This is a genomic window from Pareuzebyella sediminis (assembly GCF_008367235.1).
GTDB classification, from domain to species: Bacteria; Bacteroidota; Bacteroidia; order Flavobacteriales; family Flavobacteriaceae; genus Pareuzebyella; species Pareuzebyella sediminis.
Map to the genome: position 1 here is coordinate 1,037,780 of NZ_VTZS01000001.1, position 115,343 is coordinate 1,153,122.

The window sequence follows — 115,343 nt, forward strand, 5'->3', positions numbered from 1 at the left end:
ATACGATTTTAAAAGAAATATCTGTCGAAGATTGATTTTAAATCGTTATGAAGTTTACGTTCTTTATATTGTTGTTTAGTTCTTAATAAGTCGGTATGTGATGTAAATCTCATAGCGGTCCTGAAAAGAACGAGCTTAGAACCGAAAGCTGTCGCTTTTGGAAAAATTCTTGGTGGATGTACTTAATGTTAGGCATAAAATGAAAGTTTTATATCGAACAATTGAGAGCATTAGATCAACAAAAGAAAAACATTGTTGTTTCAAATGGTTTTGTGCCAATAAAACTAAGATGTTTTTTAAAACGTGGAAATAGGTAGTAAAACGCAATCAATGGTTGCCGATCTGTTGAAATACAGGGAAGAAAGTTTGAAGACTATTTCTAAAAAGCCATGTCAATGTATCCGTACAATGACATGGCTTTTATTATTTTAAATAGTTTACCCGTCCTTTCTTATATTTTGCTGTGGGTCTCCCGAACAATATACTCCCCGCCTAATAGCCGCCCACGTTCCTAATAATAGCATGAAGATTCATCAAATGAAGTAAGGGCCACATCTTTTCACTAGCAACATCACATAAAATCGTATATTTGCACCGCTTTTAAATAAAAATTAAACCATCCATGTCGAAGATTTTTTACACCAAAACCGACGAAGCTCCGGCTTTGGCGACCCGGTCCTTCTTACCTATCGTACAGGCCTATTCCCGAACCGCAAATATTGAGATTGAAACAAAAGACATCTCCTTGGCCGGTCGAATAATTGCTGCTTTTCCAGATTTTTTAAATGAGAATCAAAAAATGGACAATGATCTGGAAGAACTGGGAAACTTGGCAAAAAGTCCTGAGGCCAATATTATTAAATTGCCAAATATAAGTGCTTCGGTACCTCAGTTGGTCGAGGCAATCAAAGAATTACAAGGAAAAGGCTTTGCTATACCGGATTACGCGGAAAACCCTACGACCGACAGGGAAAAGGAAATAAAGTCAAGATACGACAAAGTAAAGGGTAGCGCTGTTAATCCGGTGCTTCGTGAAGGGAACTCGGATCGTAGGGCACCAAAGGCTGTAAAAAACTACGCCAAACAAAACCCTCATAGTATGGGGGCTTGGAGCCCCGATTCAAAGACCCATGTCGCTACGATGAGACACGGAGATTTCAAGGACAATGAAAAGTCAATGACCATTGCGAAACCGACAAAGGTCCGTATTGAGTTGGTGAAAAGTAATGGTGAGGTTCAAATCTTGAAAGATAATCTAGAACTTTTGGAAGGCGAAATCATAGATGCTACCGTAATGAGTAAAGCCGCCTTAACGGTCTTTCTTAGGGAGCAAATAGAAGATGCCAAGGAGAAAGGGGTTCTTTTTTCCTTGCATATGAAGGCCACCATGATGAAGGTTTCAGACCCTGTGATTTTTGGACATGCGGTCGAGGCCTTTTTCCCAAAAGTCTTTACTAAATATAAAGCAACTTTTACGACCTTGGGTATAAGTGCCAATGACGGTCTAGAAAACCTATTCGACAAAATTAAAAATCTTCCAGCCGATCAAGTCAGGGCCATCGAAACCGATATAGAGCGAGAGCTTGCCGAAGGGCCCGATTTAGCCATGGTTAATTCTGACAAGGGAATTACCAACTTACACGTACCGAGCGATATCATAATAGACGCCTCAATGCCCGCTATGATTCGTAATTCGGGACAAATGTGGAACGCTCAAGGTAATCCCCAAGATACGAAGGCCGTTATTCCCGACAGTAGTTATGCCGACATTTATACCGCAACGATCGAATTTTGTAAAAAGCATGGAGCCTTTGATCCAGCGACTATGGGAACCGTACCCAATGTAGGTCTGATGGCTCAAAAAGCCGAAGAATATGGCTCTCATGACAAGACTTTCATTATTTCTGCTGCCGGAAAGGTAAATGTGGTCGATATAGTTTCAGGGGAAACCTTGATTTCGCATAAGGTGGAAGAAGGTGATATTTGGCGGATGTGCCAAGTAAAGGATGCCCCTATCCAAGATTGGGTAAAACTTGCCGTTTCCAGGGCACGGGCAACAAACGATCCTGCTGTATTCTGGTTAGACGCGAACCGCGCCCACGATGCAGAACTTATTAAAAAAGTTAAGGCATACCTGCCCGAACACGATACTACGGGCCTCGACATCAAAATTCTTGCGCCCAAAGAGGCTACTGAATATACTCTTAAAAGGCTTAAGGAAGGTAAGGATACTATTTCGGTATCGGGAAATGTTCTTCGTGATTATCTAACCGATCTCTTTCCTATTCTTGAGGTGGGTACAAGTGCTAAAATGCTCTCTATCGTACCTCTAATGAACGGCGGGGGACTCTTTGAAACAGGAGCCGGGGGATCAGCACCTAAACATGTAGAACAGTTTTTGGAAGAAGGCCATTTAAGATGGGATTCCTTAGGAGAGTTTTTGGCCTTGGGAGTTTCCTTGGAATTTTATGGTGAAAAAAATAATAATGATAAGGCCAAGGTACTTGGTGATGCCCTTGACAGTGCTACCGAAAAATTCCTGATAAACGATAAATCACCATCACGAAAGGTCAAGGAATTGGATACGAGAGGAAGCCACTTTTATTTAGCCCTGTATTGGGCGGAAGCTTTGGCGATACAAAATAAAGATACCGAGTTAAAAGCGACTTTTACAACTATTTATAATGCGTTATTGGAGAATGAATCGAAAATTTCAAGTGAATTGATCAACGCACAGGGCGAACCCCAACATATAGGTGGTTATTATCTCCCCGATCCGATACTGACCTCAGAGGCCATGCGTCCAAGCAAAACCTTTAACGCCATACTTGAGACCATATGACCGTTTATATAATTGACAAACAGGCCCCTTTACTATAAATAAAGGGGCTTTTTTCTTTTTATGACTCTCAAAAGATTTTATATACGCCCATTTTCTAGTTACTTTTATAAAAAAATTGTTTGATGACCCGACTCACCAAGATTTTGGTCTTTGCCGGCCTATTCTTTTTTGTTCACGGCTTTGCACAGCAAAGATTTACCTTAAGTGGTACGGTTTACGAAGCATCCAGTAATGAAACCCTGATCGGGGTTACTATTGCTTTTCCCGAATTAAAAACAGGGGTAACCACCAATGAGTATGGTTTTTACTCTGTTACCCTGCCCGAAGGTGATTATCGCACTGTGGTGAGCTATCTCGGTTTCAAGGAAATTGAGCGGACCATTTCCCTAACTCAAAATCAAAAACTAAATTTTAGTCTAGAGGAGGCCGCTCAAGAACTTCAAGAAGTCGTAGTTACTGAGGATATCGAAAAACTGGACATCCGAAAACCCCAAATGAGCGTTAATGCCCTTGCAGTCGAGACCATAAAGAAAATTCCGGTTATACTTGGAGAAGCAGATGTGATCAAATCCATCTTATTGCTGCCTGGTGTCACCAATGCAGGAGAGGGAGCTTCGGGCTTCAATGTTCGAGGAGGCGCCGTAGATCAAAACTTAATCCTGCTTGATGAAGCTATAATATTCAATTCATCCCATTTGTTCGGCTTTTTCTCTGTCTTTAACCCCGATGCCATCAAAGACATTAAATTGTACAAAGGTGGCATTCCATCAAGATATGGCGGTCGGCTATCATCGGTTCTCGATATTTTTCAGAAAGAGGGAAATAGCAAAACATTACGAATGAATGGTGGTATCGGAGCTGTAGCCAGCCGTTTACTCATCGAGGGGCCTATCAAAAAAGATAAAGCTGCATTTTTGATTGGAGGACGGGCCTCTTACGCCCATCTCTTCTTACCGCTATTCGATATTGACAATACAGCTTATTTTTATGATTTGAACACCAAAATCAGTTACAATATCAATGAGCGTAACAGCATTTTCTTATCGGGTTATTTCGGACGTGACGTTTTTGGTATCAGCGAAAGTTTCGTAAACACCTATGGTAATGCCGTAGGGAATTTTCGTTGGAACCATCTGTTCTCAGATAAACTTTTCTCTAACCTCTCGCTTATCTATTCGGACTATTACTATGGACTCAAGTTAGATTTTGTCGGCTTTAATTGGAACTCGGGTATTCAGAATTTCAATGTGAAGTATGATCTTAAGCACTATTTAAGTGATAAGTTGCAAGTAAACTATGGCCTCAATAATATCTATTATCGATTCAACCCTGGTAAAATAGAACCCAGCAATTCCAATTCCGGTATTGTTGAGGAACAATTGGTTCAAAAGTATGCTAATGAATTTGCAGCATATATTGACATCGAGCACGATATAACACCCCATTTAAGCTTGAACTATGGCCTCCGGTTCAGTAATTTCATGCGATTGGGCCAAGATCAGCTCAACATATACGAAAATGACAACCCGATTAACTTTGACCCCCAGTTATCAATTTATCAAGAGGCAGAGCCCATTGAAACCATCGACCCTGGTCGTGGCGGTACGCTCGCGACTTTTAACAACCTCGAACCTAGAGTGGCCCTAGCCTATACCCTTGATGATAATAACTCGATAAAGGCCAGCTACACCCGTTTGGCGCAATATCTTCATCTATTGTCAAATACCAACTCTCCTACTCCTTTGGATGTATGGACCCCGAGCGGCCCCTTCATAAAGCCCCAACTATTAGATCAATATGCGCTAGGCTATTTTAGAAATATCGGTAATGGTGACTACTCCTTCGAAACGGAAGCCTTTTATAAAGACATAGCAAATCGAATCGATTACATAGACGGAGCCAATCTCATTGCCAACGATGCCATCGAGCAGGTTATACTCAACGGGGAGGCCCGTGCATATGGGCTTGAATTTTTACTTCGTAAAAATGAAGGTAAGTTCCAAGGGTGGCTCGCATATACCTTATCGAAATCAGAACAAAAAACCCCTGGAAGAACATCTGAGGAAACGGGTATAAATAAGGGGGAATGGTACAACACACCCTATGATAAAACTCATGACCTTTCTGTATATGGAAACTATGAACTCAACGAAAAATGGAATTTCAATACCAATTTTGTTTTTCAAACAGGCCAACCGACCAATTACCCTATCGGTCAATTCGAGTTTCAAGGTCTTACCGTTCCTTATTACGGTTTTCGTAATGCGCAAAGGCTACCAAGCTACCATAGAATCGATGTCTCCGCAACACTGACCCCCAAAAAAAATAAAGAGAGAAAATGGCAGGCCGAATGGGTTTTTAGTGTCTATAACCTTTACAACAGAAAGAATGCCGCTTCCATAAATTTTAGGCGCAACCTCGATACCGGAGCGAACGAAGCGGTGCGAACCTCTATTTTTGGAATCGTGCCCGCGGTCACTTACAACTTTAAATTTTAAGATTATGAAAAAGATGATCCTAATCCTTTTCGTTGTGCTCTATTGCTTCTCTTGCGAAGATGTCATCGAGGTCGATGTACCGACCGACCGACCACGCCTGATGGTCGATGCACTGATGAAAATAGATACTACGGTAAATTCTTCCTTATATACCGCTAGGGTAAAGGTCGGAGCTACCAACGATTTTTTCAGCGAAATAGAGCCCGTTCAATTAGAGGAAATTACCTTAACAAACCTAGCACTAGGTGAAACTATAGTTCTCAATGAAGTACAAACGGGAAGTGGCGTTTACAGTCAAGATACGAGCATCGATTTTATGACCTCCGGAACCCTGGAGCTGCAAATTGAACATAGTGGTCAGATGTATAGGGCTTCAACAACCTTCGTACCCACCGTACCTATAGAAAGTCTAGAACAAGGAGAAGGCACCTTATTTTCAGGTGACGAAACGGAAATTCTCGTTTCATTTACCGATCGGGCAAATCGTGAAGACTTTTATCTTTTCGATTTCGATTTTAATGAATATCTGGTAACCGAAGATGAATTCTATCCGGGGCAGACCTTTTCGTTCTCTTATTTCTATGAGGAAGGATTGGAATCTGGCAGCACACTAGAAATCAGCATTTTAGGAGTTGACGAACCTTTCTACAACTATATGAACCAGCTCATAGTACAATCGGGAGGAGACCAAGGACCTTTTCAGACCCCGGCAGCAACGGTTATTGGTAATGTTGTCAATACAAGTGCGAATTTGAGCGAATCTGAGAGACGCGATAATTTTGCCCTAGGTTATTTTGCCGTATGCCAAACTTATTCTGAAAGTATTACCATCGAATAGCCCTATAAATCGAAGGATTTCTATTTAAATAAAAGTATGAGAACAGATAAAGATTTGCTCGTAAAGGGCATTAAATTCCTATTCTTCACAATTCTCCTGATGTTTTCAGCTCCTTTTGCCATTTATGAAGCGTTCAAAAATCAAGAGCACCCTTTGTATTGGCCCGTCTTGATTTTGGGTCTTATATTGGCCATTGCGGCCGTGTCGTGCGGTTTTTACAGTATTAAATTGATAGTAGATGCCGTTTTTGGGAAGAAGAAATAACAAGCTATATCCATATAGTTCAAAAAGTGTAAGCCACTACTTTACTTGTTCGGCTTGTTACCGTTATTTTTCCACTTATTACTGAGCTGGGCGTAATCATAATCCAAGACCGATTCTTGGCGTTCCAATCTTTCTGCGGTAAACGCCCGTTGCAGTATATCTTCTATTAAATAATCTTCGTGTGTGCGATCAGGATGAAATTCCTCCTTCAAGCTGATCTTGAATATCTTGGCAGTGGTATTGTACCAAAAGGCCCGCCACCCACTTCGCAAGTCCTTGACCAAATCAAAAGCGGTCGTACCTGTCTGCCGGTAAATTAATTTAACCAAGATCTGCCCCTCCGTTCGGGTCAATTTTTTCAATTCTTCCGAAAATTCATCCTCTATGAATCTCTGAACTTCTTTAGTGTACCTCTTCTGATGTCGACGTTTCTTTATTTTAGCTATACTGTCGTTCAATTCAACAAGACGTTCGGCGGCCAATTTGGCGTATGGATACACCTTTAAGGTCTTTCTACGTAAAATATAATAACGAAGTTTGTCTTTATAAGAATCGAACTTTAATCTCCCGAAAAGATAAACTTCGTCGAGAGCGATTGAACTGTGAAAAATCGAATCACCTTCAACCATTACTAAATTCTCGGAAATAGAGTCTAAGGGTTCTTCTTCAATTTGGGCAAAACCCCCAAAACCGAGCGTAATAAAAAAAAGAAAAAACAGGTTTTTTTTCATGCCAGCCATAAATACAAAAGCCTTGCCAAAATTAACGATAAATGTTCGCCCTTATTATTAATTAAAAGTGAATATTCCTAAGTTTGTAGCTAAAATTAATTTTAATGGCCAATACGAAAATTATCACCAAAAAGTCCCTTCAATTTTTTGAAAAGTATCTGAACAACGCCTCCCCGACCGGATACGAATGGGAAGGGCAAAAGATATGGATGGAATATCTCAAACCCTATGTCGACACTTTTATTACCGACACTTATGGTTCTGCAGTCGGCGTCATTAATCCCGAGGCGCAGTACAAGGTAGTTATCGAAGGACACTCTGACGAGATTTCATGGTATGTAAACTATATTACGGACAACGGCCTGCTCTACGTCATTCGAAATGGGGGTAGCGATCATCAAATAGCCCCTTCAAAATGGGTCAATATACATACCAAAGCCGGGGTAGTCACAGGTGTTTTTGGTTGGCCCGCAATACATACACGCGATAAGAGCAAGGAGACACCGCCGAAATTGGACAATATTTTCATCGATATCGGCGCCAAGGATAAAGAAGAAGTAGAAAAAATGGGAGTTCACGTAGGTTGTGTTATTACCTACCCGGACGAATTCCATATTTTGAATAAGGATAAATTCGTATGTCGGGCCATAGATAACCGTGCCGGTGGTTTTATGGTTGCCGAGGTGGCCAGACTATTACATGAAAACAAGAAAAAACTTCCTTTCGGGCTCTATATTACCAACGCCGTACAAGAAGAAATCGGCCTGAGGGGCGCTGAAATGATCACGCAGACCATCAAACCGAACGTGGCTATAATTACTGATGTCTGCCACGATACAACAACCCCAATGATCGACCAAAAAACCCAGGGACATACTGAAATAGGGCAAGGCCCGGTCATTTCATACGCCCCTGCCGTACAGAATAAATTGCGCGAACGTATTATCGAGACTGCCGAAGCAAAAAAAATCCCTTTTCAACGCATGGCCGCGTCTCGATCTACAGGTACTGACACCGATGCTTTTGCCTATAGTAACGGGGGGGTAGCTTCAGCCCTGATCTCTCTACCCTTGCGCTATATGCATACCACCGTCGAAACGGTTCATCGCGATGACGTAGAAAACGTCATTCGACTGATCTATGAAACGTTATTGAACATTAAAGAAGGGGAAAGTTTTAGCTACTTTGACTAAATAGCATTGCGAAAGAAAACGGTTCAAAACCTAAAATATCGAACTGCCTAAAACCTTTTTTGCTTGCGTTGATAAACAGAGCTTACGAACTTTATGGATGAACTTGTAGATATTCTAGATGCCAACGGAAATTTCACTGGTAAGACCGCGATGAAATCGGAGGCCCACCGTAAGGGTTGGTTCCATCCGACCATTCATGTTTGGTTCTACACGAAAAATGGAAAAATACTGATTCAGCAACGGGCGAAAAATAAAGACACTCACCCCCTGCTCTGGGACGTCTCCGTTGCCGGTCACATCGGTGCAGGAGAATCCATAGAAAATTCGGCATTAAGGGAAATTCAGGAAGAGATCGGATTAACGGTCTCTCCGCAGATGCTTGAAAAAATTGGCAAGTTCAAATCGGAACATACGCACCATGCGGATTTAATCGACCGTGAGTATCACCACACATTTTTATGTGAACTTGAAGTGCCTATATCTCAACTTCAAAAACAAGAAAGTGAGGTTGAAAAATTGGCTTTGATTTCCCTTCTAAAGTTTTCGGAGGAAACATGGGGCATGGCCAACTTAAAAAAATATGTGCCCCATGAACCGAGCTATTATAAAACCATCGTCAAGGAAATTAAAAAAAGGCTATAGCCTCGAAATAAAATCTTCTATACTACTTAGGGAATAAGTCGTTTGGTTGCCACTTTTCATATGTTTTACCACGAATGAATTTTCGCTAATTTCGGCTTCTCCAATCAAGATTACATAGGGTACATTTCGTTTATCAGCGTATTTAAACTGTTTTTGAATTTTCGAACTCGAGGGATACAAATCGGCTTTTATGCCTGACTTTCTTAGCTTCCCCACAAGCTTAAGTGCTGCCATCGCTTCCTTCTCACCAAAATTCAAGCACAGTACTTCCAAGGATTGATCAATGGCCTTAGGAAAAAGTTCCAATTCTTCCATGACCAGATATATCCGATCGAGGCCAAAAGAAATCCCCACGCCACTCACATCCTTTAGCCCAAAAATACCGGTAAGATCGTCGTAGCGACCTCCCCCTCCTATGGAACCCATTTTCACGCCTTCAGGGGCACCAACCTCCAAAATGGCACCCGTATAATAGTTAAGCCCCCTTGCCAAGGTCACATCAATGGATAGCTGCGCAGATTGTAAACCTAATTCCTCGATGGTTTGTACGATAAACATCAACTCTTCCACTCCTTTACTACCTACTTCCGATTCGGCGAGTAAATTTTGAATACCCTGTAGCTGTTCTATATTGCCCCCCTGTAGCGAAAATAAGGGCTCTAGTTTATTGATGGCCGCTTGCGAAATTCCTCGTTCGAGCATTTCCTTTGTCACACCGCCTACCCCGATTTTATCCAACTTGTCCAAGGCTACCGTAAAATCGATCAATACATCTTGTGCCCCAATGACTTCTGCGATACCTGCCAAAATTTTCCGGTTATTCAATTTAATACGCACCCCCTTTAGACCCAGTTCGGAAAAAATCGCATCGTACAGCTGAATCAGTTCGACTTCCTGGAGTAGGGAATCGGAACCCACAACGTCGGCATCGCACTGATAAAACTCCCTAAAACGTCCTTTTTGAGGTCGATCGGCACGCCATACAGGCTGTATTTGGTAACGCTTAAAGGGAAAATCGATCTCATTCTGGTGCATCACCACATAACGGGCGAACGGTACGGTAAGATCGTACCGAAGTGCCTTCTCCGATATTTTTGAAGCTATGGAGAGAGAGTTTTTTGAACGGTATGTCTGATCATCAACTTTACCCAAAAAATCTCCTGAATTTAAAATATTGAAAATCAACCGATCCCCTTCTTCGCCATACTTTCCCATAAGGGTCTCGGAATTCTCGAAAGAGGGCGTCTCTATAGGCTGGAATCCGTACAATTCGAAGTACTTTTTGATACGATCGAAGATGAAATTTCGTTTGGCCACCTCGGAAGGGGTAAAATCACGAGTGCCTTTGGGAATGCTAGGTTTCTGTGCCATTAAAAAATAAAATTGTGAAATACCTTTTTTGTTGGTTCGATGACCAAAACCGGTATGTGAGGGATATTATCGCGCAAATATCGATTTAATTAATGATTTTGTCAAACCATTGGTACAATTCGCCTTTAGTGATTACGGCCCCCTGCCGAATGAGGTCAAATTTATCCATGTTCTGATCTTCGGAATATGCTTTTGAGGCGGTAAGGTACTCTACGAAATCGGATTGCCAATTTTTTTTGAACCAATCAAAACCCGTTTGGGTGGTCAAGTCGATTTCTGGATTCATAACCTTCACCGCAAAAAGTTTCATCTCCTTGTCTGTAAGTTTAAACAGATGCATTTGTCGGGCGGAGATGTTTTCAAGATAGTTCACCTTGCCCAACACCCCTTCCCATATCAAGTCACTAAAAACATCCAACTCTTCCTCTGCAACCTCAGGTTTCTCATTTTTTATGGTTTGCCACTCGTCTGCAGTGATGGATTGGGTGGCCAAAAAATTAATAAACTCTTGGTGGAGCTCTTCAAATTGCTGCTTTGTCAATCTTTGGTACTTCATTTCGCTAAATTTCATAAAAAAGCCCTCCAAAAAATGGAAGGCCTGTTATTCTATTTCATTCAAAGGTTATTTCTGTTCGGCAATAACCTCGAATTCGAATTCTACGTTCACATCCCTATGCAAACGGATATCGGCAGTATAAGGTCCCGCTCTTTTAATGGCGCCTCCTCGAATGCTAATGAATTTCTTCTCTATTTCATGCCCTTGCTTTGCTAATGCATCAGAAAGGTCTGAAGAGGTCACAGAGCCAAACAGTTTATCGGCAGCCCCTACTTTCGCAGGTATCTTCAACTCAAGTCCGTTCAGTGCAGTGGCAGTCTTACTTGCCGCATCGACTACTTTCTTTTCTTTATGGGCCCGTTGCCTTAAGTTCTCTTCAAGAACCTTCTTTGCAGAAGGTGTCGCCATAGTCGCCAAGCCTTGTGGAATAAGAAAGTTTCGGCCATAACCGTTCTTTACCTCAACCACATCGTCTTTAAAGCCTAAATGCTCTACATCTTGTTTTAATATAAGTTCCATCTTACGTTATATTTATTTTAGTAGATCGCCTACGTAAGGCATCAAAGCCAGGTGACGTGCCCGCTTTACCGCTTGGGCCACTTTGCGTTGGTATTTTAAGGAAGTACCGGTCAATCTTCTGGGCAACAATTTACCCTGCTCGTTTACCAATTTCATCAAGAAATCAGGATCTTTGTAATCTATATACTTAATGCCTGATTTTTTGAAACGGCAATACTTCTTTTTTGTATTTGTTTCGATGTTCAGAGGGGTCAAATACCGTATCTCCCCATCTTTTTTACCTTTTGCCTGTTGTTGTAATGTTGCCATGGTCTTACGCTTTAGTTTTTAACCTTGATCTTCTTTTTTCGGCCCACTCGATGGCGTGCTTATCTAATTTTACCGTTAAAAAACGCATCACGCGCTCTTCCCTTTTGAATTCTTGCTCATAAGGAGCGATTACTTCACCGGGTGCGGCAAACTCGAACAAATGGTAAAAACCACTTTTCTTGTGCTGTATGGCATAGGCCAATTTCTTAAGCCCCCAATTTTCCTTGGAGACCATTTTGGCGCCATTGTTAATTAAGAAATCTTCAAATTTCTTAACTGTTTCCGCTATCTGTTCATCAGAAAGCACGGGATTCAATATGAAAACAGTTTCGTAATGGTTCATAAATGTATATTTTTTAGGAGCGCAAAAATAAGAATATTTACGACACTTCACAAGAAAAAGGAATTTTCTTCGTTATAGATTGACAATCCTAAAAATCGAACTTAACCAAATCTTAATCTATGGTCATTGCCAAATACACAAAAAACATTGCCAAACCTACAAGTTTTATTGCAACTGAGCGTGTTTTTTTAGTATTTTGTCGATGATTTAACCCCACAAATCGACCCATTTATGAAGTTAAGAAGTATCATCGTAGACGATTCGTCTATGCAGCGAATGGCAGTCGCGAAGCTCGTAAACAGTCATCCGAATTTAGCGATGGTGGCCGAGTACAGCAACGCGATAGAAGCTAAGAATGGCATCAAAAACCATGAAATCGATCTTATTTTTCTAGATGTTGAAATGCCAATCATCAACGGATTCGACCTACTTGAATCTTTAGAAAACAGTCCACAAGTCATCTTAATTACGGGAAAGCCCGATTATGCCTTAAAAGCATTTGACTATGATGTCACAGATTACCTGCACAAACCGATTACTATGGCCCGTTTTGATGCATCGGTAAAAAGAGCCGTCGCCAAATACGAGCAAATGCACAAGGTTCAAGAAGACGAAGAACATATTTTCGTAAAAAGTAACTTAAAAAAGCGAAAAGTAATCTTAAATGATATCAAATGGATAGAAGCGCTTGGCGACTATATCAAATTGGTTACCGATGAAGCCAATATCGTTATTCTTTCTACCATGAAGTCTTTTGAGAAGCAACTACCGGAAGAAAAATTTTTGCGGATTCATAAGTCCTACATTGTCAACTTAGAAAAAATCGAAAAGTTCAACAGTAAAAATGTTGAAGTAAGCGGCAGATCTATTCCTCTGAGCCGTAATAAGAAAACGGAGTTGGCAGAGGCATTGAACAACTTCTAAAATTAGTACTACGTCATTAAAAACCGTTGTGCCTTATAAAGGGCATAACGGTTTTTTCATTTCAAAACAGGCCACAAGGGACTATCTATACATGATCTACATTATAGATTACCCGAACGCTTCGATATTGCGATACTGCATCAAATGATTTTTCGATCCTCTTTATAGCCGATTTTGTTTTCGAAAGGGACTGCCCCATCGGAATCTTTACCATTACATTTTTTAAATATTGATTTCGTATGCGCGCTACGGGTGGATATTCAGGCCCTAATACACTACCTCCAAAAGCCTTACGAAGTCCACGTGCAAACCATTCGGCAGCTTCGTTCAACCGATTATATTCCTTATGTTTAAAAGTAATTCTTATGATTCTATTTTTAGGAGGGTATTTATACTGCTCCCGTTCATACATCTGTTCTTTAAACATACCTTCATAGTCATGCGTGGTGACCTGTTTTAAGATTTGATGGTAGGGATTATAACTTTGAATGATAACCTTTCCCCTTTTTTTGGTTCGACCCGCTCTTCCGGCCACTTGCGTCAATAATTGAAAGCATCGCTCGTGGGCCCGATAATCAGGGAAATTTAATAAGGAGTCCGCACTCATAATGCCGACGAGGCTTACATTTCTAAAATCAAGGCCCTTTGTGAGCATTTGAGTACCCACTAGAATGTCTATTTCTTGTTGTTCGAAAGCCGTAATAATTTTTTCATACCCATGCTTGCCTCGGGTAGTATCAAGATCCATACGTGAAGTTTTTGCCTCGGGAAACAAAGTTTCGAGCTCTTTTTCTACCTGTTCCGTACCAAACCCTTTAGTATCTAAAGCTGAGCTGCCACAAGCCTGACAACTTTCCTGTAAGGCCATATGGTAGCCGCAATAGTGGCATCGCAATTGTTTCTTATATTGATGATAGGTCAAGCTAACGTCGCAATTAGGGCATTGGGGAGAATGGCCACATACGCTACATTCGACAATCGGGGCATATCCTCTTCTATTTTGAAAAAGTATGACTTGCTCACCTTCATCAAGGGCCGTCTGAATTTCTTCTAAAAGACGCTCTGAAAAATGACCTTTCATTCTTTTCTTTCGGGTCTGCTCTTTTAAATCTACCAATTCCATTTCTGGCATCAACACATTGCCATAACGTCTTTTGATCTCAGCCAGGCCGTATTTACCCGACCTGGTATTATAAAAACTTTCAATACTTGGTGTGGCCGATCCTAATAAGATATTGCAATCATGCAAATTTGCCAACACTATCGCTGCATCCCGGGCGTGATACCTCGGGGCAGGGTCGAATTGTTTAAATGATCCCTCATGTTCTTCATCGACAATGATCAGACCTACATTCGAAAAAGGCAAAAAGAGTGCCGACCTGGCCCCTATCACGATTTGTGCTTTTGATTTTTGGGCCAAAACATTATTCCATACCTCGATTCTTTCCTGAACGTTATACTTGGAGTGATATACCGATACCTTTTCCCCAAAATAGGCTTGCAGACGTGTGATGAGTTGTGTGGTCAAGGCAATCTCTGGCAACAAATACAAGGCCTGCTTTCCTAATTGAATACAATTTTCGATCAATTGAACGTAGACTTCCGTTTTTCCCGAAGAAGTTACCCCATATAAAAGGGTCACTCTTTTGTCGTTAAAATTCCGATGAATATCATCTAAAGCAATTTGTTGATATTCGTTCAAAGACTTAACATCGTATTCTTCATGCTCACCTTCGTAATTTACCCTATCGACCTTTATGGTATATTCCTCAAGAATATCCTTTTCAATGAGTGCCTTGATCACAGCTTTCGATGCTCCACTTACTTTTTCGAGTTCCTTGGTTTTGATCGGTTTTTTCGACACCCCTTGAATTTGAAAAATAGAAAGGATAACTTGGCTTTGCTGGGGAGCCCGAGTAAGGGATTCCAACAAGGTTTCAAGGCTTTCTTCCGATCGATAAGCATGTGAAAGCTTTACAAATCTTTCCAACTTGGGCTTGTACTGCTCGTACATTTCTTCCTTAAGTACAATTACCTTTTTTTGAAGTAACCTATGCAACACCGGAAGTACATTCTTCTTGTCCACTATGGAACTCACCTCATGAACCTTCAATATCGATTGGTGTTGCAGGGCCTCGAACACAAGAAACTCATCATCTTTTAAGGCGAGTTCATCCACCTCATGACTTGTATTTCTCAATATCAAGGTCTCGCTTTCCAACAAAAATGCGCTGGGAACGGCACTTCGAAACACCTCTCCCAAGCTACACATATAGTATTGGGCCATCCATTTCCAGTGCTTTAGTTGAAAGGCATTTACAATTGGGCTTTCATCCAAAATCCTATGAATTTCCTTAGCTTCATAAATCTCCGGCGGCGTACGATGTACCTTGAACACCAAAGCGGTGTAGACCTTCGATTTTCCAAAAGGGACCCCGACCCGCATACCGGGCTCAAGAAATTCAGCTTCAGTTTCTGAAACGCGATACGTGAAGAATTTTTCTAAAGGTATCGGTAAGATTACATCGATAAAATACATAAATTAAGTACCTTTCTATCCTTCAACCCTTACCCAAGTCTGGGTGCGGTAAAGGAAAGCCAAATAGCCCCTTACCTTTAATTCATTAGGATTTTCAGGATTTAGCCAAATTTTACATCGAAAAGTCATGGCTTGTTGAGGATCAAAAAGTGTATCTCCTTTGTATATTCCTTTGGAATGTTCTTCGGCAGCATCGATTATGGTCATACCCAAAACTGGTTTGTCCTTTCGCTCCCCTTCACATTTCGAGCATATGAAATTTTCTTTTCCCTCTTCCACAATTTCGACCACTTTGCCATACATTAATCCCTCTTCTTCATATAAATGGACTACAGCCTTGGGTTTTCCGGTTCGATCATCTATCGTTTTCCATTTACCGAAAACGCTCTGCGCCTGACCCAAATGCATAACTAAAGTCAAAATTACTATCAGTACGATTCTTTCTTTGCCCTTCATCCTTCTTTTTTATAAGTTTTGCGTAAAGAGTTCAAAGAAGCGTTCAACTCGAACCCGAGCAACAAGATATTAGAATTTAACCAGATATAGACCATCAAGATCAACAAACCGCCCAATGCACCGTACAATTCGTTATATCGTGCAAATTTTTCAACATATACCCCGAAAAGATATGAGGTTACCATAAATAGAAGAGTGGTCATCAAAGCACCTATGGAAAAGAACTTGGCCTGTTTTCCTTCAGTGGTCCCAAAATAATATAAAATAGCCGTAGTCAGGTAAGACAATAGAAGAAAGAAAACCACCTTACCTATTTGAGCACCTACAATATCATTTTCGGTAAGGTCGTACCCTCTTGTTCTAGCCGCCCAAACACTTAAATAATCAAGTATATAAAATTCCACATACACATAGGCAACGGCACCCACAATTAGCAAAATCGACAGAATCAAACCTACCATGAGGGCATAAAGGTATTGTCGAAAAAAATTACGGGTCAGTTCGACATGGTAAGAATTTTCGAAACCTCCGAATATGGCGTTGACCCCATTGGCCATCAAGAAAATGGAAATAAAAAAAGCCGAAGACAGAAGTCCTCCACTTTTCTGATCTTTAATCTGTTGATAAATATCGCCGAAATAATCACTTGTCGCGGTCGGCAAGAAAGATTCGAGAAAGACCAAGAACTGGGAATCAAAATTCTCATTACCCACACTAACATAAGGTATAATGAAAGGTATTAGGGTAATTAGAAAAATCAATAGCGGAAAAAGAGCTAGAAAGAGACTAAAGGCAATAGAGCTGGCTCTTGTCGATATCGCTCCTTTAAAAATACCGAAAATGTACATTTCAATTAGGTCGTACAAAGACAAACCCTCAAAAGCTGGCAGTTTTATGCCTTTCAAGAATCTTGCCAGTGCATTGAGAATCGGGATTTTTTCTAAATTTTCCTCGATTTCTTTCGACATCTACACCGCTTTTAGACTAAGGTCCATATTGTGAACCGAATGTGTTAAAGCACCGGAAGAAATATAATCTACACCACATTCGGCATATTTACGGATGGTCTGTTCATTAATTCCTCCAGAAGATTCTGTTAAACAGGTTTCACCAATCATTTCGACGGCCTTGCGGGTGTCCTCGTAATTAAAATTATCAATTAGAATACGATCAACACCACTAGTTTCAAGGATTTCTTCGATCTCAAGCAAATTTCTTGCTTCCACAATAATTTTCAAATCCTTTTCGGTTTCCTGCAGATAATTTTTTGTTTTCTGAATGGCTTTTGTGATTCCCCCTGCAAAATCGATATGGTTGTCTTTAAGCATTATCATGTCATAAAGAGCGAACCTATGGTTTTCACCTCCACCTATTTTTACGGCCCACTTTTCCAACGCTCGAATGCCAGGCGTTGTTTTACGGGTATCAAGAACCTTCGTTCCCGTACCTTCCAATAAGGTAACAAATTCATTCGTTTTAGTGGCAATGGCACTCATCCGCTGCATTGCGTTCAACACAAGCCTTTCAGCCTTAAGTATACTTTGCGAACTACCGGATACGTAAAAGACGATATCTCCATACTTTACTCGTGTACCATCTTCGATCAACACTTCTACATCGAGATGTTCATCGACATACTTGAAAACCTGTTGGGCAAACTCAACGCCCGCGATAATACCGGTGTCCTTCACCAATAGTTTAGCTTTCCCTGTAGCCGTTTCTGGTATACAGGCCAAAGAGCTGTGATCGCCATCTCCCACATCTTCTCGAATAGCGTTTCTGATTATAGCATCTACTTCATTTTGAAACTGTGTTTGGGATATCATAAAAGGATATTTACATTAGGCTAAATTACTAAAATGTTAGGGGTTTCCCGCCCATCCTTTCCGAGTAATTTCCAAGGCATGTTTTAAATAGTGATAAGCCCAACAAGGCGAATACCACCTCTAGATATATGTGAAATTGCCCTTATATTTGCACATGACCATCACTCTAATTACCATTGGAAAAACCGATAGTGCAGCGCTGCAACAGTTAATAGCTACCTATGAGCAAAGGCTTCAGCACTATGTTAAATTCGAATTTTTAGAGCTTCCTGATATTAAAAAGACCAAGAACCTTTCGGAAGAACAACAAAAACAGAAAGAGGGTGAACGTCTGCTCAAGGAAATAAACAAAGGAGATATACTAGTTCTTCTCGACGAGCGTGGAAAGCAACTAACCTCTAAAGAATTCGCCGACTACCTCCAAAAGAAGATGAATTCTGGTATTAAGAAGCTCACATTTGTTATCGGAGGGCCCTATGGATTCAGTGAATCGGTTTTTCAAAGGGCACAAGGCAAGATCAGTTTGTCAAAAATGACCTTTTCACATCAAATGGTTCGGTTGTTTGCAATAGAACAACTATATAGAGGGTTCACAATTTTAAGGAACGAGCCCTACCATCACGAATGACAACCGGACCGCAGAAAGGATTTAAATCTGGTTCCAACTATATATGTACCTATACATTTTAATAAAGCACCCTGAATTTAATGGTGTGCTCGACCTTTTTAAGGGCCTTGATGACATCTTTATTGTACTCCTTGTCCAAATCGGTAATCACATAACCTACTTCACTATCGGTCGATAAATACTGACCCGAAATATTCATTTCATACTTTGCCAACACTTCATTGATCTTGGCCATTATACCCGGTACATTCTTATGAATATGTAAAAATCTGTGCGCTTTATTTTGTTTTGGCAGACGGATATTCGGAAAGTTGACGGCATCTACCGAATTACCCGTATTGATATAATCCATTATCTTGTTTGGAACAAAGTCAGCTATATCTCTTTGGGCCTCTTCGGTACTTCCACCCACATGAGGCGTCAAAATTACGTTCGGCAGGCCTTGTAAAGGAGTGTAAAATTCGCCATTTGCGCTCGGTTCTTCCGGATACACATCTATGGCCGCTCCCGCTAATTTTCCACTCTTGAGGGCATCGGCAAGTGCCCCAATATCGACCACGAAACCCCGTGAAAGATTAATTAACATTGCACCGTCACGCATTTGTTTTATTTCACGCTCACCAATAAAACTTTTATTGGCCTTATTATCGTCGATATGCAAGGTTACTACATCTGATACGTTTAGCAAATCTTCTAGGGAACCACATTTTTTGGCGTTGCCCAATGATAACTTATCCTCGACATCGTAATAATAGACCCTCATACCAATGGCTTCCGCCAATATCGATAATTGCTTGCCTATATTGCCATAACCTACGATACCTAGGTTTTTGCCTCGGACTTCACGTGATCCCTCGGCCGTCTTTTGCCATTGGCCACTATGTAGCTCTGAACTTCTGGCAAATACACTCCGCATAAGCATAATTATCTCTCCGATTGCCAATTCGACAACAGATCGGGTGTTGCTATATGGGGCATTGAAGACCACTACACCCTTTCTTTTTGCATGCAATAGATCGATTTGGGTGGTTCCTATACAGAATGCACCGACAACCAACAACTTGTTGGCGGCGTCGAGCACCTTTTGGGTCAGCTGGGTCTTTGATCGTATTCCCAACACATGTACCCCTTGAATCTTTTCGATCAATTCATCTTCAGAAAGACTATGTTTAATAAGCTCTACGGAAAAACCATCTTCGGAAAGGTTTTCAAAAGCCGCAGGGTGAATATTTTCAAGCAATAGTATCTTAATTCTGTTTTTCGGATAGGAAAGGTTTCTAGGCAAATCGTTAACAAATAAAAACTCGTCCATATTGGGTGCAATATGGTCGGCCGCCTTGGTGGCCTTTTCACGGTGTACATTCTCGGTGTAAGCAAAAAATTTGTGTGCGATACCTGCTTCTCGCATCACATAATCACTATAGCCATCCCCTATCACCTGAACTTCTCCTTCAAGGTTCATTTGTTTAAGGCACTCTATCTTTCCATTATGTTGCGACAGCACATTGTTTTCATCAAAACCGATTATGTTTCCTTCATTATCGAATTTGAAAGTATTGGCATATACCCGTTCGGAAGGTATATTGTACTCTTTAACTATAGGGTCTATAAATTCCTTAAAACCGCAAGAAATTACATAAATATCATCTGAAAATTTTTCAAAGAATTCTTTATTGGAAGCAATGGATTTGGAAATTTTTTGTTGCAGTTCCTTCACCAAAGGCTTTAAATCATCTTTGTGTGCATCCAATAGTTTAATGCGCCTCTCAAGGGATTCGGTAAACGAAATGTCGCCATCAATACCCAAATTGGTTATTTCTTGAATCTTGTTTACGATTTCTTCCCTGTTCGGCTTTCCCTCAAGGGTCATTTCCGCCAAGACATCAAGGGCCTCTACCCGTGTTAAGGTACTATCAAAATCGAATACATATTTTCTGCCTGTGCCTACCATAGTTTCAGTAAAAAATTAGGGCACAAAAATAAAGATTAATTTGCTCTATTTGTGCGATTGTTATCAAAAGTTATCCCTATACCTAATCGCTTGTTGTTTGACTTATTTTAACTGTATTGACCGAAACCAAAAAGCCGTTTCAAGAATTTGCGTAGATGATTCCTGTGATTACGGCAAGGCCAAAACTCAGCAAAGTTCCGATCAAAATATACTCGGTAAGTTTTCTATTGTTACTTTCCTTTAGGTCATTGAAGCGAAAAACCGATTTTGCCCCAATCAAAAGACCAATAGCTTCCCATCGTCCCAAAATTATGAACAGTAATACGAACAAACGTTCAATAATACCTATATACTTTCCGGCATTGGGCAATGATTTATGATCCAGTTCGATCTTATCCGACATGGCTTCCAGTAACTTACCCATGATAATGGCTGAAGGAAAACTGACAAAAACAATGGCCGTTACCAAAGCCCAATCTATATTTTGAATAAGGGAAAGCGTGTGTTCCGTAAAATTAGTAGCGTATGCACAGGCATACAATATGATAAGGTGCAAAAATTGATCGAGAAAAAAAGGAATGCTTTTTAAGCGAAACAAGGGGGTGACGTACAACTTTGTCAAATCAATAACATAGTGTGAAACAGCGATGAACAGAACCATTTTCCAATAGCTTAAATCCCATAGTAGGAGCATTGTAACCAAAAAATGGAATACCACATGAAAGTAGAGATATCGTGATTTAACTTTATTGGTTTCTTTATGTAAGACCCAGCGGTTGGTCTGCAATATAAAATCTGCAATCAAATGGGCCAAAAGAAGCTTAGTGAACAACATTTAACGTATTTCTTTTAAGGTATGGGAATAATAATCCAGTAAATCGAACACCAAATCGAGACGTGCTCTTTTTTGGCGCTGACTAACTGCCGACTGCTGAATATCAAGAATTTGTGCAATATCGGTTTGGGAAGCATCACGGTTTTCCAAGGTCATGGACACAATTTCGGCGGAAACTTGACTCCAGTCGTCCATAAAGTTCAGGGCCAATTTCAACATAAGGTTAAGGGTCTGGTCTATAAAATCATGGCCAGTAGTAATCTTAAGAGTTATTTTTTCTTCCTTTAGTGATTCAAGAGTTCTCCCCGACCTATGGTAGGCGGGTCCGTTAGATTCACTGATACTAGACCCTTTATACGTTTCTGTACCTATACCAATGCCCATACGGACATCCAAACCTTTAATGGTTTTTAGTATGGCCTTGAGATGGATTGCCGTTTCCAGAGCCTTATCTTTTTGTATTTTCAACTGAAACTCATCACCTCGATAGATTTCCCAATCCAAAGGTGATTGGCCAATTTTTGATAGATATTCCTTCAAAATACCCAACCACACAGATGATTTGTGATTTTCAGAGTCTATAATGTCACCAGTAATAATCGCAATCATAAAATATAAGCTAAAAGGCTAATATATAAAAATATAAGCTAAATAACTAATATTTAATACTATTAGCTAAAAAGCTAATAAATTAGGATAGTAGCAGAACTGCTACTACCTAAAACCATCTTCGTGTCTTCATGCAATATTGTCGATATCGATTGCCAAAAATTTTCAGCAAGGCCTCCTCTTCCGGAATAATCTGAAAATGGTTCATATATCCAACAAAGGCTGCCGCCAATAACGTATTGAAGGCATTCCCCAACCAAATACCCCATGCCAATAATATCATTAATAACGCTAAATACATCGGGTTTCGGGAGTATGCGTAAACCCCCCTATCAACCAACTCTTTGGCCTTAGAGGGATGAACGGGATCGACCGTGGTACGTGATAAAAAAAATTGAGCCAACGCAACGATAGCAATGATACCCGCCGATACCAACAAAAAAAACATGAGATAACGACGCCCAAAAAATTCAAAGTTGCCAAAAGGCAAAAATTTTGCGAGAAGATACATCGAAAGTCCAAATACGATAAAAACGATTGCCGGAGGTAATTTTAATTTCATAACGCCTAGTTAACCCATCACATCCCAAAATTACTATTTTTGAACCAGTTCAGTTATGGGCACCTCAATCAAAAACCAAGGAAATAAAAATGAAACTCGTCTTCGCCACCCACAATCAAAATAAATTCGAGGAAGTAAAAAAAATAATGCCCAAGCAAATCAATTTAGTAAGTCTAAGTGATATTGGTTGCCGTGATGAGATTGCCGAAACCGGGAAAACACTTGAAGAAAACGCTAGACTAAAGGCCGACTTTGTGACCAAAAATTACGAACTACCCTGCTTTTCAGACGATACAGGCCTTTTAGTTGACGTACTGAAAGGCGCACCAGGGATCTATTCGGCACGATATGCCGGCGAAACGAAAAACTCCGAAGACAACATCGAAAAACTTCTGGCCGAATTAGAGGGGATAACCGAACGCAAGGCATGTTTCAAAACTGTCATTGCCCTTAACCTCAATGGAAAAAGTCATATTTTCGAAGGGATTGTAGAAGGTGAGATTACTACCGAAAAATCTGGTCATCATGGTTTTGGATATGACCCGATCTTTAAACCTTCAAACCAAACAGCAACTTTCGCCCAACTGCCTCTAAAGATCAAAAATAGCATTAGCCACAGGGGGAGGGCCATTCAACAACTCCTAACTTTTCTTAAAGCACATCTAGATGGGTAAAACTAAAAAGACAACCGAGCGCGTAGGTGCACTTATCATTTTCTTTGTTACAGTTCTAGCCATTATGAATATACTCAATGGAATAAACGAAGAAAAAGTAGTAAACGCCAATAACCAACAACTAAGTTATTCCGATTGGTACGGTAGCAAAAGTATTAAGCAGGTCTTAAAGGAAAACGAGAGGGATTATCTGGAATCATTAAAAAAATCAGGTCTTATCAATGATGAAAAATTACCGGCCATTCAGGCCGAAATAGAGAATACAAAATCATTAATATTAAAATATGAGGCCGAGAAAACGGAAATATTATTAGGCTCCGAGAACATTCCCCGAGGGTATTGGGCCCAAGACCTTGATGGAGAACTGGGTAAAATAGTAGGACTAAAAGAATGGCAGAAAATTTCAAATGACTATTCTAAATCCGTAGCCCAGGTCAACCTTGGCATTTTATTTCTACAAATCAGTATTTTATTCGGGGTTATTATTCTAGTTATTTCCGAGGCGGATACCATGCTTAAAATTTTTACGGTACTCATGTGGGCCTCTGGCCTTTTAGGTATCGCTATTTCCATATATGGCTATGTATTTTCCGTTTAAAAGTCAAAGCACCCCATAAATGGTGCTATCTCAATAATAAAGACTACCTTTGCCGCTTAATTTTAACGCCGCCGGTATGGCAGGTGTTGCTCTGAGTACAAGGGTTATACACGATAATCGCTCTACGCAACACACCTATTAGCGATTAAGTATACCTTTTATTATGACAAAATTTGAAGCATTGGGGCTCAACAAGCCCTTATTAGATGCTGTTGCCGACATGGGTTTTGAATCCCCTTCGGAAGTACAGGAAAAAGCAATCCCCATTTTATTGGAAAGTGAGACCGACCTCGTTGCCTTGGCCCAAACAGGTACAGGTAAGACGGCAGCCTTCGGCTTTCCCCTAATCCAAAAACTAGATAGTAATAGTAGAACCACTCAGGGGTTGATCCTATCCCCCACTCGGGAACTCTGTCTACAAATCACCAATGAAATGCAGGCGTATTCAAAATATGTCAAGGGTCTTAGCACCGTGGCAATTTATGGAGGCGCAAGTATTACCGAGCAAGCCCGTCAAATCAAAAGAGGAGCGCAGATTGTAGTAGCAACTCCGGGCCGTATGAAAGATATGATAGGTCGCGGACTCGTAGATATTTCAAAAATAGACTATTGCATCCTCGACGAAGCCGATGAAATGTTGAATATGGGCTTCTACGAAGATATCAAGGATATTCTATCAAATACCCCTGCAGATAAATCCACTTGGTTGTTTTCGGCTACAATGCCCAAAGAAGTATCGATCATTGCCAAAAAGTTTATGCATAGCCCTGTAGAAATAACAGTAGGTACCAAAAATGCAGGTACTTCTACCGTGCAACATGAATATTACGTGGTGGGAGGTAGAGACCGATATGCGGCACTTAAACGTCTCTCTGATGCCAATCCTGATATCTTTTCGGTCGTTTTTTGTAGAACGAAAAGGGATACCCAGCGGGTTGCCGAGAAATTGATAGAAGACGGGTATAATGCGGGGGCACTTCACGGAGACTTAAGCCAAAATCAACGGGATTTGGTGATGAACGCTTTCAGAAAAAAACAGATTCAGATGTTGGTGGCAACCGATGTTGCAGCTAGGGGTATCGATGTCGATGATATTACCCATGTCATCAATTATCAACTCCCTGATGAAATCGAAACCTACACCCATCGTAGCGGGCGTACCGGTAGAGCAGGAAAAAATGGCATCTCCATGGTCATCGTTACGCGAAGTGAAATGCGTAAAATACATGCCATCGAGAAAAAGATAAAGCAAGAGTTTGTCAACAAAATTATACCTACAGGTATTGAAATTTGTGAGATTCAACTCTACCATCTTGCCAATAAAATAAAGGACACAAAGATCAATAAAGATGTAGAAAACTACTTACCTGCGATCAACGACGTTCTAGACGGTATAGATCGTGACGAGTTAATCAAAAAAATAGTATCGGTCGAATTCACCCGTTTTTCAAATTATTACAACAAGACAAAAGATTTAAACGCAACGGTATCGGAGAAATCAGCAGCTCGCAAATCGACTTCTGGTGGCTCTGTTCGCTATTTTATAAATGTCGGGGAAAAAGATGGTTATGATTGGATGTCTTTGAAAGACTTTCTTCGCGACACCTTGAATTTAGGAAAAGAAGATGTGTACAAGGTTGATACTAAGGATACGTTTTCTTTCTTTAACACTGAAGCGGAACATAAGGATCAAATATTGAGCTTTTTCACCGATTTTAAATTAAATGGCAGGTTCATCAATGTTGAAGTTTCTAATAGCCCTGAAGGTTCCGGAGGAGGACGGGGCAGAAAAGACAAGGGTAAAAAAAGAGGACGAGGCGGAAAAAACGATAAAAACTCCTACAAAGGCAAGGCCAGTCGTTCAGGTAAAAGAAGAAGTAAAAAAAGTAGAAGTGATTTCTTCTAAAAGCGGAAGGTTTTTAGTTCTGAAATCAAGATTTGAACTATTTTACTAGTTAATTGTATATTAAAAAATACGCTTCGGCGTATTTTTTTGTTTTGTTTAGTAATTTTAACCCTGAATACAATTACGAATGAAATTCTATATAGCGCTCTTCCTTTCCATGTCCTTGTGCGTAATATCTTTTGCACAAGACAATGAAACAGTCACGGAAGATAATGACAGCAATACAATCAACGCATTGGTTGTAAATGCTCAAACGGATGAGCCCATGGAAAGTGTTCACGTCGTCAACCTGAACAAAGTTGTCGGAACCATAACCGATGAAAAGGGTGAATTCACTATTGCCGCCTCCGTCAACGACACCCTATATTTTTCATTTTTAGGATTTAAATCACAAAAAATAAGGGTTACGAACGATATGTTCAAGTTTGAAAACACTAAAATCGCCCTGACCGAATTGGCCTATGCCCTTGAGGAAGTAATCGTTCGCCCCTATCAACTTACCGGGTATCTTGAAATCGACGTGAAAAACCTACCAATCAATACGGGATACCAATATAGTATTTCAGGACTTTCGGTAGGTTATGAAGCGGGCAACAAGAACCCCAGTGCGGTGACCAAAGTATTGGGTGCCATTCTAAATCCGGCTGATCTGCTACGCAACTTATTTGGCAAGCAACCCAATCAGATGCGAAAGCTTCGCAAGATGAAAGAAGATGACCAGATTCGTGATTTGCTAGCTTCTAAATTCGACCGTGAAACACTTACAGAATTGCTACAAATAGAAAAGGTAGATATTGAAGATATACTCAATAATTGCAACTACTCAAAATCATTTATTACCACAGCTAACGATTTACAGATACTTGATGCCATCAGCAGCTGTTACGAGGAATTCAAGGTGCTTAACCGCGAAAAATAAATTTTTCAATTCCCCATTCATTTTATAGCTTTAGGCAAAATAGTATTCAATGAAAAGATTGCTCATGGCTCTCGTTTTCTTCTTAGGCCTATTTGGTTGTAAGCAAGAAAAAAGTACGACGGTCGATACGACGGTTGTAGTGAGTGATAGCGTTGAAAGGCCACCTATTAAAAAAATGCCCTTTGTATGGGAGGGGGCCAACATCTATTTTCTACTTACCGACCGGTTCAATAATGCCAATCGCGAAAATGACGTCAATTTCGGACGAACTGACACTACCGGCACATTACGTAGTTTTATGGGGGGTGATCTGCAAGGTATTACTCAAAAAATAAACGAAGGGTATTTCAATGACCTCGGTATTAATGCTATATGGTTTACTCCCGTAGTAGAACAAGTTCATGGGGTTATTGATGAGGGAAGCGGCAACACTTACGGATATCATGGATATTGGGCCAAAGATTGGACGGCCTTGGACCCTAACTTCGGAACTAAAAAGGAGTTGGAGGAACTTGTAAAAACGGCCCATAGAAATGGTATAAGAATTTTGATGGATGTCGTTTTGAACCATACAGGCCCGGTGACTGAGCACGATCCCGTGTGGCCGGAACAATGGGTTCGTACGACACCTGTTTGTGAATTCACCAATTATTTGAACACGACCGAATGCACGTTAGTCGAGAATTTACCGGATATTCGAACAGAGTCGGAAGAATTCGTTGAAATTCCCGATGCGTTACTTGCAAAGTGGAAAAACGAAGGTAGATTAAGTCAAGAACTTGATGAACTACAATTGTTCTTCGAACGCACAGGGTTTTCAAGGGCTCCTAGGTACTACCTTATCAAATGGATGACCGATTATGTCAACAGTTATGGTATTGATGGTTTTCGTGTAGACACCGCAAAACATGTAAATGAAAATACTTGGGCCGACCTCTATAAGGAAGCATCCTATGCCTTTGAAAATTGGAAAAAAATGCATCCGAACGAGGTTATCGACCAAATTCCTTTCTACATGGTCGGCGAGGTATACGGTTATGGTATTTCGGGTGGAAGGGAATATAATTTCGGAGATAAAAAAGTAGATTATTTCGACTATGGCTTTAAAAGCTTAATCAATTTTGAACTGAAGACCGATGCAAAAACTAATTATCAGTCTATTTTCAATAAATACAGTAAACTACTTTCATCTGAACTCCAGGGTAAGAGTGTAGTCAACTACCTCAGTTCGCATGATGACGGTTCACCCTATGACCTGCACAGGGAACATCCGATAAGAGCGGCCAACGTGCTCCTACTCACCCCTGGAGCCTCCCAAATATACTATGGCGACGAAACCGCGAGGGAATTGGCCCCCAAGGGTACGGCAGAAAATCCAGTTGTGGGCGATGCCGCCTTACGTTCGTTCATGAACTGGGAGGAACTGGACAGCCTTCCCGATAAGAAAAACATACTCACACATTGGCAAAAGCTGGGCCAGTTTCGTCGCAATCACCTCTCGGTAGGTGCGGGTGTTCATCGACGGTTATATAAAAAGCCCTATGTGTTCGGAAGGACTTATATAGATGGAGAGTTCAAAGACAAAGTCGCTGTTGGTCTTGATTTACCTAAAGGAAAAAAATCACTTGTGGTCAAAGGCTTTTTTGGCGATGGCACTAGGCTACACGACACCTATTCAGATACGACGGTTACCGTAAAAAATGGAAAAGTATTGCTGGAAAATAACTATGACATTGCTTTATTAGAACTAGCCCTTTAACTTTTATCGGATGGGCGATTGGCCGTATCAGCTTCTTTGGCATTGCACCACTGATTTTTTAAATTCTTATTTATAATCCCGAACCAGATTTATCGTTTTCTACATCTGGAAGGAAATCATGCATTATTCCTTTTTCTTTTCTAGAATACCTTTTAAGTTGGTTAGACCAGTTTCAAAATCTTTGCCGACCATCCTGTCCATGCTCATAAATAGCATCATAATATTCATGGGAAACTTACTTTTGCCCGAAAAGCCCCAGACCACCTTGGTTTTACCATTGGCGTCGTGTACTTGGAGATAGCAGTCCGAAGTCGATTTCCAAGGTTTCAAAAAGCGTAGTTCCGATTCGATGCGTTGTCCATCGACTATTTTTATTATTTCCTGCTCGCCCTCACCGACATCTTTATTACCGTTCCAATAACTCACAGCCCCCACTTCACCATCTGTACCTGAAAATTTTTTCTCCATATTAGGATCTTTTCTGGCCCAGGGAGACCATTGGTCCATTTTTTTAAGTGATTTGAGGTATTCGAAAACCTCATCTTTCGTTCTGGCAATCTCGACGGTTCTAGAAACATCATATGTTTTTGGGGCGATCAAGGCCACAATCACTATCAATACAATCAATCCTCCGAGAATATAAAGTGCTGTATACATTTGTAAATCAATTAGTTGTTCAATCTTTAAAAATACTAAAAAACTATATTGAAGGTTTATTCTAAGGCTAAATTATCAGGATTGCCGTTGAAGTTGAAGCGTATAGCGGTCCAGAATATCATCAATACTTTTGATGGATTTCTTCGTCCAATCCAAGCGTTTCTTTAATTTCTGCTCGCCATTTAAGTGCCACGAAACATTCGAAGTTTTTAAGCGAGAGGTCAAGTGCTGTAAAATTATGGCCGCTGAAACCGAGATGTTTAAACTTTCGGTAAAACCATACATCGGTATGGTCATAAAACCGTCACTTTCCCGTAATGCATTTTTACTTAGTCCTTCACGCTCCGTCCCGAACAATAGGGCTACTTTTTTGTCAATATCGAAATCTTCTAGCCTGCTTTCTGCTTTATGGGGTGTAGTAGCTATTATACGATATCCTTCTTTTCTAAGGGTATCGATACATTGGCCCGTATTTTTATATCGGTATACATCGACCCACTGCTGTGCTCCCATTGCAATCTTCTTGTCCAACCTTTTACCGAAACGATTTTCGATGACATGTACGTCTTGTATCCCAAAGGCCTCGCAACTGCGTATTACCGCACTAGTGTTGTGCAACTGATACACATCTTCAATGGCAACCGTAATATGTTGGGTTCGTTGCTCTAGAATCTCTAGGAAACGCGTTTTACGTTGTTCAGAAATAAAATTCTCCAGATACTCGAGAAGTTTTTCATCGGCCATAAATCGAATATAATAAAAACTCTATTTTTATACATATGAATAAAAAAATAGTTGTTTTGACCGGAGCTGGCGTAAGTGCCGAAAGCGGTATTAACACCTTTAGAGATTCAGGCGGACTATGGGAGGGGCACGATATTATGGAGGTAGCATCCCCACAGGGCTTTGCCCAAAATCCTGAACTTGTATTGGATTTCTACAATAAAAGAAGAAGGCAATTACAGGAGGTTGGACCCAATCAGGCACATTTGGCATTGGCTGATTTAGAAAGGCATGCAAAAGTTACGATAATCACCCAAAATGTAGATGACCTACATGAGCGAGCCGGGAGTAGTGAGGTTATTCATCTGCATGGAGAGCTTCTAAAAGTAAGAAGTACGGGAGACGACCATTTGGTTATCGATTGGAAAAAAGACCTTCATCTTGGTGATAGTTGCAAAAAAGGGTACCAACTCAGGCCACATATCGTTTGGTTCGGTGAAGCTGTTCCACTTTTAGAGGAGGCTGCCATGATCACACAATCGGCAGATATACTTATTATAATCGGAACTTCAATGCAAGTGTACCCCGCAGCAAGCCTTATCAATTTTGTCGATGAGGGCACACCTATATATTTTGTTGATCCAAAACCAAGTATCTCGGCCAATGATTATAATCAACTTACGATTATACCGAAAACCGCTGTACAAGGTGTACCTTTACTTGTATCTAATTTAATATCAGATATTTAGAAAAGAACCAATAGTATCATACTTGACCAAAGAAAAACTACATAAATTGCTAGAATATGTCAATGCATCTAGGGAAAAAAGAGCCGAGATGGCAGCAGTAGTCATAAACCATCCGGAATCGATAGGGCCCTTACTTAAAATTGGCCTTGATTCCGACGACCCCTTATCTTCTCGAGCTTGCTGGGTGTTGGAATTTGCTGTCAAGAAAAGGTTGGCCTATATACTCCCCTATATCGATCGTTTCACATCTTCGATTCACAATCTACATTTAGAATCGTCCATTCGCCCTATGGCAAAAATTTGTGAACTTTTGATGCAATCATTTTTTTCAGGCTCAGATCATGAAGTACACGAAAAAATAGCGGACCAACATCTCGAACGCATCGCCGCAGCCTGTTTTGATTGGCTTATCGGTACGCATAAAGTAGCTACCAAAGCATATTCAATGACCTGTTTATTTTTAGTAGGCAAGAAATTCGAGTGGATACATCCAGAACTACGACAGGTCATCGAACGGCATTATGCCGAAGGTAGTGCAGCCTACAAGGCAAGAGCCAGACATACCTTAAGTGCCCTAAAAAAACTTGAGAAATAAGGGATGATGATAATTGTCTAAACCTAATTTTACAGAAGAAATTTAAATCTACTTTTCAAACTCGCCTCCTTATTAGGTATCTTTGCCTTTTTGAAAATCCAACCTCCTATTATGTCTTTAAATGCCTTAAACGCTATTTCGCCTATTGACGGGCGCTATCGAAGCAAAACTGAATCATTGGCCCCTTTTTTTTCAGAGGAAGCACTCATTAGATACCGTGTACGGGTAGAGATAGAGTATTTTATCGCCCTTTGTGAAGTACCTCTGCCGCAGCTGGTCTCTTTCGACAAAGCGAAGTTTGGTCAACTTCGTGAAATCTATACCGAATTCGGTACTTCGGAAGCCCAAGATATTAAGGAAATTGAAAAAATCACCAATCATGATGTCAAAGCTGTAGAGTATTTCATCAAATCTGCCTTTGATAAATTGAAGTTGTCCGCTTATAAGGAATTTATTCACTTTGGCCTTACCTCTCAAGACATCAATAATACGGCAATACCCCTTTCGGTCAAAGAAGCTATGAACGCCGTATACGTACCGAATTATTTCAAAATTTTTGAAAAGCTGAAATCATTGTCCAATGAATGGGCAGAGGTTCCTATGTTGGCCCGTACTCACGGTCAACCAGCCTCCCCCACCCGACTTGGCAAGGAGATAGCGGTGTTTGTAGAACGTCTGAAAGAACAATTTAACCTGTTGAACGATATTCCTAGCGCCGCCAAGTTCGGTGGGGCTACTGGAAATTATAATGCGCATAAAGTAGCCTACCCAAATATCGATTGGAAATCATTCGGTCAAAAGTTCGTACAAGAAAAACTAGGCTTGCACCATTCATTTCCTACGACCCAAATAGAACACTACGACCATTTGGCGGCCCTGTTCGACACCATGAAACGAATAAACACTATAATTCTAGATCTTGACCGTGATTTTTGGACGTATGTTTCCATGGACTATTTCAAGCAGAAAATCAAGAAAGGTGAAGTGGGATCATCGGCCATGCCTCATAAGGTGAACCCTATAGATTTTGAAAACTCCGAGGGTAATATTGGTATTGCCAATGCCCTATTTGAACATCTTTCGGCAAAGCTCCCGGTTTCCAGACTGCAAAGAGACCTTACTGATAGTACGGTATTAAGAAACATAGGGGTGCCTTTGGCCCATACCATTATCGCTTTTCAGTCGACCTTAAAAGGTTTGGAGAAACTATTATTAAACCAGGAAAAATTCGATCAAGATCTAGAGAATAACTGGGCCGTGGTTGCGGAAGCCATACAAACTATCTTGAGACGTGAAGGCTACTCCAACCCTTACGAAGCGCTAAAAGGACTCACCCGAACGAACTCAAAAATAGATAAAGAAGCCATTGCCAATTTTATAGAAACCTTAGAAGTATCCGAAGCGGTGAAAAAAGAATTGAAAGCAATTTCACCAAGTAATTACACAGGGATATAGATATTTCATTAATACTTCTTAAATACTCTTTACAAAAATGATCGAGTTTTTATACTACAGGGGACTTATGTTTTCTTGTACCGTATGAGTTAAGCTTTCACCCCATTCAGTTAAAGAACAAAAGGATATGGTCCTATTTTTCCAATGAGTATATTTCTCATTACCGGCTTTTGGAAAAAATTTTGGTAAAGCACTTATAACCCACCATGGAGAACAAATTTTCATTACAAGATTCGATTTCAAAACTTTGGGACAAATTAGATGGATGGTTGGATGCCATTATTTTAAAGCTTCCTAATATCGCTATGGCCATATTGATAATGGTCGCTTTCTATTTTCTCGCAAGAACACTACGCAACCTTTTTAAGAATATACTTCTGAAAAGGATCAGTCAGGTTTCGATTCAACAAATTATTAGTAAGGCCGTCTTTGTGGCCGTATTATTGATTGGGTTTTTCATTGCCTTGGGCGTTCTCGAGCTGGACAAAGTGCTGACCAGTATACTTGCCGGCGCTGGCGTTATTGGTTTAGCCGTCGGTTTGGCCCTACAAGGCACTTTGAGCAATACCTTTGGAGGTCTTTTGCTTTCTTTTATGCCGAACATTAAAATTAACGATTATATCGAGTGCGGTGACGCGTCGGGATCAGTAGAAGAAATTAGCTTGCGCAATATTGTTATCAGAACCCCCCAGAACAACTTGGTGGTTATTCCTAATTCGAATTTTGTCGATGGGGCGTTCACAAACTATTCCTTGACGAATAGAGGGCGGGTATTCGTGAGCTGTGGCGTCGGCTATGAAAGCAACCTTCAGCAAGTAGAAGACCTGACCTTAAAGGTTATTAATGAAAATTTTAAGCAACAAAATGATGAGAAGGTGGAATTCTACTTTACTGAATTCGGAGACAGTTCCATTAATTTTATGGTCAGATTTTGGGCCAATATTCGAAATAAAAAAGAAGAACATCTTGCGAGACACCAGGCCGTGAAACTGATCAAACAACACTTCGACTCACAAGATATCAATATTCCATTCCCGATCAGAACTTTGGATTTTGGAAAGAACAACCTGACAGTGCATTCGGAACAATCCAAAATCAATAAATAAAAAAAGCTTCCAGACATAGGAAGCTTTTATCACCAAAACCAAGACTCGGTCAGGATACTTTCTTGTGAATTTCTACCTGATGTGGATAAGGTATTTCGATACCAGCCTTATCTAAGGCCAATTTACAACCTTCCATGGTATCAAAATAAACACTCCAATAATCCTCGGGCTTACAATAGGGACGTACAGCAAAATTAACGGAACTGTCTCCGAGTTCAGAAACATTGACCGAAGGTGCAGGATCTTCTAGTACTTTTGGGTTAGAAGTCAATACTTCAAGTAAAACATCTTTGGTCTTCTTAATATTTTCATCGTAACCCACTCCGATTGTTATATCTACCCTCATTTTCCCCTCGGCAGTATAATTTATAATATTACCATTTCCCATGGCTCCATTGGGCACGATGGCCAGTTTATTTTGAGGAGTGACCAATTTGGTCGTAAAAATCTCAATTTCCTTGACTACCCCTAGAACGCCTTGAGCCTCGATCAAGTCACCTATTTGGTAAGGTTTGAAAATCATAATGAGCACCCCGCCGGCAAAATTCCCCAACGAGCCTTGTAGGGCCAAACCAATGGCCAGACCTGCCGCAGCAATAACCGCTGCAAAAGTCGTAACATCAACACCTAGTGTCGAAATAACGATTATAATCAAAAGCACCTTCAAAGCCCAGCTTGCCAAATTGATCAAAAACCTCTGTAAAGACAGATCGTAACTTCCTTTGGCAAGCACTTTTTTCGAAGCACCCATAATTTTTTTGATAACCCAAGAACCTATGAGGTAAATGAGTATAGCCCCTATTATTTTAGGGCCATATTCGACAACGAAATCAATTCCCTTATTGACCCAGATTTCCGCTTCTTTCATAATTAATAAATTTTTGTTAGTGTTTATGAGTTAATAAAATTATCGATGAAGTTAACAAAAATTATTAATACAAAACCCGCTCTTTAAAGAGCGGGTTCTTCAAAAACCAAGCGGTAACTTTTTAGTTTTTAAGGAATTGCCCTAGCTGTTCTAGGCCTTCCCCATTATAATCTGATTTTGCAATAACCTGTAAAAATTGAATCATCTTCGCAGGATTCATGTCGTCTCCAAGAATTCGAACCAAAAGAAATCCTTTCTCATCATTATCCCCATAAACAATTACCTCATCGATGGCATCTTCATCACCTGAATACGTGATGGTTGCATCGCCAAAACTTGTTTTCATCTTCATAAGCTCTGTAAAGTCACTGTCCTTTAAAATAGCTCTTATATTCGTCCTTTCCTTTTGATAGTCTACCGTATTGGTACCATCTTTTTTGAAGGCCAATATGTTCAATTTCCGCAACGATTCTAAAACGCTCTTTTGCTCTAGCGATAAATCGGCCTTCTCCACGTTTAAAAGGCTTACCGGAAGATCTACCGAAATAAAGTTGGGATTCTCCGACTTTGCCACATAATACTGTTGGAGGCTCTGGTTTGATGAACAAGAAGATAGTACTACTAAGAGCATCAGACAGATACCATTCTTAGATATTTTCATTGATCTTGTTTTTTGTAGATTCAAAATGCTTCAATAACTTTCAAGGAAGCGGTGTCTTATCGCATTCTTTCTGCCCCGTTCAATTCTTTTGGTAAATTCATTTTCTTTGTGAGGGCACCTATTTTGTTCAAGTCGATATCGCCGGTCATCGAAACCAAGACACTCTCTACCTTTCTGTTTCCTAACCCGATTTCCCCATTCTCGATATCCGACACAAAGAGTAGTAGTTCGGTTACGTGATCTTCGTCTCTACCTTGCTTAATATAAAACTTAACGTTGGCTTCTTTATCTTTGACCCTCATGAGCTCTTCCAATGAAGAGGATTTTAAATACCTATTTACCGTAGTTACCATGTCTCTAGTGATTGCTTCGTCTTCGGTTATAAAGATCTTCACCTTATCGATATTTCTTGAGATGTCGGCGAAATCTTGTGCCTCTTGATCATTCTTATCCAAGGATGCTATATTTCCTGCCAAGCGAATCATACTCCTGTTCACAGTTACCGACCCCACATGGTCCATATTTTCATATTTGTCGAAAACGGATTGTGTAAAACCGAATAAGGGCAATAGCGCTACTGCGAGACATACTTTTAAATTTTTCATGACTGTTCGTTTTTTTGATTGATGAATTGTATTATACTACGTTTTTGATTGAAAGACTGATTGATTACTTCATTGTTTGCCTGCTTCATTGAGCTCTTCTGGCAAATTCATTTTTTTCGTCAGGGAACCGATTTTATTGAGATCGATATCGCCGGTAAGAGACAACAATACCGTCTCGAATTTTCTACCGTCTACATCGACGTCCTTCATTCCTGTAACGAACATAAGTAGTTCGCTCACGTGATCGTCGTCCTTTCCGCTTTGTATATAGAATTTAACGTTGGCATCTTTATCCTTAACACGCATCAGCTCTTCTAACTGGGCTGATTTTAGGTATTTATCTACCGAATTTTTCATGTCTGCCGAAATCGATTTATCCTCGGTAATAAAGACCTTCAGATTGTTGAGGCTTTTTGCGATATCCATAAAATCCTTTGCTTCAGGATCATCGACTTCGACATCGATCTTACTGAGCAGATTGAACATACTCTTGTTCACTACCACAGCACTGACTTGGTCTAAGTCTTCGTATTTATCGAATAGGGACTGTGAAAAACCTGTTATCGGCAAAATCGCCACTATTAAAACAATTAGTATCTTTTTCATTTTTCTTGATTTTTAAATTAATTTTTGTTGTAAACTTTATCTTTAGCTTCGACGAATTCATTTAAATACGCTACTTTTTCGGTACCTCTTTCAAAATTCTGCGCCAATAGATCCAATGCTTTTTTGGTTTCTTCGTACGCATAACGGGCTCGCTGCTTTTCGAGTTGCTTTTCGTCTTGATAGCTCTTACCGAAATACACACCTAATAACAAAACCGTTACTGCCGCTACGGACAACCATTTATAGCTCCAAGTAGACTTGGTATTTTTTTGGCTCAATGGGATACTTTTGGTAAACTTTTCTTCCTTAGAGGTCGAAAAATAGGAGAAGAGGGGAGCGTATTGCTCTAAATGTTGAGCCACCTCACCTTGTGAGAAATATGCTCTCAACTTTTCTTCCTCGGAAAGCGTAGTTTCACCTTCGAAGTACCTTTCCAATAATCTTTCTATTTTATCCAATTCCATAATTATGTTTTTGAATCAATTTTTCCCTCACTGTTTTTCGTGCCCTAGATAAGGCCACACGTACTGCCGTAGGTTTCATTTCCAACATTTCGGAAATCTCATCGTAATCATACGCTTCGATATCCCGCAATTGCAAGACCATTTTCTGTTGTTCGGGGAGTTCTTCCATAATTTTTTGCACCCATGAAACACTATCGTTGGCCTCTATTTTTTTCTGTAAAGAGCTGTCATTCTCCCTATAATTACTATGCACTAACTTAAGATTGCTCGCTTGTCTAGATTTCAGACGGTCAAGACAGAAGTTCTTGGTCATCGTCATGGCAAAGGCCTCCACATTATTATAGGTTCCCATTTTTTTACTTTTCGACCACAACTTCAACAAAATTTCTTGCGTCGCATCCTCCGCTTCTTCGCGTGATACTAAAAGACGTTTTGCCAAGCGATACAACTTATCTTGAAATGGCGTCACTATTTTTAAAAACTCCGCTTGTTGCATTATTAGGTACGACTTGTTTTTGTAACCTACCAGTTGGTTATATTAGGAAGACGAAATAGCCTCCAATTTGTTACAAATTATTTTTTATTGTTTTTAAAGTAAGTAATTTAGACCTGTTAACACTAATTACCTCAATATCTAGTTTGAACCCATTGTGCCCCAAAATCCTAGGTATTTCTTTAATGTGGAACGATAATTGCTTAAGTTCCATGTTGGTTTTAAAATTCAAAAAACTATGAAAAAGTATATATGGCTCCTTGCTATGGGGCTTTTATTCGTGAACTGTTCGAATGATGACAATATCATTCCCGAGCCCGAAATAGAACAGGAAAAACCCGTTCAGACCGTCGATGATTATCCAGTACAGGACTTTATATGGACGGTAATGAATACCTTCTATTTTTGGCAGGGAGATGTACCCGAACTGGCAGACAGCAAAGCAACGAACGAAGATGACTATGTGTCCTTTTTATCAGAAAATGATGATCCTGCAAGCTTTTTTTACGATAGATTACTTTTCAGCGAAGATAGATTTAGTGCCGTGAGCGATGATTATCGAGACTTGGTAAATTCATTGCAGGGCATATCCAAGAGTAACGGTTTGGAATTCGGCCTATCTTTTTTCGGCAACAATAATGAAGTATTCGGTTACGTGCAATATGTGATCAAGAACTCCAACGCCTCCAGTTCTGATATTCGACGCGGCGATATTTTTGTAACCGTAGATGGAAACCAATTGTACTACAACTCGGCTGAAGACAATAATTTGGATCTTCTCTTCGGATCGAACGATACCTACACTTTAGGTATGGCAGACATTGTAGACCAGACCATCGTGCCCAATGGTACAGAAATCACCTTGACAAAACAGGAAGGCTTGGGCGAAGATCCGATCTTTATTGATAAAGTTATTGAACAGGGAGGCATAAAAGTCGGTTATCTAATGTACAATATGTTCTTGGCCGACTACGATGATAAACTTAACGATGTGTTCGGTAATTTTTCAGACCAAGGTATTTCTGAGCTCATCTTAGATTTCCGATACAACCCTGGTGGTAGGGTGACTTCGGCCATACAGATTGCAAGTTCAGTTTACGGCACCCAAACCGACGAGATTTTTATAAGGCCGCGCTTTAACAATAAATTACAACAGGATTTCGGAACTCCCGATTATTTTACCGATGTAACTTTTGATAGCGAGACCCCTATAAATACGTTGAAGTTAGATCGGGTATATGTTATTACCACGGAAGCAACTGCCTCCGCTAGCGAACTTGTTATCAATGGCTTGGAGCCCTATGTAGACGTGATTCAAATAGGCACCCTTACAACGGGCAAGAATGAATTCTCGAATACCTTCGTAGATGATCCGGAGAACGCCTATTTTTATGACCCTGACCGGGTCAACGAAATCAATCCGAACAACATGTGGGCCATTCAACCCCTTTTAGGCCGTAATGAAAATGCCGATGGCTTTTCGGATTACACTTCGGGTTTGGTTCCCGATTACCAATTAGAAGAGGATATTGCGAACTTAGGTACTTTAGGGGATGAAAACGAACCACTATTGGCACGTACACTATCCGTTATTTCAGGGACAACGGCAAAAGCAGACTTTGCACCGGAATTCCCCGTTAAATATGTGACCAATTCTAAAATGTTCAAATTTGAAGGAAGCTCAATGCTTATGGACGGGTTGATCAAACCTAAAAAAACCACGCATTAAAAATAAGAAGGCGCTTTTCACGTTAGCATGCTAGGGAACCTGCTCTTCTTCAAGAATTATCTTTGACAATTACTATAAATCATGATCAAGATTGCTCCATTTGGTTTTATTTTATCATTGCTCTTCTTAATCTCCTGTTCGAAAGACGATGATGTTTTTACGATACCCGATACGGTTGATCCTGATCCTTCTGCTAATGCGCAGGTACAGGATTTCATGTGGAAGGCAATGAACTTTTGGTATTTTTGGCAGGCGGACGTCGATAATCTTGCAGACGATAGGTTTCCAAACACCGATGCTGGTTCAAAGGCATATACCGAATTCTTGACTTTGGAAAGCGACCCCGGTGCCTTCTTCGATAACCAACTTCTGTTTTCTGAAGATCGCTTTAGTTTTTATTCCGATGACTATGTGGAGCTGACACAGTCACTTGCTGGTATTTCAAAAAGTAATGGATTGGTTTTCGGTTTGGTAAGGCTAGATGGCGGTAGCGAAATTTTTGGCTATGTGCAGTATGTAATTCCAGATTCCGATGCTTCGACCAAGAATATTTCTAGAGGAAGTCTTTTTACCGGAGTAAATGGTATTACCCTTACCGATGGTAATTATAAGGATTTGCTTTTTGGCGCAAACGACACCTATACCTTGAACATGGCATCGGTCGTTAACGGGGAAGTTACCCCAAACAACGATGAAGTTACGTTAACAAAGGAGGTAGGGTTACAGGAAAATCCCGTTTTTTTGAATCAGATTATAGAAATAGGGTCAAGAAAAGTAGCTTATGTCGTATATAATGGATTCATAAACGAGTTTGACGAAGAGTTAAACGATCTTTTCGGCCGTCTCAAGTCTAGCGGAACAACCGACCTAATACTTGACCTGAGATACAATCCCGGCGGATCGGTAAAAACCGCTTCCTTTTTGGCTAGTATGATTTACGACACCAACACCAAAGACGTATTCTTAAAGGCTAGGTACAACGACAAATACCAGGCCGTGCTGGAAAAGTCCAATACCGACGTACACCGTTATTTTGCAGACAAGACAGAAAAGGGAAGCAGTATTAACACCTTAAATCTTGATCAGGTCTATATATTGACCACTTCGGGAACAGCATCTGCCAGTGAATTGGTAATCAATGGATTAGCTCCTTATGTCGATGTAGTTCAAATCGGGGATGTCACTCGTGGTAAAAACGAGTTTTCAGTTACCATGGTCGATGATAGGGAAAACAACTATTTGTACAATCCGCAACGGGTATCCAGAATAAATTCGAATAATAGCTGGGCTATTCAACCTTTACTGGGGCGCAATGAAAACGCAGATGGTTTTTCAGAGTATACCTCAGGCTTGGTGCCAGACATAGAACTAAAGGAAGACTTGGCTAATCTTGGTATATTGGGAGATTTGAACGAACCGCTTTTGGCCAAGGCCTTAAGTCTTATAACGGGAACGACAAAAGCAGAATTTATTCCAAAGATGCCCATAGAGACCATCACCCACTCCAAAATGTTCAGCCCCATAGGAGATACTATGTATGTAACAGATATTCCCGTTTTAAAGTAATCACAACGCTTTTTCTAAAGTATGGGTGCTGACACCGGCAACCGGTTTAATGACGAACACCAAACGATTTTAGACTCTTAGATCCTTCTCTTTTAAGGGCTGATAGTTCAAAAAACTAGAAAACATGGGCTCTTCCACCATTTCAAAATTGTGAATCATAAGAAAACAAACTTTAAACCTGATTCTAATTGAAGTATATGCCGCCTGGGACTAAACCCACTTGTACACTTTCTATTAGATCTTTAGTCATCAAATCATAGACATGTAGGTCGCCTTTACTGGCAAAGTCTTTAGCATCGCTACCATAAAGTTTTCCACGGTTCACCGTCATTGCGTAAAAAGAAACATTAGTGATATACGCTTCATTGGGTACAGTAGCATCTCCACTAGAAAAAGCATACACCCCATCTCCAAGGCTATAATATAGGCTATTGCCCTCTCCACAGAGGTTAGCAGGATGCTGGGTGTTTGAAAAATCAAAAGAGGTTTCAATAGTATTGTCGTTCACATTAATCTTGGAAAGAACTCCCGGAGTTTCGGTACCGGTGTAGGCCGGTGCACCTCCTGAGAGCACCCATAATGTCCCATGTGCATCCCAATATAATGAATTCGGAAAATCTCCTACCGTAAGTGTTTTCAAGACCTTATCGATACTGGAATCGATGACGGAAACCTGATTGTTTTGCCCAAACCCACCCTCATGGGCTACATACACAAAGTCATTGTTCGCGGTTATGGTCTCCGGTCCCAAAACCACAGGAATCGTCTGAGTTACCGTATTCGTCTCTAAATTTATGACTGCTATGAAATCGTCGGCTTCGTCGGCAGGGTCTCCCCAATTGGTAACGTATCCCTTACCATTTGAAACCGTGAAGAATCTCGGGTTCTCAAGGCCCTCGTTAATCAAGGCGACGCTGTTAAACGTAAAGCGGTCAACGACCTGTATGCTATGTGAATTATTGACAACGATATAGGCACGGTCCCCCTCAAACCCGATAGATTGAACTATATTGCCCAGGTCTTCTGCGTTTTTCTTTTTAAAGATGGATTCTTCTACAACTGTAAAGTCATCGGAAATAAAAGTCACCGTACCGCTACCAGCATTAAAAGGCCCTTCGTTCGTGACCAAAATACCATTTCTATACGTCTCTTCCCTGCTTATTGTAATTGAATCGTCATCACTACTACACCCCAGGATGAGTGCACTTAAAGTCAAAATAGCTATTAAAAATCGTTGCATTTTTATTTTTCTTGTTTAAAGGTTCATAGTTAGTCGTAAAGTGATATGTCTGCCAGGCATTGGTAGATAAGCTACATTCTGATAGTTTTTATTAAAAAGGTTGTCCATTTGAACCTGGGCGTGTGTTTTTAGCTTTTCCCCGACATCAAAACCCCTTCCGAAACCAAGGTTCGATACCGTATAACTAGATAGGCTATCCGAATTATCCGAAGTAATAAAGACCCTATCATTAAAGAACAACTGGTGAAAAAACTCCCATTTACCGAAAGAATAGGTCAAGTTCGAAGTGAATTTATGCCGGGGCGAATACATTAAAAATTGGTCTGAAATGATATCCTTGGCATGGGTATAGGCATAACTATTATTGAATGCTAGTTGGTGTTTTCCCCATTTCTCGGAGAGGTTGAGTGAGACTTCTACGCCATAATTCTCAGCCCTATTTACGTTGACCGGCATCCATATTCCCATGGCATCGGGGCGCCATTGAATAAGGTCATCCGAAGCAATATAAAATGCGGTACATTCGAAACGATATTTATTTCCGATGAATCTTTGCCCAATTTCGACCTGCCATGCCGATTCGGGTCGCACCTCCGGATTTCCTCGTGATCCCGCGTCAAACTGCCAATAGATATCATTGAAAGTGGGGATTCTATAATTTTTTGATCCGTTGACATACATTTCATAATGCTTACCAAGCTCAAATTTGGCATGGGCCGAATACACCAAAGGGCTTTCGAAATCACTTACGAATTCTTTCCGCAATCCTATTCCATAGGTAACTTTTTCACCTAGATTATGTTTCATGAGAAGTGTGGTAGCCCAAGTATTTCTCTTTGTGCTCGTGATGGCATTCCCAGTAGCCGCACTATGGGTGTAAACCAACAGGGCATTGACAATAAATTCTTTATACTGCACCTTATAGTCATAATCGAATAAAAGGCTTTTCGTATTCCCAGAGGAGTACTCATCCCTCTGTTTATTGGGATAGTATCTATATTTTTCATAGAGGTATGCCAGTTTCAAACGGCCTATGTTTCTATTCTTAAAATGGTCCCATTCAAGCAAGTTCCGAGAGTTTATATCGATATAATTTGCATTCGAAGGCGCGGTTAGGGTGCCCGAAAAATCGCGATTTCCCAGAAAAGTATGGTGATAGAGTTTCAGTAAATGACCTTCCGATAGGTGATATCCTATATTAGCATTGATAGAGGCGGTTTCAAACGCACCGTTTTCGTTTTTTTTATCGGTATCGAGATACGCATAATCATTTTCTGAATTGATATAGTTGATCCCAAGCCCAGCGGCCATTTTCTCGTGACCAACAGATAGCTTATAATTAGCAGATTTTGTATCAAAACTTCCCAGGGTCAACGCCAGTTCATTTCTAGAGTGTTCCTCAAAGTTGAATACATCATTTAAATGTATGCTACCTCCTATCGCACCACTCCCGAACTGAACGCTACCCCCACCACTACGCATACTGACGTTCCCATAGTTTCGGGGCACCAGCGTATTAAAATCGACCTGGCCCGTCAATTGGGAATTAATGTTAATACCGTTCCAAACTACGGCGGTTTGGGAAGCCCCAGTACCTCTAAAAGAAGGAGTAGCCAACATACCTCTCCCGTTCTCCTTTAGATAGATAGAGCTATTAAAACGTAACAGGTCGGTGAGCGAATTACCATTTCTTGTTAATACGGAAGGAGTAAGGGTTTCTACCTTTTTAGCATCGGCAAAATGCAGTAACCTGATGTCGGTCAAGACGACCTCATCGAGTACAGTGATACTATCCTTTTGCCCAGTAACGGACATACAGGAAGCATATAGTAATAGAAATACTATAGAATTTTTAAGATTCATTCACTTGAAGGCCTTTTACCCGAAAGCCCAGTTTTAGGGTTATGAATCTTGGCAGGTCTCCTGACTTGCGTACTACCATTGACCTTCCCGCCCGTCAATAAAATAACCTTCAGGCAGTGGTATTGGAGAAAATGGTAGTCACCTCTTAAACTTCGTAAAAAATTTTCAAGGCAAAGCTTACAGTTGCGGGAACAGTTCCGGAATTTTCGCTTACAATAAAGTGAAATCGAATCACCGGATTCCCTTTTAATCACATGCTACAATGTGAACCACTATTCGAAGGCGAAAATAAGGACTATTGGCTAATTAATCTTCTTTTTTCTTGTTCATTTTTAGTAAAAGCCAAATAAATCCAACGATAAAATGTAATGCAATTACACCCGCAACTAGGTAAATTATGATGTTTGATCCACTTCTCATAATCTTGATTTCTGACGAATTTAATAAGTAGGGACCTAATGAAACATGACTTTTGCTACCTTGCGATTTCAAATTTAATCGTATACTGCATACGCCTCTTCCGAGAAAGATTATAGCAGTAGACGAAAACTGAAAAGATGTATATTTTGTTAGGTAAAGGTTTTAGCCATCGGGCGGTCAAGTACGGTATCGGAATATTTCTGATCTTAAGTACCGCTTGCAAACAAAATCACGACAAGGCAACCCATCCCGACGTTGCAAAGACAACCCCATACGATATCAGTTACGCCCAAGGCTTTAGTATAGAGAAATCCGCTTCGGGAGTTAGCATAGTACATTTAAAATCACCTTGGCCAAATGCCGATACGTCTTTTTCCTATGCCTTGGTACCTAGGGAAAAATTGGCGACGATTACCTTGAACAAAGATGCGTATGATGCAATCATACCCGTACCGGTGAAAAGCATTGTAGCAACTTCCACCACCCATATTCCGGCCTTGGAGGCCCTTGGCGTTTCCGATAAATTAGTAGGCTTTCCGAATACGGATTTTATATCATCGAAAACCACACGGCAACGCATCGATAAGGGATTGGTAGCGGAACTGGGTAACAACGAAACCATTAATTCAGAAATCGTTCTCGAACTCCACCCCGAACTCTTTGTGGGCTTTGGTATAAACGATGAAAATAGGGCCTATAAGACGATAAAAAAAGCAAAAATACCCGTTGTTTATAATGGAGATTGGATAGAAGAATCCCCATTGGGCAAGGCAGAATGGATCAAGTTTTTTGCGGTTTTCTTTGGAAAGGAAAAAGAGGCCGATAGTATTTTTAAAAACATAGCCCTTTCTTATCAAAAGGTGAAAAATTTAGCCGTTAGGGCTAAGGAAAAACCATCGGTGCTGACCGGAGGTCTTTACAAAGATGTATGGCATGTGGCAGGTGGAAAAAGCTGGATGGCCGAATTCATAAAAGATGCAAAAGGCGATTATCTATGGTCAGCTTCGGAAAAAACAGGAGGAATCGCGCTTAGTATGGAGTCGGTACTCGACAAAGCCAAAACTGCCGACTATTGGTTGAACCCTTCCATGTTGACCTCTTATGAGGACATGATAGCGGCCAATCGCCATTATACCCAATTCGAAGCATACAAAAAACAGCATGTGTATACGAATACACTCGCGAAAGGGCCGACGGGCGGATTGATGTTCTATGAACAAGCTCCCCAACGCCCCGACTTAGTATTGAGAGACCTAGTTCATATATTTCATAACGAACTGCTCCCCGACCATCGACTTATTTTCTTCAAACCCTTGAAATAAGTGGTAAAAAAGCCCAAATATCGATTGTCATTTATAATGCTAGGTCTAATATTGGGCGTTGCATTTCTTGCGAATATCAGTCTTGGATCGGTAATGATTCCTTTTTCAGATACTTTCCGGATTCTTTTTGGAGGGCATATTGAGCATACTTCATGGGATTATATTATTTGGGAATACCGAATTCCCAAAGCTTTAACGGCCATTTTATCGGGCGGAGGTTTGGCCTTGAGCGGCCTATTGATGCAAACCCTATTTAGAAATCCTCTGGCAGGGCCTTTTGTATTGGGTATAAGTTCCGGAGCAAGCTTAGGTGCAGCCATTTTAATAATGGGAGCAGGACTTTTTACCGGCTTTACTGCGTTCGGTATCGTGAACGACCTTTCTATAGCCATGGCTTCAAGCATGGGTAGCTTTTTGGTCTTGCTAGTTGTCATGGCCGTTGCATCAAAAATAAAAGACACTATGGCTCTTCTCATTATTGGCCTGATGTTCGGTAGCATTACCGCTGCCCTTGTAAGCGTGCTTTCTTATTTTACAGAGGCTGAGAAGCTGAGGCAATTCGTTTATTGGTCTTTTGGTAGTGTCGGCAATCTAACGTGGTACCAATTGACGTTACTTTCCAGTATAGTCTTATTGGGCATTTTAATCAGTATAAGTGCAATCAAATCGCTAAACGCTTATTTATTGGGTGAGCGTTATGCCAAAAGTTTAGGGGTAAACGTCAAAAAATCCCGGTACACCATCATTATAACCACAGGTTTACTTGCGGGTGGTATTACCGCCTTTGCCGGACCCATTGCCTTTGTAGGATTAGCGGTACCCCATCTGAGCCGTCAAATTTTTGATACGACCGACCACAAGATCCTAGTACCGGCCGTATTGATCTATGGGGGTATTTTAATGCTGGTCTGCGATACCATTGCCCAGTGGCCCGGTTCGGAACATATACTGCCCATTAACGCGATAACAAGTATTTTTGGTGCTCCGGTAGTTATTTGGTTATTGGTCAATAAAAGAAAAATGGTGTTTTAGGTAATGGAGGCTAAAGAAAAACGTATTACTTTGAATGCGAAAGATTTGACTATTGGCTATGGTAAAAAAATCGTGGCAAAAGACATCAATCTTAGCCTAAAGGCGGGCGAATTGAGCGCCATTGTGGGAATCAATGGTATCGGTAAATCGACCCTATTGCGAACCCTCGGTAACTTGCAACCCCTTATTGATGGAGTCATTGACATCGATGGAAATTCTTTAACAACCTATCAGCCCGACCAACTTGCCACTAAAATAAGTATCGTCTTGACGGAGCCCCTGATCGCCAATAACTTGACCGTTTTTGAATTGATAGCCTTGGGGCGCCAACCTTACACCAATTGGTGGGGAACCTTGAGGCAAAGAGATACCGATAAGATCAAGGATACGCTGCACATACTTGATTTAATCAACCTTAAGAACAAAAAATGTTACGAACTCAGTGACGGTCAGCTACAAAGGGTACTTTTGGCCAGGGCATTGGCCCAAGATACACCTATCATTTTATTGGACGAACCGACAACACACCTCGACCTATACCATAAAGTTCATATTTTCAAGTTGCTGAAGACCATTGCCCATGAAATGGAAAAAACTATTGTACTGACTACCCATGAAATTGAAATGGCGATACAATTATGCGATAATATCGTATTGCTCGAAGGTGATAAAAACACCAGTGGTGAGCCTTGTGAGCTCATTGCACAACATGCTTTTGATACGCTTTTTCCATCGGACACCGTCTCTTTCGATGCAACCACAGGTACTTTTAAAATTGAAAAGTAAACCTACGTATCGAAAGGTTTTGAAAGCAATCTCGTATCTTTACTTCCCACATGTAATACGATATGCACGATATCTGGATTTATCTTTTAGTCGGACTGATTTGCCTTGTCGCGGGGTATTTGTTGGGAAACTATATCCAATCGCTGAGGACCAAATCAAGCCAAAGTGCCTTACAAGAGCGTGAGCAACAACTGCATTCGAATCTTTCTGCCTTGGAGGAGCGTCTTCGTGAGAGTGAAAGGGTTAGGTTGGACTTGCAATCCGAGAAAGAACACATGGGTAACCAAATTGTTCGTTATCAAGTCGATTTAGATAACCTGCAGCTAAAGAATCGAGAGCAAAAGGAAGAGGTAGAAAAGCTTCAAGAGAAATTTACCAAAGAGTTCGAAAACCTCGCCAACAAAATACTGGAGGAGAAAAGTTTGAAGTTTACGGAGCGTAACGAAAAGAATATCAAAGACATACTGAATCCACTCAATGAAAAAATACAACTCTTTGAGAAGAAGGTCGAAGAGAGCCAAAAAGAAAATATCAGTATTCACTCTGCCCTAAAAGAACAATTGCTGAACCTACAGAGCCAAAACCTTAAGATTACCCAAGAAGCCGAAAACTTGACCAAGGCCTTGAAGGGAGACAGTAAAATGCAAGGTAATTGGGGAGAATTGGTCTTAGAAAGGGTTCTTGAAAAATCGGGATTGGAAAAAGACCGGGAATACTCGGTGCAACAGAGCTTCAAAAGAGAGGACGGCACAAGGGTACTACCCGATGTGATTATCCATCTGCCCGATGGAAAAAAGATGATCGTGGATTCTAAAGTATCATTGACCGATTACGAGCGCTTTGTCAATGCAGAAGAAGAATTGCGCGATAAATTCTTAAAAGACCATATCAATTCGTTACGGCGACATGTCGATCAATTGTCCGCTAAAAAGTATGAGGACCTATATGAGATGGAAAGTCCTGATTTTGTATTGATGTTCATCCCGATAGAACCCGCTTTTGCTATTGCTATTAACAACGATAGCTCCCTATACAATAAAGCCTTCGAGCAAAATATAGTTATCGTGACCCCTTCTACCCTTCTGGCGACCCTTCGCACGATAGACACTATGTGGAACAACGAGAAACAACAACGCAATGCTATTGAAATTGCCCGTCAGGCAGGGGCGCTTTACGATAAATTCGAGGGGTTTATAGGAGACTTGACCAAGGTTGGAAAAAAAATGGACGATGCCAAATCCGAATATAAAGGAGCCATGAACAAACTCTTTGAAGGGCGTGGAAACATAATAACGAGTATCGAAAAATTAAAAAGAATGGGGGCCAAAGCGAAGAAGTCTATTCCGGAACCCATATTACGACGTGCCGGCGAAGATGACTATGAAGAGCTCGAAAGCGGGTCCTAGTCGTAGTTTTTAGCCCTACAAACAAATACTTGAATCTTTACAAATAGCATTGAAACCTGAATCTAAAAAATGAAAAAAGCACTATTTATCACCTTAGGTGGCATTGCCGCCCTGTTTCTCTTGATCTATACCTTCATTTACTTTGTTCCCTACAGTGATGGTATTCGTTCCGGGGAGTTAATAAAGATCAGTCATAAAGGGGTTTTAGTAAAAACATGGGAAGGTGAGATCAGCCAAGGCATTTCGGGTGCCCAGATATTTGCGTTTTCTGTACTCGATAAAGACCAAGAGGTGATCGAAAAACTACAGGAATATCAGGGGCAATACGTGAAGTTAAATTATGTGGAACGATACGCGACATTCTTTTGGCTCGGAGACACAAAATATTTTATTACCAATGTACAAAAGGAAAAGTCGCCCCATGTACGAAATTAAATGATCGTCAACACGATGAAAGAATTCAAATCACCCAATGAGTCGAGAGTATCAATTACCGAGTTGATGCTACCCTCCCACTCCAATTTCGGCGGAAAAGTACATGGTGGGCATATACTTAATTTAATGGACCAGATTGCATTCGCATGTGCCTCAAAGCACTCTCAATGCTATTGTGTGACCGCATCAGTCAACCGTGTAGACTTTCTTCATCCCGTCGAAGTGGGAGAGCTCTTGACCCTTAGGGCCTCCATAAATTATACTGGAAAAACCTCGATGGTCGTCGGGGTTCGGGTGGAATCCGAAAATATAACGACCGGTGAAAAGCGCCACTGCAATTCATCCTATTTCACGATGGTCGCTAAAAGTATAGAAGGCAAAAGTAGTAACGTCCCAGGCCTGTTGATCGAGAATGAACAGGGCATCAGACGCTTTGCCCGTAGTAAAAGGCGCAAAGAAGAGGCCTTCTGGCGAGATACTCAATTCGACGCTTCGCAATTCAAAATGGAAGATCATCTTCCTCAACTTCAGGACGAAAACATCAAAATCAACCTGAAGTAAGGTGCTTCGCCGCAGCGCTGTCGAGAAACCAAAACAAGTTTTCAGATACGGGTGCGACTAAAGAAGCTGGATATTTTTCATACCCTTCTTTCCGGTCAATGATTTCCCCCACCTTTTGGGCCTTACTTTCACCAGTAACCAAAAAGGCAACTGTTTCGGCTTTGTTTATCACCTTTCCTGTAATCGTGATCCGCTGCTGCCCACTATCGGGATGTTCGGCAACAGCACATGGGGATTGGACATACCATAAATCGATATCCTCAGGAAAAATAGAGGCGGTATGGCCATCATCACCCATCCCTAGGATAATGAGATCAAATCTTGGAACGTCCTCAACGCTAGGTACTTCTTTCTTTAATACCTCGGCATAGCGTTCCGCCTCCTCGTATGGTTCGTTTTCACCTTTGATACGGTGTATGTTGCGCTCAGGAATCTTTATTTTCGACAGAAGATGTGTTAGGGTCATCTTATAGTTACTGTCGTCATCTTCGGGAGACACACAGCGTTCATCTCCCCAATAAAAATGTATGTTTTCCCAAATGTGTTCCGAAATATGGCGTGCAGCCAATTCATCGAACACAATCTTGGGCGTACTACCTCCAGAAAGCGCAACGTGTAAAGGTGATCTATCATGCATGAGATGTACTAGAAAATCCGTGAAGTTCTCCGCTACTTCTTGCTTTGTTTTTGAAATCTTTAATTCCATATGAAATCTTGTGGATATTTTGAAGATACTACTAGTTTCATACTTCGAAAAGGGTTTTAGCAGACTCTTTGCTTCACCCGATCAGCATATCACGCAATAGTTCGGATCATCGGCCAGTTGTGCACCCGGGTTCCTCCAACCCGCCGAACCTTCTATAAGATCATCGGCAGTCTCTGGCCCCCAAGTACCTGCCGAATACCCGTACACCTTTTCATCGGAGTTCTTCCAATATTCCAAAATGGGATCGACAAAGGTCCACGCCGCTTCGACTTCGTCGGCCCTTGCATAAAGTGTAGGGTCACCCTGCATGGCATCAAGAAGTAAACGCTCATAGGCCTCCATAATATGGTTTTCTACAAGGCTTGAATAATAAAAGTCAAGGTTCGCCCGTTCGACCTTGAAACCTTGTCCTGGTACCTTTACCCCAAATTTTATAAGGATTCCCTCATCAGGTTGTATTCTTATAATCAGTTTATTGTCTTTACTGTTCATTCCACTATCCTTAAATATTTGATGGTGCGGTGATTTGAAATGTATGACGACCTCGGTTACCTTGGTAGGCATTCTTTTCGCTGTGCGCACATAAAAAGGCACGTCGGCCCATCGCCAATTGTCGACAAAAAACTTAAGTGCGGCAAAAGTTTCGGTTTTTGAGTTCGGGTCTACGTTTTCTTCTTCCCTATAGCCATTGACCGCTTTACCTTCTATGGTCGAAGCAATATATTGAGCGCGCATCGTATTTTCATGTAAGGTTTTTTCGTCCTCCATCACGCGCAGTGATTTCAATGCTTTGAGTTTCTCGTTACGTATTTCTTCAGGGGATGCATTTAATGGAGGCTCCATGACCACCAATGCTACGATTTGCAACAAATGGCTCTGAAACATATCGCGTAGTGCTCCCGATTTATCATAATAGCCCCCCCGTTTTTCAACGCCCACGCTCTCCGCATTTGTAATTTCTACATGATGGATATAGTTTCGGTTCCATAACGGTTCGAAAATACTATTCGAAAAGCGCGTAACCAACAGATTTTGAACAGTTTCCTTTCCTAGATAATGATCGATTCTATAAATCTGCGATTCCTTGAAATAGCGTTGTAAAGCACGGTTTAGTTCCTTGGCCGTTTTCAGGCTATAGCCAAAGGGCTTTTCAACGATCAGTCTTTTCCAGCCCTTATCTTCCTTATGAAGGTCTTGTTCATAAAGTTCTTTGGCGATTGGTTCGTAGACCGATGGCGGTGTCGATAAATAAAAGATATAGTTGTTATCGGTATGGAACTCTTGGTTTAAAGATATAATACGATCCTTTAGGGCGGCATAGCCCGAATCCTTATCACTATTCAACTTGTGATAGAATAGTTGGCCGGAAAACTTTTCAACAACCTTTTTCTTTTTACCATTCAAATCATCTTCAAGATGTTCGCTTTCGCTAACCACATTTCTTCTAAATTCTTCATCGGATATATCACTTCTACTGGTACCTAACACTACAAAGTTTTCAGGAAGATGGCCACCAAGTGCTAAATTAAAAATGGCCGGTATAAGTTTTCTGGCCGTAAGATCTCCGGAAGCCCCGAAAATAATCAGCATTTGGTTTTCTGTTCTGTTCATACCTTTTTAAATATTATTGTCGGGATAAAAGTATCGAAAAGATAAAGCAATCGCAACGAGTTTACCCCAAGTTAATCGCACAGTATGAATAATTTCGTTTATTTTTGGTTTCATCGGTAGCTGTAGGATACCAAACACGGATTGCGGAATTTAAAATAACAAAATGGAAGAAAAGTATGACTTCGGATTGGTCGGTCTTGGTGTAATGGGACGCAATTTTATACTCAATGTAGCGGACAAGGGTTATTCGGCCTTTGGGCATGATCTCGATGCAGAAAAAGTACAGGCACTGCAAGATGAAGGAGGTCACCATGCCAAAGTAAATGCCACTACCAGTATAAAAACTTTTGTAAAGGCCTTAAAACAGCCTCGGAAAATAATGCTCTTAGTTCCAGCTGGAAAGATTGTCGATGCCGTCATCGAAAGCCTTTTACCTCATATTGACCGGGGCGATATAATTATCGATGGGGGCAATTCGTTTTTTACCGACACGGACAGAAGGGAAGAATATTTGCAAGAAAGAGCGGTAAACTTCTTCGGTGCCGGTGTTTCAGGGGGTGCCAAAGGTGCTCGCTTCGGCCCCAGTATAATGCCGGGGGGGTCTAAATCTGCCTATGCGCATATCAAGCCTATTTTTGAGGCCGTAGCCGCCAAATATAACGGAGAGCCTTGTGTTGCTTATCTGGGGCCCAGGTCATCGGGCAATTACGTAAAAATGGTACACAATGGTATTGAGTATGGCCTAATGCAATTGACCTCGGAAATCTATGACATTCTAAAAAAGGCCGGCAGCTATAGCAACGAAGAATTAAAGTCTACATTCTCGAAATGGAACGAGGGGCGATTACAATCGTTCTTAGTGGAAATAACCTCAGAGATTTTCGACAAAAAAGATGACTTGACCGATGGTAGCCTAGTCGACCAAATTCTTGATAAGGCCAAACAGAAAGGTACGGGTAAATGGACGAGCCAGAATGCTATGGATTTAGGTATTCCCGTGCCTTCGATAGACGTAGCCGTAAGCATGCGTGAACTTTCGGCCTTAAAAGCTGAACGAACCGAAGCGGATAAGCTTTACGATCGGCCTACCATTGACGAAATCGATAAGGAATATATTGAAAAAATAGCCGAAGAGGCCCTTTATTTTTCATTTATAGTCACCTACGCACAAGGGTTACACCAGCTGGCCGAAGCTTCCAAAGAATATAACTATAAACTCGATATAGCTACTATAGCTAAAATATGGAGGGCAGGTTGCATCATTAGAGCAGGTATATTGGCCGATATTACCGAGGCCTTTCAAGCCAATGAAACCCTGCCGAACTTGTTGATTTCCCCTACTTTTGTCGAAAAAATAAGCGGTACGGTAGATTCGGCAAGAAAACTGGTCGTACTAGGAGCTCAAAACGGAATTCCTCTACCGGGCCTCTCCAATTCCTTGATTTATTTCGATGCCTACACGTCGACCCGACTGCCCTTGAACCTAATACAGGCACAACGAGACTATTTTGGAAGTCACACCTACGAGCGTGTGGATAAGGAAGGTATTTTCCATACAGAATGGGGATAGGTCTTGGCGATGTTCAAAAGAAAAGCGCTTACCTTTTAATGAGCGTTCGTGACAATGAAACTCAATAACACCGTGTTGAAAAAAAATCGATTAAATTTAGGCTTACTCTGTATCTTTTTTTGTGTGGCGGCTTCATGTAAGCAGTCTCGATCTGACGGTCAGCCCGTTGAAATTTTAGACAACCATACCCTTGACCGTAGTATTGTCGAAACAACTAATGACACCTTATTACATGAGGTCTACGTGCCGATATATTCCGACATATACAACCAGACCCGTGATACGAGAACCTTGCTCACCGCTACCCTGAGCATTCGCAATACAAGCATTCGCGACAGTCTATTTATAGCTAAAATCGACTATTTTAATACAGCTGGCGATTTGGTACGAAGCTATCTTGACAAGCCCATTTATCTAAAGCCGATGGAATCTATCGACTATGTAATCGAACAACAAGACACATCCGGAGGTAGTGGTGCCAATTTTATGATCGACTGGTATTCAAAAAAACCATTACAACCCTTGTTTCAAGCCGTTATGGTCGGCGGTCTTGGTTCACAGGCATTTTCGTTTACAACGGAAGGAATCGAAATGGAAAGCTATTGATTGTAACTATTTTCGCTGAATTTTAAAGCTGAGCATATTTTATATCTAAAACACCATCGATAACTTCTTACAGTCCTAGATAGAATAAGACAAAGCAAATCAGTACCTTAGCCTACGGGAAATTAAATATTCATTAGTTTTCAACCAGCCCTAAGTGACCAAATGAACCACAGAACCGAAGTATTTTTATTTTTAGTACTACTCCACCTTTCGAATACTTGGGCCCAAGTTAATAACTTGAGCATTAGTGACACCATAGATCTTTTAACCGATAAATCCTACGAAGCATATGATGATTTTAATTATAGGGATGCCATTAAATATGCATCTATGCTTGTCGACAAAGGTGAGGACTACAACAATGATTATTATAAATTTCTGGGGTATGATATATTAGGAGCAATTTATGGAGAAAGCGATGATACCGTTCAAGGCCGAATCTTTTCCGAAAAAGCATTGGAAATTGCTAGAGTTGCAGGAAGTGATAGTCTTATAGCCTGGGGAACCATGAACTTGGCCATCATTTACTCCGAAAATCCCAAAACGCTACCTAAGGCTATTCGTTTCTTCAAAGAAAGTATTGCGGTTAACGAAAAAAATAACGCCTCCGTAAAGAATTATCTCGCATATATCAACTTAGCATGGACCTATCTTGAGAACGGACAAATCGAAGAAGCAAGTGACACATTGAAAAAAGCCCGTGAAATATCGAAGACCCAACAAATCGATTCAGAAGATAAATTGTACGAAGAGTTACTATTCGCAAGATATTACCTCGGTAAAAAAAAGTATACCCAGGCTAAAATCGAACTTAACTCCGTTGCAAAAAAAGCCGATAAAGATTCCGTCGTTGACGTCGCACTGGAAGCCTATGAGAACCTGACCCTAGTATACGAACAAACGGACGACTTTAAAAATGCTTTTGAAAGCCTGAAAAAGTACAATCATTACAACAACAAGGCCATTGCGAAAAAAAGGATTCAAGAGACCGCCAAAGCAAAAGCAAGTTTCAATATAAAACGCGCTAAAAAAGACTTAGAGCTAGCAATAAAAGAGAAGGAATACTCGCAAGAGCTTGTCTCAAAATCCAGACTATTGAATATCATACTGGTCATTTCTACACTTATTCTGGCCATTGCCCTGATAATATATTTATTGTTCCTGAAAACAAGGAAAAAATATATAGCCCAATTAAAAACCAACAATAAAGAATTAAAGATAGCCAAAGAAAAGGCCGAGGAACTTTCTTTGGCGAAATCTAAGTTTCTAGCTACAGTAAGTCATGAACTACGAACCCCCTTGTACGGGGTAATAGGCATTGCCACCCTGCTCAAAGATGATGAAAACCTAAAAAGTTATCAAGACGATCTCGAATCATTAAAATTTTCGGCAGGTTACTTGCTCGCACTGATCAATGATTTCTTAATGCTCAATAAAGTCGACGCGGGAGTGGTGAAGTTATCCCAAATACCTTATCAGTTGGACTCTTTAGTTGAAAAAATCATCAAATCCTTTGAGTTTACCCTAAAACAAAATTCAAATACATTCCATGTACATATAGATGAGAATATTCCCAATTCCTTATCAGGAGATCCCATGCGCCTTTCACAGGTTTTGATGAACTTAATCGGAAATGCTATAAAATTCACGACAAAAGGAAATATCTGGTTGAACATTTGTCTAATGGAAATTAATGAAAGAGGTCGTTACAAAACGAGATTCACGGTAAAAGACGACGGTCTCGGCATCTCTCCTGAAGAACAGAAAATCATCTTTGATGAATTCATACAGATCGACAGTAAAAACCATGACTACAAAGGAACAGGACTTGGACTTACAATCGTAAAGAAGCTTTTGACACTTTTTGATAGCCACATAACACTTGAAAGTGAGTCGGGCAAAGGTTCAGAATTTAGTTTTTTACTTTACCTCGAAAAAAATAAGGAGCCAACCTTGGCATTGGCAGCTGAAAATAATATGAGTGAGGTTTATCTTCAAAGGGGCGGACACGCCTTGGTCGTCGATGATAATCGAATCAACCAAAAGGTCACAAAAAAAATCCTTAAAAAATATGGTATCCAATCAAGTCTGGCCAGTGACGGAAGGCAAGCCATTGAAATGGTTTTGAACAATCATTATGACATTGTTTTCATGGATATCAATATGCCGAACGTCGATGGAATGAGTGCAACACGAGAAATTCGGAAATTCAATAAAGAGATACCTATAATTGCACTAACTGCTGTAGAATTGGACGAAATGAAAACCAAAATATTAGATTCCGGAATCAACCATATTTTGCACAAACCTTATTTGATGCGAGAGTTTTTAGATACCATACAACAGTATATGCCTTTAAAGCAAATCTAAAACCCAAAATTAAGGCAGGCCTTAGGCTCACTTGTTACTTCTGCTATAGCATTATAAATTTCCTTCCTTACTTCGATAGATACATTTTTCTTCGATGATACAATTCATAGAATTGGTCGTCTTTCAAGCTGTCAATAAACAAAATGCTTTCTCCGGTACTCTTCATCTCCGGACCTAAATTCTTATTGACATTAGGGAATTTGTTGAAAGAAAAAACAGGTTGTTTGATGGCAAAGCCATCCAGCTCAGGCTTGAAATCAAAATCCTTGATTTTCTTCTCCCCAAGCATCACTTTCGTGGCGTAATTGACATAAGGTTCTTTGTAGGCCTTTGCAATAAAGGGAACTGTACGCGAAGCTCTAGGATTAGCCTCAATGATATATACCATATCATCCTTGATAGCGAACTGAATATTTATTAATCCTACCGTATTCAAGGCCAAGGCAATTTTCTTGGTATGGTCTTTAATCTGTTGTAGTACAAACTCGCCTAGGTTGAAAGGAGGTAAGGTCGCATTCGAGTCTCCCGAATGAATACCGCAAGGTTCGATATGCTCCATGATACCAATGATGTACACATCTTTTCCATCACAGATAGCATCGGCTTCCGCCTCTATTGCCCCATCAAGATAATGGTCTAATAACAACTTGTTATTTGGAATCTTTCGAAGTAGGTCTACTACATGTGTTTCCAATTCTTCCTTGTTGATTACAATTTTCATACCCTGGCCTCCCAATACGTATGATGGACGGACCAAGAGGGGAAAATTCAATTCATCGGCCAGTTTTAAGGCTTCATCAGCGGTTTCTGCCACTCCGAATCTTGGATAAGGTATACCGTTTTCTTTCAACAGTTCGGAAAAGCTCCCCCGATCTTCGGCCAAATCAAGGGATTCAAAACTGGTACCGATAATTTTAATTCCATATTTTGATAACTTTTCGGCCAATTTCAATGCTGTTTGTCCACCGAGCTGCACAATGACACCCTCAGGTTTTTCATGGAGAATGATGTCGTAGATATGTTCCCAAAAAACCGGCTCGAAATAGAGTTTATCTGCCGTATCAAAATCGGTAGATACGGTTTCAGGGTTACAATTAATCATAATAGTCTCATAACCACATTCTGCAGCTGCCAGAACACCGTGCACACAACAATAGTCGAATTCGATTCCCTGACCTATCCTGTTTGGGCCAGAGCCGAGCACCACTATTTTTTTCTTTTCGGTAACAATACTGTCATTCTCGACATATCGTGTACCGTCTGGTTTTTCAATTTCGGCCTCAAAGGTAGAATAGTAATAGGGTGTCATGGCCTTAAATTCAGCCGCGCAGGTGTCTACTAGCTTGTAAACCCTGTTGATGCCCATCTCTAACGTTCTCTTTTTATGCACTTCGCTTTCATAACAATCAAGCATATGGGCTATCTGCCGGTCGGCAAATCCTTTTTGCTTGGCTTCCAGCATCAAGTCTTTGGTAAGGGTCGCAATAGTATATGTAGAAATCTCCTTTTCCAAAAAATGGAGCTCTTCATATTGTTTAAGAAACCACATATCTATTTTTGTAATGTCGTGAATTCTTCCCAGCGGTATGCCCAACTGTATCGCATCGTAGATCACAAAAACACGGTCCCAACTCGGCACGGTCAATTTTTGGATAATCTGCTCATAATCTTTATATCCTTTGCCGTCGGCCCCAAGACCGTTTCTTTTTATTTCTAATGACTGGGTGGCTTTGTGCAAGGCCTCCTGAAAAGAGCGGCCTATTCCCATTACCTCTCCCACTGATTTCATCTGAAGTCCTAAAGTACGATCAGATCCCTCGAATTTGTCAAAATTCCATCGCGGGATTTTTACAATAACATAATCAAGTGTCGGCTCGAACAGGGCCGAAGTAGATTTGGTGATCTGGTTGTCCAACTCGTCCAGGTGATAACCAATGGCCAATTTGGCTGCAACTTTCGCTATGGGATATCCTGTCGCTTTTGAGGCCAAAGCCGAAGACCGGGAAACCCGTGGGTTAATTTCTATGGCTATGATATCTTCCTTATCATCGGGACTTACTGCAAATTGCACATTACACCCACCTGCAAAATCACCGATACTCCGCATCATATGTATGGCCATATCGCGCATTCTTTGAAAAGTTCGGTCGGAAAGGGTCATTGCGGGGGCTACCGTAATCGAGTCACCGGTGTGTATCCCCATAGGATCCATGTTCTCAATGGTACATATAATGACCACATTATCATTTTTGTCCCGTAACAATTCGAGCTCATATTCCTTCCATCCCATGAGCGCCTTATCGATCATAACCTCATGAATCGGGGAGATCTCAAGCCCTCTGCTTAATAGCTCATCAAAGTCTTCGGCCTTATGTACTATGGATGCACCTGCACCGCCCAATGTATATGAGGCTCTTATTACCAAAGGAAAACCAAATTTCTGTGCAATCTCCTTACCTTTCAAAAACGAAGTGGCGGTAGCCTGCGGAGCCATCCCCACCCCTATTTTCAACATGAGTTCACGAAATTTTTCACGATCCTCGGTAATATTTATCGCATTAATATCAACTCCGATAATCTCCACATCAAAATCTTCCCAAATGCCTTTTTGATCCGCTTCAATACATAGGTTCAAAGCCGTTTGACCACCCATGGTGGGCAATACTGCATCAATTTGAGGGTGCTTCTTTAAAATCTCGACAATCGCTTTTGTAGTCAATGGCTTCAGGTAGACGTGGTCGGCCATCGACGGGTCGGTCATAATGGTAGCCGGATTGCTATTGATCAATATCGTCTCGATTCCGTCTTCACGAAGACTTCTAAGTGCTTGGGATCCGGAATAATCAAACTCGCACGCCTGTCCTATAATTATAGGGCCAGAACCAATAATCAAAATTGATTTTAAATCTTCTCTCTTTGGCATTTTCTAGTGTTCTTTTAAGCTTAATGTTAATCAGTTTTTTTCCCGCATCAGTCAAAAGCGAGCAAAAAAAAGGTGCTACTTTAAAAAAGTAACACCTAAATATTTTAAAAATACAATCATTATTTTTTGTGTCTCGGCTCTGATGATACGGAAAGTTTCTTTCTGCCTTTCGCTCTTCTTCTGGCGAGAACCTTTCTACCGTTTACGGACGCCATACGCTCCCTAAAACCATGTTTGTTTCTTCTCTTTCGCTTTGATGGCTGATATGTTCTTTTTTGTCCCGGCATTGTCTATTACTTTTCTTCGTTTTTGAGCTACGCTATTCCTTCGTAAAATATGGGCGCAAATATACAAAGAGTTTTTGCTTCGACAAATACAATCGAAAAAATATTTTTCCACTTTGGCTAGTCGCCCGCAGTAGGTTTTTAGTACTTTTGCCAAAATTCGATTTTAGCAACGAAATCAGCGCATGAAATACTTCTTCGTCTTATTTTTTATCGTTTTCTCCGCTCCAATATTGCAAGCACAGACGAGTTTGACGTATACTTTGGAGAAAGATGATGTGTTCACTGTTAGTCAAAATGCGAAACAGATAATTACCCAACAACTTGATGGTGCCTCCCATGAATTGACCAATACAATGAACGGTATTCTGGAATTTAAAGTATTGTCCGAACGTGATAGCACCTATGATATCGCGCTGACCTTTAAAGATCTTAATCTCAAAATAACGTCAAATATTCAGGGAGAATTAATGAATGTTAGGGCCCAAGAAATAAATGCCGAGGATATACAGTCAAAGATTTTTAATAGTCTTTTAAATATTCCCGTAAAAATAGTATTGGCCAAAACTGGGGCCATTCTAAATGTAGAGGGAGGGGATAGTCTTGTAGTGAAAATGGCCAAGGCCTCTGGCTTAGAAGATGAGTTCTCTTTAAATATGATGAAAAAATCGCTCCAGAATGAATTCGGTTCCGAGGCTTTGTCAAAGAGTTATGAGCAAATGACCTTTATATATCCAAAGAAAAAGGTCAACGTCGGTGATCAGTGGGAAAACGAATATTCTGGAAAACTTAAGGCTGAAAATACTTGGACACTTAACGGCTTAACCAGTGATAGTGCCCTTATCACCGGAAACTCCGCCGTGGTTATGGATGTGGCCGAACCCACAACAACCATGAAGTTGGTCGGAACACAACAGACAGAAATTACTACTGATCTTAAATCTGGTTTTATCCAAAAAATGAAGGTGGAAGGTCTATCGAAAGGCGCTTCAACCATGACACAATTAGGAGATCAGGAAATACCCACTACAATTCAATCTATAGTCACCTACGCAGTCATTCCAAATACTCAACATAAAATAAACAACTAAAAAATGTTCCATAAAAACATTAAGCTCGTACTCGCCGGTCTCATCATTGCCTATGCCATTTACCAATTCGTTGAAGGAAACATTGGTAATGGAATCTTTTTGATTTTTTTCTCACTCATCTTCATATTTCTCTATTTCAGAAACGAATTGATTTTGCTTGCCTTTCTTCGCATGCGAAAACAAGACCTCGAAGGCACCGAAAAATGGCTCGACAAAATTAAAGATCCGAAAGCTGCGTTAATCACAAAACAGCAAGGGTACTACAATTATCTGCATGGAATCATTCAATCACAAAAGAACCTAACCCAAGCAGAAAAGTACTTTAGAAAGGCCTTGAAACTTGGTCTTACTATGGACTACGATTTGGCGATGGCCAAACTGAGCTTAGCAGGTATCTCTATGCAGAAACGAAGAAAAAGAGAGGCGACTACCCTATTGAACGAAGCAAAAAAATTGGACAAGAACAATATGTTGACCGAACAAATTAAAATGATGCAACAGCAGATGAAAAAAATATGAGGGATGCCAGGGCGCGGAGCTGTTCCAACTTTTAAACGATTTCTAAGCAACCCTACTCTTTCACAGTAAGGGTGCCCATAGTCTACTAAAAGATTCCTTCAACTTACGAACAACGCCTCTTTTTTGCCATCGTTCCAAGTCTATTTCTTCTGTGTTTTCTATATCACGTTCGAAAATTTCAACCATCCTTTCAGCAATATCATGATTATAGATAAGGGCATTGATCTCAAAGTTCAATGCAAAGCTGCGATAGTCTAAATTTGCCGTACCTATGGAAGTGAAGGCATTGTCGACCACCATAGTTTTGGCATGGATAAAGCCCTTGACATATCTGAATATTCTCACCCCTGATTCTAAACATTCCTCGACATAGGAATCAGAGGCATATTGGGCAGCCCATGAATCGGATTGATAAGGAATAATTATTCGAATATCTACGCCACTTCTAGCTGCGGTCGTTAATGCCGTCATGATAGAATCATTGGGCATAAAATAGGGCGTGGTAATATAAATACGTTTCTTGGCCGAGTTTATGGCACAAAAAATAGCCTCCATAATGTTCGCCCAGTCCGTATCGGGTCCGCTTGCCGCCATTTGTATGGCTACAGGGTTTTCAGACTCTGGCTTATGCTTAGGGAATAGGGGTGATTCAATTTCCAATTTATCTGCGGAAGCAAAATTCCAGCTTAACAGGAAAGAAGACTGTAAAGAACCTACTGCCCCTCCCTTGATTCTCAAGTGGGTATCGCGCCAGTAACGTTCGTTGTCGTATGAATTGTCATATTTTTGATCGAGGTTTATGCCTCCTACATAGCCAATGGAACCATCGATTACAACAATCTTTCTGTGGTCCCTGTAGTTTAATTTACTCGTCGAATTTGAAAAAAGAACGGGCATGAACGGAAAATGCTGTATACCTGCATTGGTCATCTTCTGTTTGGCCTTTGAAGAAATATTGCTTCCTACATCATCATATACCATACGCACTTGAATTCCTTCTTGCGCTTTCTTACATAATCTATCGATAAGATCTGTACCTAGTTCATCATCGAAAAGCACAAAATACTCGAGATGGATGTGATTTTCGGCCTTTTCCAAATCTTCCCGTAATCTCTTAAACTTATTTTCTCCATTAATCAATATCTCAATATCATTATCAAAGGTCAGAACGGCCCGTTCATTGTTCTTCAATAACTTGAAAATCTTATAGGTCTCTTCTCCAAAAGTGTCTTTGAAGTCTTTGCGTTCTTCTTGATCTAACCTAAAATTTCGTCGCCATTCTCGTATTCTTTCATTGTCTAAAATATATTTTTTTTCAAAGATTTTTGATTTCCTATAATCTTGTCCGAAAAAATAATAGACCAACAAACCTAAAAAAGGGAGAACGGCCAGTGCGAACAAGAAGGATAAGGTCTTGACCGGGTTTTTATTTTTCAAAATAATGAAAATGGATAGGGCAATGACCAAAAGGTAATTAATGGTCAGAATGATCAGCCATAGATTGGCCTTACCAAAATTAAGAAGTGTTTCCATCTCTCTAGATGGCCCATTATACAGTTTGTAAACTATAGACCGCTTATAAGATGGAAAAATAAGAAAAGAAAAATTACCTCAAAACCATTTAAAATGAATCCTCCAACAAAAAGAGTTATCGGGAAACTTTGTAATATCCTTTATTGGGTATTTCAATAGTATATTTCTTACGAGAACTGTTGTTCAAATGTGGTTCGCGTAACCATGGATTGTGACGCTTCAATATTTTGTAGTTGATTTCATACTGTTTCGCAAAATCGGCAAAGCTAAGTATAGGTTCATCTACCTCGACCTTAAAAGTAGGTACGGCACTGTACATATCTTCTTGTTCAATATCGAAACCGTATTTCTCAGGATGGCTCAAAATCTCCTTAATGGCCATGATACGAAATACATAGCGACCTGTTTCCTGTCCTAAAAGCAGGTCATAATAATCATCTACCTGTTGAATCCCTAGGTATTTATTTATCGCCCCAGGTCCGGCATTATAGGAAGCAGCAGTCAACGTCCATGTGCCGTATTTATCTTTCCATCTCTTTAAATACTTACAGGCTACCTCCGTAGCCTTTTCGAGGTGATAGCGCTCGTCAACATTATCGTTGATTTCCAGACCATACTCTCTACCTGTAGCTTTCATAATCTGCCAGAAACCAGTCGCTCCAGCATGCGAAACTACATTTTGAAGCCCACTTTCAGCCACAGCGAGATATTTGAAATCATCGGGCACTCCGTTTTTGGCCAAAATAGGCTCAATAATCGGAAAATATTTGTTGGCCCTTTTTATCAAAAGTACGGCATTGGATTGCCAATAGGTGTTGACCAAAAACTCCCTGTCGATTCGTTCCATGATTTCAGGATCATCCTGGGGTACGACCTCCCCTGCAAAATTTAGATCCTCAGGAATATCGATGGCGGATATACGGTATTCTTTAGCTACATTCTTATCAATGTCGTTCTCAACAATAGGGACTGGCATATCCCGCTGTTCGTCATCGTTCTGTACGGCAAATATTAGGGTGCTTATTACGAAAAAAACACCCAAAACCATTAAAATATTTTTTAGAATTCTCATGTTTTTGGTATTGAAGGTTATTCAAAGGTAATACTACAACTCTCTTATTGCAAAATAATTGTAGGCAAGTGTTCATTAAACCACTTGGCCCTATGCAATATCATGGTATGTGTTCCATTATTCACCCGTATACAATTTTCAATATTTACGATGGGGAACACAGCATCCTTTTCGCCGTGTATATGTATGAGCTGAAATTCATGTTCTTGTGGTTCCCAATTTACAATTTGATCAATGGACCAATCGATATACGTTTTGTCCCGAATATAGAGGTATTCTTCGTAAAGGGCCAGACGTTTTGTTACGGCCTCCCCAAAAGCGTATTTGGCCAAAAATTCGACATTATTCACGAGTCTAGTGGGCAACAGTTTATGAGCTTTGGTGTACTTTGCAAAAAGTAGACGCCTGGGCAACTCCGAAGTACTCTTGATACTGGAAATAATAATCACTTTTTTGACCGGTATGTGTCTTGCCATTTCTTGAACTAACATTCCCCCGAACGAAACACCGATCAACACCGGATTGTTATGCTCGATTTTTTTGTTCATCTTTTTCGCATATTCCCTAAGACTCATATTCTTATGCGGAACAAACCACTCCAATAGGTGCGTCACGAAAATAGCTTCAGGTAAAACTATATTTTTGAAAATGGAGGAACCGGCCGCCATTCCAGGCATAAAATACACATGTATCTTATTGTCTCCCATTTGCATAAAGCACCCGTTTCGTTAGGAAATTAACATATTTTTCACTACTTTTGTAAACGACTTTGGGAAAAATCCCTTTTTTGAAAAATTTTAGCAAAAGTATAGAAAATTACGATTCGGGAATGTCGTGATTTTTTTGTCTCTTGCCTTCTTAAAAAAATCAAACTATATGAATGAAGTAGAAATTAAGGACAACAGTTTCTTGCGTCAATTTGAAACAAAAATCGATGGTCATTTGGCCAAAATCGAATACTCTTCGCAAGAACGTAAAGTATTCCTAACCAAGTTAGTGGTTCCGGAAGAAATCACCAAAGAAGGTTTTAAGGAAGATTTCATCAAATCTGTTCTTCATCACATTCAAGGGCAAAATCAAAGAGTAGTTCCCACAAGCCCTCAAATAGCAGGTTTCTTACGGAAAAACAGGCAGTACAAAGAAATGTTGCCCGTGGGTATCCGTATTTAAAAGTATTTTCAATCCTTCCGTTGAAATGTATAACCCGCCTCCCGAGCGGGTTTTTTTGGCGTCAAATGCCCCAAATCTAAGTTTACTTAAATTACTCCTCTTACAACTGAGCTTATCAAAATACCTTTTCGTTTACAAAATGGAACCGCACCAAACCGTCTTCGTCGATTTCACTGAGTTCGACTTCATGTAAGGTATTCACCAAATCTGGATTCCACGGGGCTTTTACTTTAACATAATTTTCCGTGAATCCATGAATATATCCCTCTTTGTTCTCTCCTTCAAAGAGAACGGTTCTGGTGCTTCCCAACTGGCTTTCATAGAAAGCACGACGCTTTTTCACCGATAGTCCGCGAAGCATCTTGCTCCGTTTGTTTCTAATATTTTTTGGGATTGCCCCTGCCATGCTAGCCGCTGCGGTATTATCTCTTTCCGAATAGGTGAATACATGTAGATAAGAAATGTCAAGCGCATTCAGAAATTTGTAAGTTTCGATAAAGTCATCCTCGGTTTCCCCTGGAAAACCCACGATAACATCTACCCCGATACACGCTTGAGGCATAACTTCCCTGATTTTCTTTACCCGATCTACATACAAACCACTTAAATATCGGCGACGCATCATTTTCAATATCTTGTCGCTTCCACTCTGTAGGGGTATATGAAAGTGAGGAACAAAACTAGTGCTTTGCGCCACAAATTGAATAGTTTTGTTTTTTAGCAAGTTAGGTTCGATAGATGAAATCCTGAGTCGATGTATACCCTCCACCTGATCTAATGCCTTTACCAAGTCGAGGAAAGTATGTTCGTGTTTTTTATTACCGAACTCTCCCTTTCCATAATCTCCGATATTTACCCCCGTAAGCACGATTTCCTTAATCCCTTTTTCAGAAATTTCGACAGCGTTCCTCAAAACGTTGTCGAGCGTATCGCTGCGTGAGATACCCCTCGCCAAAGGAATGGTACAGTAGGTGCATTTATAGTCACAGCCGTCTTGCACTTTCAGAAAGGCCCGTGTTCTATCTCCTATAGCATAACTTCCGACGTAGAAATCCGCGTCGGCGATTTCACAAGAATGCACTTCCCCGTAATCGTTCTTCGACAAATCGTTGAGATAATCGGTAATCTTGAATTTCTCGGTCGCGCCCAACACCAAATCAACCCCGTCAACAGCAGCCAGTTCTTCGGGTTTCAACTGGGCGTAACAACCGATGGCCGCAATAAAAGCATCAGGGTTTTTCTTTTGGGCCTGTCTAACAATAGTCTTAAAACGTTTGTCGGCATTCTCAGTGACCGAACATGTATTGATCACGTACATGTCGGCCCGCTCCTCGAACGCTATGCGCTCAAAGCCCTCTTTTTGAAAACCTCTTGCAATAGTGGAGGTTTCCGAAAAATTGAGTTTGCAACCCAACGTATAAAAAGCGACCTTTTTTTTCATTGCTTATTAATAAAAGGGATGCAAAGATAGTATAAATGAAAGTTATGGACTCTAATATCTAAACAGCCCTGCTTTAATAGTTCCTCCAACGTTTGGTCAATTCAAAAACATGCTCCAATATGCGAGCGTCCTTTTCATCGAATACTACGTTTCTTCTGGCCATCATTACCTTGGCAGCTTCAAAAGCCTTTTTGGTGGAGTAGGTCGTAAAGCCAGAAGCCCCGCCCCAACTGAAACTAGGCACAAAATTTCGTGGAAATCCAGGTACATAGATATTGCAGTTCACGCCAATCACCGTACCGGTATTGAACATGGTATTGATGGCACTCTTGCTATGATCGCCCATCATCAGACCACAGAACTGGAGACCTGTTTGTTCAAAACTTTCCGTACCATAATTCCATAGGCGTACTTTGGCGTAATTGTTTTTGAGGTTCGAATTGTTCGAATCGGCACCAATATTACACCACTCTCCCAATACTGCGTTACCCAAATAACCTTCATGGCCCTTGCTCGAATAGCCAAAAATGACAGCATTGCTAATTTCACCACAAACCTTTCCAAAAGGCCCTATTGTGGTCGGACCATATATTTTTGCACCCATTTTTACCACGGCATTATTACAAAGTGCAAATGCACCACGTATTAAGTTACCTTCCCAAACCTCAGAATCCTTTCCCAAATATATAGGGCCTTCGGTGGCATTAAGAATACTATGTTCTACTTTGGCCCCTTCTTCAGCAAATATACGCTCGGGGTGTATTAAGGTATTGGTATCGGGAATAGGTGCACTTTTTCGATTTTTCGTTAAAAGATCAAAATCAGCTTGTAATGCTTCGCCGTTCCTGGAAAATATCTCCCAGGTATGCTCAATACGAAGTACCGGATCTACAAATTCAATTCTCTTTAAAGCGTTGATGTCGGTGTCTTGATCTCTTTTTTTAAAATAGGCTATGACTTCTCCCTCTTTTACAAGAGCAGTATTTTCGGTCAAGGCCTTTACCCGATTTACCAAAAGGTCATTAGGGAAGAAGGAAGCGTTGATGTAAATGTTCACATCGTTTTCGACCAATGGAAATTTTTCTGAAAGATAAGCCTCGGTTTTGGTAGATGTAATCGTCTTTAAATACTTTTCCCATTTTTCCCGTATCGTCAGAATTCCCATTCTCATATCGGCCACCGGCCTTGTGAAAGTAAATGGAAAAAAATTCTCCCTTACGGTTCCATCATAAAGTACGTAGTTCATAAAGGCCTATTTATTATAAAAGTAAGGAACATTTACCAAGAAACCCACGCGCTATTCAACCTCCTATTTTTGAAAAAGCACTACAGATACCGTATAACGGTACACGATATAATTTGAAAATGAGGTCGAATTTCAATAAAAAAAGCCTTCGATACGTATCGAAGGCTTTGTGATTTATAAGGATAGAAAGAGATTATTTTTCTTCCTCGGTTTCTGTTTTTGCAGGTTTTTTCTTGAATTTGTCGTACTTGTTCTTAAACTTATCGATACGACCTGCAGTATCTACCAATTTAGACTTGCCGGTGTAATAAGGGTGAGAAGTTCTAGAAATCTCAAGTTTGACCAAGGGATACTCAACACCATCTACCTCTAAAGTCTCTTTGGTATCTGCCGTCGATTTGGTGATGAAGACGTCGTCGTTCGACATATCCTTAAATGCGACCAATCTATAATTTTCTGGGTGTAAATCCTTTTTCATTACTTTCATTGTTAGCGTGCCCATTCCGACAGGCACTAAAATTCAGGCTGCAAATTTAAGTAAATTTCTGTAACCTCCAATTTAAATATTCGAAAAGAAGAATAAAAAATTTAATTTTAAGGTAACAAAATAGCATTTATCACAACTAATATATATAACAACCGAAAAAGACTTTTAAAATGGAAGAAAATCAACCTAAAACCGGAAAATATGCATTGAACTATGGTCTCCTTGTAGGAGGCGTAAGCGTGATATTCGGTATCATGCTTTATACCATGGACATGCAATACGAACGCGGTATAGCCGTTCAAGGTACTCAAATTGCCATAGCCGTTGTAGGTATTCTTTTGGGCATCTATCAATTCAAAAAGGCTAATTCTGACTTTCTACAAATTTCGGAAGCCTTAAAAATAGGTGCCGGTGTTGCACTAATTGCCGGTATTATAGGGCTAATCTATTTTTTCGTCCTATCTAATTTTATTCAACCTGATTACATGGATCAAATGTATGAAATCGGCAAACAGGAAGCCCTTCAGAATAATCCGAAATTGACCGAAGAGCAAATTGACCAAGGTATTGAAATGCAAAAGGAGTTTGCCTGGGTAACCTATCCGATCATAATAATTTTTAATATTCTTATTGGTCTTCTCGTAGGTTTGATCGGGGGACTCATCTTCAAAAAACAAAAACCTGCGTATTGATTTCAAAATCGTATTTTTGGACGGAATTATATCGCATCTTACATGGATCTGTCCATCATTATACCCCTTCTCAATGAGGAAGAATCTTTAAAAGAGTTACACGATTGGATTGTCGAAGTAATGCAAAACCAAAGGTTTTCGTATGAAATACTTTTTGTGGATGATGGAAGCACAGACCGTTCTTGGTACATTATCTCCTCACTTTCGAAAACCGACCACCACGTAAAAGGAATTCGGTTTCAACGAAATTTTGGTAAATCACAGGCCCTTCATGCGGGTTTTAAAGCAGCAAATGGCGAAGTTGTTATTACCATGGATGCCGATTTACAGGACAATCCCGAAGAAATTCCAGCACTTTATGGTTTGATAAAAGATGATGGGTACGATCTTGTATCGGGGTGGAAAAAAAAGCGGTTCGACGCGATACTATCAAAAAATCTGCCTTCGAAACTTTTTAATTGGGCCGCGAGAAGAACTTCGGGAGTTCAACTGAACGATTTCAATTGTGGACTTAAAGCCTTTAATAAGCACGTCACTAAAACCATTGAGGTTTCGGGTGAAATGCATCGCTACATACCGGTTTTGGCAAAAAATGCCGGTTTCGTGAAAATCGGAGAAAAAGTCGTGCAGCACCAGGCGCGAAAATATGGTAAAACCAAGTTCGGAATGGATCGGTTTATCAACGGTTTTCTAGATTTAATTACGATTTGGTTCGTCTCAAAATTTGGAAAACGACCCATGCATCTTTTCGGTGCCCTTGGGGTAGTCATGTTCATTATCGGTTTTGGTTTTGCTATTTATCTGGGTGTGGACAAGCTATTTATCCATCCGGCCGGCCGATTGATCACAGATAGGCCGCAATTTTTCCTGTCCTTGACCGCGATGATTATCGGTACACAATTATTTCTAGCGGGGTTCTTAGGAGAAATTCTGGTTCGATCCCGTAAAAACGAAGCTCGTTATACCATTGCCGAAGAAATAAATCTAGAGCCCGAGGGAAACCAATATTCTTTGTAAATTTAACACTTAAATTGAATCAAAAACTACCCTGATTATGGATGCCATTTTAAATACCGCCCAAAGCTGGTTGACCGATTTCTTTGATCCCGCAGTGAAAAAGGAAATCCAACATCTGATTGAAAATGATACTGAGGAACTTAAAGATAGGTTCTATAAGAATATGGAATTTGGTACAGGGGGCATGCGCGGTGTCATGGGAGTAGGAACCAATCGAATCAATAAGTATACATTGGGTAAAAGTACCCAGGGTTTGAGCAACTACCTAAAAAAGACCTATGGGGATAAAGACGTTAAAGTGGTTATTGCGTACGATTGCAGGAATAATAGCGACACCTTGGCAAAAACAGTTGCGGAGGTGCTATCGGCAAATGGCATCAAGGTATTTCTTTTCTCAAGCCTACGCACGACCCCGGAGCTTTCTTTTGCCGTAAGGCATTTGAAATGCCATGCCGGAATCGTTTTAACCGCTTCGCACAACCCGCCCGAATATAATGGCTATAAAGTATATTGGACCGATGGTGGACAAATCGTGCCTCCGCAGGATGGTGAAATTATTTCAGAAATCAATTCCTTGGCTTATGAAGATATCCATTTCGAGGCGAAAAAAGAATTGATCGAACTCATAGACACCAAAGTAGATGAGGCATTCATCGAAGCGTCCGTAGCCAATGGTAGTTTTAATGCCCATGGCAAAGACGATTTTAAAATTGTGTTCACATCCCTTCACGGTACGTCTATTACGGCTATTCCCGAAGTTTTAAAGCGGGCAGGCTATAGGAATGTGACCATTATCGAAGAACAGGCAGTACCCAACGGGAACTTTCCCACGGTAAAATCTCCTAATCCAGAAGAACCGGAAGCCTTGTCAATGGCTATTGAGAAAGCCGAGGAAATTGGAGCCGACATGGTGGTAGGTACTGATCCTGACAGTGACCGTTTAGGTATAGCCGTGCGGAATCTCGACGGTAAAATGGAAATCGTGAACGGTAACCAAGCCATGATAATGATGACCAAATTTCTTCTGGAGCAACAAAAACAAAAAGGGTTCAAGGGCAATGAGTTCATTGCAACAACCATTGTATCTACCCCTATGATGGAGGTCATGGCAAAAGCTTATGGTGTTGAATTTAAAACAGCCCTTACCGGGTTTAAATGGATCGGAAAAATGATTAAAGATTATCCCGAAAGTCAATTTTTAGGCGGTGGCGAAGAAAGCTTTGGTTATATGGTAGGCGATTTTGTCAGAGATAAAGACGCCGTTACCTCTACCCTACTCGCGTGCGAAATTGCCGCTCAGGCAAAAGCCAATGGTAGCTCTTTCTATAAAGAATTAATCGATTGCTATGTCGATTATGGTTTTTATAAAGAACATTTGATATCAATCACCAAAAAAGGGATATCAGGAGCCGAAGAGATCAAACAGATGCTCAAGGATTTTAAGGAAAATCCGGTTCAATCGGTGGCAGGATCGAAAGTCGAATGGATCGAAGATTATAATACATCGATAGCTAAGAATGTTCTGACCGGAGAGGAAAGACCGATAGACATCCCAAAATCCAACGTTTTGATCTATGAAACCGAAGATGGTACCAGAATTGCCGCTAGACCTAGTGGCACGGAACCCAAGGTGAAATTTTATATCAGTACGAATGCGGAATTGGACGAAGCGGAAAACTTTGAAAAGGTTTCGGCCGAACTGGAAACCAAAATCCAAACGATTTTGAGCGAACTCAATGTGGGTTAATGGAGTACTTTAAAAAAATTCTTCAATTTGCCCGACCCTACCGCAAATATGGATATCTAAACATTTTTTTCAATATTCTTTATGCGTTGTTCAGTGCCCTTTCGTTTGCAGCGCTTATTCCCATGCTTGATGTTCTTTTTATACCCGAAAAGAAGATTTTAACCGAGCCCGAATATGCTGATTTGGGCCATTTAAAGGATTACTTACAAGACTACATCAATTACAGGGTCAATGAATATTCGGGTGACGATGAAATGAAGGGTCTTATACTCGTCATTGGCCTAGTACTTGCACTCTTTCTATTCAAAAACCTCTTCAATTATCTGGCCATGTATTTCATTACCTTCTTAAGAAATGGGGTTTTGAAAGACATCAGAAATAGAATGTATGAGAAAATCGTGGAACTACCGATTTCTTTCTATTCGGAAAAACGCAAAGGCGATGTAATTGCCCGTATTACCTCAGACGTCTTAGAAATTCAGCATTCTTTTTTGTCCATCTTAGAACTTATTGTTCGCGAACCATTGACTATACTATTTACGATCATCATCATGTTCGGCATTAGTACCAAACTGACCCTGTTCGTATTTATATTTATTCCTATTGCAGGTGCCATTATTTCTAGAATCGGCAAGTCATTAAAACGAAAATCAGATCAGGTACAAAGAGAACAAGGGGAATTTCTTTCTATCGTCGAAGAGACGCTCGGCGGCCTACGGGTAATCAAGGCGTTCAATTCAGAATCGAGGTTCTACCGTCTTTTCAGCAATTCTACCCATCGCTTTTTCAGATTCTCGAACACCCTTTTGAACCGACAAAATCTGGCTTCCCCTACTGGTGAGTTTCTAGGGATTTTGGTCATCGGCGTGCTCTTGTGGTTTGGCGGCAAAATGGTTTTGGTAGAAAATACCTTGGATGCGTCCTCCTTTATTGCCTATATGGGGCTTGCATACAATATTCTGACACCGGCAAAAGCCATTAGTAAAGCCTCTTACGGAGTGAAAAAAGGGAACGCGGCCGCAGAAAGGGTATTGGAAATTCTTGAAACCGAAACCCCTATTTTCGATAAGAAAAACGCTCTAGAAAAGCCTTCTTTCGAAAAAGGCATCGAAATACACGAGGTATCCTTCAAATACGAAGACGAATATGTACTCAAAGATTTTGACTTGATAGTACCCAAAGGGGAAACAGTCGCCCTAGTCGGTCAATCTGGAAGTGGTAAAAGTACCATTGCCAATCTGGTTACCCGCTTTTATGATGTCAATGAAGGTGAAATACTAATCGATGGTACTAGTATCAAGGACATCACAAAGAAATCATTGCGCAATCTAATAGGGCTCGTTACCCAAGATTCCATTTTATTCAATGACACCGTAGCCAAAAATATCTCGTTAGGCAAGGAAAATGCCACTGAAGCTGAAATTATGGAAGCAGCACAAATCGCCAATGCCCATCAGTTTATTATCGACTTGCCAAAAGGATATGCCACCAATATCGGAGATAGTGGCAATAAGCTCAGTGGCGGTCAGAAACAGCGTCTCGCTATTGCCCGTGCCGTCTTGAAAAACCCGCCTATTATGATTTTGGACGAAGCGACCTCTGCCTTGGATACAGAAAGTGAGCGCTTGGTACAGGATGCCCTCGAAAAAATGATGCGCAATCGAACTTCAATTGTTATTGCACACCGTCTTTCCACTATTCAAAGCGCCCATAAGATCGTGGTATTACAACGGGGTAAAATTGTTGAACAAGGCCCCCATCAAGAACTTATGGCGAAGAACGGAGTATACAAGAAGCTGGTCGAAATGCAGTCTTTAGGCTAATATCAGCAATGGAGATTCTTACAGTGAACCTACCCCAGATAGTTTGGTACCCGATTACTGCACCTCTCTAAAAGGGTTTTATTAAACCTTTCGTTATCTTTAGAGTCATAACTATAGCTTAAGTCAAATTTATTTTGATTGCAGAAGAAACCTTAGTTAGTCAATTACAACAAAAGAGTACGGAGGCGGCAGCTTTCGAAATATTGGTCGACACCTACAAAGAACGGCTGTATTGGCATATTCGTAGGATTGTTCTTAATCATGATGATGCCGATGACGTCTTACAAAACACTTTTATAAAGGTGTTTAATAATATTTCGAAATTTAAAGGAGAGAGCAAGCTATATTCTTGGATGTACCGCATAGCGACCAACGAAGCCCTGACATTTTTGAAAAAGGCCTCGAAGCGAATGAGCATTAGTGATGGAGAGTTACAAGACAGGTTGATCGGAAATCTTGAAGCCGACCCCTATTTCGAAGGGGACGAGATTCAACTGCAATTACAGAAGGCGATCGCCACGCTTCCCGAGAAACAAAAACTGGTCTTCAATATGAAATACTTTGAAGAATTTAAATATGAAGAAATATCGGAAATTCTAGGGACTTCGGTCGGTGCTTTGAAAGCGTCATACCATCTGGCCATCAAAAAAATAGAGGCCTTCCTGAAGGATTAGAAAAACCTTTGTTAAACAGATTAAACCATTTAACGTTTTGATAGTCAAAATATAGCAATGGAAGAATTCAAGAACAAAAACCCGTTTAAAACGCCCGAGCGTTATTTCGAGAACTTCAATGGTCAGCTATTGGATAAACTTTCGGAAGAGCCTTCGGTCGTTCCGAAAAACGAAGGTTTCAAGGTTCCTGAAAATTATTTCGATGGGCTCTATGCTAATGTCCGACAAAAGCTACCCCGAGAACAGCCGAAGGTTATTTCACTCGGGTCTTACCGAAAATATTGGTATGCGGCTGCTTCGATCGCGGCCATAGTATTGTTTTTCATAGGAGTAAAGTGGAACGCAACCGATGAGATTGGTTTTGATGACTTGGCCATTTCTGATATAGAGGCTTATTTCAATGAAAGCGATATGGATTTGAATACACTTGATATTGCTGAAATTGTATCTTTCGAAGACCTCGAAATTGATGATGTAATGACCACTTCCATTGGTGAAGACCAGATTTTAGAATATCTCGACAATCATGTCGATAATATTGAAGAATTAAGATACGATACCGATGAATACTAAAAAGATTTTCATAATACTGATTGCCCTGACGGCCTCCCTTTCCGTTCTGGCCCAAAAACCGGACTATCAAAAAATAAAGTCGCTTAAGATTGCCTTTTTGACGGAACGCTTGAATCTATCGACCCAAGAGGCCCAAGAATTTTGGCCTTTGTATAACGCATATACAGAACAACGGGAGGCGCAATGGAGAAAGGGAAGAAAAATATTCGGCGCCATTAAAGAATCTGAAAACCTTAACGATGCCGAAGCCTCGGATCTTTTGAAAAAGTATATCGCTTTTGAATACGAAGAGGAAAAACTAGAAATGACTTTTTATCAAAAAGTCGAAAAGGCGGTTTCGGCGAAAAAGACAATGCTCTTGATCAGAGCGGAAGAAGATTTTAAACGCCAGATGATTCGTCAGTTCAACAAGAAAAAGGAAAATAATAGATAAAGACTATCTAAAAAGGCTATAATATTTTATAGCCATGGTAAAGTTCAAGGAAACCAAAGCCCATTATCTCAGAAGTTAGCTCCTATTTGAATATAAGTTTTGCGATCCTTCCTTTACCTGCAGCATAGGCCACCGAATCGTTTTGGAACCGAATGGTATAGAATGGCTCTTCTGACAATTGCGACCAAGACTGGCCCTTATCGTTTGAACATGAGATACCTGTAAATCCCACGGCAACTATCCCATTACCGCCTGAATTCGGTATAAATTGTATACAGCTTTTATAATTTGGTTCCTCATTCTCGGCAATCAATTGCCAAGTTTTTCCTCCGTCTTTGGTAATCGCCTTGTTGGCTTCTTTTCCATCGGGTTTGGTATAATCTCCACCGATAGCGACCCCTAAGTTTTCATCATAGAAATCAATGGAGTAAATTCCCTCCGTAGGGGCACTATTAACGATAGGTGTTTGAAGCACAGCCCAGGTTTTTCCCTTGTCGGGAGAAAAATAAATTCTTCCGCTAGTGGTGCCCACCCACGTGCGCTCACCGATCACCTTGATATTGGTATTGCTGGCTGCAAACGCTCCTTCCCCCTCCTTTGCCTTTGGTAATTCTTCGCAGGTCAACTTGCTCCAATGATGTCCTCCATCACGTGTAATAATAATCGATAGACAACCATCCATACTGTCACCGACCGCAATTCCTTCCCGATTGTTCCAAAAGGTCATCGCATCGTAAAATACCTGTTCGCCCTCCTCATGATAGACCAAATCCATTACACCATCCTCGCCCGTTTTGTAAAGTAGCGCGGGGCTTCCCACGGAAAGCATAAAAAAATCGGTGGCGTTATGGGCAATGGCCCTATATTCAGGAATGATAGTGTCATAATATTGCACATTTTCCCTGACCGCACCATTATATAGGTCAACCGTTCCGAAGGTTCCTTTATTGGCTGCAAAGGCCAGACTGTTCCCCATCAAAGAGATGGCCCTTATGCTCAATGAATCCTCATAAATAGTTTCAACACGTACCGACGAAAAAGAAGGATTCTGAGGGGCCTCTTGACATGAAAAGAGAAGAATGGGAATAATCAAATAGTAAAGATTTCGCATGTAGATAAACTTTCTCAAATGTAAAAGTAATCGAGCGCAAAACCATACCTTTGCAACCTTAATTTTTCAGATGAAACTCCATAGAAATCTTGTATTTGCAGTCATAGATGCCTTGCACCTCATATTCAACGAAGGTGAATATGCCGACAAGGTAGTTCAAAAAGTCTTGAAATTCGATAAGCGATGGGGATCAAGAGATAGAGGTTTTATCGCTGAAACGACCTATGAGATGGTTCGATATAAAAGGTTATATGCGGAAATTGCCGACGTAAAGGCTCCCTACGACCGAGCAGATCTTTTTAGAATGTGGGCGGTGTGGGCCGTTCTATCAGGTATCCGACTGCCCGACTGGAAGCAAATTGAACCCACACCCGAACGACGCATCAAAGGGAAATTCGATGAGCTCTCAAAAATCAGAAAATTTCGGGAGGCCGTTCCGGATTGGATAGATGCACTTGGTGAAAAGGCACTCGGTGACAAACTTTGGTCCGAAGAAATCGCCGCCCTGAACCAACAGGCAGATGTAGTACTCCGTACGAACACCTTGAAAATTTCCAAAGAAAAACTTCAAAAAACCTTACTGGATGAAGGTATTGTCTGTGAGCCTATAAAAGGGTATCCCTTGGCACTTAGATTGCCCGAACGAACCAATGTTTTTGTCAGCCAAGCTTTCCAAAATGGCTATTTTGAGGTGCAGGATGCTTCTTCGCAATTGGTCGCCGAATTGCTTGACGTTTCACCAGGGCAACGCGTAGTAGATACGTGTGCAGGGGCCGGGGGAAAATCATTGCATCTTGCTGCCCTCATGGAAAATAAGGGCCAACTCATAGCTATGGATGTATATGGGAGTAAATTGAAGGAATTGAAACGGCGTGCCCGAAGAAATGGGGCCCACAATATAGAAACACGCGAAATCGATTCCACCAAGGTCTACAAGAAATTATACGGAAGTGCCGACCGGGTTCTCATCGATGCTCCTTGTACCGGATTGGGTGTTATCCGTCGAAATCCAGATACCAAATGGAAGCTTCAGCCCGATTTTCTTGAAAAAATAAAGAAGACCCAGCAAGAAATACTTCGCAAGTATAGTAAAATGGTCAAATCTCAAGGGAAAATGGTCTATGCCACCTGCTCTATACTTCCTCAAGAAAACAACGAACAAATTCTATCATTTCTGGCTTCCGATTCGGGAAAGGACTTCTCATTGGTCAAAGAGAAAAAAATTTATGCCTCCAAAAGTGGCTTTGACGGCTTCTACATGGCCCTGCTCGAAAGACGGTGACCGGAACATCCCAAAAAAACCCGTAGCATTTAAAGGTGTATCTTTTGTGGGAAGAAATCAACAATGATATTGGATACTGTTAACTATTCCTTGAAAATCATTGCGCAAAAAGACGTAAATTTGCACTTTCTCAAACCCTTCAATTCAAGCATTAGATGATTTACTTTTTCGGGGATGCCAGTATAAAGGTTTTTGCAGTACAAACCGCCGGCGAACTTGTGCAGGAAGATACGGACAAACTCATATGGCTGTTCGGCAACCAACCCATGATAAACGCGGCGTCTCTTGACGCCTTTTTTGTTGGCCCTCGTGCCGCGATGATAACCCCTTGGAGCACCAATGCCACCGAAATAACCCAAAACATGGGTATTCAGGGAATTCTGCGCATCGAGGAATTTCAGGCGATCGCACCTGATTTTACTGATTTCGACCCGATGCTCTCACAGAAGTTCGAGGGATTGGATCAACATCTTTTTGACATCAGTGTGGTTCCTGAATCGATATTGGATATCTTGGACATCGCTGCCTATAACGAGAAAGAAGGACTGTCATTAAGTGCCGAAGAAATCAGTTATCTTGAGGCCCTTTCCGAAAAAATGGGACGCCCTTTGACCGATTCGGAAGTCTTCGGATTCAGCCAGGTCAATTCAGAGCATTGCCGCCATAAAATTTTCAATGGTACTTTTATCATCGACGGGGAGGAGAAACCCAGTTCCCTTTTCAAACTCATTAAAAAAACTTCGCAAGAAAATCCGAACGGTATAGTTTCGGCTTATAAAGATAATGTGGCCTTTCTAAAAGGGCCAAAGGTAGTTCAGTTTGCACCTAGACGATCCGATGAGCCCGATTTTTATGAGGAAAAGGAATTTGAATCGGTTATTTCACTGAAAGCCGAGACCCATAATTTTCCGACAACCGTAGAACCTTTTAATGGGGCTGCAACCGGATCAGGCGGGGAAATACGCGATCGATTGGCCGGCGGAAAAGGTTCGCTACCCTTGGCCGGAACAGCGGTATATATGACCGCCTATTCCCGACTCGAAAAAGACCGTCCTTGGGAACAAGGGATGCCAGAGAGAAAATGGCTATACCAAACTCCAATGGATATATTGATCAAAGCCTCAAACGGGGCTTCCGATTTCGGAAATAAGTTCGGTCAACCTTTAATTGCAGGGTCGGTACTTACCTTTGAACACGTAAATGTCTCTTCTAGATCCGATTTAAATACTGAAATCTCCAAAAGCCCCGACGATTCACAGGATTTTAGTAATGCCCAAAAGCACTGGAACCTCGACACACGAAGACTAGGTTATGACAAAGTCATAATGCAAGCTGGGGGCATCGGGTACGGTAAAGCGGATCAGGCATTAAAAGATCGCCCTGAAAAAGGGGACGATATCGTAATATTGGGAGGCGACAACTACCGTATAGGAATGGGAGGGGCGGCGGTTTCCAGTGCCGATACCGGTGAATTCAGTTCATCCATTGAACTCAATGCCGTGCAGCGTTCAAACCCGGAAATGCAAAAAAGAGCCTCGAATGCCATACGTGCACTGGTCGAAAGTGACCAAAACCCTATCGTTTCCATTCATGACCATGGGGCGGGCGGGCATCTCAACTGCCTATCCGAACTCGTTGAAGAAACCGGGGGTAGTATTGATTTGGACAAGCTACCGATCGGCGATCCAACCCTATCATCGAAAGAAATCATTGGAAACGAATCGCAGGAACGTATGGGACTCGTCATCGGTGAAAAAAATATTGACTTTTTACGTCGTGTGTCGCAACGTGAGCGCTCGCCGATGTACCAGGTCGGAAAGGTGACCGGTGACCAACGGTTTACTTTTGAATCACAGAACACAGGCGCCAAGCCAATGGATATGAATTTGGAAGATATGTTCGGTAGTTCTCCAAAAACCATCATGACCGACAAGAAAATACAGCGAGATTACATAGATCCAGAATATGACTTGGAATTTTTCCAAGACTATCTTGAACAGGTATTACAGCTCGAAGCTGTAGCCTGTAAAGATTGGTTGACCAATAAAGTAGACCGTTGTGTGGGAGGACGAGTGGCCAAACAGCAATGTGCGGGCCCACTACAGCTACCTTTAAACAATTGTGCCGTAATGGCCCTTGATTTTAAAGGAACCCAAGGAATAGCCACAAGTATCGGCCACTCCCCTATTTCGGGACTGATCGATCCAAAGGCGGGAAGTAAGAACAGTATTGCAGAAGCGTTGACCAATATTATTTGGGCACCGCTTCAAGAAGGATTGAAGTCCGTTTCGCTATCCGCAAACTGGATGTGGCCCTGTAAAAATGGCGGAGAGGATGCCAGATTATACGAAGCTGTTCAGGCAGTTTCCGATTTTGCCATTGCTTTGGGAATCAATGTTCCGACGGGAAAAGATTCGCTTTCAATGAAACAAAAATATGCCGATGGTGACGTTATTTCTCCAGGCACCGTAATCATTTCAGCTGCGGCACATTGCCCCGACATCTCCCAAGTGGTGGAACCGGTATTTCAAAAAGATGGGGGAGCGATTTACTATATCAACCTCTCAAAAGATACTTTTAAATTAGGCGGTTCCTCCTTCTCCCAAGTAAGAAACGCTATTGGAAGTCAGGCTCCCAATATACAAGATGATGCGTATTTTAAAGCTGTTTTCGAGTCTGTACAAACGTTGCTCGGTGATGGTCGAATAGTCGCAGGACACGATGTAGCTTCGGGTGGACTGATAACTACGCTATTGGAAATGTGTTTTGCAGATACCGATTTGGGTGCCGCAATAGATCTTTCGGGATTAGGGGAATCGGATACCATTAAATTATTGTTCGCTGAAAATTCAGGAATCGTTTTTCAGGCCAAGGATGCAACAATAGAAAAATTTCTTTCCGAAAATGACATCGACTTTGTGCAAATAGGAAAAGTAGTTTCAAAGCCAGAACTGAGCCTAAAAAATAACGGGGTGGAAATCGGACTTAACGTAACCTCCTTACGTGACATCTGGTTTAAAACTTCTTATTTGTTGGATGATAAACAAACGGCCAATGGCTTGGCAAAAGCTCGATTTGAGAATTATAAAAACCAGCCCTTAAAATTTGTGTTCCCTACATCAGAGCCTCTTAAACAAGCTGAACGCTCTTCGCAAACGAATTTGCAAAGGCCCAAAGCCGCAATTCTCAGGGAAAAGGGAAGTAATTCCGAACGTGAAATGGCCAATGCCATGTATCTGGCCGGTTTTGACGTGAAAGACGTTCATATGACCGATTTGATTACCGGTCGTGAGACTTTGGAAGAAATTCAGTTTTTGGGTGCGGTCGGCGGCTTCTCCAATTCAGATGTACTTGGAAGTGCCAAAGGGTGGGCCGGGGCCATAAAATACAACGAAAGGGCCAACAAGGTCATCAATGATTTCTTTGCCCGACCTGATACGCTCTCTGTCGGTATATGTAACGGTTGCCAATTATTCATGGAACTTGAACTCATCAGCCCCGAACATGAGACCCATGGTAAGCTTACTTATAACGATTCTGAAAAACACGAAAGCAATTTCACCTCGGTAACGGTACAGAAAAATAATTCTGTAATGCTTTCTAGCCTTGAGGGAGCAACTTTAGGGGTATGGATTTCCCATGGAGAGGGTAAATTCAATTTACCTCTCGATGAGAAAAATTATCATATAGTTGCGAAATATGGCTACGAAGACTATCCCGCAAATCCCAATGGTAGTACTTATCATACAGCCATGCTCTGCGACAAGTCGGGCAGGCATTTGGTGTCCATGCCACATATCGAGCGTTCTATTTTTCCGTGGAACTGGGCCTACTATCCTAAAAATCGAAATGACGAAGTCTCCCCTTGGTTAGAGGCGTTCGTCAATGCAAGGAAATGGATTGAAAAAAGTCGATAGCCCAACAACTACCGACTTCATATCTTTCCTGAATTCGGAGAGAAACTTGAAACCTTAAATACACCATAGCATTCTCAAGAACCTATCGTAAAACCAATGAATAAAACCCATGAGAATTAGGCTAGCGATTAGAGATGATATTCCTGCTATTGTAGCCATGTTGGCCAACGACCCCTTAGGGCGCAATCGCGAAAAATTTCAAGATATTTTGCCCGAGCCCTACTACACCGCATTTGAGAAGATTACACAAGACGCCAATCAAGAACTTATTGTAGGAGAAAGTGAATCCGGTGAAATCATCGCGACCTTACAACTTTCGTTCATCCAATATCTCACCTATCGTGGCGGCATTCGTGCACAGATCGAGGCAGTACGGGTACACGAAACCCGCAGAAATGAAGGTATTGGTCAAAAAGTCTTAGAATGGGCCATTGCACGGGCCAAGGAGAAAGGTGCGCACCTCGTACAATTGACGACCGATAAGAAAAGGGGGCATACCTTACGCTTTTATGAAAAATTGGGTTTCAGAGCCACCCACGAAGGAATGAAATTACATTTGGACAACGATTGACATTTGCCTTTGACCCGCTAGATGTTGCACGCTGAGCACCATTTTCTTTTTTCTGAAATTTCTGCAAAAATTATAGCTTCAATTTAATAATATCGTTTTATAATACGATATACTTTAAGTATTTTGCAGGTACTATTCAGATATATTATGCATAATATTACCCGACTATTCGACTTTCCATACTACCAGTTAGAGAAATTCAACCTTGAAAAATCATTGGTCACCAAACACAATGGCAATTGGGTGGCGACATCCAGTAAGCAATATGTAGATCAGGCCAATGCCGTTAGTAGGGCGTTGCTGCGCCTAGGTGTTAAGCCCGATGACAAAATTGCCATTATTTCTATGAGCAATCGCACGGAATGGAATATTATGGATATCGGGATATTACAGATCGGAGCGCAGAATGTTCCTATTTATCCCACGATTTCTGAAGATGATTATGCCTATGTGCTAAACCATTCGGAGGCTAAATATTGTTTTGTTTCTTGTCAGGAAGTATATGAAAAAGTGAAATCCGTCGAAGCCCAAGTACCGTCTATTAAAGGTATTTATTCTTTTGATAAGCTTTCGGAATGCGAACATTGGTCAAAAATTTTGGATTTAGGGAAGGACGAATCCAACCAACAGGAAGTCGAAACGTTGAAAGCAGCGGTGAAGCCCGAGAACCTGGCAACCCTAATATATACCTCGGGGACCACCGGTAGACCTAAAGGCGTGATGCTATCACATAACAACTTGGTCAGCAATGCCTTGGAAAGTTCCAAACGCTTGCCCATTGAAGACGGGAAGACGAACGCTTTGAGCTTTTTGCCACTTTGCCATGTGTATGAGCGCATGCTTATTTATCTCTATCAATTTCGTGGAGTTTCCATTCACTATGCCGAATCATTGGAGACCATAAGTGAAAACCTGAAGGAAACGAGCCCCTATGTAATGACGGCGGTTCCCCGCTTGCTGGAGAAAGTGTACGATAAAATATTGGCCAAGGGTGCCGAACTAAAAGGAATTAAAAGGAAATTATTTTTTTGGGCCGTAGAAGTTGGCCTTGACTATGAGCCCTACGGAAAAAACGGTTGGTGGTATGAGCAGAAGCTTTCTATAGCCCGTAAACTAATCTTTAGCAAATGGAAAGAAGGCCTTGGTGGAAATCTTGGCCTCATTGCATCAGGGAGCGCTGCTTTACAGCCACGTCTCGCTCGCATCTTTAATGCGGCCGAATTTGGTTTGATGGAGGGCTACGGACTGACCGAAACTTCACCGGTAGTATCGGTCAACGATATGCGCGATGGGGGTTTTCGTATTGGTACCGTCGGAAAGCCTCTTGATCGAACGGAAGTAAAAATTGCAGATGACGGAGAGATTTGCATCAAAGGGCCTCAAGTGATGATGGGCTATTATAAAGACCCCGAAAAGACATCTGAAGTCTTAAAGGACGGATATTTTCATACGGGCGACATAGGTGAGTTAGACTCCGACGGCTTTCTAAAAATAACCGACCGGAAAAAAGAAATGTTCAAAACTTCAGGGGGCAAATATGTGGCTCCGCAATTATTGGAAAATCGTTTTAAACAATCCCGATTTATAGAGCAGATTATGGTGGTCGGTGAAGGAGAAAAAATGCCGGCTGCCATCATACAGCCCGACTTTCAATATCTTCACGACTGGGCAGAAAAACACAATATTGTTATTCCGGAAAATTCGGATATTGTGTTAAACGAGAAAGTGTTGGAAAAATACCAGAAGGAAGTCGACCTGGCCAATGAAAAATTTGCTAAATGGGAAAAAGTAAAGCAATTTCGTCTTACGCCTGATGTTTGGACGATAGCCGATGGTCATTTGACCCCTACCATGAAATTGCGTAGAAAGATTATCAAAGAAAAGTATATTGAATTATACAACGATATCTATCGTCCGTAATTGTGGTCTTAGTCGTTAAGTCAAGACTAATTCTGAGTTGAACTCCCATAGTGCATACCATCCCTAATTTACAAATCGCTAAAAATCAATGGGATATCACCATAGCTTTTGAAGATCGCAATTGCACGATAAAATTGCCTAAATATATTATGCATGCATAATATATTTTACTATATTTGAGAACCTAATCCGACCAATGAAAGAAATTACGATAGACTACGCGCTGCGTGCCACTTGGCAGGCCGTGGCCCGGATGTATAATGAAGAAGCTAAAAAATTTGGATCAACGATGGCCGTCGGTTTTACATTACTAAGTATCGACCCTAAAACAGGTACCCCATCTACGGCACTAGGCCCGAAAATGGGAATGGAAGCGACAAGTCTATCACGAATACTAAAACGGATGCAAGACCAAGGCTTTATAGAACGAAGACCTAATCCGAAGGATGGACGCGGAGTGCTGATTCATTTAACAGAATACGGACTACAAAAGAGGACGGATTCCAAAAATGCAGTGCTTCTTTTTAACGAGGCAGTTAAGGCCAATGTTCCCCAAGAAAAACTTGATAGCTTTTTCGAGGTTATGGACACCATCAATGAGCTTATCTCAGGGAAGAATATTTTTAACGACGATACATTTAAGGGGTCAGAATGACCTCGACCCCCATATATAAACTCAATACCTAGAAAGTGAACAAACACATAAAGAAAGTTGCCGTAATCGGATCTGGAATCATGGGAAGTGGTATTGCCTGTCATTTCGCCAATATTGGTGTTGAAGTATTGTTACTTGACATCGTGCCTAGAGAACTTAATGAAAAAGAGAAGGCAAAAGGGCTCACTCTTAATGACCCCGTTGTCCGAAACAGATTGGTAAACGATTCTTTGGCAGCCGCACTCAAATCGAAACCCTCCCCTATATATCATCCACAATTCGCATCGCGTATTTCTACTGGCAATCTGGAGGATGATATCTCTAAAATATCAGAAGTTGACTGGATCATTGAAGTCGTGGTTGAACGTCTGGATATAAAAAAGCAGGTTTTCGAGAATCTGGAAAAACATAGGACCCCTGGCACCTTAATCACATCGAATACTTCAGGTATTCCCATCAAGTTCATGTCAGAAGGCAGAAGCGACGATTTTCAAAAACATTTTTGCGGCACGCACTTTTTCAATCCTGCGCGTTATCTAAAATTGTTCGAGATTATCCCTGGGCCCAAGACCCTTCCAGAGGTGTTAGAGTTTCTGAACATATATGGTGAAAAGTTCTTAGGCAAAACATCTGTGATAGCCAAAGATACACCGGCCTTTATCGGAAATCGAATCGGAATTTTCAGCATTCAGAGTCTTTTTCACATGGTGAAGAAATTGAACATGACGGTGGAAGAGGTAGATAAGCTCACAGGCCCAGTGATAGGAAGGCCTAAGTCGGCCACCTTCAGAACCGTCGACGTGGTAGGGTTAGATACCCTCGTACATGTCGCAAACGGATTATACGAGAACTGTCCGGATGACGAAAGGCACGAACTGTTCAAATTACCCGATTTCATCGAAACGATGATAGAAAATAAATGGTTGGGTAGTAAAACGGGGCAAGGTTTTTATAAAAAAACAAAAGATAAGGACGGGAAAACGGAAATTTTGACCTTGGATTTGGATACTATGGAGTATCGTTCTAAGAAGAGTGCCAAATTTTCAACCTTGGAACAGACCAAGACCATCGACAAGGTTATCGATCGTTTTACGGTCTTGGTCAATGGTAAAGACAAAGCTGGTGAATTCTATAGAAAAAGCTTTGGTCAACTCTTTGCGTATGTATCGCATCGTATCCCTGAAATTACCGACGACCTCTATAAAATCGATGATGCCATGAAAGCTGGCTTCGGTTGGCAACATGGCCCCTTTCAGATTTGGGATGCCATAGGACTCGAAAGAGGTTTGGAGTTCATCAAAGCCGAAGGTCAGGAAGTTGCTGCATGGGTCGAAGAGATGAAAGCCTCTGGTAATCAATCATTTTACTCCGTAGAAAATGGAAATACCTATTTCTATGATATTTCCAAAAAGTCGATGCAAAAAGTACCGGGACAAGATGCGTTTATCATTTTGGATAACATCCGCAAGTCGAACGAGGTATTTAAAAATAGCGGTGTGGTGGTCGAAGATTTGGGCGATGGCATTCTAAATGTAGAATTTCAATCTAAAATGAATACCATCGGTGGCGATGTATTGGCAGGCTTAAACAAAGCTATCGATTTGGCCGAGAAAGATTTTCAGGGCCTGGTCGTTGGTAATCAAGCGGCCAATTTTTCGGTAGGCGCCAATATTTCCATGATATTCATGATGGCTGTCGAGCAAGAATACGACGAATTGAACACGGCCGTTAAGATGTTTCAAGATACTATGATGCGCATGCGCTATTCGGCCATTCCAACCGTTTCGGCTCCACATGGAATGACTTTGGGGGGTGGTTGTGAACTATCCCTTCACGCGGATAAAGTGGTCTCGGCAGCCGAAACCTATATCGGTCTCGTTGAGTTTGGTGTAGGAGTCATCCCTGGAGGCGGGGGTTCGAAAGAAATGACCTTACGGGCCCAAGACACTTTCAAAAAGAACGACGTGGAACTGAATGTTTTGCAGGACTATTTCATGACCATTGGTATGGCCAAAGTCTCTACCTCGGCATACGAGGCCTATGATTTAGGCCTTCTTCAACATGGAAAGGATATTGTGGTTGTCAATAAAGACCGACAAATTGCTACCGCAAAGGCCTATGCAAAATTGATGGCGGAATCAGGATACACACAACCCCCAAAACGGAAGGATATCAAGGTTTTGGGAAAACAGGCGCTCGGTATGTTCTTGGTAGGTACAGATTCTATGGAGGCCAGTCACTACATTAGTGAGCATGACAAAAAAATAGCGAACAAATTGGCCTATGTAATGGCAGGAGGCGATTTATCCGAGCCCACGAGGGTCGATGAGCAATACTTATTGGATTTGGAAAGGGAGGCCTTTTTGTCGCTATGTACGGAAAGGAAAACTTTAGAACGCATTCAGCATATGCTAAAGACTGGAAAACCGCTCAGAAACTAGGTTTCAAAAATCCCGAACCAGTGCCTTGATTAATACGGTGGAGAGATGGATCGAAGTAAAAAAATACATTGCTAAAATATTATATAACCTTAAAAAATACCCCGAGCACGAAACCTTACTTTGTAGGGAATCTTAGGGCCTGAATATGAAAACAGCATACATAGTCAAAGGATACCGAACCGCGGTAGGTAAAGCACCCAAAGGAGTTTTTAGGTTTAAAAGAACCGATGAATTGGCTGCGGAGACCATTCAATATATGATGAAGGAACTGCCCCAATTGGATAAGAAAAGAATCGATGATGTCATTGTCGGAAACGCGATGCCCGAAGGAAGCCAAGGGCTCAACATGGCACGTTTGATTTCACTAATGGGTCTTGACATTGTGGATGTTCCCGGTGTTACGGTCAACCGATTCTGTTCATCGGGTATCGAGACCATCGGTATCGCTACCGCAAAAATACAGACCGGAATGGCTGACTGTATCATTGCAGGCGGAGCGGAAAGTATGAGTGCAGTTCCCATGACAGGTTATAAAACCGAATTGAATTATGATTTGGCCAAATCAGGACATGAAGACTACTACTGGGGTATGGGCAATACAGCCGAAGCAGTGGCCAACGAATTTAATGTTTCCCGTGAAGATCAAGATAAATTCGCTTTCGAATCACATCAGAAGGCCTTAAAGGCCCAAGCCGAAGATCGTTTTCAAGATCAGATAGTTCCGATTGAAATCGAACAGACCTATATTGATAGTCAGGGTAAAAAGGCCATTAAAAACTATACGGTGACCAAGGATGAAGGCCCGAGGGCCGATACATCTCTGGAGGTATTGGGCAAATTACGACCCGTATTTGCCGCAAATGGAAGCGTAACGGCCGGAAACTCCTCCCAAATGAGCGATGGGGCCGCTTTTGTTATGGTTATGAGCGAAGATATGGTGAAAGAACTGAACCTTGAGCCGATCGCGCGATTGGTCAACTATGCCGCGGCGGGTGTACCTCCCCGTATCATGGGTATCGGTCCGGTCGCTGCGGTACCCAAAGCATTGAAGCTGGCAGGACTTAAACTCGAAGACATTGAATTAATAGAATTGAACGAAGCGTTCGCTTCCCAATCAATCGCAGTTATTCGCAAGTTGAATTTGAACAAAGACATAGTCAATGTAAACGGTGGTGCCATCGCCCTGGGACATCCATTGGGCTGTACCGGAGCTAAACTGTCCGTACAGTTGTTCGACGAGATGCGTAAAAGAAATATGCAGGGATCTTACGGTCTGGTGACCATGTGTGTAGGCACGGGCCAGGGAGCTGCTGGAATTTATGAGTTCTTAAATTAACTAGAGTATGAGTACAGAAACAACCACTGAGGATATTTTGAGAGGAGGCCAATTTTTGGTAAAGGAAACACGATGCGAAGACGTGTTCACTCTTGAAGATTTGAACGAGGAGCAAAGAATGATGCGCGAAAGCACCAAAGAGTTCGTCGATAGGGAACTATGGGCACATTGGGAGCGATTTGAGAAAAAAGACTACGCCTACACCGAGGAATGCATGAAAAAAGCAGGTGAGCTAGGCCTTCTCAGCATTGCCGTGCCAGAAGCTTATGGGGGTATGGGAATGGGCTTTGTGTCTACTATGTTAGTATGCGATTATATATCCGGGGCCACAGGTTCGTTCAGTACTGCCTTTGGCGCCCACACCGGAATTGGCACCATGCCCATTACCTTATATGGAACAGAAGAACAAAAACAAAAATATGTGCCCAAATTAGCTACGGGGGAATGGTTTGGGGCCTATTGTCTTACTGAGCCCGGTGCCGGATCTGACGCCAATTCGGGCAAGACGAAAGCGGTACTTTCGGAAGACGGGAAATACTATAGTATCAGTGGGCAGAAAATGTGGATTTCCAATGCAGGCTTCTGTAATCTTTTTATTGTTTTTGCCCGCATAGAAGATGACAAATATATTACAGGCTTCATTGTGGAGAACGACCCGGAAAATGGTATATCGATGAATCCTGAAGAAAAAAAACTCGGTATACATTCTTCTTCAACCCGCCAAGTTTTCTTTAACAACACGAAAGTTCCTGTAGAGAATATGCTTTCCGAACGTGGTAATGGCTTCAAAATTGCCATGAATGCGCTCAATATCGGCAGAATTAAGCTCGCTGCGGCCTGTCTTGAGGCACAAAGAAGGGTCATCACCGAGGCAGTGAAATATGCCAAGGAAAGGGTTCAATTCAAAACACCGATAATAGAATTTGGCGCCATAAAAGCTAAAATAGCGGATATGGCCACGAATGCCTACGCCGGTGAATCGGCCAGCTATCGCGCGGCAAAAAATATAGAAGATCGCATAGCAATCAGGGAATCGAAAGGAAATACCCACCAAGAAGCAGAACTGAAAGGGGTAGAAGAATATGCCATTGAATGTTCGCTACTAAAAGTTGCGGTATCGGAAGACGCACAGCATACAACCGATGAAGGCATTCAGATATTTGGAGGGATGGGTTTCAGTGCCGATGCCCCTATGGAAAAGGCTTGGCGTGATGCCCGTATTGCTAGAATTTATGAGGGCACCAACGAAATCAACCGCATGTTGTGTGTTGGAATGCTAATTAAGAAAGCAATGAAAGGCCATGTTGATTTACTAGGCCCCGCTACAGCAGTAGGTGAAGAATTATTAGGTATTCCCTCTTTTGATACCCCGGATTTTTCCGAACTTTTTGCCGAAGAAAAAGACTTGCTCGCGCGCTTGAAAAAGGTTTTTTTAATGATTGCAGGCCGAGCCGTACAAAAATATGGTCCAGACCTTGAGCAACATCAACAATTAATGTTGGCGGCGGCAGACCTTTTAATCGAAGTCTACATGGCAGAATCAACATTGCTGAGAACAGAAAAAAACGCCAAACGTTTTGGTGAGGAGGCACAAGCCGTTCAAATCGCAATGTCAAGGTTGTACCTCTACAATGCTACCGAAACCATTATACAAAAAGGAAAAGAAGCGATTATCTCATTTACTGAAGGTGACGAACAACGAATGATGCTCATGGGGCTTAAGCGCTTTACAAAATATACCAATTATCCTAATATTGTAACCCTTCGCAATACCATCGCAGAGAAAGTGGCCAAAGAGGACGGGTATTATTTAGACATGCACTAAAGGAGGCATGCACCTATTTTATTTGGGGTAGCGCATTAAATCGACTATTTCAATCTATGGAATTCTAGTCGCTGTAGATGAGGCAAGTTTGAATGAACCTCCTCCTGCCCCCTTTCTGGAGGATTCTTATGGCAAATTGGAATCAGATATGGAACACGAAAGGTCTTTACTCGCGCATGGACTCTAGAATTTTCTCCTCCGTATGTTTCTTTGAGAAGTTTACGGCACATTCTATGAGCGCCAAATGGGAGTAAGCTTGGGGAAAATTGCCTAAAAGTCTTTTACTTTTAAAATCGATATCCTCGCTAAAAAGTCCTAAATGATTGCTATAGCCCAACAATTGGTCAAAATGTTTAAGTGCCTTTTCCTCCTCGCCTATTCTGAAAAGACTATTGATGAACCAAAAGGTACATATCGTAAAAGATGACGAAGGTAAACCAAAATCATCTTCGTTTTTGTATCGATATAACAAGCCATTATAGTTCAAATCTTTCTCTATGGCCCTAACGGTATTTACGAACTTGGGGTCTTTTGCATGTACAAATCCATACGATTCCATCAGCAAGACCGAAGCGTCTAAATATTTTGAGCCGTAAGACTGAACGAAGGCATTCACCTCTGGATTCCATGCATTATCGTGAATATCTTTTTTGATTTCCTGCTCGAGGGCAGTCCATTTTTCGATTTTACGGGATTTTTTAAAAATCCGGGCGATTTTAATGGCTCGATCTATGGCCACCCAGCATAATACTTTCGAAAATGTAAAATGTCGATCTTCCGTACGGAATTCCCAAATACCCTTATCTGCCTCCCGCCAGTGTTTCGAAACGATCCATACGATACCTTTGGTGATGCTCCACAATTCCTCTCCGTTTTCCACATCGTTGCTGAACTTGATAAGCTGTGTATAAATTACGTCCATCAAGATGCCATAAATATCATTCTGCCGCTGCGCGTATGCCGCATTGCCAATTCGCACTGGTTTCGAGCCTTTATAACCGCTCAAATGGTCAAGGGTCTCTTCGGTAAGCTTCTTTTCTTTGTTGATGCCGTACATAATCTGAAGCTTTTCATCTTTATCGGGTATAAGATCAATGATAAACCGCAAATAACGCCTCGCAACATTTTTATGACCTAATTCGGAAATTACCTTTACTACCATCGAGGCATCCCGAATCCAACAAAAGCGATAGTCCCAATTTCGGACTTCTCCTATAGTTTCGGGTAATGAAGTGGTCGGGGCCGCCAGAATAGCACCCGACTTATCATAGCTCAACAATTTTAAGGTGATAGCGCTACGGCTTATCTCGGCATTGTATTTCTTATAATTTGGCGTGTCGTTGCTCCAATTCAGCCAATAAACCTTGGTACGCTCAAGGTCGAGGTACATTTTTTTAGTATTAGGCAAAAGAATCTTTTCATTATAACCAAGTAAAAAATAGCCGTCTTTTCTCACCTCTATTTCTCGGCCTTCTACTATTGCGTTTTTGTTAAAAGAAGTATATAAAAAAACGGTATCGAACTTCTCTGCATGGGTAAGACTCGCGATGAAATTGTGCTTGACATAAGTTTTTGTCTCTCCAAGTGCATATTCAAGCTTAGGTTCATATTTCACCCTGAATTTTGGTTTGCCCGATATATGACGAATATATCGAACAATTTCCGGAGGAGAATGATAAGTGCCATCGGCATTGTGATACCTGGGCATAAAGTCGCGAACTTCAAAAATATCATCCCCATCGACAAACTTGGTAATGAGTACTGCCGTTTGCTTTTTATAACGCTGTGTAATGGTATAGCTTTCATCGACCAGTATTTCAAAACTACCTCCGATCTCTTCATCCAAGAGCTTTGCAAAAACAGAGGAAGAATCGAATTCTGGAAGGCAGCACCAGTCGATACTTCCAGTTTTTGATATGAGTGCAGCACTTCTACAGTTGCCGATAATTCCGTAATCTAAGTTATCCATTCAATATATTTGTTGATTCAATGGGACATTTCAATTGCTATTGCCCTTCTTTTTCCCGAAATTTAGAGAAATAATGTTCAAATCAAAGCAAAAACCTCAAATTATGGGCAAAACTATCATAATCTCAAATAGACTACCTGTTCAATTACAAATCAGCAATGGTGAAATCACGGCCATACCCAGTGTTGGAGGGTTGGCAACAGGTATGAAATCGGTGCACTCCGGAGGTGATAGTCTGTGGATTGGTTGGAGCGGATTGACCGATGAAGATATTCCTGAAGAATTAGGACCAAAAATCAATGAAGCACTCGCGGATCACGGTTCTTCAAAAGTAAATCTTACGGCCGACGAAGTAGATGGTTTTTATTATGGATTCAGTAACAGAACCATTTGGCCGCTATTTCATTATTTCATGGAGTATTCCGAGTTTGAACTCGACAGCTGGAACATTTACAAAAAGGTGAACCAGAAATTCGCCGATGCTATTCTTGAGGCCGCCGATGATGACGATACAATTTGGGTGCACGATTATCAATTGATGTTAGTGCCTCAAATGGTACGTGAAAAAAAACCAGATATTTCCATCGGCTTCTTTTTACACATTCCATTTCCTTCTTTTGAGATATTCAGAACTTTACCCTGGAGGGAAGAAATCTTGAAGGGACTTTTGGGCTCCGATTTAATAGGTTTTCATACCTATGACTACGAAAGGCACTTCTTAAGTTCGGTCAGACGGCTTCTTGGCCTTGAGGTCAGTTTCAACGACATATACCTTGATGACCGAGTGATAAAGGTAGACTCCTTTCCGATGGGCATCGACTACAAAAAATTTAGCGAGGCGGCCAAAGAAAGCGAAAAACACGATCCGAAAGAACAATCAGAACTTTTACAACGATTGAACAACCATAAAAATGCAGACCCGGAAGCAAAATTTTTCCTTTCCATCGATCGCTTGGATTACACTAAGGGTATTGCCAAACGGCTAAATGCCTTCGAATATTTCTTGAACAAATATCCTCGGTATAAAGAAAAGGTCCGTCTTATCATATTGGCAGTGCCTTCTAGATCGAATGTGCCTCAATATCAGCTGCTCAAAAGGGAAATCGATGAGCTGGTAGGTCGTATCAATGGTGAATTTTCTACCGTCAGTTGGACACCGATCTGGTATTTCTATCGGTCTATGCCATTTGAAAACCTCATCGATTTGTATACCTCATGCGATATTGCTTGGCTAACACCAATTCGTGATGGTATGAATTTGGTAGCCAAAGAATATATTGCCACTCGAACCGATAAGACCGGGGTGTTGATCTTAAGTGAAATGGCAGGTTCGGCCAATGAGATGAATGAAGCCCTTCTAATCAACCCCAATAACTTCGAACAGATAGCCGATGCACTAAAAGAGGCCATTACCATGCCAAAAGAAGAACAACAGCAGCGCAATAGGCTATTACAAAAGCGCTTAGAACGCTACAATGTAGAGAAATGGGCCAATGACTTCATGAACTCGCTATTAAGTCAAAAAGAAAAAGATTTTTCTTATGTGTCTAGACGTCTATCGGTCGATTTAATGAACCTCATTATAGCTGATTACAAAACATCTAAAAAGCGGTTATTGTTCATTGATTACGACGGTACACTGGCGGGCTTTCATAAAGACCCACAAAAGGCTAGTCCCGATGATGAACTGTACGAGCTTTTAGATCGGATTGATGCGCAAGAGCATACCGATATGTATTTAATAAGTGGTCGTGACAAAGAAACTTTCAGTAAATGGTTCATGCCTAAAAAATACAATATGATCGTGGAACACGGCGTATGGATTTCCGAGGGCGGTGAAGAGTTCCGCATGTTAGAAAATGTGAAGAAAGATTGGATGGAAAAAATACAACCCGTACTAGAATCTTTCGTAGATCGTACTCCAGGTAGCTTTATAGAAGAGAAGAATTATTCTTTGGCTTGGCACTATAGAAATACCGACCCTGATTTTGGTCAGAAACGCGCCAATGAACTAAACACCGTACTTACAAGTTTGATCGGCACCGATGACTTAAGTGTTCTGAACGGCAATAAGGTGATGGAAATTAAGAGTAGTAATGTCAACAAAGGGCGGGCAGCCATGCGTATTTTTGCCCAAGACGATTATGAATTCGTATTCGCCATCGGCGATGATTGGACCGATGAATTCATGTTTCAAGAATTACCCGAAACGGCCATAACTGTCAAAGTAGGCCGACAAAAGACGCAAGCAAAATATTATGTAGACAGTATTAAAAATGTAAGGGCGTTATTGGGACGTTTTGTATATTGAAATCTTTAGTGAAAAACCGACCGGAATGACAAAACTACTATGTATCATTACACTGAGTCTCTATGGGCTCACATTCGCGCAGACCAATACCGAAGTATATCTATTGGATATCAAAACGGTAGATGGCAAAACCGAAATTGTCAACCCAAGGAATATATCGAATAATGAAGGGTATGACAATCAACCTTCTTTTTATGATGAGAAGACAATATTGTTTTCCTCCACAAGAAATGGTCAGACCGATATCGCCAAATACGATATTCAAAGTGGAAAGACTACCTGGATTTCAAATACCGAACAGGGCAGTGAATATTCCCCATTAAAGATTCCCGGTAAGAATGCGGTTTCAGCCATTCGATTGGATACTACAGGGCTACAACGGCTCTATGAGTACTCCGTATGGAACGGAAACTACGTTCAAATTCTCGAAGGGTTGAAAGTAGCGTATCACGTTTGGTATGATAATAATACTGTGGTTTCTTCAGTAACATCCGACGACCATTTGAATTTAGTGGTTTCCCATATCGATGATGGTAGCAATGAAACGGTCTTTCAAAATGTCGGACGTTCATTACATAGAATCCCAGATTCTGATTTAATCAGTTTTATCAGTAAGGAAAGTGATCCTTGGGAAATAAAATCGCTAAATCCAAAAACAGGTAAAATTAGTGATATTGCCGTGATGTTTAAGAATGTGGACGATATGTGCTGGATCGATAAAGAAACCATCATAGCCGCAGACAATAAAGTGCTGATGCAAATACATCCGAACAAAAATAAAGATTGGGATCGTTTTCTCCGTTTGCAGAAAAAGGGTATTAACAAAATAAGTAGAATCGATGTGAGTCCAAATGGCAAATATCTTTCTTTGGTTGTAGAGGAGACTCCAGCTGCGATAGTTCAAAATCAAGTTGACGCCTATAACGACCGAGATATAGAGGCTTTTTTAAATACCTATGCTACAGATGTGCAGGTTTTTGATTTTCCGGGTAATTTGAAATATACCGGAAAGGAAAAGATGCGAGAGCATTATATGGATTTTTTCGCCAATACACCCGACCTAAATTGCCATATCAAAAACCGTATTGTTGTTGGGAATAAGGTAATAGACAAAGAAATCGTAACAGCGAATGGAAACACCCTTGTAGCGGTGGCCATTTACGAGGTTGAAAACGGAAAAATAGCCAAGGTGACCTTTCTAAAATAAGTCATACCAATGAATTCCGTAGAGAAGGATATAAAATCTCTTTCATTGAGTTAAAAATCGTAAACGAAGCCAAATGGGAAAGTTCTTGTTTTTTTTGTTTTTCGTATCGCAAGTAACCTCGGTATTCGGTCAAACCGATCAACGACTCTATGAAATTATACAAGAAACTTCGGCCGATAGAATAAAAAAGGATGTTACACGCTTGGTTAATTTTGGCACGCGTCACACCTTAAGCGATACCTTGTCCCAAAATAGGGGTATCGGGGCCGCTCGAAGATGGATCAAGAAAGAGTTCGAAAAAATATCCGGGAACTGTGGTGGATGTCTCGAAGTCTCCTATCAAAAAAATTGGGTAAAAAAAGGGGAGAACGATAGAATTATCAGGGACGTGTGGATTATCAATGTGTTAGCGATTAAAAGGGGAACGAAATATCCCAATCGGTATATCATTATGAGCGGCGATATCGATTCTAGGGTGAGCGATGCGAACAACTATCACTCTGAGTCTCCAGGGGCAAACGACAATGCGAGTGGCATGGCGGGAACTTTGGAAGCTGCACGTGTTCTTTCGAAATACGACTTTGAGAGCAGTATAATATTTACCGGGCTTTCCGGTGAAGAACAGGGGCTCTTCGGTGGAAAAGGCCTAGCTGCGCATGCAAAGGAGAAAGGTTGGGAAATCATAGGAATTTTAAATAACGATATGATTGGCAATATTCAGGGCGTCGACGGCATAATCAGTAACACCGATTTCAGGATTTTCTCCGAACCAGTGCCCCCTATGGAAACGGAAAGCCAACGAAGATCGAGGCGGTTTTACGGAGGTGAAGTCGATGGTATTTCAAGGCAACTGGCAAGATACGTGCACCGCACCACAAAAACGTACATGCCCGAAATGAACCCTATGCTTATTTACCGCCTTGACCGATTTGGACGGGGAGGCCATCATCGGCCCTTCAATGATGCCGGGTTTGCCGGGATACGGATCATGGAAGCCCATGAGAACTACACCCAACAGCATCAAGATATTAGGCTTGAAGATGGAATTGAATACGGGGATAAACTCGAGCATGTCGACTTTGACTACGCAAAAAAATTGACAGCCGTCAATGCCATAAATTTGGCTTCCTTGGCGTGGGCTCCACCCGCACCGAGGCAAGTAAAAATAGGGGGTATTGTCGCCCCTTCGGCCAAATTTGAATGGCAAAAAGTCGAAGGTGCCAAAGGTTATAAAATATACTGGAGAGATACAACATCGCCTACATGGGACCAGAGTCGTTATGTCGGCGATTTAAATGAATATACCTTAGATGGCGTAGTTATTGATAATTTTTTCTTTGGGGTGGCGGCTGTGGGCCCAAACGGATTTGAAAGTCCCGTTGTATTTCCAACAGGCATTATAAAATAGAATTTCCACATACTTGTATCTAACGACCCATTAAAAAAATCAAAGTTCAATTTCCAATTGTTTTAAAATTATGAAGATCAAATACTTCCTTTCGATTGCGGTTATGGCCGTATCGATTACAGCCTCTTCTCAACAATTTACAACGCAGGATACCCTAAGGGGTAGTATTACTCCAGAACGTGAATGGTGGGACCTGAACTATTATCATTTGGACATTGCCGTTGACGCTGAAAAGAAGTATATCACAGGAAGCAACACCATACGCTATAAGGTTTTGGATAGTAGAAAGGTACTACAGGTCGACCTACAACCTCCTCTAACCATTGACAAAGTGACCCAAGACGGTAAGGAATTAAAAGTCGAGCATAAAGGTAATGCCCATTTTGTTCAACTGAAAAAAGAACAAATAAAAGGTGATTTTAATGAGATTGTCGTTCATTATTCAGGTCATCCGCACGTGGCGGTAAGGGCACCTTGGGACGGTGGCTTCTCTTGGGCGCAAGATGATAATGGCAACCCCTTCGTGGCCACTTCATGCCAAGGCTTGGGCGCAAGTATATGGTGGCCGAATAAAGATCATATGTACGACGAGGTCGACAGCATGCTCATTAGCGTTAAAGCTCCTAAAGGTTTAATGGATGTATCTAATGGTAGATTACGCAAGGTAGATTCTGATACGAACACCTACCATTGGTTTGTCTCCAACCCCATTAATAATTACGGTGTAAACGTAAACATAGGTGACTACGTCCATTTTGGGGAAAAATACGAAGGGGAAAAAGGCACATTGGATATGGACTATTATGTGCTTCGCGATAATTTGGAAAAGGCCAAGGAACATTTTAAGGATGCCCCTAAGATGATGGAAGCCTTCGAATATTGGTTCGGCCCCTACCCTTTTTATGAGGACAGCTTTAAACTAGTCGAAGTGCCTTATTTGGGGATGGAGCACCAGAGCTCGGTGACCTATGGAAACCAATATAAAAAAGGCTACTTGGGCAAAGACCTTTCAGGAACAGGATGGGGTTTAAAGTTCGATTTTCTCATTATCCACGAAGCAGGTCATGAATGGTTTGCGAATAATATTACGTATAAGGATATTGCCGATATGTGGATTCATGAAGGGTTTACGGCCTACTCAGAAAATCTTTTTCTGGATTACTATCACGGTAAGGAGGCCTCAGCAGACTATGTAATCGGTACTCGGGCCAATATAGCCAACGACAAACCCATTATTGGAACTTACGACGTAAACTCCCAAGGCTCAAAAGACATGTACTACAAAGGCTCGAATATGCTACACACGATTCGACAGTTGGTGGATGACGATGAAAAATGGCGCCAGATCCTAAGGGGTTTAAACCGTGAATTTTACCATCAGACGGTATCTACCGAACAGATTGAAAATTATATTTCTAAGAAATCGGGAATAGATTTGAACAAATTTTTCGACCAATATCTGAGAACCGCTGACATACCTGTATTTGAATATGAGATAAACAAAAATTCCGTCACTTTTAGGTATAAAAATGTGGTCGATGGGTTTGCCATGCCACTTAAAATATGGGTCGATGACAAGCCTAAATGGCTACACCCGACTACCCAATTAAAATCCAAAAAGCTAAAAGGTGATGCGTCGACTTTCAAAGTTGACCGAAACTTTTATGTCAACGCTGAAAAAAAATAAACTATTCCAATTTGAAAGCTGATGCGGATTGTCGAATCATAATACTTTAGGGCTTCGGGTGCTTTTTTTACCAGTCGTGATGGGCTTGTCGATAAAATAAATTACACCCTCATCGGCCTCGGGGACTCATTCAGCTTACTGGGCACTTTGTCACCTTGGCCTTCGTAAGATCGTTACAGACCTCCCCTACCCGAATTCTTTCTGTCTATAGTATAAAGATGAATCACGAAAGCCCATGAGGTTTGTGCTAGTTCTCACCACCCTCAAAGAAGCCCGATCAACCTGTTAAAGCCATATTTTAAAAGAAAAACGAGCTTTCATCAGGGAGCGAAAATAAGAAACCTCCGATATCTAGATGGAACAGGTGAAAAACCATCCATTACTTATCAGCCGCATTTCCGCGTAAAACGGTCGATGTGACACCGGTCAATGGCCGTACCCCATTCAAACCTTGGTCAGTATAACTGGCCGTAAGTACCATAACATTGTCGTCTGAAGTAGGTTGAGGCATGATAGTCCCTTCCAAAGGTAAAGACTTCTGCACTTCCCCGTCCGAAGCCAACGATTGGATATAAGAAGCTATCTGTCTGGTTTCATCACTTGTAACATTTGGATGTGCAGGCATGGTCACATCACCCCATACGCCATTACCTCCCAAGGTAATTTTTTTCTGCAAATAGGCCATAGCACCACGTTTCCCCTTGTACTTTTTGGCGACCTCGATGTAAGCGGGTCCGATGGAAGCTCCTGATTCTTTATGGCATGTCTTACAATCCATGCCTTGGGTCAGCGCCTTTCCGGTGACCGCGGCCGATACTTGCTGATGTCCCATTGATTTATTTACCTCATCGGAACTCTCTAAATAGTCAACGGATACAAAGACATTTTTGACATCGATAGTTTCGTTACCATCAGGATCTGTGACGGAAACTTTATAGGTTACAGGACTTCCTTTCTTAAAGAAAGAAGAACTCTCCCCAATTAAATCAATGGAAAGAATGGGTCTGGAATTACCAGCGATAACAGTAAGGGCATTGCTCGTTGTAGAAGCACCTTGTTCATCCTTGGCCGCTACTGAAATTTTGTATTCTCCGGCATCGGCATATGAATAGGTAATTTCAGGTTCTGATGTTTCTTTTGATTCCCCATTCCCAAAATCCCAGAGATAGGTTACCGAATCTCCCTCTAGATCTTTAGCATCTACCTTTGCCGTTACGGAAAGAGGTAATTTACCAGAGTCTTTATCGACTTCAAAACTATCGATAAAGGGAGGCCTATTTCCACCATTGTATTCGATATAGCCCAAGCCAGAATCATCATTTTGGGTGAACCAGCCACTTCCGTATTCCAACAGATAAACTTTTCCATCGGGGCCCATTTCCATATCTATCAAATTATTCAGTTCGATATCGGCGGCAAAAGGCTCCATTTTGTTGAAGCTGCCATCTTCGAATAAACTCACGGCCATCATCCAACCGCGCATCCATTCATAGATAATAGTTTTTCCATCATAGTATGAAGGGAGTCCGCCGCCATCAGGATACAAGTCGGAATAATACGTGGGGCCTGCCATAGCGTTTCGGCTACCCGTTCCTACTTGGGGAAATAGTTTTGTTTCATCATAAGGATAATAGATATAAGGATCTACTACAGGAGGCAGTTCCCGTAGTCCAGTATTGTTTCTAGAATCGTTTATCGGTTTTTGGGGATCAAATGCCCTTTTTGATTCTCCCGTTTCGTAATCATACTTACGGTACGGTTTGCTATTACCGATAAACATAGGCCAACCATAATTACCGGCTTTTAGTGCAAGGTTCATCTCGTCATAACCCTTATATCCACGGGTGTCTACAGAATCGGCACGGGCATCGGGGCCGACCTCTCCCCAAAATAAATACCCTTTTTTAGGGTCAACGGAAATTCGGTAAGGATTTCGGTGGCCCATCGTGTAAATTTCAGGCCGTGTTTTGTCGGTCCCCTCTGGAAAAAGATTACCCTTTGGTATCTCGTAACTTCCATCTTCGTTCACCTTGATGCGAAGTATTTTCCCTCGAAGATCATTGGTGTTTCCTGAGGATCTTCTGGCATCGAACTGCTCATGACCTGGTGCATCGTTCAGTGGAGCATAGCCATTATTCACATATTTCTCACCTTTTTCGTTAAAAGGAGTGGAATTATCACCAGTAGAAAGATAGAGTAAGTTATCACGGTCAAAAGCAATAGACCCTCCGGTATGACAGCATATTTCACGCTGACTATCCACATCTAAAATAACCTGTTCGGAAGCCAGATCAAAATTCCCATCGGCGTATTTGAACCTTGATAAACGATTTACCCATTCATCACCGGAAGGCGCATAGTAGACATAAATCCAATGGTTCGTAGCATAATTGGGATCTTTCTGAAGCCCCATGACGCCCTCTTCGGCATTAACTCCGGGCGTGTTCAACGTTTTGAAATAGACATCGAGAAGGGCCACTTGCTCCAATGCTTCGGTCGTTGCATTATATCGCATAATCTCTCCCCGTCGTTGGGCAATAAGTACATCGTTGTTAGGCAGAACCGTCATTTCTGTTGGCTCAAAAAATTCACCACCCACCAACTGAACTTTTGAAAAACGATTGGTATCAGGCGGAATTTGAGTCGTTGCCTTGCCATAGTCCAAATTTAAATTATCACCAATGGCATATTCAATACCTCCCAAAATATGTTTAAGGAACATGGGGTCCGAATAACTCTCGTCAGTATGCCCCGCCCCGGTGTAAAAGGCCCTTCCACCATCATACTCATGGTACCAGGCAAAAGGGTGAAAATCTCCGTTCGTACCGCCGTCATAACTTGACTCGTCTACGGTCATGACCACATTTACATCAGGGTTAATTTTCACATAATTATAGATTTCATCGGGTCTGTGCCATACAGAATCGGTGAAATGGGCAGTAGCTTTAAAATTTTTATCTTTTATGAGATAATCGGCCTCCGGAGTACCCGAAGGATGACTTTGAAACTGAGCACCTACTAACTTGGTATACCAGCCCCAATCATACTCGGTATCTGCTGCCGCATGAATACCCACAAAGCCTCCCCCGGCCTGAATATATCTTTCAAAGGCCGCTTCTTGTTTTGCGTTCAACACATTTAAAGTGGTACTCAAAAAAACTATGGCGGAATACTTGTTGAGATTATCTTCGGTGAAAAGATCGGCGTTCTTTGTGGTGTCTACCGCAAATCCGTTGTCCTCCCCTAATTTTTGTATAGCCGCATTACCGGCCGGAATCGAAGCATGTGTATAACCGGCTGTTTTAGAGAATACCAAAACCCTAGGTTGGCCTTCTCTTTTATTATTACAGCTCGACAATACCAAACCAAGCATTATTGGTAGCACCAAAAAAAAATTCCTCATAGCTAATTCTATTTTTTATTGTCTCTCGATGAAACAATCTGCAAAACTAATCATTAGAATTTAATTTTTACAAGTTCATTAATCGAAAAACTGTATTTTTAAGAGTAAAAGACATATTTTATTTTGGACATGGCCCAAATAGAGACATTCTATTTCGAAAATGATAATGAATGGCGTAATTGGTTACACAATAACCATACTCGGGAAATCGGAATCTATCTCATTTTTTATAAAGTTGATCATGCCATTCCCAGTATGAGATGGGAAGAAGCTGTTCGTGTCGCGTTGTGCTATGGATGGATCGATAGTACGGTTAAGAGTCTTGGTGATGGGAAAAGACGACAGTACTTTTGCCAGCGCAAAGCAAAAAGTTCTTGGAGCAAAATCAATAAAGATCATGTAAAAGAGCTCATCGACGAAGGCGTAATGCATAAAAGTGGTTTGGCGGCCATTGAAACCGCGAAAAGCAACGGTTCTTGGACAGCCTTGGACGACGTGGAGAAGGGTATCGTTCCCGAAGACCTACAAGAAGCATTTGATCACCATCCCAAAGCTTTGGAGAACTACAAAAGTTTGACCAAGGGCCAACGAAAAAGCTATCTCTATTGGCTCAATCAAGCCAAAAGGGCCGAAACCCGGAAAAGAAGAGTTGCTGAAATCATTAAAAGCTGTGCGAAGGGTTTGAAGTCAAGAGCCTAAACTTTTTTAAGTTTTGCTGTCGGGCAATCCACAATACCTTAATTTTATGCATCAATACGTTCAAACCCAACTATGCAAAAATTTATTCCCTTAGTTACACTATTAATCACGGTCTCATTTTCAGCTCAAGAAAAGTCGGAAAAAAAAGAGGGAGAAACGAAATGGGACGTATCGGCCCCAAAAGGAAATTTTAATTATAAACAACATGACTTTACAACCGATGAAGGTACTTGGATGAACCTTGATGTAAGTGCCGATGGTAAAACAATCGTTTTCGACTTGCTTGGTGATATTTACAGTTTGCCTATCACAGGAGGCACCGCCAAACCGCTGAGGACGGGAATTCCCTTCGAAGTACAACCTCGTTTTAGCCCAGACGGTAAACAGATTTCGTTTACCAGCGATGCCGGGGGAGGTGATAATATCTGGATTATGGACAGTGATGGTAGCCATGCCAAACAAGTTACCGAGGAAGATTTTCGATTGCTCAACAATGCGACATGGATGCCCGATGGCAACTTTCTGGTGGCGCGCAAACATTTTACCTCCGGTCGTTCTTTGGGTGCTGGAGAAATGTGGCAATATCACGTTTCAGGGGGAAGCGGATTACAATTGACCCAAAGAAAAAATGACCAGCAAGATGTCAACGAACCCAATATATCTCCTGACGGTACATATCTATACTATAGTGAAGATGTGTATCCCGGAGGGTCGTTTCAGTACAACAAAGACCCCAATAAACAGATCTATGTGATAAAGCGGTACAATTTAGAAAATGGCAAAACAGAGGTGGTTACCGGAGGACCCGGGGGTGCGGCACGACCACAAATTTCACCGGATGGTAAAAAATTAGCCTTTGTCAAGCGGGTACGTACCCGAACGGTGCTCTATCTTCATGACCTTGAAACAGGTGAAGAATGGCCCCTGTATGACCAATTAAACAAAGACCAACAAGAGACATGGGCAATATTCGGGGTATATCCAAACTTTAGTTGGTTGCCCAATAATGAAGAACTTGTCTTTTGGTCGGGAGGAAAAATACATCGAATCGATATCAATAGTTTAGAAGTCAAACCCATACCCTTTACCGTAAATGCAAAAATCAAAATTGCCGAGGCACTGCATTTCGATAGCCCGGTCGCTCCTGAGGAATTTGATGCAAAAGTTATTCGCGATGCAGTGACCTCACCCGATGGGGCACATTTGGCTTTCAGTGCACTTGGAAGTCTATGGACAAAAAAACTTCCCAACGGTCGACCAAAGCGGCTAACGAACTCTAATGATTTTGAATTCGAGCCCAGTTTCTCAAGCGATGGAAAGCATATTGTCTATGTAAGTTGGAATGACGAGCAATTAGGGGCTATTCAGACCGTTCCGGTTTCTGGGGGTATACCGACCAAACTGACCTCGGAAAAAGGTATCTACAGAACACCGTCATTCTCCCCATCAAATAGTTCAATAACCTACCGCAAAGAAGAGGGGAACAACGACCAAGGTCGATCTTTCACTAAAAAGGCCGGAATCTATATCATGTCCGCTGATGGAAAAAATAAAAAGATAGTATCTGAAAATGGGGCATATCCCGTCTTTTCAAAGGATGGGCAACGCATATTCTATCAAACCGGCGGCACTTATTTTGGGGATCTTACAAAAACCTTGGTCTCGGTCGACCTTAATGGCAAGGACGAAAGAACGCATATCAAATCGAAATATGCGAATCGATTGGTGCCAAGCCCTGACAATCAATGGATTGCTTTTACTATCCTTCACAAAGCTTATATTGCTCCCTTGGTGCTGAACGGCAGGGAAGTTGATTTAGATAATAAGACCAAAGCGATTCCCGTTTCCCAAATATCAAAAGATGCCGGCATCAATCTCCATTGGTCAAAAGATAGCAATAAAGTATTTTGGACCCTTGGAGACCAATATTTTGCCAGTGATATTAGCAATCGATTTACCTTTCTTCCCGGTTCTCCCGATAAGGTTTCCAAGCCTGATTCCGTTGGGCTCAAAATTGGGTTACGCACAAAAAGTGATGTGCCCAAAGGAAGCATTGCCTTTACCAATGCGAGAATAATTACTATGGAGGGCGAGAAAGTCATCGAGAAGGGCACCCTGGTAATTAAAGGTAATCGTATCGAAAAAATAGGCACGTCATCCGAAGTAAAACTTGCTAATGACCTCAAGGTCTTCGATGTGAGCGGCAAGACCATTATGCCAGGTATTGTTGATGCCCATGCACATGTAGGCGGATTTCGCAATGGCTTGACCACCCAAAAACATTGGCCGCTTTATGCCAACTTAGCCTTTGGCGTGACAACGGCGCATGATCCTTCCGCCAATACGGAGACCATTTTTACCCTTTCCGAGCTCATAAAAAGCGGGAAGATGGTAGGACCACGTCTGTACTCGACCGGTTTTATACTCTATGGGGCGGACGGCGATTTCAAAGCGGTCATCAATGATTTAGATGACGCACGCTCTTCCATCCGAAGAACCAAAGCCTTCGGAGCCAAATCGGTAAAGAGCTATAATCAACCCCGACGTGAACAACGTCAGCAAATATTGCAGGCCGCCCGTGAAATGCAAATGAACGTCGTTCCTGAAGGAGGGTCTACTTTCTTTACCAATATGTCGATGATTATGGACGGGCATACCGGTATCGAGCATAATATACCCGTAGCTCCTGTTTACAAAGATGTTAAAGAGCTTTGGAAAACCAGTACAACGGGCTATACCCCCACCCTTATAGTGAATTATGGAGGAATGAACGGCGAATATTATTTCTATCAAAAAGATAAGGTGTGGGAAAATGAAAAACTTCTTAAGTATACCCCTAGAGCCATTGTTGATGCGCGTTCGAGACACCGCACCATGGTACCTATGGAAGAATATGAAAACGGACATATTCTCGTTTCCAAGACCACGAAGGAATTGAGCGACGAGGGTGTTAAAGTGAACCTTGGCGCACACGGTCAGCTTCAGGGGCTTGGTGCACATTGGGAGCTTTGGATGCTTCATCAAGGGGGAATGACCAATATGGAGGCCCTAAAAGCGGCAACCTTAAATAGCGCCGAATATATCGGAGCGGGTGACGAGATAGGCTCTTTAAAAGAGGGGAAACTAGCCGACCTCATCGTGCTCGATAAAAACCCGTTAGAAGATATCCATAACTCACAGACGGTGCGTTACACCGTTGTCAATGGCCGTATTTACGATACCGATACGATGAACGAAATCGGCAATCATCCAAAAGAACGTAGTAAATTTTGGTGGGAAAACAATCGCTACAATGCAGCCTTTCCTTGGCACGAAGCTACCCAAAGCTTTATGCTACCGAAATGCAGCTGCGCGCTAGGAACGCATCAGTAATTTTCAGAGGAGCATGTCAACAAAGTACTGAAACGATGTAGAGGTTATGAAAAAAATAGGACTGTAACATAGTTAAACCGTACTCATGAAAAAAGCAATATATTTTTTTAGCGCATTGTTTATCGCGGCCTGCAACCAAAATCAGGAAAAAGTAAGTCCCACAGCCCTCTTGATATCTAATGCCTCTATTATTGATGTCCGATCTGGAAAACTAATAAAGAATAAACAAGTCGTCATCGACTCGGGAAGGATACAGCATATAAAGGAGCGTGTAGAAAATGTAGCGTTGTACGCTCAACACATCGACGCCGAAGGAAAGTATCTTATGCCGGGTCTGGCCGAAATGCATGCGCATATCCCACCTCCCTCGGTAGACCAAGAGCGTATCGAAGACATTTTGTTCCTTTATCTATCAAATGGTATAACCACTATTCGCGGCATGCTAGGAGACCCGTCGCATCTGATACTTCGTGAAAAAGCGTCGAACAATACCATCTTGAGCCCCCGTATTTTCACCTCGAGTCCCTCCCTCAACGGCAATACGGTAAAAACGGTACAAGAAGCAGACTCTAAAATAAGGAAGTACAAAGATGAAGGATACGATTTTCTGAAAATCCACCCTGGCGTTACGTTGGAAGTTTTTGATCAAATCGTTCAAACGGCCAATGAGGTCGATATCCCTTTTGCGGGCCACGTACCCGTCGATGTGGGTATACGGCATGCTTTGAAGAGCAAGTATGCGTCTATAGATCATGTAGATGGGTTCTTGGAGGGATTAGTCCCTCCATCCGCAAATGTCAAACCGGCCGAAAATGGATTTTTCGGCTTTAATTTTACCCCATTGGCCGATTCGGAAAAAATCGATGAACTCGTTCAAATGTCTAAATCGAACCAGGTATGGATCGTACCTACCCAAAGTCTTTTCGAACGATGGTTTGCCCCCATTTCGTCCGATGAACTTTTGAAGCAACCGGAAATGAAATACATGTCGAAAACTACGCTCGAAGATTGGAAAGAACGAAAAGACGCCTCTACTTCAACCCATACCGGTTTCAGCGAATCGCAATGGCGACAGTTTGATAGTATTCGCCGGCAACTCATCAAATCACTTCAAGAAGAAGGGCATGGTATACTCTTGGGATCTGATGCCCCACAGCTTTTCAATGTACCCGGATTTTCCATTCATCATGAAATTGACGGTATGGAACGCTCGGGCCTTAGCCCATTGGAAATTATACAATCAGGTACCATAAACCCCGCCCATTTTTTTTCTATGGAAGATGAATTTGGGGAAATCAAGGAAGGGTTTTCTGCCGATTTTATGCTGCTAAGGGAAAATCCCCTAGAAAACTTAGATGCCTTACAAAATCCTTGGGGTGTCATGGTACGAGGCCAATGGTTGCCAAGGGAAAAGATAGACGAAAAGCTTACATTAATTGCCAAAAAGGCAAAGGAAAACTAATTACTAGTTTCTTCGATGATTCCGTTCGCCTTAGAGTGGGCTATGGCATCAAGACTATCTTTAAAATATAGTGTTTTAACAGAAAGGCTCTCTATATTTTTCAGGACTTTCACGACCTTGTCCTTCTTGTGTTTTGTGGTGAGGCGAATGTACACCGCTTTGATATTCATCGGAAACACTTTGCAAACGCGTTCATAAAGAAACGGATCCTTTTGGGAATCGTCTCCTAAGAGCACATAATTGAGATTAGGATAGAATGCAATGATATCTTTTATCTTTTCGAATTTGTGATCATGGCTTCCTTTTCCTGTAAATAAAAAATCGGCGATGCCCGTTTTTATCTTTTTCAGTTTTATAATTGCTTTAGGAAGATGGTGAAGCGTCGCAAACTCCGCTATAAAAGGATATAAGTTCCATTCGCTGCTTGACACATAAAAAAAAGAATTTGATGATCCTTCCATATTTTGGCCGGTTAGGCTCAAAGCTTGATAGTGTGCCACCACATCATCGAAAATCTGCCGTTTGTTGATGTTTTTCGAAAGTAAGACATAAATCTTTTTAAAGAAATTATTACTATGGGAAATCAAGAAGGTATCATCGATATCTGAAATAATACCGAGCTTTCCCTTGTATGGCTTCAATAACTCACCCTTGGCCACCAAATTAAAATCCCCATATCGGCATAAAATAGTATAGGTATGCCAGCCACTCTCCAAGAAATCATCATAAGGCACCGTAAATCTAAAGTATCCATCGGAAAGTGTTTTGGTACGTACCTTTAAGTCTCCGAATTCAAGATGGACATCGATATTGGCCAGAGGATCAATCGTGAACATTCGGAATATGGAAAGGGCATGTTTAATGCCTTTCCGGTCAATTCTATACCTATCAGGAGACCAGGATTCGAAAACGTGTCCGAATACAATCAATTCTTGATCATTTACGTACCCCCTGTACAATTTAATATCTAACTTCATTAGGCTCACTTGTTAAGTAGAACTCGAGACAAAATACTTAATTTTACGGTAAAATAATGGCCTGATGAATACCAAAACTATTCTGTTCGTAGTTAATCCCATTTCAGGACGATCCGATAAAAAAGGATTGATCGAAAAAACTAAAACGTTTATAGCCTTAAACGGATATGAACCAGTAGTCTACAAAACATCGGGGCATGAAGATCAAAAAGAAATTAAAAAACTAATTCGTCAATACAAGCCGGAACGCCTGGTTGTTGCAGGCGGAGATGGTACGGTTCAAATGGTAGCGTCAAGCTTAGGTAACGAGACACCGTGCCTTGGCATTTTGCCATCCGGGTCCGCCAACGGCCTAGCCAAAAATCTGCATCTTCCTGATGGTATCGATGAACAGTTGAAAGTGGCGTTGGGTCGTTCGACCATTCAAATAGACAGCTTAAAGGTCGACGGAAAAGACTGCCTTCATATTGCAGATTTGGGATTAAACGCCCAATTGATTAAAAATTATGAGACATCAAATATTAGGGGAAAGATCGGTTATCTTATGCAGTCTGTTCCAACCCTTTTTCAAACCGATTATCCCTTTGAATTCGAAGTTGAGGCCAATGGCAAGAACCACCATGGAGAGGGTATTTTACTGGCCATTGCCAATGCAAGGCAGTTCGGAACAGGTGCCACCATCAATCCCAAGGGTAAACTGAACGATGGTAAATTTGAAATCATTCTATTCAAACATCTTGACCCAAAAGAAATTTTGAAAACCCTGACCGATCAAAAAGAAATCAATAAAGAGTTCGCGGAAAGTATGAGTACTACATATGCCCGAATTAAGGCAAAAAAACCAGTACCCCTTCAAATCGATGGGGAATACATCGGGCAGGTCAATGATTTTGAGGTAGAGGTTTACCCAAGGAAATTAACGATTGCAGTACCTGAAGGTTTTGAACCCTAAGCAGGTATAAGATAAACCCAATGCTCACCAAGGCCACCTTACCTGCTTTTTAAACGTGATAAATAATTCTTGCGCCCTTCACGTTAGTTTTAAGTTTTCTATATTTGGCGTTCTATGAATTATTCTTGGTAGGAACCAAGGGTTTGAACTTCCCTTTATCTCAAATTTCATGATGTTAGCATACTTGCAAAATAGGATTTTTGATGAACGATCGTTACAGCTTATAATTCGTTTACTTCTTATACCTTTCATTTTCTTAACGACCGCACTGTCGGCACAAAACAACGGGGAAGGGAGCTGGGGTACTTGGCACATGTACTTTGGCACCAACAAGGTGTCGGAAAAGTTGAGCATTCATACTGAAGGACAGCTACGCTATTATGAGCATGCGAAAAATTTCAATCAGCTTTTACTACGAACCGGGTTGAACTATCACCTCGATCCCACCGCCATCGCGACCATGGGTTATGGGTATATCGTGACCGATGGAACTTTTGAAGAGTTTCCAGAGGAGGTTCACTCTAAAGAACATCGTATTTTCGAACAATTCATATTGAAAAACAAGGTAGGTAAGTTTCTTTTTGAACACCGATACCGCCTGGAGCAGCGCTTTATCGATTTCGGAAACGCTAGCGATACCCAGCATCGTGCCCGCTATCGCCTACAGGTTACCCTACCCCTTAACCACATTTTCTTTTTGAATTTCTATGATGAAATCTTTTTGAATCTTCAGAACCAAGTCTTTGGGCAGAATAGGTTGTACGGAGCTTTAGGGGCATCGATAACCGATAACCTAAGTATTCAAGTAGGGTATCTTAAAAACCATTTTCCGACGGCAAAATATAACCGTTTGCAAGTGGGCGTTTTTTATAATCCAGATTTACGTCGACTATTCGGTAGCCAAACGCCCCCCTGATATCCACTTTCCAATTCAAGGGTTGGGGTACCTACTGACCCTTAAATTTAATTAGTTATTGATTCTTCCGACGCAAACGATTTTATATTTAGGCCATTAATTTGATCAATATGAGGTACGTAAAACCCATTCATATTGCTGTCAAAAAATCGGCCCTAAACAGGTATGTAGGCGCTACGATATTGTTAAAATCATTTTTATATGAGCAAGGTCCGTAAAGATTAATTAGTACCTTTAAGGTCAAATTAAAATACTGAAAACATGAAGACGATAAAATTAGCGGTAGTAGGGCTGTTATTGATCGGTTCCTACAATTGCAAGGAAGTAAAAAAAGAAGCTGATAAGGCCGGTGATGCCATGGAGGAATCTATGGACGAAATGGAAAATAAGGCCAATGACATGATGGATGATCAAGAGGAGAAAACCATCACGTTTATGATGGAGCCTAAAAGTGATAGCAACGTTAGCGGTAAGGTAACTTTTACCGAAGAAGATGGAGAAGTTAGCATGAAGGCTGAACTTTCCGGATTATCCGAAGGAGAGCATGCCATTCACATTCACCAAACCGCCGATTGTTCGGCCGACGACGGTACATCTGCCGGTGGTCACTGGAACCCTACCAATCAACCCCATGGTAAATGGGGCGCTTCGGAAGGATATCATAAAGGAGATATCGGTAATTTTACGGCGGATGGAGATGGTAATGCTACCGTCAACTTTTCGACCGACGAATGGTGTATCGGTTGCGATGATGAAAACAAAAATATTATGGGAAAAGCCGTTATTGTACATCAAGGACAAGATGATTACACCTCACAGCCAAGCGGCGCAGCCGGCGCAAGGGTAAGCTGTACAGGAATTATTCAATAATTAAGTAGCGCATAAAAACAAAAAAACCACTTTTACAGTGGTTTTTTTATCTTTAATCAGCAATTGTTTTTTATGGATCTAGACGCCTTAGTGTTACGTTTCCAAAAAAAGGATGTCATCGCCTTTGAACAACTCTATGGAATGTACTGGGAAAATATCTGTGGTGTAGTCAACACTATTGTAAGGAATAAAAGTTTAGCAGAGGAAATTACCCAAGATGTCTTCACTAAAGTCTGGAACAATTCCGATAGTTACAATGCATCTAAGGGGCGTTTTTTTACCTGGGTATTGAATATTGCACGCAATGCCGCCATCGATAAAGTGCGCTCAAAATCCTATAAAAACCAGAAAAAGAATCTCTCTGCAGATTACTTCGTAGGTATATTGAACAAAGCAGATCACATCGACGACAATGAAGAGCGTATCGATAGCAGTGCTTTGAAAAAATTATTACTGAACCTAAAGGAAAAATGTCTTCGGATTATTGAAATGCTTTACTTTAAAGGGTACACCCAAAAAGAAGTTTCCAAAGAGCTGGACATTCCTTTAGGAACTGTTAAAACTAGAAATAGAAGTTGTATTTCCCAACTGAGGGAAAACATCGTGAAGTGATGGACGTTGAAAAATACATAGCATCGGGGGTTTTGGAACTTTACGTGGCGGGTAAGCTTACGGAAGAGGAAAATATGGAAGTATTTCAATATTCCAAGGAATATCCCGAGATACTCGAGGAAATACTTGCCATCGAATCTTCGATACTCAAGCTAAGCCAAGCGGTTACTCCTAAGTATGCCACTAGGAAGGGATTCGATGATATTATGGTACGTATCGGCGAAAGAAAAGACCCGACGGTCATACAGCTTCCCAAAGAAAAAAGTAATTGGACACAATACATGGGTTGGGCGGCAGCCGTATTACTTGGCGTAGGGCTGGTCTGGTTCTACATGCAGAACTCCCAATTGAACACAGATCTTCAAGTGGTAGAAAAAGAGAAAGAACTATTGGAGGAACAAATTTTCGAGGCAAGAAGTTCTTTAGCGAGTACCGAAGCCCTTTTGAACGATTTGCGCGATAAGAATATTTCGGTGGTTCCCTTAGGGGGACAAGAGGTATCCCCAAATTCCTACGCGAAGGCCTATTGGAACAAAACACAAGACAAAGTATTTATCGATGCCCAAGGGCTTCCCGAACCACCTGACGGCATGGTATATCAGGTATGGTCGTTGAAATTAGACCCTTTGACCCCCACGAGTATAGGTCTCTTGGATGATTTCACTGCCGACGATAACAAAATCTTTGTATTGAACAACCCCAACGAATCGGAAGCCTTTGGGATTACCCTTGAACCCGCCGGTGGAAGTGCATCACCGAATTTGGAACAGCTGTATACCTTAGGTGCGGTATCGTCTTCGTAGCTTCCGCCCCGTAAGCAATTATTTTAAGAGGTTACCTTCGAGGCCCGGCATGTATAAGTTGATTTTTAATAACGGTCAATTATTGAAACTGCTTATATCGTTACCGTGGGGCGCTCTTATCAAGCGATCGTGCAGTTCTTTTAATCTTTTTGAAGGGCAACCGCAACGAAACAATATGATCAAAAGAAGGTTAGAGAGGTTCACCCTTAAGTAGGAGTTGTTATTGTATTTTCTTGAGGACACGATTAAATCGCTTTTGACGATTTTATAGGAGACGCTCTCTTTCTTCATCCGTTTAAAGAACTCAAAGTCTTCCATAATGACCTGGTTCTCGTCAAACGTTTTCAATGCATTGAAAACGTTTCTTTTGATAAAAAGGCATTGGTCTCCACCGCCCGTAAAAATACCATCCCTTGCCGTAAATGAGGCGTTTATGTTAAGCCAAGGATTTTCTTTATCAAAACGATACGAAAAAAAACCTGCATCATACCCCGCTTTTAGGGTGTCCATAATATCGATTAGAAAAGAATTCGGGGGCAGTACATCGGCGTGCAAAAAGACAAGAACGTTCCCTTTTGATTTGGAGACCCCCGTATTCATTTGTACCGCTCTTCCTTTACCGAAACAGCGGATAAATTTTATGTTGTCCATGGACACCAGGTTTTCCGAACCGTCGTTATTATCTTTGGACAAGGCCACTATAATTTCAACCTGACAAGATGTAGGGAGATTTCCAAGTATGGCAAGTAATCTGGTAAGATTCTCCTTTTCATTATGTGCCGGAATGATTATACTAACCTGATTCACCAAAATTCTTTCTACTTGGTTCTACTATTTATAATCTGTTGAACTACGCCACCTAGGCCTTGATTTAAAGAAGAGAAAGGTCTGGGCATAAATTACGACCAAACCCTATCAAATGAATTGACGTGCCTACGGGTAGTAACGCCACAAAATAAACGATATGGCCTATTCAAAACTATGTATGTTAACAACGGCAATCGCCCTCCTTGCATTTTTGACCATCGAAAGAGATCAAGTGGCATCCGTTGAAACCTTCATAAACCCTTCACAAAACCTCAACGATCTTTCCGAGGAGTTGCTGACGCGTATCAAAAATAAGCAACAGACAAATCAACTTAGGACCAAACTCTATACTATCCCTCTTGAAACCTTACAAAATTCCTTGAAAACCGATGACCAAAAGCTAGCATTTTGGATCAATATCTACAATGCCTACATACAAATAAAGTTAACGGAGCAGCCTTCATTGTACAAGGATCGTGACGCGTTTTTCAAAAAGGACCAGATTCCAATCGCAGGACGATTGGTTTCATTTGACAAGATCGAACATGGTATTATTAGAAAATCTCAGTGGAAGTTGGGTCTTGGTTTGGTCGGTAAGTGGTTTCCTGACAAATTTGAACGCGAATTACGGGTTGAGGAAAATGATTACCGAATACATTTTGCATTAAACTGTGGGGCACAAGATTGTCCTCCCGTAGCAATCTACAAACCCGAAAAGCTAGATAAACAATTAGAGAAAAGCACCAAAAACTATTTACAAAAGACCTCAACCTTTAACCCAACCACCGGAGAGGCTAAAATAACGTCACTGTTCAGCTGGTTTCGAGGAGATTTTGGCCTTGAAAGCGGCATTGAGGAAATCTTAAAAAAATACGGGATAATCCCTACCACTGAAAATATTTCGCTTACCTATAAAGACTACGACTGGACCTTAGATCTCAATAACTGGAGTGAACTTTGATACATAGAATCATCACTAAAACAGGCTTTTGCCACGATTATACTATCGTCAAAATGCTTCTTTTATAGTAAAATAGAATTGTCCCCCTTCATTTGACATTCCGAAGTCGGCCCGTATTCGGACCCCGTCTCTTTTATTTAGAATGTATCGTAGACCTACCCCTCCTGTATTCTTAAAGGTTGTCGAAAACGTTTCGCCTAAATTAGGGGCCACAGTACCTGTAGCGCCAAAAACTGCCCCGCCAAACCTTCCAGCAATTGGAAATCGGTATTCAAGTGCAAAACTAAGTTCAGTATTATCTTGAAAACGCCGATTATTAATGCCCCGGGTACGTTTAGAGCCTAAATAATACAAATCATAAAAGGGAGTTCCCTCGCTGCTACTACCTAAAAAGAGATTGGTTGCAATAACTTGATCCTTCCCGACTTTCTGGTAAAACCGATTGTCAAGTTCGAACTTGGAATAGGTGAAGGAAGACCCTAATAGTTTTGACGATGTAAAAGCCTTGCCCTGTAAATAGAATCCCTTGGTTGGAAAAAAAATATTGTCTCTTGTATCGTAAATTATGCTTAGGCCAATATTCGAAACCGAACCATCCCGCTTGCCTACAACATCGGAAGATTCCAAAGTCCCCCCTTCTTCAATTT

General features: G+C 41.3%; 99 protein-coding genes and 1 riboswitch (1 of these 100 cut by a window edge). Of the genes, 59 read left to right on the forward strand and 40 right to left on the reverse strand.

Features of this window, described 5'->3' with window-relative positions; genetic code table 11:
• Positions 1-622 precede the first annotated feature (622 nt).
• From F2B13_RS04365 to F2B13_RS04380, 4 genes are all read left to right on the forward strand, one after another.
• Positions 623-2,842, forward strand: coding sequence for an NADP-dependent isocitrate dehydrogenase (locus F2B13_RS04365; RefSeq protein WP_149276056.1), 2,220 nt, complete (start codon positions 623-625; stop codon positions 2,840-2,842).
• 122 nt (positions 2,843-2,964) lie between these two features.
• Complete coding sequence (locus F2B13_RS04370; protein WP_149303350.1) at positions 2,965-5,340, forward strand: TonB-dependent receptor; 2,376 nt, start codon at positions 2,965-2,967, stop codon at positions 5,338-5,340.
• A gap of 4 nt (positions 5,341-5,344) precedes the next feature.
• Positions 5,345-6,178 carry a DUF4249 family protein gene (locus F2B13_RS04375; protein WP_149303352.1) on the forward strand — a complete coding sequence of 278 codons (834 nt, stop codon included), beginning with the start codon at positions 5,345-5,347 and terminating at the stop codon, positions 6,176-6,178.
• 36 nt (positions 6,179-6,214) lie between these two features.
• A complete protein-coding gene (locus F2B13_RS04380) occupies positions 6,215-6,442 on the forward strand; it encodes a DUF6095 family protein (protein ID WP_149276059.1) in 228 nt (75 codons plus the stop codon).
• 41 nt (positions 6,443-6,483) lie between these two features.
• Here the strand turns inward: F2B13_RS04380 and F2B13_RS04385 are convergent, their stop codons facing one another.
• Positions 6,484-7,173, reverse strand: coding sequence for a DUF4294 domain-containing protein (locus F2B13_RS04385; RefSeq protein ID WP_149276060.1), 690 nt, complete (start codon positions 7,171-7,173; stop codon positions 6,484-6,486).
• Positions 7,174-7,277: 104 nt separating this feature from the next.
• Between F2B13_RS04385 and F2B13_RS04390 the strand changes: the two genes are divergently transcribed.
• Together F2B13_RS04390 and F2B13_RS04395 are read left to right on the forward strand one after the other, a co-directional pair.
• Positions 7,278-8,366 (forward strand): M42 family metallopeptidase, encoded by a 1,089-nt coding sequence (locus F2B13_RS04390; protein WP_149303353.1) that lies wholly within the window; start codon positions 7,278-7,280, stop codon positions 8,364-8,366.
• A 93-nt stretch (positions 8,367-8,459) separates the two neighbouring features.
• Complete coding sequence (locus tag F2B13_RS04395) at positions 8,460-9,008, forward strand: NUDIX hydrolase (protein ID WP_149303356.1); 549 nt, start codon at positions 8,460-8,462, stop codon at positions 9,006-9,008.
• Here the strand turns inward: F2B13_RS04395 and hisS are convergent.
• From hisS to rpsF, 5 genes are all read right to left on the reverse strand, one after another.
• Positions 9,003-10,379: a histidine--tRNA ligase gene (gene hisS, locus F2B13_RS04400; RefSeq protein ID WP_149303358.1), complete on the reverse strand. Its 1,377-nt coding sequence runs from the start codon at positions 10,377-10,379 to the stop codon at positions 9,003-9,005. The genes F2B13_RS04395 and hisS overlap by 6 nt on opposite strands.
• 85 nt (positions 10,380-10,464) lie before the next feature.
• Entirely contained in the window at positions 10,465-10,935 is a 471-nt protein-coding gene (locus F2B13_RS04405; RefSeq protein ID WP_149276064.1) for a DUF6495 family protein, read from the reverse strand.
• A gap of 66 nt (positions 10,936-11,001) precedes the next feature.
• Positions 11,002-11,454 carry a 50S ribosomal protein L9 gene (gene rplI, locus F2B13_RS04410; RefSeq protein ID WP_149276065.1) on the reverse strand — a complete coding sequence of 151 codons (453 nt, stop codon included), beginning with the start codon at positions 11,452-11,454 and terminating at the stop codon, positions 11,002-11,004.
• Positions 11,455-11,466: 12 nt separating this feature from the next.
• The gene (rpsR, locus tag F2B13_RS04415) at positions 11,467-11,763 is read right to left on the reverse strand and encodes a 30S ribosomal protein S18 (RefSeq protein ID WP_100868856.1); all 297 of its coding nucleotides are present in this window, start codon (positions 11,761-11,763) and stop codon (positions 11,467-11,469) included.
• Positions 11,764-11,767: 4 nt separating this feature from the next.
• A complete protein-coding gene (rpsF, locus tag F2B13_RS04420) occupies positions 11,768-12,106 on the reverse strand; it encodes a 30S ribosomal protein S6 (RefSeq protein WP_149276066.1) in 339 nt (112 codons plus the stop codon).
• 231 nt (positions 12,107-12,337) lie between these two features.
• Between rpsF and F2B13_RS04425 the strand changes: the two genes are divergently transcribed.
• A complete protein-coding gene (locus tag F2B13_RS04425; protein ID WP_149276067.1) occupies positions 12,338-13,030 on the forward strand; it encodes a LytR/AlgR family response regulator transcription factor in 693 nt (230 codons plus the stop codon).
• 85 nt (positions 13,031-13,115) lie between these two features.
• Here F2B13_RS04425 and priA read toward each other — a convergent pair whose 3' ends face one another.
• From priA to nadC, 4 genes are read right to left on the reverse strand one after another with little or no spacing between them, the layout of a single operon-like run.
• Positions 13,116-15,569 (reverse strand): replication restart helicase PriA, encoded by a 2,454-nt coding sequence (gene priA, locus F2B13_RS04430; protein WP_149303360.1) that lies wholly within the window; start codon positions 15,567-15,569, stop codon positions 13,116-13,118.
• A 15-nt stretch (positions 15,570-15,584) separates the two neighbouring features.
• On the reverse strand, positions 15,585-16,025 hold the full coding sequence (locus tag F2B13_RS04435; protein WP_149276069.1) for a DUF2147 domain-containing protein: 441 nt from the start codon (positions 16,023-16,025) through the stop codon (positions 15,585-15,587).
• Positions 16,022-16,993, reverse strand: coding sequence for a YihY/virulence factor BrkB family protein (locus F2B13_RS04440; RefSeq protein WP_149276070.1), 972 nt, complete (start codon positions 16,991-16,993; stop codon positions 16,022-16,024). Before F2B13_RS04440 ends, F2B13_RS04435 begins: the two co-directional genes overlap by 4 nt.
• Positions 16,994-17,851, reverse strand: a complete 858-nt coding sequence (nadC, locus tag F2B13_RS04445; RefSeq protein WP_149303362.1) for a carboxylating nicotinate-nucleotide diphosphorylase — start codon at positions 17,849-17,851, stop codon at positions 16,994-16,996.
• 154 nt (positions 17,852-18,005) lie between these two features.
• Here nadC and rlmH point away from each other — a divergent pair, with 154 nt between their 5' ends.
• The gene (gene rlmH, locus F2B13_RS04450; RefSeq protein WP_149303365.1) at positions 18,006-18,479 is read left to right on the forward strand and encodes a 23S rRNA (pseudouridine(1915)-N(3))-methyltransferase RlmH; all 474 of its coding nucleotides are present in this window, start codon (positions 18,006-18,008) and stop codon (positions 18,477-18,479) included.
• Positions 18,480-18,537: 58 nt separating this feature from the next.
• Here rlmH and serA read toward each other — a convergent pair whose 3' ends face one another.
• From serA to F2B13_RS04470, 4 genes are all read right to left on the reverse strand, one after another.
• Positions 18,538-20,430 carry a phosphoglycerate dehydrogenase gene (gene serA, locus F2B13_RS04455; protein WP_149276073.1) on the reverse strand — a complete coding sequence of 631 codons (1,893 nt, stop codon included), beginning with the start codon at positions 20,428-20,430 and terminating at the stop codon, positions 18,538-18,540.
• A gap of 139 nt (positions 20,431-20,569) precedes the next feature.
• Positions 20,570-21,265 (reverse strand): DUF3307 domain-containing protein, encoded by a 696-nt coding sequence (locus F2B13_RS04460; RefSeq protein ID WP_149276074.1) that lies wholly within the window; start codon positions 21,263-21,265, stop codon positions 20,570-20,572.
• On the reverse strand, positions 21,266-21,874 hold the full coding sequence (locus tag F2B13_RS04465) for a SatD family protein (RefSeq protein WP_149276075.1): 609 nt from the start codon (positions 21,872-21,874) through the stop codon (positions 21,266-21,268).
• A gap of 109 nt (positions 21,875-21,983) precedes the next feature.
• The gene (locus F2B13_RS04470; RefSeq protein ID WP_149276076.1) at positions 21,984-22,436 is read right to left on the reverse strand and encodes a methyltransferase family protein; all 453 of its coding nucleotides are present in this window, start codon (positions 22,434-22,436) and stop codon (positions 21,984-21,986) included.
• Positions 22,437-22,525: 89 nt separating this feature from the next.
• Between F2B13_RS04470 and F2B13_RS04475 the strand changes: the two genes are divergently transcribed.
• From F2B13_RS04475 to F2B13_RS04495, 5 genes are all read left to right on the forward strand, one after another.
• A complete protein-coding gene (locus F2B13_RS04475; RefSeq protein ID WP_149276077.1) occupies positions 22,526-23,110 on the forward strand; it encodes a non-canonical purine NTP diphosphatase in 585 nt (194 codons plus the stop codon).
• Complete coding sequence (locus tag F2B13_RS04480; protein ID WP_149276078.1) at positions 23,103-23,708, forward strand: DUF4337 family protein; 606 nt, start codon at positions 23,103-23,105, stop codon at positions 23,706-23,708. The genes F2B13_RS04475 and F2B13_RS04480 overlap by 8 nt, the downstream gene beginning before the upstream one ends.
• A gap of 163 nt (positions 23,709-23,871) precedes the next feature.
• Positions 23,872-25,614: a DEAD/DEAH box helicase gene (locus F2B13_RS04485; protein WP_149276079.1), complete on the forward strand. Its 1,743-nt coding sequence runs from the start codon at positions 23,872-23,874 to the stop codon at positions 25,612-25,614.
• Positions 25,615-25,741: 127 nt separating this feature from the next.
• Positions 25,742-26,533 carry a carboxypeptidase-like regulatory domain-containing protein gene (locus tag F2B13_RS04490; protein WP_149276080.1) on the forward strand — a complete coding sequence of 264 codons (792 nt, stop codon included), beginning with the start codon at positions 25,742-25,744 and terminating at the stop codon, positions 26,531-26,533.
• Between the two features lie 49 nt (positions 26,534-26,582).
• Complete coding sequence (locus F2B13_RS04495; RefSeq protein WP_149276081.1) at positions 26,583-28,292, forward strand: alpha-amylase family glycosyl hydrolase; 1,710 nt, start codon at positions 26,583-26,585, stop codon at positions 28,290-28,292.
• Between the two features lie 123 nt (positions 28,293-28,415).
• On the opposite strand, the gene F2B13_RS04500 is transcribed toward F2B13_RS04495, so the two are convergent.
• Entirely contained in the window at positions 28,416-28,949 is a 534-nt protein-coding gene (locus F2B13_RS04500) for an SRPBCC family protein (RefSeq protein WP_149276082.1), read from the reverse strand.
• A 75-nt stretch (positions 28,950-29,024) separates the two neighbouring features.
• The gene (locus F2B13_RS04505) at positions 29,025-29,693 is read right to left on the reverse strand and encodes a TrmH family RNA methyltransferase (protein WP_149276083.1); all 669 of its coding nucleotides are present in this window, start codon (positions 29,691-29,693) and stop codon (positions 29,025-29,027) included.
• A gap of 35 nt (positions 29,694-29,728) precedes the next feature.
• Here F2B13_RS04505 and F2B13_RS04510 point away from each other — a divergent pair, with 35 nt between their 5' ends.
• From F2B13_RS04510 to F2B13_RS04525, 4 genes are all read left to right on the forward strand, one after another.
• Positions 29,729-30,421: an SIR2 family NAD-dependent protein deacylase gene (locus tag F2B13_RS04510; RefSeq protein ID WP_149276084.1), complete on the forward strand. Its 693-nt coding sequence runs from the start codon at positions 29,729-29,731 to the stop codon at positions 30,419-30,421.
• 22 nt (positions 30,422-30,443) lie between these two features.
• Positions 30,444-31,016 (forward strand): adenylosuccinate lyase, encoded by a 573-nt coding sequence (locus F2B13_RS04515; protein ID WP_149303366.1) that lies wholly within the window; start codon positions 30,444-30,446, stop codon positions 31,014-31,016.
• A 111-nt stretch (positions 31,017-31,127) separates the two neighbouring features.
• Positions 31,128-32,471, forward strand: a complete 1,344-nt coding sequence (gene purB / locus F2B13_RS04520) for an adenylosuccinate lyase (RefSeq protein ID WP_149303368.1) — start codon at positions 31,128-31,130, stop codon at positions 32,469-32,471.
• A gap of 206 nt (positions 32,472-32,677) precedes the next feature.
• Complete coding sequence (locus F2B13_RS04525) at positions 32,678-33,577, forward strand: mechanosensitive ion channel family protein (protein ID WP_149276087.1); 900 nt, start codon at positions 32,678-32,680, stop codon at positions 33,575-33,577.
• Between the two features lie 49 nt (positions 33,578-33,626).
• Here F2B13_RS04525 and F2B13_RS04530 read toward each other — a convergent pair whose 3' ends face one another.
• The 6 genes from F2B13_RS04530 to F2B13_RS04555 form a co-directional block, all read right to left on the reverse strand.
• Positions 33,627-34,445, reverse strand: a complete 819-nt coding sequence (locus tag F2B13_RS04530) for a mechanosensitive ion channel family protein (protein WP_149276088.1) — start codon at positions 34,443-34,445, stop codon at positions 33,627-33,629.
• A 121-nt stretch (positions 34,446-34,566) separates the two neighbouring features.
• Positions 34,567-35,106, reverse strand: coding sequence for a DUF4252 domain-containing protein (locus tag F2B13_RS04535; protein WP_149303370.1), 540 nt, complete (start codon positions 35,104-35,106; stop codon positions 34,567-34,569).
• A gap of 56 nt (positions 35,107-35,162) precedes the next feature.
• The gene (locus F2B13_RS04540; RefSeq protein WP_149276090.1) at positions 35,163-35,711 is read right to left on the reverse strand and encodes a DUF4252 domain-containing protein; all 549 of its coding nucleotides are present in this window, start codon (positions 35,709-35,711) and stop codon (positions 35,163-35,165) included.
• Between the two features lie 69 nt (positions 35,712-35,780).
• Positions 35,781-36,317: a DUF4252 domain-containing protein gene (locus F2B13_RS04545; protein ID WP_149303371.1), complete on the reverse strand. Its 537-nt coding sequence runs from the start codon at positions 36,315-36,317 to the stop codon at positions 35,781-35,783.
• 17 nt (positions 36,318-36,334) lie between these two features.
• Positions 36,335-36,781 (reverse strand): hypothetical protein, encoded by a 447-nt coding sequence (locus tag F2B13_RS04550; RefSeq protein ID WP_149303373.1) that lies wholly within the window; start codon positions 36,779-36,781, stop codon positions 36,335-36,337.
• Positions 36,768-37,277, reverse strand: a complete 510-nt coding sequence (locus tag F2B13_RS04555) for an RNA polymerase sigma factor (protein WP_149303374.1) — start codon at positions 37,275-37,277, stop codon at positions 36,768-36,770. The genes F2B13_RS04550 and F2B13_RS04555 overlap by 14 nt, the downstream gene beginning before the upstream one ends.
• 235 nt (positions 37,278-37,512) lie before the next feature.
• On the opposite strand from F2B13_RS04555, the gene F2B13_RS04560 reads away from it, so the two are divergent.
• The gene (locus F2B13_RS04560; protein WP_149303376.1) at positions 37,513-39,003 is read left to right on the forward strand and encodes a S41 family peptidase; all 1,491 of its coding nucleotides are present in this window, start codon (positions 37,513-37,515) and stop codon (positions 39,001-39,003) included.
• Between the two features lie 81 nt (positions 39,004-39,084).
• Positions 39,085-40,569, forward strand: a complete 1,485-nt coding sequence (locus F2B13_RS04565; RefSeq protein WP_149276095.1) for a S41 family peptidase — start codon at positions 39,085-39,087, stop codon at positions 40,567-40,569.
• A gap of 184 nt (positions 40,570-40,753) precedes the next feature.
• Here F2B13_RS04565 and F2B13_RS04570 read toward each other — a convergent pair whose 3' ends face one another.
• Complete coding sequence (locus tag F2B13_RS04570; protein WP_149276096.1) at positions 40,754-41,809, reverse strand: YncE family protein; 1,056 nt, start codon at positions 41,807-41,809, stop codon at positions 40,754-40,756.
• 15 nt (positions 41,810-41,824) lie between these two features.
• A complete protein-coding gene (locus tag F2B13_RS04575; RefSeq protein WP_149276097.1) occupies positions 41,825-43,672 on the reverse strand; it encodes a TonB-dependent receptor in 1,848 nt (615 codons plus the stop codon).
• Positions 43,673-43,705: 33 nt separating this feature from the next.
• Positions 43,706-43,961, reverse strand: a riboswitch (cobalamin riboswitch).
• A 268-nt stretch (positions 43,962-44,229) separates the two neighbouring features.
• On the opposite strand from F2B13_RS04575, the gene F2B13_RS04580 reads away from it, so the two are divergent.
• The 6 genes from F2B13_RS04580 to F2B13_RS04605 all read left to right on the forward strand — a co-directional run bounded on the left by F2B13_RS04580 (position 44,230) and on the right by F2B13_RS04605 (position 49,634).
• Positions 44,230-45,414, forward strand: a complete 1,185-nt coding sequence (locus tag F2B13_RS04580) for an ABC transporter substrate-binding protein (RefSeq protein WP_149276098.1) — start codon at positions 44,230-44,232, stop codon at positions 45,412-45,414.
• 36 nt (positions 45,415-45,450) lie between these two features.
• Positions 45,451-46,446, forward strand: a complete 996-nt coding sequence (locus F2B13_RS04585; protein ID WP_149276099.1) for a FecCD family ABC transporter permease — start codon at positions 45,451-45,453, stop codon at positions 46,444-46,446.
• Positions 46,447-46,449: 3 nt separating this feature from the next.
• Positions 46,450-47,232 carry an ABC transporter ATP-binding protein gene (locus tag F2B13_RS04590; RefSeq protein ID WP_149276100.1) on the forward strand — a complete coding sequence of 261 codons (783 nt, stop codon included), beginning with the start codon at positions 46,450-46,452 and terminating at the stop codon, positions 47,230-47,232.
• A 62-nt stretch (positions 47,233-47,294) separates the two neighbouring features.
• On the forward strand, positions 47,295-48,638 hold the full coding sequence (gene rmuC / locus F2B13_RS04595; protein WP_149276101.1) for a DNA recombination protein RmuC: 1,344 nt from the start codon (positions 47,295-47,297) through the stop codon (positions 48,636-48,638).
• 69 nt (positions 48,639-48,707) lie between these two features.
• A complete protein-coding gene (locus F2B13_RS04600; RefSeq protein WP_149276102.1) occupies positions 48,708-49,073 on the forward strand; it encodes a 6-phosphogluconate dehydrogenase in 366 nt (121 codons plus the stop codon).
• A gap of 15 nt (positions 49,074-49,088) precedes the next feature.
• Complete coding sequence (locus F2B13_RS04605; protein ID WP_149276103.1) at positions 49,089-49,634, forward strand: acyl-CoA thioesterase; 546 nt, start codon at positions 49,089-49,091, stop codon at positions 49,632-49,634.
• Here the strand turns inward: F2B13_RS04605 and pgl are convergent.
• Both pgl and zwf read right to left on the reverse strand, forming a co-directional pair.
• Positions 49,621-50,340, reverse strand: a complete 720-nt coding sequence (gene pgl / locus F2B13_RS04610) for a 6-phosphogluconolactonase (RefSeq protein ID WP_149276104.1) — start codon at positions 50,338-50,340, stop codon at positions 49,621-49,623. The two genes, F2B13_RS04605 and pgl, sit on opposite strands and share 14 nt — an antisense overlap.
• 81 nt (positions 50,341-50,421) lie before the next feature.
• Positions 50,422-51,951 carry a glucose-6-phosphate dehydrogenase gene (gene zwf / locus F2B13_RS04615; RefSeq protein WP_149276105.1) on the reverse strand — a complete coding sequence of 510 codons (1,530 nt, stop codon included), beginning with the start codon at positions 51,949-51,951 and terminating at the stop codon, positions 50,422-50,424.
• A gap of 163 nt (positions 51,952-52,114) precedes the next feature.
• Here zwf and gndA point away from each other — a divergent pair, with 163 nt between their 5' ends.
• From gndA to F2B13_RS04630, 3 genes are all read left to right on the forward strand, one after another.
• Complete coding sequence (gene gndA / locus F2B13_RS04620) at positions 52,115-53,521, forward strand: NADP-dependent phosphogluconate dehydrogenase (RefSeq protein WP_149276106.1); 1,407 nt, start codon at positions 52,115-52,117, stop codon at positions 53,519-53,521.
• Positions 53,522-53,575: 54 nt separating this feature from the next.
• Positions 53,576-54,127: a DUF3124 domain-containing protein gene (locus tag F2B13_RS04625; RefSeq protein ID WP_149276107.1), complete on the forward strand. Its 552-nt coding sequence runs from the start codon at positions 53,576-53,578 to the stop codon at positions 54,125-54,127.
• A gap of 162 nt (positions 54,128-54,289) precedes the next feature.
• Positions 54,290-56,497: a hybrid sensor histidine kinase/response regulator gene (locus F2B13_RS04630; RefSeq protein ID WP_149303377.1), complete on the forward strand. Its 2,208-nt coding sequence runs from the start codon at positions 54,290-54,292 to the stop codon at positions 56,495-56,497.
• A 67-nt stretch (positions 56,498-56,564) separates the two neighbouring features.
• On the opposite strand, the gene carB is transcribed toward F2B13_RS04630, so the two are convergent.
• Positions 56,565-59,420, reverse strand: a complete 2,856-nt coding sequence (carB, locus tag F2B13_RS04635) for a carbamoyl-phosphate synthase large subunit (RefSeq protein WP_149303379.1) — start codon at positions 59,418-59,420, stop codon at positions 56,565-56,567.
• A 119-nt stretch (positions 59,421-59,539) separates the two neighbouring features.
• The gene (rpmH, locus tag F2B13_RS04640) at positions 59,540-59,707 is read right to left on the reverse strand and encodes a 50S ribosomal protein L34 (protein WP_072991142.1); all 168 of its coding nucleotides are present in this window, start codon (positions 59,705-59,707) and stop codon (positions 59,540-59,542) included.
• A 182-nt stretch (positions 59,708-59,889) separates the two neighbouring features.
• Between rpmH and F2B13_RS04645 the strand changes: the two genes are divergently transcribed.
• A complete protein-coding gene (locus tag F2B13_RS04645; RefSeq protein WP_149303381.1) occupies positions 59,890-60,795 on the forward strand; it encodes a DUF6263 family protein in 906 nt (301 codons plus the stop codon).
• Between the two features lie 3 nt (positions 60,796-60,798).
• A complete protein-coding gene (locus F2B13_RS04650; protein WP_149276111.1) occupies positions 60,799-61,314 on the forward strand; it encodes a DUF2892 domain-containing protein in 516 nt (171 codons plus the stop codon).
• Positions 61,315-61,374: 60 nt separating this feature from the next.
• Here F2B13_RS04650 and cls read toward each other — a convergent pair whose 3' ends face one another.
• From cls to F2B13_RS04665, 3 genes are all read right to left on the reverse strand, one after another.
• Positions 61,375-62,847 carry a cardiolipin synthase gene (gene cls, locus F2B13_RS04655; protein ID WP_149303383.1) on the reverse strand — a complete coding sequence of 491 codons (1,473 nt, stop codon included), beginning with the start codon at positions 62,845-62,847 and terminating at the stop codon, positions 61,375-61,377.
• A 115-nt stretch (positions 62,848-62,962) separates the two neighbouring features.
• Entirely contained in the window at positions 62,963-63,919 is a 957-nt protein-coding gene (locus tag F2B13_RS04660) for a lytic transglycosylase domain-containing protein (protein ID WP_149303385.1), read from the reverse strand.
• Positions 63,920-63,963: 44 nt separating this feature from the next.
• Positions 63,964-64,626, reverse strand: coding sequence for an alpha/beta hydrolase (locus tag F2B13_RS04665; protein WP_149303764.1), 663 nt, complete (start codon positions 64,624-64,626; stop codon positions 63,964-63,966).
• Between the two features lie 169 nt (positions 64,627-64,795).
• On the opposite strand from F2B13_RS04665, the gene F2B13_RS04670 reads away from it, so the two are divergent.
• On the forward strand, positions 64,796-65,089 hold the full coding sequence (locus F2B13_RS04670; protein ID WP_149276114.1) for a GNAT family N-acetyltransferase: 294 nt from the start codon (positions 64,796-64,798) through the stop codon (positions 65,087-65,089).
• A gap of 115 nt (positions 65,090-65,204) precedes the next feature.
• On the opposite strand, the gene mtaB is transcribed toward F2B13_RS04670, so the two are convergent.
• From mtaB to F2B13_RS04685, 3 genes are all read right to left on the reverse strand, one after another.
• Positions 65,205-66,530, reverse strand: coding sequence for a tRNA (N(6)-L-threonylcarbamoyladenosine(37)-C(2))-methylthiotransferase MtaB (mtaB, locus tag F2B13_RS04675; protein WP_149276115.1), 1,326 nt, complete (start codon positions 66,528-66,530; stop codon positions 65,205-65,207).
• A 73-nt stretch (positions 66,531-66,603) separates the two neighbouring features.
• Entirely contained in the window at positions 66,604-67,776 is a 1,173-nt protein-coding gene (locus F2B13_RS04680; protein ID WP_149276116.1) for a GlmU family protein, read from the reverse strand.
• A gap of 193 nt (positions 67,777-67,969) precedes the next feature.
• Positions 67,970-68,254: a type B 50S ribosomal protein L31 gene (locus F2B13_RS04685; RefSeq protein ID WP_149276117.1), complete on the reverse strand. Its 285-nt coding sequence runs from the start codon at positions 68,252-68,254 to the stop codon at positions 67,970-67,972.
• 179 nt (positions 68,255-68,433) lie between these two features.
• On the opposite strand from F2B13_RS04685, the gene F2B13_RS04690 reads away from it, so the two are divergent.
• From F2B13_RS04690 to F2B13_RS04720, 7 genes are all read left to right on the forward strand, one after another.
• Positions 68,434-68,955, forward strand: coding sequence for a DUF4199 domain-containing protein (locus F2B13_RS04690; protein ID WP_149276118.1), 522 nt, complete (start codon positions 68,434-68,436; stop codon positions 68,953-68,955).
• A gap of 42 nt (positions 68,956-68,997) precedes the next feature.
• Positions 68,998-69,972: a glycosyltransferase family 2 protein gene (locus tag F2B13_RS04695; protein WP_149276119.1), complete on the forward strand. Its 975-nt coding sequence runs from the start codon at positions 68,998-69,000 to the stop codon at positions 69,970-69,972.
• A gap of 37 nt (positions 69,973-70,009) precedes the next feature.
• A complete protein-coding gene (locus F2B13_RS04700) occupies positions 70,010-71,719 on the forward strand; it encodes a phospho-sugar mutase (protein WP_149303387.1) in 1,710 nt (569 codons plus the stop codon).
• Positions 71,719-73,542, forward strand: a complete 1,824-nt coding sequence (locus tag F2B13_RS04705; RefSeq protein ID WP_149303390.1) for an ABC transporter ATP-binding protein — start codon at positions 71,719-71,721, stop codon at positions 73,540-73,542. Before F2B13_RS04700 ends, F2B13_RS04705 begins: the two co-directional genes overlap by 1 nt.
• A 134-nt stretch (positions 73,543-73,676) precedes the next feature.
• Positions 73,677-74,216: an RNA polymerase sigma factor gene (locus F2B13_RS04710; RefSeq protein ID WP_149303392.1), complete on the forward strand. Its 540-nt coding sequence runs from the start codon at positions 73,677-73,679 to the stop codon at positions 74,214-74,216.
• Between the two features lie 57 nt (positions 74,217-74,273).
• The gene (locus F2B13_RS04715; RefSeq protein WP_149303394.1) at positions 74,274-74,789 is read left to right on the forward strand and encodes a hypothetical protein; all 516 of its coding nucleotides are present in this window, start codon (positions 74,274-74,276) and stop codon (positions 74,787-74,789) included.
• Complete coding sequence (locus F2B13_RS04720) at positions 74,779-75,222, forward strand: hypothetical protein (RefSeq protein ID WP_149303396.1); 444 nt, start codon at positions 74,779-74,781, stop codon at positions 75,220-75,222. The genes F2B13_RS04715 and F2B13_RS04720 overlap by 11 nt, the downstream gene beginning before the upstream one ends.
• An 82-nt stretch (positions 75,223-75,304) precedes the next feature.
• On the opposite strand, the gene F2B13_RS04725 is transcribed toward F2B13_RS04720, so the two are convergent.
• Complete coding sequence (locus tag F2B13_RS04725; RefSeq protein ID WP_149303398.1) at positions 75,305-76,333, reverse strand: WD40/YVTN/BNR-like repeat-containing protein; 1,029 nt, start codon at positions 76,331-76,333, stop codon at positions 75,305-75,307.
• 70 nt (positions 76,334-76,403) lie between these two features.
• On the opposite strand from F2B13_RS04725, the gene F2B13_RS04730 reads away from it, so the two are divergent.
• From F2B13_RS04730 to F2B13_RS04765, 8 genes are all read left to right on the forward strand, one after another.
• Positions 76,404-77,615: an RsmB/NOP family class I SAM-dependent RNA methyltransferase gene (locus F2B13_RS04730; protein ID WP_149303400.1), complete on the forward strand. Its 1,212-nt coding sequence runs from the start codon at positions 76,404-76,406 to the stop codon at positions 77,613-77,615.
• A 155-nt stretch (positions 77,616-77,770) separates the two neighbouring features.
• Entirely contained in the window at positions 77,771-81,532 is a 3,762-nt protein-coding gene (gene purL, locus F2B13_RS04735; RefSeq protein WP_149303402.1) for a phosphoribosylformylglycinamidine synthase, read from the forward strand.
• A gap of 109 nt (positions 81,533-81,641) precedes the next feature.
• Positions 81,642-82,103: a GNAT family N-acetyltransferase gene (locus tag F2B13_RS04740; RefSeq protein ID WP_149303404.1), complete on the forward strand. Its 462-nt coding sequence runs from the start codon at positions 81,642-81,644 to the stop codon at positions 82,101-82,103.
• Between the two features lie 147 nt (positions 82,104-82,250).
• Positions 82,251-84,023, forward strand: a complete 1,773-nt coding sequence (locus F2B13_RS04745) for an AMP-dependent synthetase/ligase (protein WP_149303406.1) — start codon at positions 82,251-82,253, stop codon at positions 84,021-84,023.
• Between the two features lie 196 nt (positions 84,024-84,219).
• Positions 84,220-84,678, forward strand: coding sequence for a MarR family winged helix-turn-helix transcriptional regulator (locus tag F2B13_RS04750; protein ID WP_149276130.1), 459 nt, complete (start codon positions 84,220-84,222; stop codon positions 84,676-84,678).
• A gap of 35 nt (positions 84,679-84,713) precedes the next feature.
• Complete coding sequence (locus F2B13_RS04755) at positions 84,714-87,119, forward strand: 3-hydroxyacyl-CoA dehydrogenase/enoyl-CoA hydratase family protein (RefSeq protein WP_149303408.1); 2,406 nt, start codon at positions 84,714-84,716, stop codon at positions 87,117-87,119.
• Positions 87,120-87,264: 145 nt separating this feature from the next.
• Positions 87,265-88,455: an acetyl-CoA C-acyltransferase gene (locus F2B13_RS04760; RefSeq protein WP_149276132.1), complete on the forward strand. Its 1,191-nt coding sequence runs from the start codon at positions 87,265-87,267 to the stop codon at positions 88,453-88,455.
• Between the two features lie 7 nt (positions 88,456-88,462).
• Positions 88,463-90,280, forward strand: coding sequence for an acyl-CoA dehydrogenase family protein (locus tag F2B13_RS04765; RefSeq protein WP_149276133.1), 1,818 nt, complete (start codon positions 88,463-88,465; stop codon positions 90,278-90,280).
• Between the two features lie 166 nt (positions 90,281-90,446).
• Here the strand turns inward: F2B13_RS04765 and F2B13_RS04770 are convergent, their stop codons facing one another.
• The gene (locus F2B13_RS04770; protein ID WP_149276134.1) at positions 90,447-92,249 is read right to left on the reverse strand and encodes a glycoside hydrolase family 15 protein; all 1,803 of its coding nucleotides are present in this window, start codon (positions 92,247-92,249) and stop codon (positions 90,447-90,449) included.
• 103 nt (positions 92,250-92,352) lie between these two features.
• Between F2B13_RS04770 and F2B13_RS04775 the strand changes: the two genes are divergently transcribed.
• The 4 genes from F2B13_RS04775 to F2B13_RS04790 all read left to right on the forward strand — a co-directional run bounded on the left by F2B13_RS04775 (position 92,353) and on the right by F2B13_RS04790 (position 98,862).
• Entirely contained in the window at positions 92,353-94,560 is a 2,208-nt protein-coding gene (locus F2B13_RS04775) for a bifunctional alpha,alpha-trehalose-phosphate synthase (UDP-forming)/trehalose-phosphatase (RefSeq protein WP_149276135.1), read from the forward strand.
• Between the two features lie 25 nt (positions 94,561-94,585).
• Positions 94,586-95,767 carry a nuclear transport factor 2 family protein gene (locus F2B13_RS04780; protein WP_149276136.1) on the forward strand — a complete coding sequence of 394 codons (1,182 nt, stop codon included), beginning with the start codon at positions 94,586-94,588 and terminating at the stop codon, positions 95,765-95,767.
• A 73-nt stretch (positions 95,768-95,840) separates the two neighbouring features.
• Positions 95,841-97,175 (forward strand): M28 family peptidase, encoded by a 1,335-nt coding sequence (locus tag F2B13_RS04785; protein ID WP_149276137.1) that lies wholly within the window; start codon positions 95,841-95,843, stop codon positions 97,173-97,175.
• A 70-nt stretch (positions 97,176-97,245) separates the two neighbouring features.
• Entirely contained in the window at positions 97,246-98,862 is a 1,617-nt protein-coding gene (locus tag F2B13_RS04790) for a M1 family metallopeptidase (protein ID WP_149276138.1), read from the forward strand.
• A 379-nt stretch (positions 98,863-99,241) separates the two neighbouring features.
• On the opposite strand, the gene F2B13_RS04795 is transcribed toward F2B13_RS04790, so the two are convergent.
• Positions 99,242-102,265, reverse strand: a complete 3,024-nt coding sequence (locus F2B13_RS04795) for a ThuA domain-containing protein (RefSeq protein WP_149276139.1) — start codon at positions 102,263-102,265, stop codon at positions 99,242-99,244.
• Between the two features lie 129 nt (positions 102,266-102,394).
• Here F2B13_RS04795 and F2B13_RS04800 point away from each other — a divergent pair, with 129 nt between their 5' ends.
• The 3 genes from F2B13_RS04800 to F2B13_RS04810 all read left to right on the forward strand — a co-directional run bounded on the left by F2B13_RS04800 (position 102,395) and on the right by F2B13_RS04810 (position 107,798).
• Positions 102,395-102,964: a YdeI/OmpD-associated family protein gene (locus F2B13_RS04800; RefSeq protein WP_149276140.1), complete on the forward strand. Its 570-nt coding sequence runs from the start codon at positions 102,395-102,397 to the stop codon at positions 102,962-102,964.
• Positions 102,965-103,036: 72 nt separating this feature from the next.
• Positions 103,037-106,336, forward strand: a complete 3,300-nt coding sequence (locus F2B13_RS04805; protein ID WP_149276141.1) for an amidohydrolase family protein — start codon at positions 103,037-103,039, stop codon at positions 106,334-106,336.
• Between the two features lie 85 nt (positions 106,337-106,421).
• Entirely contained in the window at positions 106,422-107,798 is a 1,377-nt protein-coding gene (locus F2B13_RS04810) for an amidohydrolase family protein (RefSeq protein WP_149276142.1), read from the forward strand.
• Here the strand turns inward: F2B13_RS04810 and F2B13_RS04815 are convergent.
• Positions 107,795-108,775 carry an App1 family protein gene (locus F2B13_RS04815; protein ID WP_149276143.1) on the reverse strand — a complete coding sequence of 327 codons (981 nt, stop codon included), beginning with the start codon at positions 108,773-108,775 and terminating at the stop codon, positions 107,795-107,797. The genes F2B13_RS04810 and F2B13_RS04815 overlap by 4 nt on opposite strands.
• Positions 108,776-108,839: 64 nt before the next feature.
• Here F2B13_RS04815 and F2B13_RS04820 point away from each other — a divergent pair, with 64 nt between their 5' ends.
• The 5 genes from F2B13_RS04820 (at position 108,840) to F2B13_RS04840 (ending at position 112,928) form a co-directional block, all read left to right on the forward strand.
• The gene (locus F2B13_RS04820) at positions 108,840-109,727 is read left to right on the forward strand and encodes a diacylglycerol/lipid kinase family protein (protein WP_149276144.1); all 888 of its coding nucleotides are present in this window, start codon (positions 108,840-108,842) and stop codon (positions 109,725-109,727) included.
• A gap of 169 nt (positions 109,728-109,896) precedes the next feature.
• Positions 109,897-110,643: a DUF2490 domain-containing protein gene (locus tag F2B13_RS04825; protein WP_232623006.1), complete on the forward strand. Its 747-nt coding sequence runs from the start codon at positions 109,897-109,899 to the stop codon at positions 110,641-110,643.
• 261 nt (positions 110,644-110,904) lie between these two features.
• Positions 110,905-111,513: a superoxide dismutase family protein gene (locus tag F2B13_RS04830; protein ID WP_149276145.1), complete on the forward strand. Its 609-nt coding sequence runs from the start codon at positions 110,905-110,907 to the stop codon at positions 111,511-111,513.
• A 72-nt stretch (positions 111,514-111,585) separates the two neighbouring features.
• Positions 111,586-112,125, forward strand: a complete 540-nt coding sequence (locus tag F2B13_RS04835) for an RNA polymerase sigma factor (protein ID WP_149276146.1) — start codon at positions 111,586-111,588, stop codon at positions 112,123-112,125.
• Positions 112,125-112,928 carry an anti-sigma factor gene (locus F2B13_RS04840; protein WP_149303410.1) on the forward strand — a complete coding sequence of 268 codons (804 nt, stop codon included), beginning with the start codon at positions 112,125-112,127 and terminating at the stop codon, positions 112,926-112,928. Before F2B13_RS04835 ends, F2B13_RS04840 begins: the two co-directional genes overlap by 1 nt.
• A 75-nt stretch (positions 112,929-113,003) precedes the next feature.
• On the opposite strand, the gene F2B13_RS04845 is transcribed toward F2B13_RS04840, so the two are convergent.
• On the reverse strand, positions 113,004-113,735 hold the full coding sequence (locus F2B13_RS04845) for a TIGR04283 family arsenosugar biosynthesis glycosyltransferase (RefSeq protein ID WP_149303412.1): 732 nt from the start codon (positions 113,733-113,735) through the stop codon (positions 113,004-113,006).
• Positions 113,736-113,892: 157 nt separating this feature from the next.
• Between F2B13_RS04845 and F2B13_RS04850 the strand changes: the two genes are divergently transcribed.
• On the forward strand, positions 113,893-114,696 hold the full coding sequence (locus tag F2B13_RS04850; protein ID WP_232625191.1) for a DUF547 domain-containing protein: 804 nt from the start codon (positions 113,893-113,895) through the stop codon (positions 114,694-114,696).
• Between the two features lie 48 nt (positions 114,697-114,744).
• Here F2B13_RS04850 and F2B13_RS04855 read toward each other — a convergent pair whose 3' ends face one another.
• A protein-coding gene (locus F2B13_RS04855; protein ID WP_149303414.1) for a BamA/TamA family outer membrane protein crosses the window boundary here: on the reverse strand, positions 114,745-115,343 show its 3' portion. 502 nt of this gene lie beyond the right edge of the window; the window shows 599 of its 1,101 coding nt (coding positions 503-1,101); its start codon lies off the right edge, out of view; its stop codon occupies positions 114,745-114,747.

Bases quoted from the DNA above. Each gene is read 5' to 3' on its own strand.
- F2B13_RS04745 (WP_149303406.1), top strand. From the start codon at position 82,251: ATGCATAATATTACCCGACTATTCGACTTTCCATACTACCAGTTAGAG.
- F2B13_RS04440 (WP_149276070.1), bottom strand. From the start codon at position 16,993: ATGTCGAAAGAAATCGAGGAAAATTTAGAAAAAATCCCGATTCTCAAT.
- F2B13_RS04490 (WP_149276080.1), top strand. From the start codon at position 25,742: ATGAAATTCTATATAGCGCTCTTCCTTTCCATGTCCTTGTGCGTAATA.
- F2B13_RS04680 (WP_149276116.1), bottom strand. From the start codon at position 67,776: ATGAACTACGTACTTTATGATGGAACCGTAAGGGAGAATTTTTTTCCA.
- F2B13_RS04560 (WP_149303376.1), top strand. From the start codon at position 37,513: ATGAAAAAGTATATATGGCTCCTTGCTATGGGGCTTTTATTCGTGAAC.
- F2B13_RS04820 (WP_149276144.1), top strand. From the start codon at position 108,840: ATGAATACCAAAACTATTCTGTTCGTAGTTAATCCCATTTCAGGACGA.
- rmuC (WP_149276101.1), top strand. From the start codon at position 47,295: ATGCACGATATCTGGATTTATCTTTTAGTCGGACTGATTTGCCTTGTC.
- rpsR (WP_100868856.1), bottom strand. From the start codon at position 11,763: ATGGCAACATTACAACAACAGGCAAAAGGTAAAAAAGATGGGGAGATA.
- F2B13_RS04510 (WP_149276084.1), top strand. From the start codon at position 29,729: ATGAATAAAAAAATAGTTGTTTTGACCGGAGCTGGCGTAAGTGCCGAA.
- gndA (WP_149276106.1), top strand. From the start codon at position 52,115: ATGGAAGAAAAGTATGACTTCGGATTGGTCGGTCTTGGTGTAATGGGA.
- F2B13_RS04730 (WP_149303400.1), top strand. From the start codon at position 76,404: ATGAAACTCCATAGAAATCTTGTATTTGCAGTCATAGATGCCTTGCAC.
- hisS (WP_149303358.1), bottom strand. From the start codon at position 10,379: ATGGCACAGAAACCTAGCATTCCCAAAGGCACTCGTGATTTTACCCCT.
- F2B13_RS04805 (WP_149276141.1), top strand. From the start codon at position 103,037: ATGCAAAAATTTATTCCCTTAGTTACACTATTAATCACGGTCTCATTT.
- F2B13_RS04780 (WP_149276136.1), top strand. From the start codon at position 94,586: ATGACAAAACTACTATGTATCATTACACTGAGTCTCTATGGGCTCACA.
- F2B13_RS04715 (WP_149303394.1), top strand. From the start codon at position 74,274: ATGGAAGAATTCAAGAACAAAAACCCGTTTAAAACGCCCGAGCGTTAT.
- F2B13_RS04690 (WP_149276118.1), top strand. From the start codon at position 68,434: ATGGAAGAAAATCAACCTAAAACCGGAAAATATGCATTGAACTATGGT.
- F2B13_RS04850 (WP_232625191.1), top strand. From the start codon at position 113,893: ATGGCCTATTCAAAACTATGTATGTTAACAACGGCAATCGCCCTCCTT.
- rpmH (WP_072991142.1), bottom strand. From the start codon at position 59,707: ATGCCGGGACAAAAAAGAACATATCAGCCATCAAAGCGAAAGAGAAGA.
- F2B13_RS04555 (WP_149303374.1), bottom strand. From the start codon at position 37,277: ATGCAACAAGCGGAGTTTTTAAAAATAGTGACGCCATTTCAAGATAAG.
- F2B13_RS04590 (WP_149276100.1), top strand. From the start codon at position 46,450: ATGGAGGCTAAAGAAAAACGTATTACTTTGAATGCGAAAGATTTGACT.
- F2B13_RS04470 (WP_149276076.1), bottom strand. From the start codon at position 22,436: ATGAAATTAAAATTACCTCCGGCAATCGTTTTTATCGTATTTGGACTT.
- F2B13_RS04645 (WP_149303381.1), top strand. From the start codon at position 59,890: ATGAAATACTTCTTCGTCTTATTTTTTATCGTTTTCTCCGCTCCAATA.
- F2B13_RS04760 (WP_149276132.1), top strand. From the start codon at position 87,265: ATGAAAACAGCATACATAGTCAAAGGATACCGAACCGCGGTAGGTAAA.
- F2B13_RS04375 (WP_149303352.1), top strand. From the start codon at position 5,345: ATGAAAAAGATGATCCTAATCCTTTTCGTTGTGCTCTATTGCTTCTCT.
- F2B13_RS04390 (WP_149303353.1), top strand. From the start codon at position 7,278: ATGGCCAATACGAAAATTATCACCAAAAAGTCCCTTCAATTTTTTGAA.
- F2B13_RS04840 (WP_149303410.1), top strand. From the start codon at position 112,125: ATGGACGTTGAAAAATACATAGCATCGGGGGTTTTGGAACTTTACGTG.
- F2B13_RS04630 (WP_149303377.1), top strand. From the start codon at position 54,290: ATGAACCACAGAACCGAAGTATTTTTATTTTTAGTACTACTCCACCTT.
- F2B13_RS04770 (WP_149276134.1), bottom strand. From the start codon at position 92,249: ATGGATAACTTAGATTACGGAATTATCGGCAACTGTAGAAGTGCTGCA.
- mtaB (WP_149276115.1), bottom strand. From the start codon at position 66,530: ATGAAAAAAAAGGTCGCTTTTTATACGTTGGGTTGCAAACTCAATTTT.
- F2B13_RS04720 (WP_149303396.1), top strand. From the start codon at position 74,779: ATGAATACTAAAAAGATTTTCATAATACTGATTGCCCTGACGGCCTCC.
- F2B13_RS04670 (WP_149276114.1), top strand. From the start codon at position 64,796: ATGAATGAAGTAGAAATTAAGGACAACAGTTTCTTGCGTCAATTTGAA.
- F2B13_RS04480 (WP_149276078.1), top strand. From the start codon at position 23,103: ATGGGTAAAACTAAAAAGACAACCGAGCGCGTAGGTGCACTTATCATT.
- F2B13_RS04425 (WP_149276067.1), top strand. From the start codon at position 12,338: ATGAAGTTAAGAAGTATCATCGTAGACGATTCGTCTATGCAGCGAATG.
- F2B13_RS04665 (WP_149303764.1), bottom strand. From the start codon at position 64,626: ATGGGAGACAATAAGATACATGTGTATTTTATGCCTGGAATGGCGGCC.
- F2B13_RS04380 (WP_149276059.1), top strand. From the start codon at position 6,215: ATGAGAACAGATAAAGATTTGCTCGTAAAGGGCATTAAATTCCTATTC.
- F2B13_RS04660 (WP_149303385.1), bottom strand. From the start codon at position 63,919: ATGAGAATTCTAAAAAATATTTTAATGGTTTTGGGTGTTTTTTTCGTA.
- F2B13_RS04545 (WP_149303371.1), bottom strand. From the start codon at position 36,317: ATGAAAAAGATACTAATTGTTTTAATAGTGGCGATTTTGCCGATAACA.
- F2B13_RS04525 (WP_149276087.1), top strand. From the start codon at position 32,678: ATGGAGAACAAATTTTCATTACAAGATTCGATTTCAAAACTTTGGGAC.
- rlmH (WP_149303365.1), top strand. From the start codon at position 18,006: ATGACCATCACTCTAATTACCATTGGAAAAACCGATAGTGCAGCGCTG.
- F2B13_RS04785 (WP_149276137.1), top strand. From the start codon at position 95,841: ATGGGAAAGTTCTTGTTTTTTTTGTTTTTCGTATCGCAAGTAACCTCG.
- F2B13_RS04830 (WP_149276145.1), top strand. From the start codon at position 110,905: ATGAAGACGATAAAATTAGCGGTAGTAGGGCTGTTATTGATCGGTTCC.
- F2B13_RS04505 (WP_149276083.1), bottom strand. From the start codon at position 29,693: ATGGCCGATGAAAAACTTCTCGAGTATCTGGAGAATTTTATTTCTGAA.
- rpsF (WP_149276066.1), bottom strand. From the start codon at position 12,106: ATGAACCATTACGAAACTGTTTTCATATTGAATCCCGTGCTTTCTGAT.
- F2B13_RS04815 (WP_149276143.1), bottom strand. From the start codon at position 108,775: ATGAAGTTAGATATTAAATTGTACAGGGGGTACGTAAATGATCAAGAA.
- F2B13_RS04625 (WP_149276107.1), top strand. From the start codon at position 53,576: ATGAAACTCAATAACACCGTGTTGAAAAAAAATCGATTAAATTTAGGC.
- F2B13_RS04535 (WP_149303370.1), bottom strand. From the start codon at position 35,106: ATGAAAATATCTAAGAATGGTATCTGTCTGATGCTCTTAGTAGTACTA.
- F2B13_RS04700 (WP_149303387.1), top strand. From the start codon at position 70,010: ATGGATGCCATTTTAAATACCGCCCAAAGCTGGTTGACCGATTTCTTT.
- F2B13_RS04605 (WP_149276103.1), top strand. From the start codon at position 49,089: ATGAAAGAATTCAAATCACCCAATGAGTCGAGAGTATCAATTACCGAG.
- F2B13_RS04500 (WP_149276082.1), bottom strand. From the start codon at position 28,949: ATGTATACAGCACTTTATATTCTCGGAGGATTGATTGTATTGATAGTG.
- F2B13_RS04370 (WP_149303350.1), top strand. From the start codon at position 2,965: ATGACCCGACTCACCAAGATTTTGGTCTTTGCCGGCCTATTCTTTTTT.
- F2B13_RS04540 (WP_149276090.1), bottom strand. From the start codon at position 35,711: ATGAAAAATTTAAAAGTATGTCTCGCAGTAGCGCTATTGCCCTTATTC.
- F2B13_RS04460 (WP_149276074.1), bottom strand. From the start codon at position 21,265: ATGTTGTTCACTAAGCTTCTTTTGGCCCATTTGATTGCAGATTTTATA.
- F2B13_RS04835 (WP_149276146.1), top strand. From the start codon at position 111,586: ATGGATCTAGACGCCTTAGTGTTACGTTTCCAAAAAAAGGATGTCATC.
- F2B13_RS04800 (WP_149276140.1), top strand. From the start codon at position 102,395: ATGGCCCAAATAGAGACATTCTATTTCGAAAATGATAATGAATGGCGT.
- F2B13_RS04385 (WP_149276060.1), bottom strand. From the start codon at position 7,173: ATGAAAAAAAACCTGTTTTTTCTTTTTTTTATTACGCTCGGTTTTGGG.
- F2B13_RS04650 (WP_149276111.1), top strand. From the start codon at position 60,799: ATGTTCCATAAAAACATTAAGCTCGTACTCGCCGGTCTCATCATTGCC.
- F2B13_RS04365 (WP_149276056.1), top strand. From the start codon at position 623: ATGTCGAAGATTTTTTACACCAAAACCGACGAAGCTCCGGCTTTGGCG.
- F2B13_RS04795 (WP_149276139.1), bottom strand. From the start codon at position 102,265: ATGAGGAATTTTTTTTTGGTGCTACCAATAATGCTTGGTTTGGTATTG.
- zwf (WP_149276105.1), bottom strand. From the start codon at position 51,951: ATGAACAGAACAGAAAACCAAATGCTGATTATTTTCGGGGCTTCCGGA.
- F2B13_RS04550 (WP_149303373.1), bottom strand. From the start codon at position 36,781: ATGGAATTGGATAAAATAGAAAGATTATTGGAAAGGTACTTCGAAGGT.
- nadC (WP_149303362.1), bottom strand. From the start codon at position 17,851: ATGATATCCCAAACACAGTTTCAAAATGAAGTAGATGCTATAATCAGA.
- F2B13_RS04580 (WP_149276098.1), top strand. From the start codon at position 44,230: ATGTATATTTTGTTAGGTAAAGGTTTTAGCCATCGGGCGGTCAAGTAC.
- carB (WP_149303379.1), bottom strand. From the start codon at position 59,420: ATGCCAAAGAGAGAAGATTTAAAATCAATTTTGATTATTGGTTCTGGC.
- serA (WP_149276073.1), bottom strand. From the start codon at position 20,430: ATGGTAGGCACAGGCAGAAAATATGTATTCGATTTTGATAGTACCTTA.
- F2B13_RS04825 (WP_232623006.1), top strand. From the start codon at position 109,897: ATGATGTTAGCATACTTGCAAAATAGGATTTTTGATGAACGATCGTTA.
- F2B13_RS04530 (WP_149276088.1), bottom strand. From the start codon at position 34,445: ATGAAAGAAGCGGAAATCTGGGTCAATAAGGGAATTGATTTCGTTGTC.
- F2B13_RS04475 (WP_149276077.1), top strand. From the start codon at position 22,526: ATGAAACTCGTCTTCGCCACCCACAATCAAAATAAATTCGAGGAAGTA.
- F2B13_RS04585 (WP_149276099.1), top strand. From the start codon at position 45,451: ATGCTAGGTCTAATATTGGGCGTTGCATTTCTTGCGAATATCAGTCTT.
- purB (WP_149303368.1), top strand. From the start codon at position 31,128: ATGTCTTTAAATGCCTTAAACGCTATTTCGCCTATTGACGGGCGCTAT.
- F2B13_RS04695 (WP_149276119.1), top strand. From the start codon at position 68,998: ATGGATCTGTCCATCATTATACCCCTTCTCAATGAGGAAGAATCTTTA.
- F2B13_RS04565 (WP_149276095.1), top strand. From the start codon at position 39,085: ATGATCAAGATTGCTCCATTTGGTTTTATTTTATCATTGCTCTTCTTA.
- F2B13_RS04775 (WP_149276135.1), top strand. From the start codon at position 92,353: ATGGGCAAAACTATCATAATCTCAAATAGACTACCTGTTCAATTACAA.
- F2B13_RS04705 (WP_149303390.1), top strand. From the start codon at position 71,719: ATGGAGTACTTTAAAAAAATTCTTCAATTTGCCCGACCCTACCGCAAA.
- F2B13_RS04405 (WP_149276064.1), bottom strand. From the start codon at position 10,935: ATGAAGTACCAAAGATTGACAAAGCAGCAATTTGAAGAGCTCCACCAA.
- F2B13_RS04600 (WP_149276102.1), top strand. From the start codon at position 48,708: ATGAAAAAAGCACTATTTATCACCTTAGGTGGCATTGCCGCCCTGTTT.
- F2B13_RS04810 (WP_149276142.1), top strand. From the start codon at position 106,422: ATGAAAAAAGCAATATATTTTTTTAGCGCATTGTTTATCGCGGCCTGC.
- F2B13_RS04465 (WP_149276075.1), bottom strand. From the start codon at position 21,874: ATGATTGCGATTATTACTGGTGACATTATAGACTCTGAAAATCACAAA.
- F2B13_RS04685 (WP_149276117.1), bottom strand. From the start codon at position 68,254: ATGAAAAAGGATTTACACCCAGAAAATTATAGATTGGTCGCATTTAAG.
- F2B13_RS04740 (WP_149303404.1), top strand. From the start codon at position 81,642: ATGAGAATTAGGCTAGCGATTAGAGATGATATTCCTGCTATTGTAGCC.
- pgl (WP_149276104.1), bottom strand. From the start codon at position 50,340: ATGGAATTAAAGATTTCAAAAACAAAGCAAGAAGTAGCGGAGAACTTC.
- F2B13_RS04395 (WP_149303356.1), top strand. From the start codon at position 8,460: ATGGATGAACTTGTAGATATTCTAGATGCCAACGGAAATTTCACTGGT.
- F2B13_RS04750 (WP_149276130.1), top strand. From the start codon at position 84,220: ATGAAAGAAATTACGATAGACTACGCGCTGCGTGCCACTTGGCAGGCC.
- F2B13_RS04575 (WP_149276097.1), bottom strand. From the start codon at position 43,672: ATGAATCTTAAAAATTCTATAGTATTTCTATTACTATATGCTTCCTGT.
- cls (WP_149303383.1), bottom strand. From the start codon at position 62,847: ATGGAAACACTTCTTAATTTTGGTAAGGCCAATCTATGGCTGATCATT.
- priA (WP_149303360.1), bottom strand. From the start codon at position 15,569: ATGTATTTTATCGATGTAATCTTACCGATACCTTTAGAAAAATTCTTC.
- rplI (WP_149276065.1), bottom strand. From the start codon at position 11,454: ATGGAACTTATATTAAAACAAGATGTAGAGCATTTAGGCTTTAAAGAC.
- F2B13_RS04725 (WP_149303398.1), bottom strand. From the start codon at position 76,333: ATGCGAAATCTTTACTATTTGATTATTCCCATTCTTCTCTTTTCATGT.
- purL (WP_149303402.1), top strand. From the start codon at position 77,771: ATGATTTACTTTTTCGGGGATGCCAGTATAAAGGTTTTTGCAGTACAA.
- F2B13_RS04570 (WP_149276096.1), bottom strand. From the start codon at position 41,809: ATGCAACGATTTTTAATAGCTATTTTGACTTTAAGTGCACTCATCCTG.
- F2B13_RS04485 (WP_149276079.1), top strand. From the start codon at position 23,872: ATGACAAAATTTGAAGCATTGGGGCTCAACAAGCCCTTATTAGATGCT.
- F2B13_RS04765 (WP_149276133.1), top strand. From the start codon at position 88,463: ATGAGTACAGAAACAACCACTGAGGATATTTTGAGAGGAGGCCAATTT.
- F2B13_RS04495 (WP_149276081.1), top strand. From the start codon at position 26,583: ATGAAAAGATTGCTCATGGCTCTCGTTTTCTTCTTAGGCCTATTTGGT.
- F2B13_RS04435 (WP_149276069.1), bottom strand. From the start codon at position 16,025: ATGAAGGGCAAAGAAAGAATCGTACTGATAGTAATTTTGACTTTAGTT.
- F2B13_RS04790 (WP_149276138.1), top strand. From the start codon at position 97,246: ATGAAGATCAAATACTTCCTTTCGATTGCGGTTATGGCCGTATCGATT.